Source organism: Lacticaseibacillus daqingensis, assembly GCF_003946115.1.
Lineage (GTDB): Bacteria > Bacillota > Bacilli > Lactobacillales > Lactobacillaceae > Lacticaseibacillus > Lacticaseibacillus daqingensis.
Map to the genome: position 1 here is coordinate 115,344 of NZ_RHOH01000004.1, position 102,872 is coordinate 218,215.

Annotated in this window: 103 protein-coding genes, 1 tRNA gene and 1 other annotated feature (1 of these 105 only partly in view); of the genes, 27 read left to right on the top strand and 77 right to left on the bottom strand. The window is 56.7% G+C overall.

Annotated features, from left to right (window positions below; translation table 11 throughout):
* From EKM88_RS06705 to rplU, 4 genes are all read right to left on the bottom strand, one after another.
* Nucleotides 1-8 carry the 5' portion of a M24 family metallopeptidase gene (locus tag EKM88_RS06705; protein ID WP_125704672.1) on the bottom strand. Its footprint begins 1,072 nt before the window's first position, so only the first 8 of its 1,080 coding nucleotides appear in the window; its start codon is at nt 6-8; its stop codon lies off the left edge, out of view.
* Nucleotides 9-223: 215 nt separating this feature from the next.
* Nucleotides 224-514: a 50S ribosomal protein L27 gene (rpmA, locus tag EKM88_RS06710; protein WP_125704470.1), complete on the bottom strand. Its 291-nt coding sequence runs from the start codon at nt 512-514 to the stop codon at nt 224-226.
* Between the two features lie 25 nt (nt 515-539).
* Nucleotides 540-887, bottom strand: a complete 348-nt coding sequence (locus tag EKM88_RS06715) for a ribosomal-processing cysteine protease Prp (RefSeq protein WP_125704472.1) — start codon at nt 885-887, stop codon at nt 540-542.
* Between the two features lie 15 nt (nt 888-902).
* A complete protein-coding gene (rplU, locus tag EKM88_RS06720) occupies nt 903-1,214 on the bottom strand; it encodes a 50S ribosomal protein L21 (protein ID WP_125704474.1) in 312 nt (103 codons plus the stop codon).
* Between the two features lie 28 nt (nt 1,215-1,242).
* Nucleotides 1,243-1,312: a sequence feature (ribosomal protein L21 leader region), on the bottom strand.
* 142 nt (nt 1,313-1,454) lie between these two features.
* Here rplU and EKM88_RS06725 point away from each other — a divergent pair.
* Nucleotides 1,455-1,688, top strand: coding sequence for a hypothetical protein (locus EKM88_RS06725; protein ID WP_125704477.1), 234 nt, complete (start codon nt 1,455-1,457; stop codon nt 1,686-1,688).
* A 114-nt stretch (nt 1,689-1,802) separates the two neighbouring features.
* On the opposite strand, the gene EKM88_RS13575 is transcribed toward EKM88_RS06725, so the two are convergent.
* On the bottom strand, nt 1,803-1,931 hold the full coding sequence (locus EKM88_RS13575; protein ID WP_263853031.1) for a hypothetical protein: 129 nt from the start codon (nt 1,929-1,931) through the stop codon (nt 1,803-1,805).
* A 252-nt stretch (nt 1,932-2,183) separates the two neighbouring features.
* Between EKM88_RS13575 and EKM88_RS06730 the strand changes: the two genes are divergently transcribed.
* Nucleotides 2,184-2,417 carry a cytochrome b5 domain-containing protein gene (locus EKM88_RS06730; RefSeq protein WP_125704478.1) on the top strand — a complete coding sequence of 78 codons (234 nt, stop codon included), beginning with the start codon at nt 2,184-2,186 and terminating at the stop codon, nt 2,415-2,417.
* A gap of 95 nt (nt 2,418-2,512) precedes the next feature.
* Here the strand turns inward: EKM88_RS06730 and EKM88_RS06735 are convergent.
* A tRNA-Arg gene (locus EKM88_RS06735) sits at nt 2,513-2,586 on the bottom strand.
* Nucleotides 2,587-2,694: 108 nt separating this feature from the next.
* Here EKM88_RS06735 and EKM88_RS06740 point away from each other — a divergent pair.
* Nucleotides 2,695-5,082, top strand: coding sequence for a Xaa-Pro dipeptidyl-peptidase (locus EKM88_RS06740; RefSeq protein ID WP_125704481.1), 2,388 nt, complete (start codon nt 2,695-2,697; stop codon nt 5,080-5,082).
* Between the two features lie 65 nt (nt 5,083-5,147).
* Here EKM88_RS06740 and rbsU read toward each other — a convergent pair whose 3' ends face one another.
* From rbsU to miaA, 8 genes are all read right to left on the bottom strand, one after another.
* On the bottom strand, nt 5,148-6,029 hold the full coding sequence (gene rbsU, locus EKM88_RS06745) for a ribose/proton symporter RbsU (RefSeq protein WP_125704483.1): 882 nt from the start codon (nt 6,027-6,029) through the stop codon (nt 5,148-5,150).
* Nucleotides 6,030-6,106: 77 nt separating this feature from the next.
* Nucleotides 6,107-6,502 carry a D-ribose pyranase gene (gene rbsD, locus EKM88_RS06750; RefSeq protein ID WP_125704485.1) on the bottom strand — a complete coding sequence of 132 codons (396 nt, stop codon included), beginning with the start codon at nt 6,500-6,502 and terminating at the stop codon, nt 6,107-6,109.
* Nucleotides 6,489-7,412 carry a ribokinase gene (gene rbsK, locus EKM88_RS06755; RefSeq protein ID WP_125704487.1) on the bottom strand — a complete coding sequence of 308 codons (924 nt, stop codon included), beginning with the start codon at nt 7,410-7,412 and terminating at the stop codon, nt 6,489-6,491. The genes rbsD and rbsK overlap by 14 nt, the downstream gene beginning before the upstream one ends.
* 73 nt (nt 7,413-7,485) lie before the next feature.
* The gene (rbsR, locus tag EKM88_RS06760) at nt 7,486-8,463 is read right to left on the bottom strand and encodes a ribose utilization transcriptional repressor RbsR (RefSeq protein ID WP_125704489.1); all 978 of its coding nucleotides are present in this window, start codon (nt 8,461-8,463) and stop codon (nt 7,486-7,488) included.
* Nucleotides 8,464-8,538: 75 nt separating this feature from the next.
* Nucleotides 8,539-9,879 carry a type I glutamate--ammonia ligase gene (gene glnA / locus EKM88_RS06765; RefSeq protein WP_125704491.1) on the bottom strand — a complete coding sequence of 447 codons (1,341 nt, stop codon included), beginning with the start codon at nt 9,877-9,879 and terminating at the stop codon, nt 8,539-8,541.
* 28 nt (nt 9,880-9,907) lie between these two features.
* Nucleotides 9,908-10,270 carry a MerR family transcriptional regulator gene (locus EKM88_RS06770; RefSeq protein WP_125704494.1) on the bottom strand — a complete coding sequence of 121 codons (363 nt, stop codon included), beginning with the start codon at nt 10,268-10,270 and terminating at the stop codon, nt 9,908-9,910.
* Nucleotides 10,271-10,507: 237 nt separating this feature from the next.
* The gene (locus EKM88_RS06775) at nt 10,508-11,764 is read right to left on the bottom strand and encodes a methionine gamma-lyase family protein (RefSeq protein ID WP_125704496.1); all 1,257 of its coding nucleotides are present in this window, start codon (nt 11,762-11,764) and stop codon (nt 10,508-10,510) included.
* The gene (gene miaA, locus EKM88_RS06780) at nt 11,748-12,698 is read right to left on the bottom strand and encodes a tRNA (adenosine(37)-N6)-dimethylallyltransferase MiaA (RefSeq protein WP_125704498.1); all 951 of its coding nucleotides are present in this window, start codon (nt 12,696-12,698) and stop codon (nt 11,748-11,750) included. Before miaA ends, EKM88_RS06775 begins: the two co-directional genes overlap by 17 nt.
* 65 nt (nt 12,699-12,763) lie before the next feature.
* On the opposite strand from miaA, the gene EKM88_RS06785 reads away from it, so the two are divergent.
* Nucleotides 12,764-12,943: a DUF3042 family protein gene (locus tag EKM88_RS06785; RefSeq protein ID WP_125704500.1), complete on the top strand. Its 180-nt coding sequence runs from the start codon at nt 12,764-12,766 to the stop codon at nt 12,941-12,943.
* A 33-nt stretch (nt 12,944-12,976) separates the two neighbouring features.
* Here EKM88_RS06785 and EKM88_RS06790 read toward each other — a convergent pair whose 3' ends face one another.
* The 5 genes from EKM88_RS06790 to EKM88_RS06810 form a co-directional block, all read right to left on the bottom strand.
* Complete coding sequence (locus tag EKM88_RS06790; protein ID WP_125704502.1) at nt 12,977-13,372, bottom strand: rhodanese-like domain-containing protein; 396 nt, start codon at nt 13,370-13,372, stop codon at nt 12,977-12,979.
* A 55-nt stretch (nt 13,373-13,427) separates the two neighbouring features.
* Nucleotides 13,428-14,384 (bottom strand): ROK family glucokinase, encoded by a 957-nt coding sequence (locus EKM88_RS06795; RefSeq protein WP_125704504.1) that lies wholly within the window; start codon nt 14,382-14,384, stop codon nt 13,428-13,430.
* A complete protein-coding gene (locus tag EKM88_RS06800; RefSeq protein ID WP_125704506.1) occupies nt 14,377-14,610 on the bottom strand; it encodes a YqgQ family protein in 234 nt (77 codons plus the stop codon). Before EKM88_RS06800 ends, EKM88_RS06795 begins: the two co-directional genes overlap by 8 nt.
* Complete coding sequence (locus EKM88_RS06805) at nt 14,610-15,296, bottom strand: rhomboid family intramembrane serine protease (RefSeq protein WP_125704508.1); 687 nt, start codon at nt 15,294-15,296, stop codon at nt 14,610-14,612. Before EKM88_RS06805 ends, EKM88_RS06800 begins: the two co-directional genes overlap by 1 nt.
* Nucleotides 15,297-15,685: 389 nt before the next feature.
* A complete protein-coding gene (locus EKM88_RS06810; protein WP_125704510.1) occupies nt 15,686-17,812 on the bottom strand; it encodes a peptidoglycan D,D-transpeptidase FtsI family protein in 2,127 nt (708 codons plus the stop codon).
* 222 nt (nt 17,813-18,034) lie between these two features.
* Here EKM88_RS06810 and EKM88_RS06815 point away from each other — a divergent pair, with 222 nt between their 5' ends.
* Nucleotides 18,035-20,653: a YfhO family protein gene (locus EKM88_RS06815; protein ID WP_164512030.1), complete on the top strand. Its 2,619-nt coding sequence runs from the start codon at nt 18,035-18,037 to the stop codon at nt 20,651-20,653.
* Between the two features lie 84 nt (nt 20,654-20,737).
* On the opposite strand, the gene EKM88_RS06820 is transcribed toward EKM88_RS06815, so the two are convergent.
* From EKM88_RS06820 to yaaA, 3 genes are read right to left on the bottom strand one after another with little or no spacing between them, the layout of a single operon-like run.
* Complete coding sequence (locus EKM88_RS06820) at nt 20,738-21,571, bottom strand: alpha/beta hydrolase (RefSeq protein WP_125704515.1); 834 nt, start codon at nt 21,569-21,571, stop codon at nt 20,738-20,740.
* Nucleotides 21,558-22,640 carry a hypothetical protein gene (locus tag EKM88_RS06825; protein ID WP_125704517.1) on the bottom strand — a complete coding sequence of 361 codons (1,083 nt, stop codon included), beginning with the start codon at nt 22,638-22,640 and terminating at the stop codon, nt 21,558-21,560. The genes EKM88_RS06820 and EKM88_RS06825 overlap by 14 nt, the downstream gene beginning before the upstream one ends.
* Before the next feature lie 12 nt (nt 22,641-22,652).
* Nucleotides 22,653-23,393, bottom strand: coding sequence for a peroxide stress protein YaaA (gene yaaA / locus EKM88_RS06830; RefSeq protein WP_125704519.1), 741 nt, complete (start codon nt 23,391-23,393; stop codon nt 22,653-22,655).
* Between the two features lie 172 nt (nt 23,394-23,565).
* Here yaaA and EKM88_RS06835 point away from each other — a divergent pair, with 172 nt between their 5' ends.
* From EKM88_RS06835 to EKM88_RS06860, 6 genes are all read left to right on the top strand, one after another.
* The gene (locus EKM88_RS06835) at nt 23,566-23,940 is read left to right on the top strand and encodes a GntR family transcriptional regulator (RefSeq protein ID WP_125704521.1); all 375 of its coding nucleotides are present in this window, start codon (nt 23,566-23,568) and stop codon (nt 23,938-23,940) included.
* The gene (locus tag EKM88_RS06840) at nt 23,937-24,650 is read left to right on the top strand and encodes an ATP-binding cassette domain-containing protein (protein WP_125704523.1); all 714 of its coding nucleotides are present in this window, start codon (nt 23,937-23,939) and stop codon (nt 24,648-24,650) included. The genes EKM88_RS06835 and EKM88_RS06840 overlap by 4 nt, the downstream gene beginning before the upstream one ends.
* Complete coding sequence (locus tag EKM88_RS06845) at nt 24,643-25,392, top strand: hypothetical protein (RefSeq protein ID WP_125704525.1); 750 nt, start codon at nt 24,643-24,645, stop codon at nt 25,390-25,392. Before EKM88_RS06840 ends, EKM88_RS06845 begins: the two co-directional genes overlap by 8 nt.
* Nucleotides 25,393-25,533: 141 nt before the next feature.
* Nucleotides 25,534-27,828 carry a collagen binding domain-containing protein gene (locus tag EKM88_RS06850; RefSeq protein ID WP_125704527.1) on the top strand — a complete coding sequence of 765 codons (2,295 nt, stop codon included), beginning with the start codon at nt 25,534-25,536 and terminating at the stop codon, nt 27,826-27,828.
* The gene (locus EKM88_RS06855; RefSeq protein WP_125704529.1) at nt 27,825-29,261 is read left to right on the top strand and encodes a SpaA isopeptide-forming pilin-related protein; all 1,437 of its coding nucleotides are present in this window, start codon (nt 27,825-27,827) and stop codon (nt 29,259-29,261) included. The genes EKM88_RS06850 and EKM88_RS06855 overlap by 4 nt, the downstream gene beginning before the upstream one ends.
* Nucleotides 29,258-30,055 (top strand): class C sortase, encoded by a 798-nt coding sequence (locus EKM88_RS06860; protein WP_125704531.1) that lies wholly within the window; start codon nt 29,258-29,260, stop codon nt 30,053-30,055. Before EKM88_RS06855 ends, EKM88_RS06860 begins: the two co-directional genes overlap by 4 nt.
* On the opposite strand, the gene EKM88_RS06865 is transcribed toward EKM88_RS06860, so the two are convergent.
* Nucleotides 30,037-30,738, bottom strand: coding sequence for a glycosyltransferase family 2 protein (locus tag EKM88_RS06865; protein WP_125704533.1), 702 nt, complete (start codon nt 30,736-30,738; stop codon nt 30,037-30,039). The genes EKM88_RS06860 and EKM88_RS06865 overlap by 19 nt on opposite strands.
* Before the next feature lie 106 nt (nt 30,739-30,844).
* On the opposite strand from EKM88_RS06865, the gene EKM88_RS06870 reads away from it, so the two are divergent.
* The 4 genes from EKM88_RS06870 (at nt 30,845) to EKM88_RS06885 (ending at nt 33,594) form a co-directional block, all read left to right on the top strand.
* Entirely contained in the window at nt 30,845-31,273 is a 429-nt protein-coding gene (locus EKM88_RS06870) for a nucleoside-diphosphate kinase (RefSeq protein ID WP_125704535.1), read from the top strand.
* A gap of 295 nt (nt 31,274-31,568) precedes the next feature.
* The gene (locus tag EKM88_RS06875; protein WP_125704537.1) at nt 31,569-31,907 is read left to right on the top strand and encodes a hypothetical protein; all 339 of its coding nucleotides are present in this window, start codon (nt 31,569-31,571) and stop codon (nt 31,905-31,907) included.
* A gap of 65 nt (nt 31,908-31,972) precedes the next feature.
* Nucleotides 31,973-32,590: an isochorismatase family protein gene (locus tag EKM88_RS06880; protein WP_125704539.1), complete on the top strand. Its 618-nt coding sequence runs from the start codon at nt 31,973-31,975 to the stop codon at nt 32,588-32,590.
* A gap of 116 nt (nt 32,591-32,706) precedes the next feature.
* Nucleotides 32,707-33,594: a TMEM175 family protein gene (locus EKM88_RS06885; protein ID WP_125704541.1), complete on the top strand. Its 888-nt coding sequence runs from the start codon at nt 32,707-32,709 to the stop codon at nt 33,592-33,594.
* Here EKM88_RS06885 and EKM88_RS06890 read toward each other — a convergent pair.
* Entirely contained in the window at nt 33,586-34,179 is a 594-nt protein-coding gene (locus EKM88_RS06890; protein ID WP_125704543.1) for a DUF1054 family protein, read from the bottom strand. The genes EKM88_RS06885 and EKM88_RS06890 overlap by 9 nt on opposite strands.
* A gap of 49 nt (nt 34,180-34,228) precedes the next feature.
* On the opposite strand from EKM88_RS06890, the gene EKM88_RS06895 reads away from it, so the two are divergent.
* The gene (locus EKM88_RS06895) at nt 34,229-34,672 is read left to right on the top strand and encodes a YueI family protein (protein ID WP_164512031.1); all 444 of its coding nucleotides are present in this window, start codon (nt 34,229-34,231) and stop codon (nt 34,670-34,672) included.
* A 19-nt stretch (nt 34,673-34,691) separates the two neighbouring features.
* On the opposite strand, the gene EKM88_RS06900 is transcribed toward EKM88_RS06895, so the two are convergent.
* On the bottom strand, nt 34,692-36,317 hold the full coding sequence (locus EKM88_RS06900; RefSeq protein ID WP_125704547.1) for a hypothetical protein: 1,626 nt from the start codon (nt 36,315-36,317) through the stop codon (nt 34,692-34,694).
* 122 nt (nt 36,318-36,439) lie between these two features.
* Here EKM88_RS06900 and EKM88_RS06905 point away from each other — a divergent pair, with 122 nt between their 5' ends.
* The 4 genes from EKM88_RS06905 to EKM88_RS06920 all read left to right on the top strand — a co-directional run bounded on the left by EKM88_RS06905 (nt 36,440) and on the right by EKM88_RS06920 (nt 39,940).
* The gene (locus EKM88_RS06905; protein WP_125704549.1) at nt 36,440-37,714 is read left to right on the top strand and encodes a replication-associated recombination protein A; all 1,275 of its coding nucleotides are present in this window, start codon (nt 36,440-36,442) and stop codon (nt 37,712-37,714) included.
* Nucleotides 37,715-38,512: 798 nt separating this feature from the next.
* A complete protein-coding gene (locus EKM88_RS06910; protein WP_125704551.1) occupies nt 38,513-38,788 on the top strand; it encodes a hypothetical protein in 276 nt (91 codons plus the stop codon).
* Nucleotides 38,789-38,849: 61 nt separating this feature from the next.
* Nucleotides 38,850-39,347, top strand: coding sequence for a universal stress protein (locus EKM88_RS06915; protein WP_125704553.1), 498 nt, complete (start codon nt 38,850-38,852; stop codon nt 39,345-39,347).
* 116 nt (nt 39,348-39,463) lie between these two features.
* On the top strand, nt 39,464-39,940 hold the full coding sequence (locus EKM88_RS06920) for a glutathione peroxidase (protein ID WP_125704555.1): 477 nt from the start codon (nt 39,464-39,466) through the stop codon (nt 39,938-39,940).
* Nucleotides 39,941-40,095: 155 nt separating this feature from the next.
* Here the strand turns inward: EKM88_RS06920 and EKM88_RS06925 are convergent, their stop codons facing one another.
* From EKM88_RS06925 to EKM88_RS06970, 10 genes are all read right to left on the bottom strand, one after another.
* A complete protein-coding gene (locus EKM88_RS06925; RefSeq protein ID WP_125704557.1) occupies nt 40,096-40,962 on the bottom strand; it encodes a helix-turn-helix transcriptional regulator in 867 nt (288 codons plus the stop codon).
* Nucleotides 40,963-41,289: 327 nt separating this feature from the next.
* Complete coding sequence (locus tag EKM88_RS06930; RefSeq protein WP_125704559.1) at nt 41,290-42,261, bottom strand: DUF2785 domain-containing protein; 972 nt, start codon at nt 42,259-42,261, stop codon at nt 41,290-41,292.
* Between the two features lie 28 nt (nt 42,262-42,289).
* Entirely contained in the window at nt 42,290-42,670 is a 381-nt protein-coding gene (locus EKM88_RS06935; protein ID WP_125704561.1) for a DUF1694 domain-containing protein, read from the bottom strand.
* Between the two features lie 200 nt (nt 42,671-42,870).
* On the bottom strand, nt 42,871-44,307 hold the full coding sequence (gene sufB, locus EKM88_RS06940) for a Fe-S cluster assembly protein SufB (protein ID WP_125704563.1): 1,437 nt from the start codon (nt 44,305-44,307) through the stop codon (nt 42,871-42,873).
* Entirely contained in the window at nt 44,300-44,743 is a 444-nt protein-coding gene (gene sufU / locus EKM88_RS06945; RefSeq protein ID WP_125704565.1) for a Fe-S cluster assembly sulfur transfer protein SufU, read from the bottom strand. Before sufU ends, sufB begins: the two co-directional genes overlap by 8 nt.
* Nucleotides 44,730-45,926, bottom strand: a complete 1,197-nt coding sequence (locus EKM88_RS06950) for an aminotransferase class V-fold PLP-dependent enzyme (RefSeq protein WP_125704567.1) — start codon at nt 45,924-45,926, stop codon at nt 44,730-44,732. The genes sufU and EKM88_RS06950 overlap by 14 nt, the downstream gene beginning before the upstream one ends.
* Nucleotides 45,919-46,923 (bottom strand): SufD family Fe-S cluster assembly protein, encoded by a 1,005-nt coding sequence (locus EKM88_RS06955; RefSeq protein WP_125704569.1) that lies wholly within the window; start codon nt 46,921-46,923, stop codon nt 45,919-45,921. The genes EKM88_RS06950 and EKM88_RS06955 overlap by 8 nt, the downstream gene beginning before the upstream one ends.
* Complete coding sequence (sufC, locus tag EKM88_RS06960; protein ID WP_125704571.1) at nt 46,916-47,683, bottom strand: Fe-S cluster assembly ATPase SufC; 768 nt, start codon at nt 47,681-47,683, stop codon at nt 46,916-46,918. The genes EKM88_RS06955 and sufC overlap by 8 nt, the downstream gene beginning before the upstream one ends.
* Before the next feature lie 193 nt (nt 47,684-47,876).
* Nucleotides 47,877-48,797 carry an FAD:protein FMN transferase gene (locus tag EKM88_RS06965; RefSeq protein ID WP_125704573.1) on the bottom strand — a complete coding sequence of 307 codons (921 nt, stop codon included), beginning with the start codon at nt 48,795-48,797 and terminating at the stop codon, nt 47,877-47,879.
* A gap of 1 nt (nt 48,798) precedes the next feature.
* Nucleotides 48,799-49,521, bottom strand: coding sequence for a PAS domain-containing protein (locus EKM88_RS06970; protein WP_125704575.1), 723 nt, complete (start codon nt 49,519-49,521; stop codon nt 48,799-48,801).
* Nucleotides 49,522-49,604: 83 nt separating this feature from the next.
* Here EKM88_RS06970 and EKM88_RS06975 point away from each other — a divergent pair, with 83 nt between their 5' ends.
* Nucleotides 49,605-50,465, top strand: a complete 861-nt coding sequence (locus tag EKM88_RS06975; RefSeq protein WP_225418448.1) for a helix-turn-helix transcriptional regulator — start codon at nt 49,605-49,607, stop codon at nt 50,463-50,465.
* A 48-nt stretch (nt 50,466-50,513) separates the two neighbouring features.
* Here the strand turns inward: EKM88_RS06975 and EKM88_RS06980 are convergent, their stop codons facing one another.
* The 3 genes from EKM88_RS06980 to EKM88_RS06990 all read right to left on the bottom strand — a co-directional run bounded on the left by EKM88_RS06980 (nt 50,514) and on the right by EKM88_RS06990 (nt 53,892).
* Nucleotides 50,514-51,296: an FAD synthetase family protein gene (locus EKM88_RS06980; protein WP_125704577.1), complete on the bottom strand. Its 783-nt coding sequence runs from the start codon at nt 51,294-51,296 to the stop codon at nt 50,514-50,516.
* A gap of 20 nt (nt 51,297-51,316) precedes the next feature.
* A complete protein-coding gene (gene spxB / locus EKM88_RS06985; RefSeq protein WP_125704579.1) occupies nt 51,317-53,122 on the bottom strand; it encodes a pyruvate oxidase in 1,806 nt (601 codons plus the stop codon).
* 308 nt (nt 53,123-53,430) lie between these two features.
* Nucleotides 53,431-53,892, bottom strand: coding sequence for an NUDIX hydrolase (locus EKM88_RS06990; protein WP_125704581.1), 462 nt, complete (start codon nt 53,890-53,892; stop codon nt 53,431-53,433).
* A gap of 412 nt (nt 53,893-54,304) precedes the next feature.
* Between EKM88_RS06990 and EKM88_RS06995 the strand changes: the two genes are divergently transcribed.
* Nucleotides 54,305-55,003 (top strand): Ltp family lipoprotein, encoded by a 699-nt coding sequence (locus EKM88_RS06995; RefSeq protein WP_125704583.1) that lies wholly within the window; start codon nt 54,305-54,307, stop codon nt 55,001-55,003.
* Between the two features lie 502 nt (nt 55,004-55,505).
* Here the strand turns inward: EKM88_RS06995 and EKM88_RS13295 are convergent.
* The 11 genes from EKM88_RS13295 to EKM88_RS07045 form a co-directional block, all read right to left on the bottom strand.
* Nucleotides 55,506-55,670: a hypothetical protein gene (locus EKM88_RS13295; protein ID WP_164512032.1), complete on the bottom strand. Its 165-nt coding sequence runs from the start codon at nt 55,668-55,670 to the stop codon at nt 55,506-55,508.
* Between the two features lie 163 nt (nt 55,671-55,833).
* Complete coding sequence (gndA, locus tag EKM88_RS07000) at nt 55,834-57,258, bottom strand: NADP-dependent phosphogluconate dehydrogenase (protein WP_125704585.1); 1,425 nt, start codon at nt 57,256-57,258, stop codon at nt 55,834-55,836.
* A 61-nt stretch (nt 57,259-57,319) separates the two neighbouring features.
* Complete coding sequence (locus tag EKM88_RS07005) at nt 57,320-57,865, bottom strand: YceD family protein (protein ID WP_125704587.1); 546 nt, start codon at nt 57,863-57,865, stop codon at nt 57,320-57,322.
* A complete protein-coding gene (locus tag EKM88_RS07010; RefSeq protein WP_125704589.1) occupies nt 57,858-59,033 on the bottom strand; it encodes a nucleotidyltransferase in 1,176 nt (391 codons plus the stop codon). The genes EKM88_RS07005 and EKM88_RS07010 overlap by 8 nt, the downstream gene beginning before the upstream one ends.
* A gap of 393 nt (nt 59,034-59,426) precedes the next feature.
* Nucleotides 59,427-60,200, bottom strand: coding sequence for a class I SAM-dependent DNA methyltransferase (locus EKM88_RS07015; RefSeq protein WP_125704591.1), 774 nt, complete (start codon nt 60,198-60,200; stop codon nt 59,427-59,429).
* Nucleotides 60,197-60,559 carry a ribosome silencing factor gene (gene rsfS, locus EKM88_RS07020; RefSeq protein ID WP_125704592.1) on the bottom strand — a complete coding sequence of 121 codons (363 nt, stop codon included), beginning with the start codon at nt 60,557-60,559 and terminating at the stop codon, nt 60,197-60,199. The genes EKM88_RS07015 and rsfS overlap by 4 nt, the downstream gene beginning before the upstream one ends.
* 33 nt (nt 60,560-60,592) lie before the next feature.
* Nucleotides 60,593-61,204: a bis(5'-nucleosyl)-tetraphosphatase (symmetrical) YqeK gene (gene yqeK / locus EKM88_RS07025; protein WP_125704594.1), complete on the bottom strand. Its 612-nt coding sequence runs from the start codon at nt 61,202-61,204 to the stop codon at nt 60,593-60,595.
* On the bottom strand, nt 61,191-61,841 hold the full coding sequence (locus EKM88_RS07030) for a nicotinate-nucleotide adenylyltransferase (RefSeq protein WP_125704596.1): 651 nt from the start codon (nt 61,839-61,841) through the stop codon (nt 61,191-61,193). The genes yqeK and EKM88_RS07030 overlap by 14 nt, the downstream gene beginning before the upstream one ends.
* Nucleotides 61,842-61,850: 9 nt before the next feature.
* Nucleotides 61,851-62,162 (bottom strand): YhbY family RNA-binding protein, encoded by a 312-nt coding sequence (locus EKM88_RS07035; protein WP_125704598.1) that lies wholly within the window; start codon nt 62,160-62,162, stop codon nt 61,851-61,853.
* Nucleotides 62,163-62,181: 19 nt separating this feature from the next.
* Nucleotides 62,182-63,300 carry a ribosome biogenesis GTPase YqeH gene (gene yqeH / locus EKM88_RS07040; RefSeq protein ID WP_125704600.1) on the bottom strand — a complete coding sequence of 373 codons (1,119 nt, stop codon included), beginning with the start codon at nt 63,298-63,300 and terminating at the stop codon, nt 62,182-62,184.
* Nucleotides 63,293-63,808 carry a YqeG family HAD IIIA-type phosphatase gene (locus EKM88_RS07045; RefSeq protein ID WP_225418449.1) on the bottom strand — a complete coding sequence of 172 codons (516 nt, stop codon included), beginning with the start codon at nt 63,806-63,808 and terminating at the stop codon, nt 63,293-63,295. The genes yqeH and EKM88_RS07045 overlap by 8 nt, the downstream gene beginning before the upstream one ends.
* A gap of 192 nt (nt 63,809-64,000) precedes the next feature.
* Here EKM88_RS07045 and EKM88_RS07050 point away from each other — a divergent pair, with 192 nt between their 5' ends.
* Both EKM88_RS07050 and EKM88_RS07055 read left to right on the top strand, forming a co-directional pair.
* The gene (locus EKM88_RS07050; protein ID WP_125704604.1) at nt 64,001-64,615 is read left to right on the top strand and encodes an alpha/beta hydrolase; all 615 of its coding nucleotides are present in this window, start codon (nt 64,001-64,003) and stop codon (nt 64,613-64,615) included.
* 90 nt (nt 64,616-64,705) lie between these two features.
* A complete protein-coding gene (locus tag EKM88_RS07055) occupies nt 64,706-65,635 on the top strand; it encodes an NADP-dependent oxidoreductase (RefSeq protein ID WP_125704606.1) in 930 nt (309 codons plus the stop codon).
* A gap of 236 nt (nt 65,636-65,871) precedes the next feature.
* On the opposite strand, the gene EKM88_RS07060 is transcribed toward EKM88_RS07055, so the two are convergent.
* The 20 genes from EKM88_RS07060 to map form a co-directional block, all read right to left on the bottom strand.
* The gene (locus EKM88_RS07060; protein WP_125704608.1) at nt 65,872-67,569 is read right to left on the bottom strand and encodes a M3 family oligoendopeptidase; all 1,698 of its coding nucleotides are present in this window, start codon (nt 67,567-67,569) and stop codon (nt 65,872-65,874) included.
* A 142-nt stretch (nt 67,570-67,711) separates the two neighbouring features.
* On the bottom strand, nt 67,712-68,488 hold the full coding sequence (locus tag EKM88_RS07065) for a glycosyltransferase (RefSeq protein ID WP_164512033.1): 777 nt from the start codon (nt 68,486-68,488) through the stop codon (nt 67,712-67,714).
* A gap of 27 nt (nt 68,489-68,515) precedes the next feature.
* Nucleotides 68,516-69,190 (bottom strand): sugar transferase, encoded by a 675-nt coding sequence (locus EKM88_RS07070; RefSeq protein WP_225418450.1) that lies wholly within the window; start codon nt 69,188-69,190, stop codon nt 68,516-68,518.
* A gap of 366 nt (nt 69,191-69,556) precedes the next feature.
* Complete coding sequence (locus tag EKM88_RS07075) at nt 69,557-71,926, bottom strand: GW dipeptide domain-containing protein (protein ID WP_125704612.1); 2,370 nt, start codon at nt 71,924-71,926, stop codon at nt 69,557-69,559.
* Nucleotides 71,927-72,171: 245 nt separating this feature from the next.
* Nucleotides 72,172-73,242, bottom strand: coding sequence for a DUF6056 family protein (locus EKM88_RS07080; RefSeq protein ID WP_125704614.1), 1,071 nt, complete (start codon nt 73,240-73,242; stop codon nt 72,172-72,174).
* Between the two features lie 329 nt (nt 73,243-73,571).
* Nucleotides 73,572-74,096 carry a hypothetical protein gene (locus EKM88_RS07085; RefSeq protein WP_125704616.1) on the bottom strand — a complete coding sequence of 175 codons (525 nt, stop codon included), beginning with the start codon at nt 74,094-74,096 and terminating at the stop codon, nt 73,572-73,574.
* A 288-nt stretch (nt 74,097-74,384) separates the two neighbouring features.
* On the bottom strand, nt 74,385-75,527 hold the full coding sequence (gene wecB, locus EKM88_RS07090; RefSeq protein WP_125704618.1) for a non-hydrolyzing UDP-N-acetylglucosamine 2-epimerase: 1,143 nt from the start codon (nt 75,525-75,527) through the stop codon (nt 74,385-74,387).
* 64 nt (nt 75,528-75,591) lie between these two features.
* Nucleotides 75,592-77,004, bottom strand: coding sequence for an O-unit flippase-like protein (gene wzx / locus EKM88_RS07095; RefSeq protein ID WP_125704620.1), 1,413 nt, complete (start codon nt 77,002-77,004; stop codon nt 75,592-75,594).
* The gene (locus EKM88_RS07100; protein WP_125704622.1) at nt 77,001-78,134 is read right to left on the bottom strand and encodes a glycosyltransferase; all 1,134 of its coding nucleotides are present in this window, start codon (nt 78,132-78,134) and stop codon (nt 77,001-77,003) included. The genes wzx and EKM88_RS07100 overlap by 4 nt, the downstream gene beginning before the upstream one ends.
* A gap of 276 nt (nt 78,135-78,410) precedes the next feature.
* Nucleotides 78,411-79,253: a dTDP-4-dehydrorhamnose reductase gene (rfbD, locus tag EKM88_RS07105; RefSeq protein WP_125704624.1), complete on the bottom strand. Its 843-nt coding sequence runs from the start codon at nt 79,251-79,253 to the stop codon at nt 78,411-78,413.
* A 65-nt stretch (nt 79,254-79,318) separates the two neighbouring features.
* Nucleotides 79,319-80,344 carry a dTDP-glucose 4,6-dehydratase gene (rfbB, locus tag EKM88_RS07110; RefSeq protein ID WP_125704626.1) on the bottom strand — a complete coding sequence of 342 codons (1,026 nt, stop codon included), beginning with the start codon at nt 80,342-80,344 and terminating at the stop codon, nt 79,319-79,321.
* Between the two features lie 2 nt (nt 80,345-80,346).
* Nucleotides 80,347-80,919: a dTDP-4-dehydrorhamnose 3,5-epimerase gene (rfbC, locus tag EKM88_RS07115; protein WP_125704628.1), complete on the bottom strand. Its 573-nt coding sequence runs from the start codon at nt 80,917-80,919 to the stop codon at nt 80,347-80,349.
* Entirely contained in the window at nt 80,916-81,794 is an 879-nt protein-coding gene (rfbA, locus tag EKM88_RS07120) for a glucose-1-phosphate thymidylyltransferase RfbA (RefSeq protein WP_125704630.1), read from the bottom strand. The genes rfbC and rfbA overlap by 4 nt, the downstream gene beginning before the upstream one ends.
* A 133-nt stretch (nt 81,795-81,927) precedes the next feature.
* On the bottom strand, nt 81,928-82,866 hold the full coding sequence (locus tag EKM88_RS07125; protein ID WP_125704632.1) for a glycosyltransferase family 2 protein: 939 nt from the start codon (nt 82,864-82,866) through the stop codon (nt 81,928-81,930).
* Nucleotides 82,866-84,140, bottom strand: coding sequence for an oligosaccharide repeat unit polymerase (locus EKM88_RS07130; RefSeq protein ID WP_125704634.1), 1,275 nt, complete (start codon nt 84,138-84,140; stop codon nt 82,866-82,868). The genes EKM88_RS07125 and EKM88_RS07130 overlap by 1 nt, the downstream gene beginning before the upstream one ends.
* A 55-nt stretch (nt 84,141-84,195) precedes the next feature.
* Nucleotides 84,196-84,828: a P-loop NTPase family protein gene (locus tag EKM88_RS07135; RefSeq protein WP_125704636.1), complete on the bottom strand. Its 633-nt coding sequence runs from the start codon at nt 84,826-84,828 to the stop codon at nt 84,196-84,198.
* A 35-nt stretch (nt 84,829-84,863) separates the two neighbouring features.
* Nucleotides 84,864-85,628 carry a YveK family protein gene (locus EKM88_RS07140; protein ID WP_125704638.1) on the bottom strand — a complete coding sequence of 255 codons (765 nt, stop codon included), beginning with the start codon at nt 85,626-85,628 and terminating at the stop codon, nt 84,864-84,866.
* Nucleotides 85,612-86,685, bottom strand: coding sequence for a phosphomevalonate kinase (locus tag EKM88_RS07145; protein WP_125704640.1), 1,074 nt, complete (start codon nt 86,683-86,685; stop codon nt 85,612-85,614). Before EKM88_RS07145 ends, EKM88_RS07140 begins: the two co-directional genes overlap by 17 nt.
* 244 nt (nt 86,686-86,929) lie before the next feature.
* Nucleotides 86,930-87,874, bottom strand: a complete 945-nt coding sequence (locus EKM88_RS07150) for a glycosyltransferase family 2 protein (RefSeq protein ID WP_125704642.1) — start codon at nt 87,872-87,874, stop codon at nt 86,930-86,932.
* A gap of 75 nt (nt 87,875-87,949) precedes the next feature.
* Nucleotides 87,950-88,744, bottom strand: a complete 795-nt coding sequence (gene map / locus EKM88_RS07155; RefSeq protein WP_125704644.1) for a type I methionyl aminopeptidase — start codon at nt 88,742-88,744, stop codon at nt 87,950-87,952.
* Between the two features lie 151 nt (nt 88,745-88,895).
* Between map and EKM88_RS07160 the strand changes: the two genes are divergently transcribed.
* Nucleotides 88,896-89,357 carry a flavodoxin gene (locus EKM88_RS07160; protein ID WP_125704646.1) on the top strand — a complete coding sequence of 154 codons (462 nt, stop codon included), beginning with the start codon at nt 88,896-88,898 and terminating at the stop codon, nt 89,355-89,357.
* A gap of 63 nt (nt 89,358-89,420) precedes the next feature.
* Here EKM88_RS07160 and EKM88_RS07165 read toward each other — a convergent pair whose 3' ends face one another.
* Together EKM88_RS07165 and EKM88_RS07170 are read right to left on the bottom strand one after the other, a co-directional pair.
* The gene (locus EKM88_RS07165) at nt 89,421-89,792 is read right to left on the bottom strand and encodes a GtrA family protein (protein ID WP_125704678.1); all 372 of its coding nucleotides are present in this window, start codon (nt 89,790-89,792) and stop codon (nt 89,421-89,423) included.
* Between the two features lie 103 nt (nt 89,793-89,895).
* Complete coding sequence (locus EKM88_RS07170) at nt 89,896-90,777, bottom strand: YihY/virulence factor BrkB family protein (RefSeq protein ID WP_125704648.1); 882 nt, start codon at nt 90,775-90,777, stop codon at nt 89,896-89,898.
* A 301-nt stretch (nt 90,778-91,078) separates the two neighbouring features.
* Between EKM88_RS07170 and EKM88_RS07175 the strand changes: the two genes are divergently transcribed.
* Nucleotides 91,079-92,140, top strand: a complete 1,062-nt coding sequence (locus EKM88_RS07175) for an LCP family protein (protein WP_125704650.1) — start codon at nt 91,079-91,081, stop codon at nt 92,138-92,140.
* Between the two features lie 47 nt (nt 92,141-92,187).
* On the opposite strand, the gene EKM88_RS07180 is transcribed toward EKM88_RS07175, so the two are convergent.
* The 3 genes from EKM88_RS07180 to EKM88_RS07190 form a co-directional block, all read right to left on the bottom strand.
* Complete coding sequence (locus tag EKM88_RS07180) at nt 92,188-92,577, bottom strand: hypothetical protein (RefSeq protein WP_125704652.1); 390 nt, start codon at nt 92,575-92,577, stop codon at nt 92,188-92,190.
* Between the two features lie 93 nt (nt 92,578-92,670).
* Nucleotides 92,671-94,062, bottom strand: coding sequence for a DUF2252 domain-containing protein (locus EKM88_RS07185; RefSeq protein WP_225418451.1), 1,392 nt, complete (start codon nt 94,060-94,062; stop codon nt 92,671-92,673).
* 361 nt (nt 94,063-94,423) lie between these two features.
* Nucleotides 94,424-95,026 (bottom strand): TetR/AcrR family transcriptional regulator, encoded by a 603-nt coding sequence (locus tag EKM88_RS07190; protein ID WP_125704656.1) that lies wholly within the window; start codon nt 95,024-95,026, stop codon nt 94,424-94,426.
* Nucleotides 95,027-95,279: 253 nt separating this feature from the next.
* Here EKM88_RS07190 and EKM88_RS07195 point away from each other — a divergent pair, with 253 nt between their 5' ends.
* Complete coding sequence (locus tag EKM88_RS07195) at nt 95,280-96,515, top strand: aminopeptidase (protein ID WP_125704658.1); 1,236 nt, start codon at nt 95,280-95,282, stop codon at nt 96,513-96,515.
* Between the two features lie 672 nt (nt 96,516-97,187).
* Here the strand turns inward: EKM88_RS07195 and EKM88_RS07200 are convergent.
* The 3 genes from EKM88_RS07200 to EKM88_RS07210 form a co-directional block, all read right to left on the bottom strand.
* Complete coding sequence (locus EKM88_RS07200) at nt 97,188-98,654, bottom strand: EndoS/ChiA family endoglycosidase (RefSeq protein WP_125704660.1); 1,467 nt, start codon at nt 98,652-98,654, stop codon at nt 97,188-97,190.
* 214 nt (nt 98,655-98,868) lie between these two features.
* Nucleotides 98,869-100,335 (bottom strand): LPXTG cell wall anchor domain-containing protein, encoded by a 1,467-nt coding sequence (locus EKM88_RS07205; protein WP_125704662.1) that lies wholly within the window; start codon nt 100,333-100,335, stop codon nt 98,869-98,871.
* A gap of 356 nt (nt 100,336-100,691) precedes the next feature.
* The gene (locus EKM88_RS07210) at nt 100,692-102,572 is read right to left on the bottom strand and encodes an LPXTG cell wall anchor domain-containing protein (protein WP_125704664.1); all 1,881 of its coding nucleotides are present in this window, start codon (nt 102,570-102,572) and stop codon (nt 100,692-100,694) included.
* Nucleotides 102,573-102,872 lie beyond the last annotated feature (300 nt).

A 102,872-nucleotide genomic window follows, 5' to 3' on the forward strand; every position in this document is an offset into this window, starting at 1 on the left:
TCTGCCATCATCGCTTACCTCCATCTCTGAGTTCTTCGTCGCGCAACGTGGTGCATGAGGGCGCGGGCTCAATCAGCTAGCCACTCACGCCTAAGTGCTGGATTGGATCAGGTTGTTTGAACGCAGTACGTGACAACCTGACATGCGTCGAAAGCCCATCTCTCATAACCGCACCACGTCACGCTGGGATAAAAAAACGCCCCGTTGCCGGGGCGTCAATGTGTTATTCAGCTTGTTCGACTGGATAAACAGATACTTGCTTACGATCGCGGCCAAGGCGTTCGAATTTTACGATGCCATCAGCTTTTGCGAACAAAGTATCGTCGCCGCCGCGGCCGACGTTCGTGCCTGGGTGAATCTTGGTCCCGCGTTGACGGTACAAGATGTTGCCGGCAAGTACGAATTGGCCGTCAGCGCGCTTGGAGCCAAGACGCCGACCAGCGGAGTTCCGCCCGTTAGAAGTGGAACCGCCCCCCTTATGGTGGGAGAAGAATTGTAAGTTCATCTTTAACATAGTCTGTACACCTCCGAATATTGAATTAGGCTTTATGCGTGTGAGTCACAACGTGCACATAATCGTGATGGTCCTGCGCGATCTCGCTGAGCGTGAGATACAGGCTTTCAAGGAGCGTCTGCGTAGTTCGTTGCGCCTCAGCGGTCAAGGTGGTCGGGATGCTGGCCTCGATGTGGCCACCGTTCACCTCATCGGCGAACGTGACTGGGTCAAACCCCGCCATCACCTCAATGCTGTTGGCGATCCCGATCGTCACGGCCGAAACCGCGGCACACACAATGTCGTGCCCGTAGTCCCCTGAATCCGCGTGACCCGTCAGCTTGAACTGTTGAAAGGCCCCTGCTGGATCGCGCGAAAAGACTGCTTTGATCATGTGGTCAACTCCTATTTAGGCGTTGATTGCGTCGATGACAACCTTCGTGTAAGGTTGACGGTGACCCTTCTTCTGGTGGCTGTGCTTCTTAGGCTTGTACTTGAAGGTCACGACCTTCTTTTCACGCCCTTGCTTCTCAACCTTACCAGTTACGGTCGCGCCGTCGAGGACCGGGGTCCCGATCTTCGCCGCACCATCACCTGCAACCAAGATCACTTGGTCGAAGGTAACCGTTGCGCCTTCTTCAACATCGAGCTTCTCGACGTAAAGTGCTTCGCCGACTTCGGCTTTGTATTGCTTACCGCCAGTTTTGATAATTGCGTACATCTTGTGCACCTCCTGTTGCCCGTAGGCTTTTTCCCCTGAGGACTCGCCAAGTTAGGTGCTACGCTTCAAAACCTAACGTTGCGCGGTTGCAGTTGAGGGGTGACAAATACAACGTAACGATTATAGCAAAGCCCCTTGGGGAACACAAGTAGAAGTTCGGCACGCAAAAACGTCGCACCGCTTGTTGTCCCCGGCCAACTCCGCTATACTGACTGACAGACAAAGACAAGGAGCGCATCCATGGTTATCCTGACTTACATCCTATTATTCCTGCTCACCGGTGGCCTCGTGGTGACCATCACCGCCCGCCTGCACGCACCACTTAACTTCGTGGTCGATGCCGTGGTCGGCGTGATCCTTCTGAGCGTGGCCTTCAAATTTCTCGGCGCCGGGCCCGCGTTCGGCCTACTGATCTGGCTGGCCGGACTGGTCGGGGGGCTTTACGCCCTGCGCACTGTGTTACGCAAGGGCTAAAAAAAGCGCCGCGGAGTTGACCCGCGTCGCTGTTGTGCCCCTGCCAAGGACCTTCATCATACCACAAAACCGCGTGTTGCAGCTTGGCAACACGCGGTTTTTATTGCCCCGGCATCAGTTGTTCAGAAGCGCAACAGCTTGCTCGATCGTCCGCCCGGTGGCCGTGTGTTGCTGGTCACTCAGGTCGATAGCGATGAACAGTTGCGTCTGCGTGTCGAGTTGAATCTTATATTTCATGTTCATGCGATTGCCTCCATTCGAATCATTCTTGAAGGGTCTCTCAGGTAGCGATAGCGTTAGTTTACTCACTTTAAGTACGTGTGTCAAACGCTATCATGAAAATTTCGTGAAAAATCGGTCTTCAGACCGAGACGCGTCCCACTGAAGTCTCATGCACAGGAAGGCGTCAATCACCCCCGTTGCCAAAGTTGAAATCGGTTGCATATCCTGTTATAATTTATGTTGTAAACAATTATATCTAGGGAGGCTTTTAACATGGAGCGAACGTTCACCAAAGCAGAGCTGGCCAAGTACAACGGGGTCGATGACCCCCACAAGTATGTGGCCATCGATGGCGTCGTGTACGACCTGACCAATGTGCCCGCATGGGGCGGCGAAAATCACCACGGCAATCACGCCGGTCAGGACCTGACCGAGGCCATCAGCCACTCCCCACACGGCAAGGGTGTGCTGACCAAGCAACCGGTTGTCGGCAAATACGTCGGCTAACGGCATCACAATCATTCGGTGCGAACAAAGAGGATCTCGGCCAGCAGGCCCAGATCCTTTTTTTGCTGGTGGCAGCACCAGCGCCGTTTGCTTGCTGTACTAGGCGGGATTCGAACCCGCGACCGATGGTTTAGAAGACCATTGCTCTATCCAACTGAGCTACTAGTACGTGAACCTTTACTATTATAAGGAACGCGTTAAGGCACGTCAACGCTTGAAACCCCCACGGCAGACGGCTACACTGGGGCTATCGATTAAAAAGAAATGAGGAATCCCCATGAAACTGAATCAATTCGCGCGCCTGGCCCCAGACGCCGCGACCCAGGTCCGCGAGCTGAACGCCATTGGGTTTGCCACCGACCCCACGCTCGGGCTGGCCGAGCTTGCGCAAACTAACTTCGCCAAGCTCTTCCCAGAGGCCTATACCGCCACCACCACGCACCAACAATGGGCCAACATTGCCACCGATGCCACCCACACGCTGGCGGATCTGCTGACCCCGGCGCTGACGCGCATCCCACGCGACCAGTTCTACACGGCGGCCTTGCAGTTGCTGGGCTTTGAACCGATCACCGACTTTCCGCTGGCGGCGCCACTGCGCTTCATGACAGCGACAAAGCTCCCCTTTGTCGCTGCAGACATCGAGACACCGGCCGACTTTCTGGCGGCGCTTTACCTGCTGCTCACCACGCGTACGAAGCACTTGGTCAACTACCTGGACGCCTTGGCGACCCGCGGCTTCTTCAAGGACTTCCAAGGGGCCGCGCCGCGCTACCTATTTTTCAACGGCAAGGCGCAAAACGTGTTCGATGCGCGCCGCGTTCACCGCGAGGTCGTGTGGATCGAATCGGACCTCGACACCGACCACGACGGCCAGCGTGACCTGCTGGAGGCCACCATTTTCCGGCCGGCGGAAACCGATGCCGGGTTGAAAATGCCGGTGTTGTTCACCGCCAACCCCTACTTCCACGGCACCAACGACGTCGACTGGATCACGCACGAGCCCAGCACCGAAGTCGCCGTGAAGACGCACTCGCACACCCGCGAAGAAGTCACCTACCACGCCCCGGCGGCGCCAGACTTACCGCCGCGGCCGGTCACTGGCACAGCGACTGAAGCCGAGCAGTATGCGGATGAAAACGGCATCTACGCGCTCAACGATTACTTCCTCGGCCGCGGGTTCGTCACCGTCTACTCGGCCGGCGTCGGCACCCGCGGCTCCGATGGGGTGCGGTCGACCGGTGGCCCCAGCGAAACGGCCAGCGCGGTCGCGGTGATCGAGTGGCTGACCGGCGCGCGGCGCGCCTTCACCAACCGCACTGACGGCATCGCGATCAAGGCCTGGTGGAGCAACGGCAAGGTCGCCATGACCGGCAAGTCCTACCTCGGCACGCTCGCCATTGCCGCGGCGACCAGCGGGGTCAAGGGGCTCAAAACCGTGATCGCGGAGTCCGCCATTTCCAGCTGGTACGACTACTACCGCGAAAACGGGCTGGTCGTCGCCCCCGGCGGCTTCCAAGGAGAAGACGCCGACGTGCTGGCCGTGGACACCTACTCGCGCCAAAAAACCACCGGTGACTTTTTGCGTATGAAGCCGACCTGGGACAAGGCGCTGGCGGCCATCACCGCCGACCAGGACCGCGTGACCGGGGACTACACCGCCTGGTGGGACGCCCGCAACTACCGCAACCACCTGGCCAACATCACCTGCGATGTCGTGGTCACCCATGGGCTCAACGACTGGAACGTCAAGCCCAAGAACGTCATCGCGCTGTGGAACGGGCTACGCGACCTGCCGATCCAAAAGAAGATGGTCCTGCACCAGGGGCAACACGTCTACGTCAACAACGTGCTGTCGTTGGACTTCACTGACATGATGAACCTTTGGCTTTCTTATGAGCTACTGAACGTGGCCAACGATGCCCCAGCGGTGTTGCCGAACGTCACGGTGCAGGACAACGTTGAACCGCAGACTTGGCACACTTACACGGACTTCGCCAGCGCTGACGCCCAGCACCCCCAGCAAGTGCTGAACCTCGCCACCGCGTTCACCGCCGATCGCGCCAGCTTCGCCGACAACGCGACCCGCACATTCCACGCACACCACGAAACCTCTGACAGCTACGAGCTTGAGATCGTCAAGCCCAACAGCCTGTACGCAACCGACCGCCTGTGGCTGGACTTGCCCGTCTTCGACCACGCGGTGGTGCTTGAGGGTATTCCCACCGTGCACCTGCGCCTGTGGATCGACCAGCCCACCGCCATTTTGAGCGTGCGGCTGGTCGACGTGGGCCAGGCGGCACGCTTTGGCGCCGTGGCCAAGACCCTCGATCCGACCGGCTACCCGCTGGGCTATGACTACAAAACGACCAGCATTCTGGAGTTTGCCCCGGCCGCCCCGACAGATAGTAAGCTGATCACCTTCGGCCACGCGAACGTGCAGAACCAGCACAACGCTTACGAAAACGTGCCTGTGGTGCCGGGCGTTCCGTTCACCCTCGACTTCGCGCTGCAGCCGACGCACCTAACGCTGCCGGCCGACCGGCACCTCGCTTTGATCATCCACGGCGCCGACATGGCCCAGACCCACCGGCCAACCGCCATCACCAACTACCACCTGGACCTGGCCAACAGCACGCTCACGCTGCCGATGCGCCAGGATTAGCGCCTAAAAAAGACGCGGCTTCTTCCCTTTTAATGAGGAAGAAACCGCGCCTTTTTGGCGTCTGATCAGATCAGCACCGTCACCGTCGCCGCCCCGAGGATCAGGACTAAGCCCACAATAGTGATGCCCATTTCCTTGGGCGTTTTACGCTCGCCGAGGAACCAGATCCCGGTCAAGGTCGCCAGCACGACGGAGGTCTGCGATAGGATGAAGCCGGTGGCCAAGCCGTTCATATTCGGTTGCGCCGAGATCAGGTAGGTCAACGCGGCAAACGCGAAGAACAAGCCGGAGAACAGGTGCTTGTACGATACGACTTCGGTGAAGGCATTGCGCCCGTGGCCGCGCAGCGCTAAAGCGTAGCCCGCGCTGACCAGCACCATCCCGATCGCTTGCGGCAAAAAGGCGTGCATGCCATCGATGCTGGCGGCTTGCGGCGCGGCGGAGTACGCCAGGTACCCGAGCTCCCCCACGGCCAGCAAGCCGATCGCCTTTTTGAGGGTGCTGCCGGATTCGGCGTCCTTGTGCTCGCGCCAAACCGTCAGGTACGCCCCGGCGATAATCGCGACCAGCGCCAAGCCGCCAATCACTTTGGCCGTAACACTCGGCCAGTCCCCCAGCACGATGACGCCCCACAGCGAGGCCCCCAACAGCTGAAAGGCGGTGGTGATGGGCATCGCCCGCGAAGACCCAACCATGGTGAAGCACTTGAAGGTGACGATCTGAGCGCTCGCCCACCCGATGCCTGAGATGATGGCCCAGACCAGATTCATTCCGGTCGGGACGGCAATGCCGTTGATCAGATTGAACGCAATGGCAAACATCATGGTGCCCAGCGTCGAGCCGAGGATCTGGTTCACGGGGCGGCCCCCAATTTTTGAGGCAATCGTTGGGTACAGCCCCCAACCCAGCAGCGGGCCAAGCCCGATTAAAATGGCAGTCATATTCATGCGTCATCGCTCCTTTGTCGTTGGTAATCGGGGACTGGTCATGCGGCCAGTCGGTAAAACGTTTTAATTATTAAGTGTTAAAACACCACGCCGCTTTCCAAGATGATGTTGCTGTATGGGGTCATCTCCCCGGTCCGGACAAACGCATGGCAGTTGGCCAGATCCTGTTTCATCGCACTGTGGGCGATGAACGTTACCGGCGTCTCCGGCAACCGCTGTTCGATCGCCGCCAGCATCGCCGGGTTTTGCGTCTTGATCTCTTCAGCCAAGTAGATGCGCTGCACTTCGAGCTCGCTGAGCACGTTGTCCAGCACCGCCATGAAGCTCGGCACCCCGTTGGTCACCGCGAGGTCGATTTTCTCGGTGGTCCGCGGCACCGGCATGCCGGCGTCGCCGATGCTCAGTTTGTCAAAATGTCCCATCTGCGCAATGACCCGGGACAGGTCGGAGTTGATCACACTAGTCTTCTTCATGATTGGCGGCCTCGATTTCTGCTTGATACGGGATGGACGGCTGTGCGCCAAAGCGCTGAACGGTCAGTGAGGAGGCACGGTTGGCGTAGGTGATCGCGGCTTCAAGGTTGCTGAAGTCCGGCGCCAGCACGCTGCTCATGGCCCCGATGAAAGTGTCACCGGCGGCGGTCGTGTCGACCGCCTTCACCTTGAACGCCGGAATGATACCACTGCGGCCGGCCACGTCGTAGTAGGCGCCCTTGCTGCCAACGGTGATGATCACCGCGGCGATCCCCAGCGCGTGCAGGGCTGCGGCGGCTTCATGCATGCTGGCCTCGGAGTCGATGTGGATCCCGGTCAGGATGGCCGTTTCGGTTTCATTCGGGACGATCAGGTCGCTGACCCGCAACAGCGCTTCCGGCACCTGCTTGAGCGCCGGCGCCGGGTTCAAAATGGTTTTGACCCCCGCCGTGTGCGCCAACTCAAAGGCCGCGATCGTGCTGTCCAGGTTACTTTCCAGCTGCGCGATGACGAAGTCGCTGGCGGCGATGGTGGCCGCGTGCTCGCGGACATCCGCCGGCGTGAAGGCGTTGTTCGCCCCTGCGTGGATCATAATGCTGTTTTCCCCGTGGTCGTCCACGATGATGTAGGCCTGGCCGGTCGCCTCTGCCACCGTCGCCACCCCGGCCAAGTCGATGGCCTCTTGGCCCATCAGCTGACGCATGGTCTTGCCAGCCTCATCTGCCCCCACCGCGCCGATGAAGGCGGTCTTAGCGCCGGAGCGGCGCGCGGCCACCGCCTGGTTCGCGCCTTTCCCGCCGCCTGCGGAAAAGATCTCCTTGGTGTGCATGGTTTCGCCCGGCTTGGGCATCTGGGTGACCCGAATGGTGCGATCGAGGTTGATACTGCCGATGACTGTCACTGTGTTCATGAATGTGCCGCCTTTCTGCGTTTGGTAAAACGTTTTAATTACACGTCATTAGAATAACGCATCAAGAAAACGATTACAAGGGTTTTGCGGAAAAACGTTTTACTAATTCGACTCCCAGCAATCGTTCCTCCCACACCTTGTCCGGCTGCGCGATGCGCGCCAGCAGCATTTCGGCCGTTGTGGCACCCAACGCCGTGATTGGCTGGGCGATCGTGGTCAGCTGCGGGGTCACGTACTCCGCCATCTCGGTGTCATCGTAGCCGATCACGCTATAATCTTCCGGCACACGTTTGCCGAGCTCGGCCAAGCCAAGGTACAACCCGAAGGCGATCTCGTCGTTGGCGGCAAATACCGCGGTGGCGTCGGTTTGGACCAGCGCCTTGGCCGCGGCGCGCCCACCTTGCTTCGACAGCTCCCCATCGATCTGCAAGGCATCTGGGAACACAGTCTGAAACCCAGCCAGGCGCCGCGCGATGTTGGCCGTCGGCGCGGCAGGCAGCACCATCGCCACGCGCTGGTGACCCAGTGCGGCCAGGTGCTCGGCGGCCAGCCGCCCGCCCTGCCGGTCATCGGTCAGCACCGCGTCCGCCGTACCGCTCGCCATTTTTTGGTCCAGCACGATGAACGGCCGCTGCTTTTCGCGCAACGTCTCACTGGCCACTGCCGCACTGGAAATGATGAAGCCATCCACCCCGCGGCGGGTCAGCTCATCGAGGTAGTCGCGTTCCTTGAGCCGGTCGTCGGCCCCATCACACAGCATCGTGATGTAGTTCGCCCGAAACAACACGGCCTCGATCCCGCGTAGGAGCTGGCCGAAAAACGGGTTCGTGATGTCTGGCACGATGACGCCGATGGTTTTGCTGTCCTTGGTGATCATCCGCTGGGCAAAATAGTCCGGCTCATAGCCCAGCTGATCCCGCGCCGCCCGCACGCGCGTAATCGTCTGAGGGGTGAAGCGCTTGGTTTTCCCGTTCAAGATCTGTGACACGGTGGCGATCGAGACCCCCGAGGCCTGCGCGACTTCCCTGATGGTCACTTTCTTCGTTGTCATGGCCGACTGCTCCTTTGTTCGCTTTGCCTTCAGTGTACCAAAAAAGCAGTCCCAATGACTGCTTTTGGGTGGCGCTTAGTAAAGTTCGAGGTACTGGTCGCGTTCCCATTCAGACACACTCTGACGGTATGCGGCCCATTCGAGGTCCTTGGAGTCCTTGAAACTCTGGTACAGGTGGGCGCCCAGCGCCTGCTTGACCACGTCGTCGTCTTCCAGCGCTTTGAGCGCGTTGTGCAACGTGGATGGCAGGTCCTGAATGTGGTTCGCCTTGCGTTCGGCGTCCTGCATCCGGTAAATGTTGCGGTCGATGGCTTCCTCTGGCGTCAGGCGGTTCTTCACGCCGTCGAGCCCGGCCTCTAGGATCGCTGCGATCGCGAGGTACGGATTCGCCGTTGGGTCTACGCTGCGTAGCTCCAACCGCTTGGACAGGCCCTTGCCGTTGGGCACCCGGACCAGCGGGCTGCGGTTCGTCCCCGACCATGCGATGTACACCGGCGCTTCAAACCCTGGCACCAGACGCTTGTAGGAGTTGACGGTCGGGTTATTGATGGCGGTCAATCCCCGCGCGTGCCGCAGCAACCCAGCCAGGAAGTGCAGCGCGTCATCAGACAGCCCGCTTTCGGCGGCCTCATCGTAAAAGACGTTGGCGTCATCCTTGAAAAGGCTCATGTTGATGTGCATCCCGCTCCCGTTGATGCCATGCAGCGGCTTTGGCATGAACGTCGCGTACAGCCCGTGCTTGCGGGCGATGGTCTTGACCACCAGCTTGAAGGTCTGAATGTTATCGGCCGCGGTCAACGCGTCCGCGTACTTAAAGTCGATTTCGTGCTGCCCCGGGGCCACTTCATGGTGGGAAGCTTCGACTTCAAAGCCCATCTTCTCCAGCTCCAAGACGATGTCGCGGCGGCAGTTTTCGCCCATGTCCAGGGGGGCAAAGTCGAAGTAGGAGCCCTTATCGTTCAGCTGCAGAGAAGGCTCGCCTTTTTCATCCAACTTGAAGAGGAAAAATTCCGGCTCCGGGCCGATGTTGAAGGCAGAATACCCGGCGGCCTTCATCTCGGCCACGATGCGGATCAGGTTGTTGCGAGGATCACCGGCGAACGGGCGGCCATCCGGCTCGTGCACGCTGCAGATCAGGCGGGCGATCTTGCCGTGGTCGTTTTCCCACGGGAACAGGAGCCATGTGTTCAGGTCCGGATACAGCATCATGTCACTTTCCTCGATGCGAACAAAGCCATCGATCGAGCTACCGTCGAAGGTCATCTTGTTGGCCAGCACCTTCTCCAGTTGCGAAACCGGCACCTCGACGTTTTTGATGATGCCGTTGATGTCCGTGAACATCAACCGAAGGAACTGGACGTTTTGCTCCTGAACGCTCGTGCGGATCATGTCTGCGGTGATCTGTTTCTTTGCCATCTTCAATTAGACTCCTTTGTGATATGTCTTAGCTGCGAAAACCAAAACCCTGACTCAAGGTGTGCCGGTCGTTTGGGTTCAAGCGACCTTGATTCATCAGTTCTTCACGCAACATCCGCCGTGCTTCCGAATCGCTGGTTTCCCGGCGGCGTGGGTGCCGAAGGGCGCGGATGTCTGCCAGTGAAAAGCCCGAAGCGAGCTGCTCGCGAATCTCAATCAACGCATCGATGTCCGTCAGCGAGTACAAGCGATGATTGCCTGCACTACGGGCCGGGTGAATCAATTCCTGCGTCTCGTAATAGCGAATCTGACGCGCGGTCAATTCCGTGAGCGCCATCACGGTACTGATGGGCAAAACGGGCCGCGTGCGCAACGCGCTGATCTCAGTCATGATCTGGCCCCCCTTCTAACGTGATTCAGTCTATCAATCACGTGAAAAGCTGTCAATCGCTGGTGTTAGCTAATCTAACACGTGCTGAAAAAGTTCCGCGAACCGAGGCCGCCGGCGTTTTAACCAACTGCGTTTCATTTTACCCAAATGCTGAATGACTTGCTAGCAAAAATCTTTCGCCTTATTCATTTTTTCTAATTAAACGAACAGCCACCTCAATGAGGTGGCTGACGGGTCTCACTTATTGAAGTAGGTTGCCTGGGCGGCGCCAATGATGCCCAGCTTCACATGGGCGTAGGTGAGCCCGCCCTGGATGTACAGGGTGTACGGCTCACGCAGCGGGCCATCCGCAGAGAACTCGATGGTCGCGCCGGACACGAAGTTCCCCGCTGCCATGATCACCTTGTCCTCGTAGCCGGTCATGTGCTCGGCGATCGGCGTCACGAACGAATCCACCGGTGAAAACTCCTGCACGGCCTTGGCGAACTTGGTCATGTCTTCGGGGTTGCCGAAGTTGGCGGTCTGAATGAGGTCGGTGCGTGGTGCATCCCACTTCGGGCTCACGTCCAGGCTAAGTGCCTCTAGCAAGGCCGCTTCGAAGACGGCGCCCTTGATGGCGTTGCCGGTCACGCTTGGGGCCAGGAAGAAGCCCTCATACATGTCCCAGAGGTTGCTGCCGGTAGCCCCTTCCGCACCCCCGATGCCCGGCACGGTCATGCGGTAGCTGACACGTTCCACCAAGTCCTTGCGCCCGACGATGTAGCCACCGGTTTTGGCGATACCACCCCCGGCGTTTTTGATCAGGGAGCCTGCCATCAGATCGGCGCCCACATCCAGCGGTTCAAGGCGTTCGGAGAATTCCCCGTAGGCGTTGTCCACGAAGATCCACACTGCCGGTGCCACCGCGCGCACAGCCTTGATCATTTCGGCGATCTTGGCCACCGTGAAGGAATCGCGGGTCGCATAGCCGCGGGAGCGCTGAATGCACACGACCTTCGTTTTGGCCGTGATGCGCTGCTGAATGGCGGGCAGGTCCGCGGACCCATCGGCGTTCAGCGGCACGTAGTCGCAAGCGATGCCGTACTCCTTGGCGCTGCCGATGCCGTTACCGGCCATGCCTAACACCTGTTGCAGCGTGTCATACGGCTCACCGGTGATGTACAACAGCTCGTCACCTGGGCGCACCAACCCAAGCTCCGCGACCCCGATCGTGTGCGTCCCCGAGACGAACTGGGGGCGCACCAAAGCGTCTTCACCGCCGAGCACCTCGGCGTAAATGGCTTCCAGCACATCGCGGCCCTGGTCGTCGTCTCCGTAGCCGGTGGTCCCGTTCAGGTAGCTTTCCGCCACGTTATGGTTGCGAAAGGCATTCAGCACCTTGGCCTGATTATCGAGGATCTGATCGTCCAGCTCGGCTAGGCGCGGCGCAATTTTGGCGTCCACCTCAGCCACTAATGCGACTAACTTGGGATCTAAATTATCTTTCCAACTCATTTTTATCCTCCATGGAATTCTTGGACCAGGCGTCAACCAACGCCGTGATCTCTGGTTGTATCTCAGGGTGCGCCAGCAGGTCGAACCAATGCGTCGGCATCTGGTGGCGGAAGTACGTCAGCTGACGCTTGGCATAGCGCCGCGAGTGTTGCTGGATCGCCGCCACGGCCGCGGCCAACGGGACCGTGCCCTGCACGTACGGCACCAGCTCCTTGTAGCCGATCGCCTGCAGGGCCTGGGCACTCGGTGGCACCGTTTTGAGCAACGTCTGCACTTCGGCCACCAACCCGGCGGCGATCATCTGGTTGACGCGCGCATCGATGCGCGCGTACAAGGCCGCGCGTTCAGTGGTCAGCCCCAGCACCAGCGCATTGTAGGCTGGTGTCGGGGGCGGCTGTTCCGACACTCGCACACCGGTGGTCTGAATCACCTCTAGCGCCCGAATCACCCGGCGCGTGTTGCCGACCGGGATCTTCGCCGCCGCCACCGGATCGACCGCGTTCAGCCGCGCCCACAGGTCTGCCGGCGCCGCTGTCTGCAGCTCAGTGCGTAGCGGCGTTGGCGGGGCCGCCCCCCCCAGCGGTAAGTCAAGCCGCAGGGCGTTCAGGTAAAACCCGGTGCCGCCAACGACGATGGGCAGCTTCCCGCGCGCCGTGATGGCAGTGATCGCCGCCTGGGCGCGCCGCTTGAACTGCACCACCGAAAACGGGTCGCTTGGCGCCACAATGTCGATCAGGTGGTGCGGTACCCCGGCCATCTCCGCCGCTGTGACTTTCGCCGTCCCGATATCCATCCCGCGGTAGACTTGATAGGCATCGCCGTTGATCACCTCGCCGTTAAATGCCTGCGCCAAACTGACTGCCAAGGCACTCTTGCCCGTGGCAGTCGGCCCACCGATCATCAAAATTTTGGTTTTAGGTTCGCTCTTATTCATTTCATCACCATTGATATAGTATACTGAATGCAGTACTATAATTCGACATCACGGAGGGGATTTTTATGAAGCACAAATTTTTGACCGGTTTCCTGCTGGGCACCGTGGCCACCATTGGCGCCGTTGCCGGGAGCGTGTTGACCTTCAAGAAGACCTACATCGAGCCCGTTGAGACCAAGGTTGAAGAGATCAACGACAACCGCAAAAAAGCCAACCGTAAGCGCCACGGCGCACACATGGGCTAATCAAAAAGACCGGCAAGCCGCCGGTCTTTTTTGTTACTTCTTCTTTGTCTTGCCGGACCAGTTATCGTAGCCGCCCTTGAGGAAGTACAAGGCGGTAAAACCATCCTTTTTCATCTTCGTGGCGGCGCGGACGGACATCTGCCCGGTGAAGTCATACATGTACACCGGCAGATCCTTGCGCAACTCGCCCATGCGCGACTTCAAGACCGTATACGGTAGGTTACGCGCCCCCAGGATGTGGCCCGAGTCAAAGTCCTTCTTCTCGCGCAAGTCGATGATCTGCGCCTTACGCATCGTTTTTTCGAAGTCTTCCGGCGTCAATTCGCCCCCAACGGCCTTGAGCCGCGACTTTTGCCACTGGGTGAAGCCCCATGACCCGGCCCAGAAAATTAGCCCCAGGCCCAGTAAAATAATCAGATATTGAACCACACTTATCGCTCCTTAACCAACGCACCAAATGCGTGCTTGCTTGTCATTAATTGTCTTAGCGGGCCAGACTAGCGGCCCCGATCACGCCGGCCGTGTTGCCCAGCGTCGCCAAGCGCAGGTGCGTGGTGTTGCGGACGTTCGGGAAGACGAAGGACTGGAAGTACTTGTTGACACGGGTCAGCAGGAAGTCGCCAGCGGCACTGACGCCCCCACCGATCAGAATGTATTCCGGGTTGAGCATGTTGCCGATGTTGCCGAGGCCAAAGCCGAGGTAGTAAGCCACCTTGTCCACGATCATCAGCGCCAGCTTGTCGCCTTCCTGCGCACAATCGAAGACGATCTTGGAGGAAATATCATCGCCGTCATCCAGGATCTGCTTGAGCTTGGAGTCACCCGCAAACTCTTCGGCCATGTCGCGCGCCACGCGCACCACACCGGTGGCACTGGCCACAGTTTCCAAGCAGCCGCGCTTGCCGCAGGTGCATTCGTAGCCATCCGGGTCAACGGTCACATGTCCGACCTCACCGGCAGAACCGGCGATCCCGTGCAACAGATGCCCGTCAGCGATGATCCCGCCGCCGATCCCGGTGCCAAGGGCCACCAAGGTCACGTTGCTGGACTTGTCGCCCGCGCCCTTCCACTGCTCGCCCATCGCCGCCACGTTGACATCGTTATCCACGTAAAACGGAATGCCGGTGGCCTTTTCGATGTCGCGCTTTGGGTGCTGCAGGGTCTTCCAGTTCAGGTTGTAGGCGCCGATGACCGTGCCTTGAGCCAAATCGACCGTCCCCGGGGTCCCCATGCCGATCCCTTGGAAGTCTGCCGCCGTCATGTTGTACAGCTTCAGGTGGTCAAGGATCGAGGCAATGATGTCGGGGATGATGTGGCTCCCTTCGTCAAGGATGTTGGTGTCGATGCTCCAACGCTGTTGAATCTCGCCATCCGCGGTCGTGATTGCAAACTTACAGGTTGTGCCGCCCAAGTCGACACCGATCAGCTTCTTGTCAGTCATCAATTTTTCCTCCGTCAAAATGGATTAGGGGTTGTTTCTGTTCTTGTTCATGCGCGTGGCGTAGGACGATTTTGGCCGTCGCATAAGTCTTGTCGTCGATCAGACTGGCCTGGTGCAGCCGGTCGATTTCCACCGCTGCCAACTCAATGTCCCAAAGCCGCTTGCCCACGTGAATATAAGTGCCGTACTGCTTGAGGAGCTGCAACACATCGTAGTAAGTCTTCATCAGCCCACCCGCATCATGCCCACATGCAGGAGGGCGACCAGCGCCACCACCAGCAAAATACCGGCAACGGCCTGTTTGGCCCGTGGCATGGGCCCGAGTTTTGGCGCGCCAACCAGCCCAGCGATCAACACTCCGCCGATCAACCCACCGATGTGGCCGAAGATGTCGACCCCGCCGGAAAACAGGTTGAAAAACAGGTTCAGGACCGCCATGGTCAGAAACTGTCGAGACAGCTGCATGATCACGCCGTTATGCCGGTAAGTGTCCCCCAGCATCAAGAATGCACCCATCAGGCCGAAAATGGCGGTGGAGGCACCGGCCGCCAACGCCTCTGGGTTGAAGACAAAGCTCGCGACGTTACCCGCGACCCCAGACACCAGATAAATCGCCAAGAAGCGCCAGTGCCCAAAGATCTTCTCCGTGATCTCGCCCAGAAAGTACAGCGACACCGCGTTCACCGCCAGATGCATCACCCCAATGTGCAGAAACATCGGCGTGAAGAAGCGCCACCACTGCCCCGCATAAATGGCGGGATTGTAACGCGCGCCGAGTTGCAAGAGGACATAACTGTTTGTGCTGCCCCCCGCCAGCGTCTCAATCAAAAACATAATGACGGTCACACCCAGCAAGGCGTACGTGACAAAGGGAATATTCTCGTACCGAGTCCGCCAGTAAGGATTATGCATAAAGGCTCCTTTCGATTAAAGCAGGGCGTAAACCAGCGCAACGCACAGCGTCCTTAACCAGTCAGCTAGCCGCGCAAGGGGGCTTGGGGCGTCTTTGGCCCCAAGTGCCCTGGCGATGCTGCGCGGCGCGCGACGAAACCAGAGCAACGCAGGCTACACCTAGTCGCGGCATGCCACTTATGCCCGGCACTCAGCCACCATGCCGCCAAAACGCGCGCCGCCCCGTCCAGGTCGATTAACCAGACCTGTGACGGGGCGCGCAGAATCGCTCGAACTGCTTGCGTGACCGCCAACGGCGCACGCATGCTCAAAAACCAAAAACCATTTCCCCTACAACCGGGTCGACCCCAGTTTTCATCCTATAGTGTAGCATCTTTTGAATACGCTGCCTAGTTGATGTTGTACGCATCGGCGTTATAGCCCGCCTCAGGTTGGATGTCGTTGATTGTGTAGTAATCCTGGAACATCTGCTTGGCAATATCCTTGGCGTAATCGGTCATCTTGGACAGGTTCGGCACGACCACCGCAATGGCCACTTGCGGGTCCTTGGCAGGCGCAAAGCCGATGAAGCTTTGGGTGATAGTTTCGACTTGGGTGGAAGTGCTGTCGTCCGGATCAACCCGCGCAAAACTTTCGGCCGTCCCAGTTTTCCCGGCGACCCCAGGGTTTAACGTGCTCAAAGCCCGCCCGGTCGACCAGCCACTGGTGCCGTGAATCACCTGCCACATCCCCAGCTTGACCAAGTCGATCTGGTCTTGGCTGTTCTTGATTTTACTGAGCACCGTCGGGGTCGTCGTCTGAACCACCGGCCCCGCGCTGCCATCGCTCAGCGTCTTGCTGATGCTTTGGACCACGTACGGCTTCATGCGGTAGCCATTATTGGCAACGGTCGCAGCATACTGCGCCTCTTGAATCAGAGTATACGGATCGTAGTTCCCGTAAGACATATCGAGCGCCGACCCAACGGCCAGCTGGCCGTACTCGTTGTGCTCGGCCCCGGGCACCCCCAGCACTTCGCCCGGCAGGTCGATCCCGGTCTTGACGCCTAGCCCGAATTGGTTGAAGTAGCCGCGCATCTTGGTGAAAATGTTCTCATTCAACCGCAGCGACTGCCCCGGGACGTAGGTGTTTTCGCCGCCACCTTCCTTGATCGCCAGCCACATCATGTACATGTTAGACGAGCGCTCCAGCGCCTGCACTGCGGTCAAGCTAGCGAAGGTGCCCAGCGGGTAGTCAGACTTTTTGACCGGCGTGCCACGCAGGTAAATCGCGGTGTCGGCCTGAGTGTTGTTGGTCGTGGTGATGACCCCGTCCTGTAAGGCCCCCAGCACCATCGCCGGCTTGGCGATCGACCCCATGACGAAGGTCCGGTTGATCGGCCCCAGCGCGTCATCCGTCACCTGGCCGGTCTTGACGTTGTGCTGACGCCCTGCGATCGCCAGGAGTGCGCCGGTTTTCGGATTGATCGCCACCGCGTACGCACCATCTGACAGACTGGCATGGCCATTGGCTAAGGCTTGATTGAAGACGTTTGTGACCGTTTCCTGCACCTTGGCCTGATACGCGGAATCGATCGTCAGGTTGAGGTTGTCACCCTGTGCCCCCTTAAAGTCGACGATTTGGTTGACGATGTTATTGCTGTTACCGATTTCCACCTGCGTGCGACTCTTAGCGCCTTTGAGGATATTCTCGTAGGCCTTTTCCAGGTAACTGGTCCCCACGCGGTCGTTGCGCGCGTAACCGTTGGCCAGGTAGGCGTTGACGCTTTCCTCTGGCAGTCCCGCCTTTTCAGTTGACACCGTGCCGATGATGCCGCTCATGGAAGTGCCATTCGGGTAAGTGCGCGACCAGTTGGTGCCGAGGTTGATGCCCGGCATCTTGGTCAGGTTCTCCCCCACGGACGCGACCTCTGCCTCGGTCACATCCGCATCCTTCACATACACCGTGGTCAGCTGCGAGGCGCCGTTGAGCTTCTTGAAGATCATGATCGCCTCTTGCTCATGGTCGGAGTAGGCCGGCAAATGTTTTTCGGCATAGGCGCGCGCGGCCTTGTACTGCGCGCTGGTATCCGTGCTTTTTTGCATACTGAGCGGCAACTTCGCCAGCACCGCCTTGGTGACAGCCTCATCCGCGAGGTAGTAGTCCGCCATGTCGCCCTTGCTGAGGTTCTCAACGGGCACGGTGATGTACTTGGCCAGGGTATCCGCCGTCTTGCGCATCTGCTTAGCGGTCACGCCCAGTCCCTTGGTGTACACGATGGCGCTGTTGGCCTGATTGGCCACCAACTCGCGCCCCTGGCTATCATAGATCTGCCCGCGGGGAACGCTTCCTGTCACCACGGCAGAACCCGTACTGTCGACGTCGGCCTTGAAGCGCTCACCATTCATGATCTGTAAGTAGGCCAGCTGCGCCACCAGCGCAGCGAGCAACACAAACACAAAGAAGAACAGCAGGTTCAGTCGAAACGGAATGTGCGACCGCTCTCGCTTCGGTTTTGGTGTGCGGATATATTTCAAGACAGCGTCCCCTTTGAATGAATTCTTCTCGAGTGTAGCAAAATCCGTGAACAAACGCCACGGCTCATTATCTGTATGTTATATTATTCCTAATCAATTAAAAGCCCCAGTCCGTGAGCTTAACGGTTTTTTAGCACCCAGTTCAGACGCCGCATCATGCGGCCGCCGACACTGGTTCCTTGCCTCAAGCGGACGAGCTTAACCCAAGAAAGGAGCGGTCAGATGCGCGTCATTCGTTTCATCCAACGTCATGCACTGTGGGCCGCTGCCCTCACGCCCGTCTTGATCATGGCAGGCTACTTCATCGCCATCCGCGTCTTCCCGTTCGGCAACAACAGCCTATTGACCGTCGACTTAGGCCAGCAGTACATCGATTTTTACAGCTACTGGCGCCAGACGGTCCTCGGCCATCCGGGTCAGTTTTTCTACGCGTTCAACAAAGACCTCGGCGGTGACATGCTTGGCACGTTTGCCTACTATCTGATGAGTCCGTTCAACGTCATCCTCCTGTTGTTCCCTAAAACTGCGCTGGACCTGGCCATCACCGTGATGACGCTGGCCAAGTACGGCGCGGCCGGGCTGGGGATGGGCCTGTACCTACGGGCCCACCGCGCCCAAGGCGGCTGGCTGATCGGCCTCAGCACCATCTATGCGCTGTCCGGTTGGATGATCGCCAATCAGCTCAACGTCATGTGGCTGGATGCTGCCGCCTTTTTGCCGCTGGTAGCGCTGGGCGTGGACCGGCTGATCCGCCGCGGCCGGCTGGCCGGTTACGCCATTTGGCTGGCGGTGGCGCTCATCAGTAACTACTACATGGGCTACATGATCTGCCTGTTCATTATCGGCTACTTCGGGTTTCGCCTGGTGGCCAGCCGCCAACGGGGCCGGCAGCGCTGGGTCACCATCGGCCGCTTCGCAGGGGGGAGCCTGCTAGCCGGGGCCTTGGCCGCTTGGCTACTGCTACCCACCTTCTTTCAGCTGACCCAAAGCAAGGGCACCTACACCGTCACCAAGATCACCTGGAAGCTAGCCGCCGATCCGGTCAAGTTGCTCGGAAAATTCTTTGCCGGTTCGTTTTCCTTTGACCAGATGCCCAGCGGTGAGGCCAACATCTTCGTTGGCAGCGTGGTGCTGATCGGAGCTTGCCTCTACTTCTTCAACCGCCAGTACTGCTGGCAGGAGCGTCTGTTTGCTGCCGGGTGGACCGCCTTTTTGTTCCTGTCAGTGATGGTGGATCCCCTCAACCTGCTGTGGCACGCCGGGCAGTTCCCGGTGTGGTACCCGTACCGGTTCTCATTTGTCATCGTCTTTTGGTTGGTCATGCTGGCCTGGCGCGAGCTGCGCCCCCTACCAACCGGGCTGTCCGCGCGCCAGCTGATCGCACTGTTGATCGTCACCCTCGGCTTGAATGGCTACGTGTTCCTGCGCGCAACGGATTACCCATACCTGTCCACCGAGCAGATCGCGCTGACCTTTTTGGTCAGTCTCGCCAGCCTGGTGGTGCTCACCGTCCGGGCCGACAAGCGGCCCATGAGCGGTGTGTTAATCGCGTTGTTGCTGTGTTTTGACGCAGGCAGCAACGCCGTGGTCACACTGAATCAGCTGGCCTATGTCAGCCACCATGACTACCACACCTACACCGAGACCCTGCGCGCCGGTGTCACCAAGCTCACGCCGATCGTGGGCGCCGATACGCGCATCGGCAAAACGGTGCTGCGAACCAAAAATGATGCCATGCAGGTCGGCTACTTTGGCACCGACCAGTTCACCTCGCTGATGGAACCGGCCATGCCAAAGTTCTTCGGCGCGATCGGCCAGGCGGCTGGGGATGGGTTCGTCGCCTACACAAACGGGACGCTGCTGACCGATGGGCTTTTAGACATCGGTGGGTGGCTCTCCCCCCGACTGGACAACACGTCCGCCGCCTTTTTGCCGCAAGTCTCCGCCCGCCCTGACTTGCTGCGCTATGACAAAGTGGGCCAGACCCAAAGCTTGGCGCTGTACCGCAACCCTTACACCGTTGGCCTCGGGTTTGAAGCCAGCCAGCAGATCCTCGGCACCGTTTTGAACGAGGACATGCCCACCGCCAACCTTGAGCGGCTGATGGCCGGGCTGTTCGGCACCCCGGTCACGAACTATTTCTCCGTCATGGAGCTATCCGCGCCGACCCTCACCGGGGTCAAGCAAACCGGTGACGTGATCACCAAGAGCCTAGGCAAAACGCACACGGTCAGCTACAGCTTCACAGCCGACACAACGGATCCAATTTACCTCCAAATCGGGGCCAACTTCACCGATGGGCTGGTCAGCCTCAGCCAGGATGGGCACGTCATTCCCATCTACGATACATTTCGAGACAACCTGCTGCTGAACGTCACGCCAAGTCAACCGGGTAAGCCAACCACCTTAACGTTCACGCTCAATAAGGACTCCGCCGACTTCGGCAATCTGCAGCTATTTGAACTGGACCAGGCCAAAGCCATTTCGGCCCTGTACAGCCTGAAGCACAAAAGCTGGCACATCAAGTCACGCGGCGACCGCAGCCTAGTCGCGACCATCGACATGGTGTCCAACTATGATCTGGTGATGACCACCATCCCCGCCGCGCCCGGCTGGCACGCCAAGGTTGACGGTCAGCCCGTCAAGACGCAACTGGCCGCCGAAACCTTCCTGGCGATTCCAGTCAAAGAGGGCCACCACACGATCCAGCTCACCTACACGCCGCCATACTTCTGGCTCGGGGTCCTGCTCAGCAGCCTCACCGCCGCCCTCGCCCTGCCCCTTTGGCTCCGGCGGCCCACCGGTCGGCACACCGCGCCACGGCGGCAAATTCGCCACTAAAACAGCCTATCGCCAGTCGACATGTCCTGCCGTTCTGTAAAGAACTGCGTCATGCCGGCCTGCGATAGGCTGTTTGCGTTGGGTTCAGCGCCGCTCGGTCAGCAACTGCGTTTGAATGAGGCGCACCACCTGCGGGTTCGTGGTCAAATCGCTGTGACTTGCGTCCGCGCCCGTCACCGTGGTTTGGGTAAAGTGCTGCACCTGACCCTGAAAGACATACCGCCCCGCCTCAACGCTGGCCAGCGGTACGGTGCCGTCCCCGGTCATCGTCTGCGTGCCCGCCACCGAGTCCACGATCAACGTTTTCGGCAACTTTTGCCGGTCGGCCAACAGATCCACGAGCAGCGCCGTCCGGTTTTGCCGCGAGGACTCCGCCAAGTTGAACGGCGTCCCCAGGGTCATCAGGTGCTGCATTGCCAGACTGGCAGGCGCCTTGCGCTCCAAGTACAGCGTCCAGACCAGGCCCCCGTTGCTGTGCCCGACCCCGCTGTAGTGCGTAAACCCGTACCGTTTTTGCAGGTCACGCATCGCCGTGGCCAGCCAGCCGGCCTGTTTTTGAATCGTTGGGTAACCGTCGCGGTTGTCGGCGAACGCGATCACGATGAACGGCTGGCGATCACCGGCCCGCAACCGGCCGCTCAAGGCCAGCTTGCCGGCTGCGCTAACGGTCACCTTGAGCACACTATGCGCCTGAGCCCGTGTTGTCGGCCCTGCCTGGGTGAGCGCCGCGAACAAGGCGTCAAAGCGGTCCTGAGTGGCCGAGCTGCCGGGCACAAAAATGATCGGCATGATCGCGTTGCGTTCGGCAAGGCGTCGATGCTGCACACTGGTTTGCATCCAGCGCCCTGCCGGCAACCAAAGCCCGAGCATCAGGACACCCGCGAACACAACGGCTAATCCCGCTTTAAGCCATTTCATTGTCTCGAGCCTCCTTCAGGGCGCGGGTCACAAACGGCCAGTAGCCGGCCACGGCCAGCCCGAGCGCCACAAGCGCCACGCCCAGCGTGCGCCAATCACCGTTTGTCGCCAGCCAAGCGCCCAACAGCGGTGGTGTCGTGGCCGGCACAGGGAAAACCGCCGGCGGCATCAGGTGCCCCCACAAAGCGATGGCGTACCACGCTTGAATCATCAGCGGTACGCCGAGCATCGGTGCCAAAAGCCACGGATTCAGCATCGCCGGCACTGCCAGCAGTGCGGTGGTCGGCAGGTTCACAACGGTCGGCAGCAATAGCCCCCACGCCACTCGCCGTCGCTTCAGCAGCAGCACCACCACTAGCGCCAGCAGTGCCCCGCCGCCACCCATCGCGGCCAGCGGGAGAAACACCGTGCTGAAGGTGACGGGTCGCGGCACCCCGCTCAAGTTCTGATGGCTGAGTGCGTAAGCGAGATTTGTGGCAGCGTTTGGGTCGGCGGTCGGCTGGCTGATAATAGCACCGCCCAGCCACGTGAGCCCACCGGAAAGCCAAGCCCACCAGGCGTTCGGCACCGCCAACTGCCACCAGAAGCGCAGCTGACTCAGCCCCTGGGCCAGGCCAAACGCCCCGAACACCCCGCCGGCGCCCAGACTCCACGCGTGTGCCCGCGCGACTGGAAGCCGGCTGAAGGCGGCCCAGCCAGTCGCCAGCACGATTGCCATGAACACGCGCAAGGGCCCACTGGTTGCCAGCACTACGGTTTCCCCTCGCAGGTTGATCGCCATCGCAAGCTGACTCGCGGCTGCGAGCCAAGGCGCGCTGGGCGCAACCGTCAGCGCGGTCGCGACCCTAGCGGCCACCACCAGGCTCAATGCCAGCCACAGAAGGCTGTCCAGCGCCGGCCAAACTGACCGCAGGGGCCACTGTAGCCCGTACAGTTGGGTCAAAAACCCGTCGCGCCGAATGGCGGCCTGGTAAATCGCGTCTAGCCCGCCCACCACAAGAATCAGTGGCCGCAGGGTCACGAGCGCCTGTGCGAGTCGCTGCCGCCATGCTCGGAATCGCCGCATCATCTGGGTCGCCTCCTAACGCGCCAAAAATACCAAGCGGGTCGCGTCAGATCGCTCTGGCGCAAACACGTAGTCCGGGGCATCAAACTCGGCCACCTGTGCGAGCGTCGTCACGGCCTGCTCGGCCAAATAACGCACCATGGCGCCGCGAGCCATCTTGGCGCGCGTGGCCGCCGTTTTTACCCGGCCATCCACTAGCCGCCCGAACACCACGTCAATGAGCTGCTCACCGGGCTGCAGGTACGGGCGAATCGCCTGCGCGTACTCCTTGGACGCCAAGTTCAACACCGGCGCGCGAAAATCCAGCGCGTCATGCAACCGCTGGCCCCAAAACGCGTAGAGATCCGGTGTCGGCAGCCCCGGCACACGACTTTTCATCTCCAGGCGGTACGGCACGATGCCATCAAACGGCCGTAAAATCCCGTAAAACGCCGAAAGGATCCGTAAATTGGCCTGCAAGTACCGCAACCCAGGAGCCGTCAAGAGCCCCGGTGCCATGTACTGATACTGAATGCCCACGTAACTCATAACTGCCGGCGTCAGTGGGCCCGCAATCGTCAGCGCCTGCAACTGCGCGTACGCCGTTGCCGCCAGGCGATCGCTACACTGCCACATCGTCTGCGCCGCAACCGGCGAAAGCGCGCGCAAGTAAGTGAGCAGCGCGGTGGTTTCGGGCAGGTAGGCCGGCTGGCTCTGGGGTAAAAACGCCTCTGTGTCAACGACCATCTTCTTGGCCGGCGCAATAATCATTTGCATTCACGCAACCTCCCCAACTCACGCGGTCACGGCGCTCGGCCGCGTGTTCGTGCAATCAGCATAGCACGTGAAGCGCGGCGCGAAAATATTTTTTCCTTTTCTGCTTGCGTTTCGATCAACCCGCAATTATAGTGTACTAGTAATCTATTACACGCATACGGGAGGTGATGACTTGGAGTTTGACGACAAGGTCCCCATTTACTATCAGATCGAGGAATACATCCGTCAGCAGATCATCAGCGGTCAGCTGGCGGCCGGGGCACAGGTCCCGGCGGTGCGCCAGCTCGCGCTTGACCTCACCGTCAACGTGAACACCATTCAGCGCGCCTTGAGCCACCTCGTGCAAACCGGGGTGCTGGTGTCCAAGCGCGGCTTGGGCAATTTTGTCACCACCGATGCCCACGTCCTCGCGGCGTTGCGCACGGCGGCGATTCAGGCGCCGCTGGCCCAGCTGTACGACCGGCTGGCCGCCTTGAACCTCACCGCAGACGAAATGCGCGCTGCGCTTGAAACCTACATTGCCCAACGAGAGAAGGAATCTGAATGACAAGCTTAGTCGATGTCACCGCACTCACCTACCGCCGCAACCACCGCACGATCCTAACCGGGGTCGACCTGCACCTCGCGGCCAACCGCATTGTTGGCCTGCTGGGCGCCAACGGGGCAGGCAAAACCACGCTGATGCGGCTGCTGAGCGGTCTGGCCGTCAACTTCAAAGGCCATATCGCGATTGCCGGGGCGACGACCGCGACGGCGCGCAAAGGCCAGGTCGCCTACAGCAACGCGTTGGCGGAAACCGCACCCCACCAGCCGGTCACCGCGCTGGTTGACTTTTGGGCGACCTGTTACCCTGACTTTGACGCGAATCGGTTTGCGGCGCTGGCCGGGGAGCTGGCCCTCCCGCTGGATCAGCGGCTGGAGGCCCTGTCCAAGGGCACGCGCATGAAGTTGCAAGTCGCCTTGACACTGGCGCGCGAGGTGGCCGTTTACCTGCTGGACGAACCATTTGACGGGATCGACAGCATGACCCGTAAAAGTATCCTTGCCAGCATCATCACCTGGAAGCCGGCCAAAGCCACCATCCTGATCTCCGACCATCACGTGACGGACATTGCCCCGCTTCTCGATGAGGTGATCGTGATCAAAGACCAGCACCTCATCGCCCACGAGGCCACCGAGCGCATCCGCGCCATCCACCATCAGAGTATCGAGACTTACTACGAACAGTTCTACGAAGGAGGGCACGAGAATGACTAATTTTGGCCAATTAACCGCACAACTAAGCCACCAGCGTCTCCGCCAAGCCGGTCAAGCGCTCGGCCTGTGGGGCCTGACCACAGTGGTGGCCGTGGTGATCGGGTTGCTCACCCATGGATTGGCGCACACCGACTGGCCGACGACCCTGATTCTCTTTGGCCTTGGCTTTTCTCTTTTCGCCAGCGTGATCCTGATCGTCTGGTTCGCACAAGCCACAGAGCGGCTTTGGGGTAGCGCCCAGTACCGCTTGCTGCCGATTGGCAATGGGCGGCTGATCACGGCCAACGGAGTGGCGCTGACGCCGGGCCTTGTCGCCTATTGGGCAGGGGTCGCCGTGTGCATCACGGTGGCGATTCTCGTGACCGGGACAACGCAATTTCACTTTGACACCACCTGGGCCGACATGGTCCAGCTCATCGTCCTGTGGGTGGTGCTGCACCTGTTCGTTTGGGCCTTCATCACCATGGTGCACCTCCTCATCAACACGATCCGACTCTTTCTCCCCGAGAGACAAGGTCGGTGGGTAACGCGTGGCTTGTCGCTGCTGGTGGTCGTGCTCAGCGTCTGGGCCATGAACAGCCTGATCCACCTCCTCAGCGCCCCATTTGACGGCCTGCTCCTGAGCCCCACGCTTTCAACCAATGCCTCGTATCTCATCGGCACAGGTTGCTACGTGCTCCTGATCGCCTTGATGACCGCGCTGAATGTGCTTCTTTTGAATCGCTTTGTCGAACCCGCCTGACATGATTGTCAGCACGTCTAAAGTCACCGGCACCCCTGCGCCAGCCCCGTGCTGGCGTTTTTTTATTTGAGGCGCGCAAAATGCGCGCCTTTTGCGAATCTATTATGTGTCCCCCACAATCAACGGTTACGGAGGTGCTTCATGCATCGTTTTGTGTCCGCATTCACGGCCTTACTTCTGGTGACGGTGCTCGCGCCTTACCCGCGCAGTCAATCCATACAGGCAGCCGCGGTGCCCACCGTGTTCACCCAGGCGCTGCAAGCGCAGACCGACCCCACGTTACCCTACCTCGTTACCTCACACACCATCAATTATCACTACGGCGCAACGGTCCCAGATGCGCCACCGGTCACGACCTTCTCGTCGGCCCCGCCCACTTGGCAAAATGCCTACCACGTCTTCAGCGTTGGCGGCGCGCCAGTGGGGTATACCCGCCGGCTGATCACGCGGCAGCTTGGCTCCGTTTTTGAGGAGGAACTCGACGTGATCGGGGCCCCAACGCGCCCCACCGATCTGGCGCTTGTCCTCGCGGCGCGGGGGAGTGACGCGGCCATCTTTGCCCCATTGGTTCAAGCCTTGGCCGCGATGACTCCCGACCAGGACGTACGGGTTGCCTTGATCCACCCGAGTACGGCGACCGAGGCGGTCGTCACCCAGTTTGAGACCGGGGTCTTCACCACGCCGGCTGGCCTACTCGCACAGCTGGACCAGGCCTCTTCAGCCACAGCCGATGCTGCCCTAACGCCTGCGATCGCGGTGGCCCATCAACTACTCGCCACCGCACGCCCGGATGCGCGCAAGCGGCTGCTGGTGGTGGCGGGCGCTGACGGCGAGGCCACGGCTGGCGATGAGACGGTAACCCCTGCTACGCTGCCAGACCCATTACGTCAACCAGCGCCATCAGTTCAGTCGGTGACCCCGCTAGTCAGCAGCCTCAGCCCCGCGTTACGGCCGGTCACAACCAGCTTGACCCTTAGTACGGCACCGCTTCTGCTGCACCAACTGACGACCGCCACCGGCGCGTCGCCACAACCGGTCACGCCAGGTTCACTCGTGACAACGGCGACCGAGGCGCTGCGCGATTTGACGGCCAGCCTGGTGGATGCCACCGTGACCGTGACGCTGGCGCCAACGTTCACTCGCGCCAGCATGTCTCAGTCCAGCCTCCAAGTTGCCGCCACCGGTCAAGTCACAGCCGGTGCGGCAACGCGCCTCACCTCAAGCCCGACCACAGCCGGTCAGATGACGCTCGGTCCCTTCACCCTGGGGGCCGGGCAAGGTATTCGCCTCACCACTCAGATCGGTTTCACGCCCGCAGCCAACGACCGGACTTTTCGCCTGGTCGGTGACGCGCAGGTCAACACGCCGGAGGGGGTAACGCTGGCCTTTCCAGAGCCGGCCATTCGCCATCCCTCGCCCAGCCAGCTGATTTTTCAGGTGGTCAGCGATTGGCAAGATGTGGGCAATCGGTGGCAAACCCGGCCGGCAACGCTGACCTTCCAGGTTGACCAGCAGGGGCCAGCGGCGGTTTGGCAGCCAGTGCAGACGCTCCCTGCGCCGGCTGGCGAAAGCGCACCGGTCAACTTAGCCGCATGGGCGGACCTAGAACTGCGTCAGTATCGCGTGCACCTGCCCAATGCACCACCCGGCTACGTCACCACGCCTGCCAGTGCAGCTGTTTGGTACACCGGCAAAGCGCAGAAGCTGGCCTTCACCCACACCCTACTGACGGTGCCGATCACGCTCACGCGTCAAGGCCCTGCCAACCAGACGACGGCAGGCCAGGCGCTCACCTTAACGCGCACCCAGGGTGGACAACCACTGACCCGCACGACGGATGCCAGCGGGCGCGTTGATTTTGGTGACGTCCCCTGGGGTGACTACGTGGTGACCGCCCAGCCGGTGACGGGCAGCACCCCGCCCCCACCGCTTCCCCTGCAGGTGATCGCAACCACCACTCAGGCACAGCTGGTCGTGCCGCCACCCCTGCTACGCGACACCCTGAAACCCTTCACGCTTCAGCTGATGCTCGCGCAACCCGCCGGCGCGCGCTTTGCCCTCACGACGCCCACGACCACCCAACCGCTCACAGAAGCGCCTTTGGATAATGCGCAACCGGGCACTTACACCTTGACAGAACTTGTGCCACCGACTGGTTTTTCACCGCTTGCCGGTGCATTTACCTTCACGCTTGATGCGCGTGGGGACATCACCGCACTGGCTTATTCCGGTGATGACCTGGCACCTGAAGACTACCGCCTCACATCAACGCTGAGCCCAGGCACTGCCGCCAACCAACTGACGTTCACCCTGGCGCAACGGCCCAGCCCCGCCACCACACTGCCTGCAACCGGCAGCCGTGCCTTATTGTGGCTAGTGGTTGCGACCTGCGCCCTGTTTGGCCTCGCCGTCCTTCACGAAAGGAGTTTATTATGACAAAATTGCGCTTTGTTTGGTTCCTCCTCGCCGTTGGCCTCTGCCTCGGTCTGTTGCCCAGTCAGGGGACACAAGCTGACTCGGATACGGTGACGGTGCATTTGCAGCCCAAGCGCGCAGACGACCTGCCACCGGTGCGTAACACTGGCGACTTGATGCCGACGCTCGCGGCACTGCCCGCGACACCCGCCACCTTCGCGGTTTACGATGTGACCACGGCCTTCAACACCCTGAACGCCACCCAGTCCCTCGAAGACGCCGCCACCACTCTGAGCCGCAACTGGGCGGTTCAGCCCGCTGATGCCCCGATCGGCGAAGCGACCACCGACGACCAGGGGGTGGCCACCTTTGCCACGCTGCCGGTCAAAACCGGCAGCATCTACCGCGTGTACCTGTTTGCCCAAATCAGCGGGGCCACCGACCTGATGTGGGCCACCCCGACGATCTTTGCGGTGCCAACGGACGCGAAGCGCCAGGCAAGCTACACGCTTTACCCCAAGGCGAGCGGCCTGACGAACACCCTTCAGCTGCCGGATCGTCCCTTGCCAGCACTCGGCAGTGTGCTCAGCCTACCAGGCGGCCAGCCGCTCCAGGGCCGGCTGCGGTTCACCCTGCCCGCCACGCTCGCCGCGGAAATGGGCAACAGCACGCTTGCCCCCACGCAGCTACACCTGCAACTCACCAGCACCAGTGGCTTGGCGCTCGCGTATGACCAGCTCACGCTGACGGCAGATGACCAGCGCCTGCCCGGCGACTGGGCGCAATGGGTTCAAGCCAGCGCGCACCGGCTAACCCTGCTCGTTTCACCGCAGACCACACCGGAAGCGTTCGCGGCGCTGGCGGCCCACGCCGGCCAGCCGGTCACCTTAGCTTACACCGCGCACGTGCAAGCTGGCGCCACCCCGTTTGCCGATCAAAGCACGACCGCCACGCTGACGGTGACCCAGGCTGAGGCCACGCGCACCCTTGAAACGTCAAGCAACGCCATTGAAACCGGCGCCACCCATGTGGTCCTCACTGACGCATTCACGCACCAGCCGCTCAGCGGGGCAAGTTTTTTGCTCCACCGCGCCGATGGGACCCTGGCACAGCAGACTGAGACAGGGTTCACCTGGGTGACCGATGCCGCTCAGGCCGCGGTGCTCCCTGTCACTGCCGATGGCCTGACCCTCACCGACCTAGCCGCCGGCGACTACACCCTCGAAGAAGTGGCCGCCCCCCTTGGTCACGAAATCACTCAGGCTCACACGCCCTTTACCATCGCACCGGGCGCCATTGGCACCGGCCCGGTGCTGACGACCACCATCACGCACGCCCCTGACACCGGCCTGCTCCCGGCAACCGGCAGTATTGCCGCTGGACTGCTTTTGCTCTTAGGCCTCAGCGCCAGCGGCAGTGGCCTCCTGCGCGTCTGGCGGCGGCGCCAGGCATGAGTCGCCGCCGCGATTGGCTCACCTGGGGGCTCATCGGCATCGGCGTGCTCCTATTGAGCTACCCCCTCATCGCCCGCCCCTTGAATGCGCGCCTGACCAGCTGGCGACTCGCCCAGGCCACCCACCAGCTGCAGCAAAATGCGCAAGCCGCGCGGACCGCAGAAGCGGCCGAAAATGCGCGGCTTGCGCAAAACGGCCTGTTGCCCAATGCCCCCGATTTCATCGCGTCGGCCACCCAGGACACTGACCTCGCCAGCCATCTGATTGGGGTCGTCATGATCCCCAAACTGACGCTACAAGTCCCGCTGTACGATCAGACCAGTGCCGCGGCTCTGGCCCGCGGCGTCGGAGTGGTGCCCGGGACCAGCTTTCCACTGGGTGGGGCCAGTCGCCACAGCGTGATCGCCGGGCATAACGGCCTCGTCAACCAGGTGCTGTTCACCCACTTGGACCAGCTCAAGCGCGGTGACCGTTTCAGCATCACCGTTGGGGCCACCACGCGCGTCTACCAGGTTGAGCGCATTCGCACGGTGTTGCCGGCGCAAGCTGATGCACTGACCCTTGAGCCAGGGCGCGACTTGGTGACGCTACTGACGTGCACGCCCTTCATGGTGAATGACCACCGCCTGTTGGTCACCGGCCACCGCGTGCCACTCACCACAGCCGAAAAGCAAGCCAATGCAGCCGTTCCCGAGCGCCAAAGCCAGCGGGTGTGGCTGATCGGGGCCGCTGCAGCCGTCCTCCTGCTACTCGGGAGCTGGCGCGCACGCTGGCGCTACCGTAACCGCAGCTGACGGATCCGGGCAAACACTGCGTCTTCCGTGCGCCGCGCCTGCCAGCCAGCCGTGTGGATCGTGCTGTTCGGCCGATTACGCTTTTCGTAGAGCAAGCCCGGCCAGTACGCGTAACGGCCCGCGTTTTGCGCAACGAAGCTAGCGGTGAACCAGTAGTCTTCGGCGATTGACAGGGTCTCATCGAACCGCAACCCACCGATCGCCGACCGCAAAAACGCTTTATTCCAAACGTAGCCGCCGACCGCCGTGCCGTGATGCGTCACTTGATCAAACATGGCGGCCTGGTCTAACTGCTGCCACCCGGTTTCGTGCGCCGGCAACGCGCGAAACCACCGGTAGCCGACGCTGACCGCAACTACCCCCGGCGTGAACCCCGCCAGCAGTGTCGCGGCAAACGTTGGCGCGATAACATCATCGCCATCAACGAACGCAAGCGCATCCCCAGTGGCGTGCGCCAGCCCATAATTACGCGCGGCCGACACCCCGCGGTGCTGCGCAAACCCGTGAAAATGGGTCGCGGCGTGCTGGTGGGCGTACGTCGCCGCCAATTCGGCCGTGCCGTCAGTGGAACCATCATCGATCAACCAAAGCTCATGGGTCACCGTCTGTTTCGACAGCGCGGCCAGCATCCCCGCAAAGTACGGCCCAAGCTGATACGTCGGCACAATAATTGAAAGTAACATCTCGATCCCCCATTTTTCTGAAAACCTCTGGCCTTCCCCACCGCAAGCAGGTAAACTAATCATGATGATAATATTTGCAAGTCGATACTTGCAGTGGGAGGCAATCATGACTGAAGAACGTACCTTGATCTTGGTAAAACCAGACGGCGTCACGGCCGGCCACGTCGGCGAAGTCCTGACCCGCCTCGAACGGCGGCGCTTTACGCTCAAAGCGCTCAAGGTGGTCCAGGCCACGGGCCAGCAGCTTGCGGCCCATTACGCCCAATTGGTGGACGAACCCTACTACCCTGGCATTGAGCGCTACATGGTGGCCAGTCCACTGGTGGCGATCGTGGCAACAGGCACCGATGTCGTCGAGAGTGTCCGCAAGATGACCGGCCCGACCAAGCCGGAGGACGCCGCCCCGGGCACGATTCGCGGCGACTTCGGCCGCGCCTGGGGCCCCGGTCCGATCCAAAACGTGGTGCACAGCTCCGATTCCGTGGCCAGCGCCGAGCGCGAGATCACCATCTGGTTCCCTGAGCTCGCCGATTGACCTGACGCAAAAAAAGTATGCGATTTCACTAGACGGGTAACCGCATTCATGATACGATACACGATGTCTTGTGTTATCCGTGCTAACGATCTCGCTTTGACAGACAACAATCACGCGCTTCTCGATTCAGGGTCGAGAGGCGCGTTTTTTTGTTTTTCAGCGCCAAGCAACGCGCACACCACGCGCCGAACCAGGGTCAGTGTCGCCCCTTTTGCGCCTAAATGCACGTCATTTGGCTCGCATGACGCGCCAGTTGCGCGTATACTCACAGCAAACACCAAAGGAGCTGAGTCACTTGCATGAGATTCCGAACACGATGGCCGAGGTCAACGCGCTGGTCGCCAAAGCAGCCGCCAATGGCACCCCGACTGATGAGACCACGGTGATCACCACGGGCCTTCAAAACTGGATTCAGGAACTGCTGGACGAAGGGTTTGAAGGAGGCTACCTAACCGCCCGCTTCAGCCCGGCTGGGCTCGTCATCACCGGCATCACCGGCGCGGTGACTTACGCCGACGCCAGCTTCACGAGCCCGGCGTGGGTCACCCGCTTCCAAACGGACCCGCACGGCACGCAGATGGCGCTTCAGACGCACTTGCGGCGGCTGATCGACGCGCACCAGATCACCTTTTAGGAGTCGAGTTACTCGCCTTTTAGCCGACTGCCCGCTAGACTGAAGGCATTCTAGGAGGCGATAGCATGACCAGTTTACCAAGACGTGACCCCGTAGCCGATGCCCTGATGACCCCTGAAAACAGTGCGCTTCTCGTGATCGACTACCAGCCAACTCAGATCGCATCGATCCAATCCATCACGCATCCCTTGCTGGTTCAAAACGTAGGTATGACGATTCAACTTGCCAAGGCCTATCATGTGCCCATCATCTTATCAACCGTGAATGTGACCACCGGCCGCAACAAGGACACGATTGCGCCGCTCAAGCAGCTGCTGGGAGACACCCCCAGTTTGGACCGCACCAGTATCAATGCCTGGGAGGACGCGGAATTTCGCGCCGCCGTTCAGGCCACCGGCCGCACCCACTTGGTGATAGCCGCGCTGTGGACCGAGGCGTGTCTGACGTTTCCGGCCTTGGACGCGTTGCGTGAGCAGTACCACGTCCACCCCGTGGTCGATGCGGTGGGCGGCACCAGCACGATCGCGCACGAAACCGCACTGGCGCGCATTGCCCAGGCCGGCGGCGAACTGACTACGAATGCCCAGTTGGCCTGTGAGTGGCAGCGCGACTGGAACCGCGGCGAGTTCGTGCCGCAATTTGTCGATCTGCTGTTGCAGCACGGGCAGTTCGTCAACTACTGATCACAGCACGCCAAAAGCGGTCTCAGGCAACTGCCCGGGACCGCTTTTTTTGCGCGCTGTTCATTGCGTCGCATGACCGAGGCGCGTACAATACGGGCAATGATTGGAGGATCCTCATGCAAAAACTCAAAGCGCGCCTTGACGCCTTCACCGACGCGATCATCGCCATTATCATTACCATCATGGTGCTGAACATCCCACCGGTGCTTCACGACAGTGTCGCCAACTACCTAACGCTGGGCAAAAGTGTTGGCATCTACCTGATTTCGTTTATTTTCATCGCCAACATCTGGTATCAGCACGCCACCGTGCTCGGCGAAATCGACACCATCACCTACCGGATCCTGCTGCTCGACCTGCTGTTTCTCGCCCCGTTGGCCCTGATGCCTTTGATGACCGACATCATGGCCGTCAACACCACGCGCTGGTCGGTGCTGCTTTACGGCCTAGTGCAGCTCGTGGTCAACTTGCTGTTTCGCGTACTGACACGCGCGGTGCTGCACTTTGAGTACACCGACCGGCAGGAGATGAAGCAGGTCTACACCAAAGTGTACGGCAACTACAACCTGATCCTCGACTTTTTGAGCCTGATCGCACTGGCTGTGGCGCTGGTGTGGCCCACGGTGGCGCTGCTGTTCTACCTCGCCTACCCTGGGCTGATGTTCGTTCTCAGCGCAGAGTCGCGCCAAGAAGTCTCGGACGCCACCGCACTGTCCACCACCCAGCAGCAGGACTACGCCGCCTTGTCGGCTACCGAACGCCGCAATTTTCGCAAGGCGCAAGCCGCGAGTCACCGGCAAGCCCTGGCCAATCAGGCCGCCCAGCCGACCGACCCCGCGCAGCCAACCCGCCCGATGCCAACCGCCTGGGCCCAATGGCTCGACCAAAACGTCGACCCGCGGCGTAACGCCATGGTGCGGGCACGGTATGCACAGGCCACCCCTGAGGAGCAAGCCCGCCTGGCCCATTGGGTTGACGTGCACAAACGCCGCCGCTCAAAGTAAGGTGCGATACAGTGGCGCTAACGCGAGCACAGTCCGGTCAAGCTCGGCGTCAAGCGCCGCCGGGCGGTCAAACCACGCGGACTGCGCGGCAAAGGTGCGACCGATCAGCAGCTCCCCGCGCTGGGTCGCGGTGTAACGCATCTGCACCTGCGTCCAGTTCGCTGCTGTCAGCGGCACGGCGGCAGGCGATGTGTGGTCCCCGCTGAGCGCAAACCCTTCCGGCAGTGCCAATGCCTGCGCCCGCAACGACGCCCAGTCGATTGCCGTTGTCGGCTTCGCCTCACGCAACACCGCCAGCCACAAGAACAGGCGATCCGGCCACAATCCCAGCTCTAAGTGCGGCACCATTTTGTACCCGCGCCGATTGGCCGCCAGCGCGACCCACGTATCCGGCGGTGGGTTCTTGTGCCGCCGCTGATGCTTCGCCACATGCAGCGTTTGGGCCGGCACCCCGGCCTGCGCCAAGGCAATCGCCAAGCGTTGCCCCACCCGCTCGAACTTGGGGTCTACCCGCTGCCGGATGGCTGCGAGCCGCCCCACAAGTGTGGGATCGGCAAACACGGTGAAATCACTTCGGTCAAACATTTGTTGCCCTCCCTATGCTATACTGAGGCCAAATCATCTGGAGGTGCGCATGAGTACACAAGACGATCTGACCCAACACCTGAATAACAGTCTCTACGGTCCCCCGCAAGCCAAGCCGGACGAACGCCGCCACTACCTGGGCTCCTTGCGCGAGCGGGCGGTTTTGTTCATCACCAACGACCAGCTCAAAACCCCGGCGGCCTTGCCAGCCGTCAAGCAGGCGATGGCCGCCCACGCCGGGGACGCCCACTACAAGCTGTTGCTTAACGGCAAGCTGGCCACGACCCTGACGGCGCCATTCATGGCCGCCGCCACGGCGCAGGCTTTTGCTTTCACCCTGATCAATGATGACAATGCCGGCGAAGGGCCCACCGATTGCGGCGCCCTGATCACCAGTGACACCGCCATCAATCAGGCGACGATCACGCTGACCACCCCGACCCCAGACCCGGATAAGCCGGCCGGGTTTTTCGACCGTTTATTCCACTCGTAACACCATGCTAGGCTGCGGCCTAGCTTTTTTCGTGGGTCGCGGCTTCAGCCAAAAGCGCAGTCAGGACTAGCGGCGCCAGGTCCTGCCCTACCCCCACAGTCGGCGTGGCGTGCACCGCCAGGCTCGGCGCCAGGCTGACCGCGGTGATGGCCGCCAGCTCCGGATGCGCGGCCTCAAAGGGCTGGTAGCGGTTGGCTAACACCATGTCCACGGCCACCAATCGGCCGCCGACCGCCGCCGCGGCGCGCGTGGCCAGTTTCTTGTAGCTGGGGTCGATCTCGGCTGTGACCGCCACGCTGACGCCACTACCGGCCTGCGCGTGTTGCCGCAGGCGCGCCTCGTGGCCGCGGCGCACCACGCTGGTGGGCGTGAGTCCCTGCCCGTTCAGCACCGCCTGCGCCGCCGGATCCAAGGTCAACCCCTTGGCGGCCACCAGTGCCGCCACAGTCCGCCGGCCGTCCCCGACAACACTCAGCGGTTCGCACTCCAGCACTGCCAACACCGCCCCGTTCAGGACGAAAAAGCGCGTGGCCGTGCCCGCGATAAACAGCTCGACCAACACGGGGCCAAACGCGGCAGCCGCGCGGTACGCCGCCGTGAATTCGGCCGCCGTGGCCGGCACCGGAAACACGCTGATTCCGGCCCCGCCGTGCCCGCGGTTGGGCTTCACCACCAGACTTTTGCCCGCAAAGCTTGCGTGAAAGTCAGCCAGGGCTGCAGCCTCATCGGTGTAAAGCGCCGCACGCCGAACCGGCAGGCCTGCCGCCCCTAGCAACTGCTTTTGCGCCTGCTTGCTGGCACACACCGCCTGCGTCACCGCACGGTCCAGCCCCGTCAGCGTGCCCGCCTGCACGAACACCTGGTTGGCTGGCGCGGTTAGGGCAACCAGCTCGGCAGTCGCGTCCAGCGTCGTTACCCGCAGGCCGCGCCGGTACGCCGCGCCCACCAGCAGCTGCTGGTCCGCCCCGGCCATTTCCTGGCCTGGCAGGGGCTGATCAAAGCGCCACCCGGTCGCCACCACCGGCGGTACCGCACCGGCCGCCTGCCAGTGCGGCCCCTGCGGCAGTGCGGCTGGGGCACTGAGCATCGCCCACCAGCAGTCGCGCACCCACGCCAAGGCCGCCGCATCAAGGCCGGCCGGCGCAGTGCTCGCCACCACGCCTGCGAGCCGCGCGGCCACGATCGGGCGCTCGGGCGCGACCGGCCCTTGGCGCAGCGCGACTTGCAGCTGTTCGGCCGGTGTGGCCAAGCGGTACGCGATGGCCGGCAAGTGTTGCCCCATCCCAACGGCCAGCTGCTGGTACAGCGTGTTGCGAAACGTCACATAACTAGGCGGCTGCTGGCCGAATGACGCCGTTTCATACAGCCGTTCAAACAGCATCTCCGGCAGCTGCACCTCAACCGTGAACGTGGGCGTCCCGAGTGTCGGTGCGTTCAGGGTGGCTTCAATAGTGGTCAGTTGCGCCACCAGCGCCGCGGGGTCGCTGGTCGCATCCGGCGTCAAGCACACCGATCCACTGTCAGCCTGGACATACGCCCCTGTTTCGGCCACCTGGCCCGGGAAGGCGGCAGTCACTCGCAAAATCGTCTGCGGCCGCAGCGCCCCCAGCCCCAATTCCGTCACCCGTTGACTCAAAGTTGTCATCGCGGTCTCCTCCTATTCTTCATTCAATCAGCGTACCACGTTTTGCATTCCCGTGACGCCCTTGTATACTAGTCATAGTGTTTCTTCTGCCATTGCAGGGGAAAAAGAAAGGACGTGCGATGATGCAACAACCGCTCGCGTTTCGAATGCGGCCCACGAACTTGGATGAAGTGGTCGGGCAAGCGCACTTGGTGGGGCCAGACCAGATCATTCGGCGCATGGTCGCCGCCCACCGGCTGAGCTCCATGATCCTGTACGGCCCGCCTGGCACCGGCAAGACGAGCATCGCCAGCGCCATCGCAGGCGCGACCAAGTACGCCTTTCGCATGCTCAACGCCGCCACCGACACCAAGAAGGATCTGCAGATCGTCGCCGAGGAAGCCAAGATGAGCGGCACGGTTATCCTGCTGTTAGACGAGATCCACCGGTTGGACAAAACCAAGCAGGACTTCCTGCTTCCCCACTTAGAGTCCGGCCGCATCGTGTTGATCGGCGCCACAACGGAAAATCCCTACATGAGCATCCTGCCGGCGATTCGCAGCCGTACCCAGATCTTCCAAGTCTTCCCGCTGACCCCCGCCGACATCGGGGTGGCGATCGATCGCGCGCTGGCCGACCACACCAAGGGCCTCGGCAACTATCCGGTGACGTTGACCGAAGACGGCCGCGACTTTTTACTCAGCGCGACCAACGGCGACCTGCGCAGCGCGCTGAATGCGCTGGAGTTGGCCACTTTGTCGACCCCCGAGCAGGCAGGCCGCATCACCCTGGACGCCACGGTCATGCACCAGTCGCTACAGCAGCGCGCCATCGACGGCGATGTTGACGGCGACGCCCACTACGACCTCATCTCGGCGTTTCAAAAATCGATTCGTGGCTCGGACGTCGATGCCGCCCTGCACTACCTGGCGCGGCTGATCGTCATCGGCGACCTCCCCAGCATCCTGCGGCGGCTGCTTGTGATCGCGTACGAGGATGTCGGCCTGGCCAACCCCCAAACCGCCAGCCGCACGCTGACCGCCATTCAGGCCGCCGAACGCTTGGGTCTGCCCGAGGGGCGCATCCCCTTGGCCAACGCGGTGATCGATTTGTGCCTCGCGCCCAAGAGCAACACCGCGATCACCGCCATTGATGCGGCCATTGCCGATGTGCAGGCAGGTAAAGCCGGCGCCATTCCGGCGGACCTCAAAGACGCCCACTACAAGGGCGCGGCCGCGCTGGGCCACGGCGTCGGCTATAAGTTGCCCCACGATTACCCGAACAGCTGGGTGCGCCAGCAGTACCTGCCCGACAACCTCACCCAAGTGCACTACTACACCCCCAAAACCACCGGCAACTATGAATCGGCCCTGGCGCAGCGGCTCGCCCAGTTGCGCGCCTGGCAGGCTGGGCAGTAGCGCTTTCATTCGCGCCACGGCGCGCTTGCGGTTCAGCCAGTTTCCTTGCACGATCGCCACCGGCGTGCTACCATAAGGTCATGGAAGTTCCCTAAGGTGTTCGCGCTTCCCTACTATCAGTTGACCGAACAGTTTCGAGACCTTGGGACTGGAAGTGGCGGTCGCCGTGCTGTTATCTCACTTAACGGCTAACGTGATCGTCGTCTGGGCCCACTTGCTAATCAGCGGGTTTCAACGATCCGGGAAGAGAACGGCACCATTTAGCCTTTCATAAAGTCATGACTTGGAGTCGGCGCAAATGCCGACTTTTTTTATTCCAGAGCAGAGCAAAGCGCATCTAGCGGAATGACTAGCGAGGGTCAAGTGCTTGGGGCGTACTTGGCCCCGAGTGCTTGACCCTCGCTAGACGCTTCCGCGTTGCTTTGCGGCGCTCGACGAAGACCGGAAAGCAGTAAGCGAGCCGGAAAGTTAGCTGCCAAATACTCGCGATTCAAAGCTCCCGGAAACGCTTGCGCCCGCACTTAGGCGCGAGTGGCGGGATGAATTTGATCAGGTTGTTCGAACGCAGTGAGTTACAACCTGACATGCGTAGAAAGCTCGCACCCTTATGCGCCACGGCGCTCGACGAAGACCGGAAAGCAGTCAGCGTGGCGGAAAGGCCGTCACTAAACTCAGCTGATGAGAAGCCCCTACTAAGCGCCTAGGCCGCGCGTCGCATTGCCTACCATAATGGTGCGACCGCTGGTGGAATCGGCTATAATAAGAGCCATCAATCAATGTACCGCGAAAGGATGCCCCATGATCACTTCTCTGTTTATCTGCTTTGGCTTGCTTCAGTTTATTTTAGCCTTGTACCTGCTCAACCACCGCCACGAAAACTTTTTGACGCTTAAGCAAGTCCCTGACAACGTGCGCCATGACCTGACCTACTTCGCCTTCGCCTTCATCGCCAGTGGGTTAGCCGCCGGGGTCGCGGCCCTGGCCGGAAGCGAAGCGATCCAGATCGTCGCCTTAGTGCTGGCCGCGCTCGTCGCCAGCGCACTGGGCCTCATGTTGCCGAAATATCTGCGCTAGCGGGCTTTGCGTTTCATTTTGCCCCTCAATCGGTTACAATTAAGAAGAAGAGGTGATGGAGATGCTCCAACAATACAAACACATTTTAGTCGCGATCGACGGGTCCTACGAATCCGAACTGGCTTTTCAAAAAGCCGTGGCAGTCGCCAAACGCAACCATAGTGAATTGTTCCTGATCCACATCGTCGACACCCGAGCCTTCCAAAACGTCTCAAGCTTTGACTCCGCCATGGTGGAGCAGGTCACCGAAACGGCCAAGCAGACAATGGACGGCTACATCGAACAGGCGCACAAGGCCGGTCTTGAAGACGTCTCATACACCATCGAGTACGGCGCCCCCAAGACGATCATTGCCCGCGATGTGCCGAAGCAAAAAGCCATCGACCTGATCATGATCGGTGCGACCGGCCTCAATGCCGTTGAGCGCCTGTTGATCGGGAGTGTCACTGAATACGTCACGCGCAACGCGGTGTGCGATGTCTTGGTGGTGCGCACCGACTTGAACAACCAGCCGGCGCTGGCCTCAACCAAAAAACCAAAACCACAAGCCAACGACTGAGTGCCTCGCACTTGACTCAAGGCCCGGCCGCCGCCCTTATTGACGCGATGGCCGGGCCTTTTTCGCCCGTTGACCTGCTTTTACCTGGGCTTGCACGGGCCAGAAAGGAGTTTCTCATGTCCACGATCTATGACTTCACTGTCACCCGCGAAGACGGCTCGACGGTGCCAATGCGCACCTATCAGGGTCACCCCCTCTTGATCGTCAACACCGCCACCAAGTGTGGGCTTGCGCCGCAGTTTGCCGCACTTGAAACCCTTTATCAGGACTACCAGGCGCGCGGCTTTATTGTGCTGGGCTTCCCCTCGGCACAGTTTCACCAGGAGCTCGCCAACGGTGCGGAAGCCGCTACGGCCTGTCGCACCACCTGGGGGGTCACCTTTCCGATGCATGCGCTGATCGCGGTCAACGGGCCGCAGACCGCGCCACTGTTTGCCTACCTCAAGCAAGCCGCACCTGGGGCGGTCGGCGATGCCATCAAGTGGAACTTCACCAAGTTTCTGGTGGATCGCACGGGCCACGTGGTCAGTCGCAGTGCCCCAACCACGGATCCGTTAACGTTGCGGCCCGCAATTGAAGCCTTGCTGGCTTAACGCATCCAAAAGCGCTAAGCCAGCTTAACGGCGCCGAATGCACACAACGGCTCGCTAAACTGGCCAAATCAAATGGCGCCCCGGTCAGCCCATGTATGGGTTTGACCGAGGCGCCGTTTGTTTGGGTGCAACTGCATGTTACCTGAGCCGACATGTCATGCGCTTGCGAGGTCAGCTTCCAGCAACTGCACCAGGGTCTCGCTTTGCGTCACCCGAGCCAGTGCCAGTGCGATCTTGTACATGTCCGGCGCGGTGGCATCGCTGATCTTGGCCAACGCCCGGGCACGAAGCGCGTACAGCTCGTCCAGCAAAAACAGACTATCGTGCTTCACCGCGATGGCGATCCCGTTTTGGACGTGTTGCAACACGCCCGTGTACTCGCCCAGCTCGAAATAGATCCGCGCGATGTGCCAGAAAATCGTCAGCTCGATATCCAGGTAGCGACTCTCCGTGAGCGGGATCTGCTTGAGCAGCTTCATCGCCTCATCGATATACACGCGGGCCCGGTCAGTGGTGCCCTTTTCGGCATAGGCCAACCCCAGGCCGAGGGTAGCCATGATGGCGGGCAGGTCACGGTAGTTCGTCGTCAGCGGGTTGAGCACGCGGCCGAAGTAGTAAATGGCCTCGTCCTGGTCACGGTTGACGAACAGCTCGACCATGCCTTCGTAGTAAAAGTACCGCTTTGTGTCTTCCTCGCTGGTCAGCCGCGACTGGCGAATCTGGCCCAGCTTCTCGGCGGCGTCCTTGTAATCGCCGTGACGAATCAGGCCATCGATCTCGTTGAGTGCGCGTTGCAAGTGGTTATGGTTCTCCACCACGATGTCATCCAGCGAAATCCCCAATCGATTGATCAACCGTAACAGAATATTCATGCTTGGCACTTTGTTTCGCTTTTCGATCAGGCTGATGGTGGCTTGCGTACAGATGCCCTTGGCCAGTTCTGCCTGCGAAAGGCCTTTTAGCTTGCGGAAATAGCGCACCTTCTCACCCAATATGCGAAGTGCCGGCTGCGTCTTTTGCATCAGTTCACTCTTTTTTTTGGCCACATGGCCAGTTGCTTACACACTCTTTTCCATAACGATATTATACTTAAGATTATGATTTTTGGCTACTTTTCACACAAGTTAGCTTTTTTACAAGATAATATAATAATACTAATCCTTACAAATTAATGTGAATAAAATTTCAACAATTACATCAAAACAGCGAGGTGACTTGTCATCACCTCGCTGTTTCTTTGCGCTAATGTTATTTTATCCTTCACATTGTGTCTCATCGCCCTGTCATGACAGGGCGGCAACCACACCCGAGGCTCTCATGAATCGGTGCAACTTTTTTTGCGGCGGGGCTCAATACAGGTCGATGATCTTCTGCAGGTAGTCCACCACCAGCTTCGGCAGATCGCCGCGCATCAATAGGGCCTCGAGCAACCGACTGCGGTTGTACCAGCGGTTCCAAAACGCCAAGTTCTCCTGCGGGCGCACGTCCTTCAGGCGGCTCTGCCAAGCGGTCAGACACATCACCTGAGCCTGTGCAAACAGCGGGTGCTTCACCGCCAGGTTGACCAGGTAACCGGCCACGCGCTGGTCTTCCCCAAACACCAGCGGATCATCGCAGTGCTGCCACCCCTCAAACACCGCCGCCATCAGGAACACTTTTTCACCGCGGGTCAGCAGGGGCACCTGGGTCAGCTCATCTGCGAGGTTGGCGATGTGCGTGTAGGCATGGCCCCAGCCGGCGTCTTGCACGTAGCCGCGCCCGTCACGTTCCAGCAGGATGTAGGTCACCAGGTTGATCAGCAGGGCCTGGTAATCGGCCTGGGTCAGCAAGTGGTAACGGTTCATGTCCGCATACACCAGCCCCGACAACAGCATCACCGCAAAGCTTCGGCCAAACAGCGCGGCGCTTTGCGGCTCCAGGATGTGGTTGAACAGCAAGTCCGGTGCCTGCAGCTGCGTGAACAGCATGCGCACCTGCGTCGGGGTGAACGCATCGGCCTGAAACAGGTCGCTGAGCAGGAAGAACACGCCCTTGTCGCGCACCGCCGGATTGCGACTGGTCAGGTGCGTCAGCAAAAAATCCAGCTCCTCATCGCTGACGCTGGCCAGTTTGGCTTTTTTGACGCGCAGGCTGATGGTCTGAATGCGCGCTAACGCCCGAATGTCGTCACTCGGCAAGATGACCGGGGTGGCGGCCTGCCGCGGGGCAGCGGCTCGCAGCGCCGCCAGCGCAGCCGGCAGCTTGGCAAACACCTTACCTGCCAACAAGTCCTGGCGCAAGGCCGCCACCTGGCCGCGCACCTGCGTGATTTCGTCTGTCATCATCATGCCTTCTCTCTGATTCAGTCGGTTATAGGAGGATCGGTCGGGTGATCTTGGCCGTTGGGTGGGCCAGCACCCACCCGAAGTCGTCGGCGTGCGCATCGCGGCGGATGCGCACGCCGGGCTGGGCCATGACCGTGAACGGGTAGTCGTGCGCCAGCGCCTGCTGCAGGTAAAAATTGATCATCGCCTGCGTCATCAGGCCATTCAAATAGACCCGGTAGCCGGGGTAGCGCGTCAGCACCTGGTCCAGCAGCTGCGCGATCCGCTCGTCATGGAGCTGGCGAATCGTGACCGCCATCGCGACGCGCTCGCGAAAGTTGCCCAAGAAGGCCCGCTTCTCATCCGGCTTGATCGTCGGAATCCCCAGCGCCTTCGCCTTGATGAACGCGTTCAAATCCTCTGCCATCATGAGCCCCCCCTTTTAGTTGTCCTCATTATACCAAAAACCAAGGCGGAACACGCTGACCGTCTCGAATGTTCAATTTCGACCGTCCAACGGCTGGCTGCCAGGCACTGAATGCGAGCGAGCGCGGTGAAAACAAGGCACCCCGCAAAACCGCAGACCGGTTCCGTGGGGTGCCTGATGATAATTTGCGGCGCAATGCCTTAACCGACCGAGCCGTCCATTTCCATCGAGATCAGGCGGTTCAGCTCCACGGCGTACTCCATCGGCAGTTCCTTGGTGAACGGCTCGACGAAGCCCATGATGATCATCTCGGTGGCCTTGGCCTCGGGGATGCCACGGCTTTCCAGGTAGTACAGCTGTTCCTCTGAGACTTTTGAGACCTTGGCCTCGTGCTCCATCGCCACGGTCGGGTTGTGGATCTCGTTGTACGGGATCGTGTCGGACTTGCTCAGCTCGTCCATCAGGATGGTGTCACACTCGACATGGCAAAAGGCGTTCTCAGACTTCTTCGTGAAGCGCACCGTGCCCCGGTAGTCCACGCGGCCACCGTCCTTGGCGATCGACTTGGAAACGATCGAGCTCGACGTGTTGGGCGCATTGTGGATCATGCGCGCGCCGTTGTCCTGATCAACGCCGGACCCGGCCACGGCGATCGACAGCATCGTGCCGTGCGCCCCGGCCCCATCGAGATAGACGCTCGGATACTTCATCGTCGTTTTGGACCCGAGGTTGCCATCCACCCATTCCATCGTCGCGTTTTGCAGGGCCTGCGCGCGCTTGGTCTCAAGTGAAAAGACGTTTTTGGACCAGTTTTGGATGGTGGTGTAGCGGCAATAGGCGTCATCTTGCACGAATACTTCCACCACCGCGGCGTGCAGCGAGTCGCTGGAGTAGTTCGGCGCTGTGCACCCTTCCACGTAGTTGACATGCGCGCCAGGGGCGACGATGATCAGTGTGCGTTCGAACTGGCCGGTGTTTTCCGCGTTGATGCGGAAATACGACTGGATCGGCACATCGGTTTGCACGCCCGCTGGCACGTAGATGAAACTGCCACCGGACCAGACGGCGCTGTTCAGTGCGGCGAACTTATTGTCGCTGGGATGCACGAGGGTGCCAAAGTACTGGCGCACTAGGTCTGGGTACTCCTTCAGCGCGGAGTCCATGTCCATGAAAATGATGCCGAGCTTGTCGAACTCATCTTTCATGTTGTGGTAGACCACCTCGGACTCGTACTGTGCCGAGGCCCCGGCCAGATACTTGCGCTCCGCCTGCGGCACGCCGAGGCGATCGAAGGTGTTCTTAATGTCTTCCGGCACCTCCTCCCAGCTGCGGTAAGTCTTATCCGTGGCCTTTTGGAAGTACAGCATGTGGTCGAGGTCAAGGTCAGACAGATCCGGCCCAAACGCCGGCATCGGCAGCTTCCGATACGTCTGATAGGCGCGCAGGCGGTAGTCGAGCATCCACTCCGGCTCCCCTTTTTCGCGCGAGATCGTGCGCACCGTGGCTTCCGTCAGTCCGCGCCCGGTGGAGAACACCGGCTTGATATCGTCCTTGAAGTCCGCAGGGTTCTCCGTGGTCAAAAAGTCGATGTCCGCGGCGACCTGCTCGTTGTTTTTGGTGTTTTTGGTTTCAGTCATTGTGTTCACCTTCCGTTAGCGCTTGAGAAGCAGCTTTCCAGGCCAGGGTCGCGCATTTGATGCGGGCGGGAAACTGGTGCACCCCGCTCAAAATTGCGGCATCACCCAGCAGGTCGGCATCTGGCGCGGTGCCATCGATGACCAGCTGCGAAAACGTCTGGACCATCTGCTGCACCACCGCCGGCGTTTGCCCGATGATCTGATCGGTCATCAGGCTCCCAGAGGCCTGCGAAATCGTGCAACCACTGCCGGCAAAGGCCGCGTCCTGCACCACCCCATCCGCCACCCGCAACTGCAGGGTCAACACATCCCCACAGCTGGGGTTGCGCACCGTGATCGTGTGCGTCGGCGCCGCCAGCGTGCCGTGGTGCCGCGGGTGATTGGCCTCGTCGAGGATCACCTGGCGATAGAGCTGATCAAGTTTAGTCAGTGCCAAGAAAATACCCCCTTGCCTCAGCCACAGCCGCCACCAAGCGCGCCACGTCTGCCGGGGTGTTGTACCCGGCAAAGCTCGCGCGCACCGTGGCCGGCACCCCAAGGCGGGCCATCAGCGGCTGCGCGCAGTGGTGCCCGGCGCGCACCGCCACGGCCTGCTCATCCAAAAACGTCGCCAGATCGTGCGGGTGCACGCCGGTGAGGGTGAAGCTGACAATTCCTAAGCTGTTGGCGGTGCCGTACAGCTGAACGCCTGGGATCTGGGTCAGCCCAGTGCGCAGCGCCGTGACCAGCTGAAACTCGCGGGCGCGCACGGTGGACCAGTCCTGCGCCTGCAGGAACGTCAGCGCGGCGCTGAGGCCGTAGACGCCGGCGATGTTGGGCGTGCCCGCCTCAAACTTCAGCGGCACCGGCGCCCAGGTCGACCGAACGTCCGTCACCTCATCGATCATCTCACCACCGAACTGCACCGGCGGCATCGCGTCAAGCAGCGGCAGGCGCCCGTAGAGCACGCCGATACCGGTGGGCCCGTAGACCTTGTGGCCGGAAAAAGCAAAGAAGTCCGCGCCCAGCGCCTGCACATCAACGGGCATGTGCGGCACGCTTTGGGCACCATCCACGACAACGACCCCACCCACGGCGTGCACCAAGTCGGCCAGCTGCCGCACCGGCACGAGGCCGCCTGTCACGTTGGTCACCTGCGCCAGCGCCAGAATGCGCGTGCGCGGTGTGATCAGCTTGGCCACCGCGGCCGGGTCCGTGTCGCCAGTTGCCGTCACCGGGGCCACGACAAACTTGGCCCCCACGCGGACCGCCAGCTGTTGCCAGGGGATGAAGTTGCTGTGGTGCTCGGCGGCGCTGACCAGGATCTCATCGCCGGCGCGCACCGTTTGCGGCCCGAAGCTTTGGGCCACCAGATTCAGGCTGTCCGTGGTGCCGCGGGTGAAGACGATTTCTTCGGCCTGTGCCGCGTTCAAAAACGCCGCCACCTGCTGGCGAATCGCCTCGTAACGCTCAGTCGTCGCAAACGCGAGCCGGTACAGCCCGCGGTGCACATTGGCGTTCTCGTTCACATAGTAGTCTTGCAGCGCATTCAGCACGACCTGAGGCTTTTGGCTGGTCGCTGCAGAATCGAGGTACACCAAGTCGGGGTGCGCCGCAAAAAACGGAAATTGCTCACGCATAGGCATTCACCAAGGTTTCATCGATCGTCTTAAAGAGCTCCTGTTTGAGCGTCGGGTCCGTGATCTCGGCCAACCCGGCTTCCAGGAAACCGCGGATCACCAGCCGTGAGGCGAGCTCAAGCGACAGCCCCCGGCTCATCAGGTAGTACAACTGGGCCTTGTCGACGCGGGTGACTGAGGCGGCGTGGCCCGCGGTCACATCGTTTTCGTCAATGAGGAGGATCGGATTGGCATCGCCGCGCGCCTTTTGCGCCAGCATCAGCACCCGGTTCTCCTGCTGATTGTCGCTGCCGCGCGCACCTTGAACGATGTGACCGATGCCGTTAAAAATCAAGTGGGCCGCGCCAGTGATCACACCGCGCTGATTGATGTGACCAACCGACTTGCGCGCGCGATTGGTCATCGCGGTCGTGTAGCCGATGTGCTGCGCGCCGCTGGCCAGCACCCCCACATTGACAGTCGCCTGCGCGCCGGTGCCCACCAAGTCGGTGGTGATCAGACTGGCGCCGGAGTTCTGGCTGAACCCGGCGATTGTCCAGTTGAGCGTGGCGTCCGCCCCGACAGTGGCCGTGCGCTGCACCAGTGCCGTTTTGGCCGCAAAGGCATCATACGTCAGCCAGCTGACCGTTGCGCCGGCCCCAAGCGTCAGCCACACGCCGACGCCAAGCATCGTGCCCGCGCTTTTCCAGGTTTCTTGCAACACCACATGGGCGTTTTCGCCGACGTGGATGGTGACGAGGCCGCCAGCGGTCGCCGGACCGGTGAGCAACACCGGCGTTTCACTGGTGAAGCCAGCGGGCACCTCAATGTGCGTCACCGGCTGACCGTCTTGTAACAACCACTGATCGAGCGTCGAAGTCGTTGTGGGGGCCGGACCGGCTGTCACCGTCACAGAGGTCGGTGCACTGACGGTCACGGCCGCCCCGGCGTCTTTGACCTGCTTCAGGTAGCGCGCCAGCGGGATCTTAGGCGTGCTCGGCGTTGGGAACTCAGGCATTCGGCTCACCCGCCTTAAGGTGACTGTAGCCCGTCTTTTCCAGCTCCTTGGCCAGCTCAGCGCCACCGGTTTCGATGATCTCGCCGTCTTTCATCACGTGCACGAAGTCCGGCACGATGTAGTCCAACAGACGCTGGTAATGCGTGATGATCAGGCTCCCAAACTCAGGCCCGCGCTGAAGGTTCACGCCCTTGGCCACGATGCGCAGCGCATCGATGTCCAGCCCGGAGTCGATTTCGTCCAGCAGCGCAAACTTCGGCTGAATCATCATCAGTTGCAGGATCTCGTTGCGCTTTTTCTCCCCACCGGAGAAGCCTTGGTTCAAGTAGCGGTCGGCCATGTCGGCCGGCATCTCCAGCGTGGCCATGGTCGCGTCCAGCTGCTTGAGAAATTGCATGATGGGGATCTGGTCGTCGTCTGGACGGCGGGCGTTGATGGCCGCACGAATGAACTCGGCGTTGGTCACGCCGGCGATTTCAGCCGGATACTGCATGCCCAAAAACAGCCCGGCGCGCGCCCGTGCGTCCACCGGCAACTCAAGCAAACTCTGGCCGTCCACCAGGATATCCCCTTGGGTAACGAGGTAGCGCGGGTTGCCCATGATGGTTTCTGCCAATGTCGATTTACCGTTCCCGTTCGGTCCCATCAGCGCGTGGATCTCGCCGGTTTTGACCGTCAGGTTCACCCCACGCAGGATCTCGGCATGGGCCGGTTCATCTTTCACTTTAACGTGCAGATCCTTGATTTCTAAAGTACTCATTCGATCGCCTCCACTGTTCCGATTCGGTCACACGGACCGCTCGTGTCCATTGTACGGCATCCACCGCGCCGTGACAAACGCTTCCAAGTACAGCTGATGCACCGCTTCTCGCCGCCAAACCGCCAGAATAAGACAGTCCGCCAAGGTACACTGACACACGCAAAAAATCGCCGACCAGCGGCGATTTTGACGCTCAATGGTGGAGCGTTGTCCCGATGACCTCAGTGTGCCCGTCTTGAAAGGCGAACACCGCCCCGAAGTGCGTTGGATCAGCCAGCCAGCCTGGGATCGGGGCGCCGTGGAAGAACAGACGCTTGGCCTCCAGCTCCCCTTGGATCGAGTCCTTGGTGAACACGGTGACCCCCGCCAGCTCCGTCTGCAGCGGATACCCCGTGCGCGGATCCATCAGGTGGTGGTACTTCTTGCCGTCCTTGACTAAGAAGCGCTCGTAGATGCCACTGGTGACGGCGGACACCGCCGGCAACAGCGTGGTGCCCAGATCCGTGTGGCGCGCACGCCCCGGATCTTGAACCCCGATCACCCACAAGCCGTCTTCACGGCGCGGTGAATCCCCGACGAACAGGAGGTTGCCCCCCAAGTCGATGATCCCTGCCTGCACCCCGTAGGCGCCCCACAGCGCGCGGATCTGGTCGGCGATGTAGCCCTTGGCGATGCCGCCGAGGTCCAGTTCCATGCCGGGATGCGCCAGGCTCACACTGTGCGTGGCCGCGTCCAGCGTCACCCCTTCCGGATCGCTGAGCGCCAGCCGGGCCGCAATGGCCATGTCGCTTGGGACATTGGCGCCGTTGAAACCGATTTTCCACAGCTTCACCAGTGGGCCGATCAGCGCGTTGAAGCCATAGTTCGCCTGACTCGCCGCGACGGCCTGCTGGATCAGGCGAAAGGTCGCGCTGGACACCACCACCGCCGCGTGACCGGCCGCGTGGTTGACCGACATTACCTCGGACGCCGGCCGGTTGACGGTCAGGCGGTCCTCCTCGCGGTTGATCAGCACTGCGGCGGCATCCAGTGCCGCATCATCTGCTTCCCCAAAGACGGTCAGGTTGATGCGCGTGCCCAACGCGTGCAGGGTCAAGTCTCGCCGTGTCGTCATCTTACAGGTCGTAGTTGAACGGACCCGGCTTGCTGGCATCCGCTGGGGCCTCGGAAGCGCCGGTGGAGGCATCAGCCTTCGGTGCCGGGGCTGCTTCTTCCTCGGAGGCCCCGGTGGAGGCATCGGCGACTGGCGCTGCCTCTTCCTCAGACGCACCCGTGGACGCATCGGCTGCTGGGGCTGCTTCTTCTTCGGACGCCCCAGTAACGGCATCGGCTGCCGGCGCCGCTTCCTCTTCAGACGCGCCGGTGGACGCATCGGTCCCGGTCTTGCCATCTGCCTTGGACGCCCCGGTGGACGCATCAGACCAGCCACCGTTCTCGTAGGCGGTCAGAATGGCTTCAACGCTGCCGGTGAATTCGATGGTACCCAAGTACGCGCCGTCTTCATCGCGCAGCGCGTAGTACTGGATGAACACGCGGTGGCCGTGCATCATCAGCGGCCGCGCGACAAAATCACGGGAGCCATCCTTGAAGCTGTCGATGATCTTAGACACGATCGGCCAAGCTTTGGCGGGGTGGCAGTCCTTGACGTGTTCGCCGAGCGCCTTGGGCGAGCGCACGTGCTCGCGGTTCGGCTTGTTGGAGAACCAGGAGAAGTGATCGGTGTGGTCGATCAGGTCAATTTCAAACGGAATGGTGCTGAAAATCTGCTGGACTTCGGTCAGCGTCAGCCGGCCGGTGGCAAAGTTGATGTAAGCCCCATCAAATTCTGGTTTAGTCATGGTAGTTCCTCCTCTGAGTGTTCATTCAAAGCGGTTGCGCGGCCTTCCCAAGTCCGCTATGCTGGACTGAGGAGGTGGGCACCGTGTTACAGACAAATTCAGGGACCCAACCGGTCACATTAGACCTCGTCCCAATGCTGGCGGCAGGCACCGCATCGCGGGTCCCGTTCGCCATTTTACAAAATCGCGCCGACTGCCTCATGCAGCTGCCGGGGCGGCCGGTCACGCTGAAGGTTGGCGATATCGCGTTGATCCGCGCGTCAACCGCCGTGACCTTAGCGCCGCTGACCGCGGGCCAGGCGCTGGATGCGCGCTTATTCCAGTTACCCATCGCCACCGACTCGGGCTTTGGCCCCAACGAGTTGATCAGCTCCATGCTGACCACGATGGACGATGCACACATCGTGTTTCGCCGCATCGATCACCGGCTGACGAATGGCTACTGCGATCAGCTGGCGCGCTTGGCCGAAGCAGCGCCACAGGACGCGCTGTTGAGCTATGAGCAAGGGATGCTCGCCCACCTGTTGCTGACAGAGCTGTCCCGCTCGGACCTCAACGCGATGATGATCATCGAATCTGATTTTCCGGAAACCGACTTGCGCCGGACCCCGAAGGCCCGCCAAGCAGGCGTCATCCTTAACTATATCATGACCAACATCGCCACGGTCACCCTGCAAGGGGCGGCCGCCCATTTTGGCTACGAGCCCAATTACTTCTCACGCCTGTGCCACCAGCTGTTTCAAAAACCCTTCTCCGAAGAGGTGCGCTTCATCCGGATGAACCAGGCCAAGAAGCTGCTGGAGCTGACGCCGCAAAGCGTCAACGATATCGCCTTTGCGCTGGGCTACAAGAACCCCGCCAACTTCGATCATCACTTCAAGGCATACACCGGGCAGACGCCCTCCGAGTTCCGGCGGGCGGTTCAAGCCCAGCCGTTGCACTGACCCTTGCCGGCAAACGCCCACCGCATCCTGCGGTGGGCGTTTTGCGCGTCAGGCCATGGCGGCGCTGGTTGCCGTCAGCGCATGGATGAACCGCAACTCGACGGCATGCGGGCCCATCGGCAAGCCCAGCACACGCGGCGCTATCACGACCGCCGTGGTCATCGTCCCGTCTGCCAGCCTCACCTGGTAGCAGCCATTAGGAGGTAACTGCTGCGCGATGAAGGGCACCATGGCATCGCCTGACGCCGCTAGCGCCACCTGATACGGGTGACCCAGCAACTGTTCGGCGGTGCGCAATTGACCGGTGGCGATCAGATGGCGAATGCGCGTGGAAGAGACCTTTTGCTTGCCGGCGTCCAGCTCGGCCACCACGGTCGTTGTGAAGCGGCCGGCGGCTAGCGCTGGCAACGTGTCAACAGAGGTCGTCCCACCCCTGCCGAACGTGTAATCAAACCCTGCGACCACGTGCTTGGCGCCGAGGCGCACCAGAAAGTCATCGACGAACGTCTGTGGGCTTAAGCTTGCGAAGGAGCGTGTGAAGCGCACGACGTACAGGCGATCGACGCCCAGGGCCGCCATCAAGTCGGCTTTTTGGCCGATCGTGGTCAGGTAGCGAAAGGTCTGGTGATGACTGGGAAACACGGCTGACGCGTGCTGGTCGAAGGTCATCACCGACAGCGGCAGGTGCGCCTTTTGGGCGATCGTCCGGGCGGTCTGGATCACCCGTTGATGGCCCATGTGTACGCCGTCGAAGAAGCCGAGCGCGAGCACGCACGGTGCGCTTGGGGTCAGCGTTTGAATGCTGTCGGGATCGAGCGTGATCACTTCCATGCGTGGCGGCCTCCTTTAGGTTACTTGTTTTTCTTGCTGCTTTTCTTGTTCTTAGTGGCAGCCACCCGCGCGGTTTCGATCTGCGCATCCTTGGCTTCCTTCAGGAAAGCGCGGAGCGGCCGAAGCGCCTGAGCGTCGTACTTGGCCACGAATTCATCGATCTGCTTTTGATCCTGGTACGCCGGGTCGAGGAACATGTGCTGCGTGGTGAATGGCATCTTGTGGGTCAGCTTAACGTCGATGACCACAGGCAATGCCGTGTTCTTGGCGTCGTCGATGGCGGCCTGAAATTCTGCCTTATTGCGCACCGTGTACGCCTTGGCACCCATGCCTTCGCCGATCTTCGCCCAGTCGGTGTCCGGAATGTCGACCCCGGACAGTGGCTGGTGGGAATCGTCGCGCTGCTCAGCTTCAATGAAACCCAGCGTGGCGTTGGAGAAGACCACGTTGATGATGTGCAAGCCGTACTTCACTTGCGTCAAAATCTCTTCGCAAAGCATCGCGTACGCGCCATCACCGCTCAGGCTGTAAACGTCGCGGTCTGGGTAGAGCACCTTCGCGGAAATTGCGGCTGGCAGGCCGTAACCCATCGTCGCGTACTTCCCAGAAGTGCTCCACTTTTGCGTGTGCTTGATGTCGATCAGGCGCTCGAAGTTGATGTTCACGTTGCCGACATCAACGGCCCAAACGGCCTTGTCTGAAGCGGTCTTGTTCAGCACGTCGAAGATCGGTTCTGGGCGCACTGGAGATTCCGTGGAGTCCTTGAAGCTATCCTGCCACTTGACCCAGTTCTTCTTGTTTTCGATAGACGCGGTGTACAGCGGGGTCGCCTCGCGTTCCTTGCCGGCCTTGTAGATGGCCTTCAGGGCTTCCTTGCTGTCGGCGAGGATAGCCACGTCGTTGTGGCGCCGCTTGCCCAGCTTCGTGCCTTCGATATCGATCTGGATGACCTTGGCGGATGGGTTGAAGAGCAGGCTAGCGAATGGGACGTCGTTACCGACCCAGAGGATCAGGTCCGTTGCCATCGCCAGCTCAACGCCAGGCTTTGGTGCCACACGGCCGGTGGACCCCAGGTAAGCCGGGTAGTCTTCATCCAGAATACCCTTCGCCAAAACGGAAGAGATCATCGGCATCTTGAACTTTTCGGAGACCTTGATCAATTGCTTGCGCGCGTGCTTGGCTCCGAGGCCGAAGTAGATGATCGGGCCCTTGGCCGCGGCGATCAGCTTCACGGCTTCGTCGATGCGAACCGGGTCTGGCTTGATCGCGTAAGGTTCGATCTGGGTGTTCGCGTTAGAGACATAGTTATCCTTGATCTGTGCCCAGCCGAAGTCCTTCGGGATGGTGACAACCGCAGGACCCTTCTTTTCGTAGGCTTCCTGGATGGCTTCGTCGATCACCTTTGGCAGGCTTTGCGCCGTCATCACGGTGCGGTTGAAGACGGCCACGTCATTGAAGATCGGCTCTTCGTTCATCGCCTGGAAGAAGTCGATGTTCATGTTCTTGGATGGGACCTGCGCCACGATCGCCAGAACTGGCACGCGATCGATCTTCGCGTCGTACAGGCCGTTCATCAAGTGAACCGCGCCCGGGCCGGCGGAACCGAAGCAGACCCCGATTTTTCCTGAGAACTTCGCGTCAGCCGCAGCGGCCAAGGCCCCTGCTTCTTCATGCCGCACCTGGATGAATTTGATCTGATCTTTTTGGTTGTACAAAGCGTTCATCGTGGAGTCAAAAGAACCACCAGGATAACCGTAGATGTGATCAACGCCCCAAGATTCGATGACCTTGAGGACTGCATCTGAGCCGCTAATTGTCTGTGCCATAATGAGCCTCCTGTGTGTGTTTCACCTTATCAGCCAAACTGATACTATGGTTGAGTTTGTGCGAGCGCTACCACCGAGTTCGCTGGAACCGCTTTACAAGTGCTAGTCTATGCCCTTATGCGACTATTCACCATATCTGATTCTATCCTGTTTGTGCCACAAAACTGACAAAACTGTATCATTTTGTGAACGGTTACACGAAACAGTGCTGCTAAGCGCCCACCCTCACGCCTTTTTATTACGCCAACTAAAAAGCCGTGTCAACTGACACAGCTCGACACGCGCACGTGAACACGCAAAAGATAGATTCAACCAACACCACGAGCGACAAAGTCCGCCAACACCTGCCGGTAGCGCGGCACCATCGGCTCAGGCAGTCGATCCAGGGCCACCCATCGTAGCGCCAACGTCTCTGCGTCCGCGATGATCGGCGTGCCCGTCACGCTGGGCACTACATACGCTACACTCACACTGTAAAACAGGTCGCCATTCGGGGCCGTTCGCAGCTGATCGCCGCCGTACACCCCCAGCAGCGTGAACGTGGCCGGATCCAGTTGCAGGCCCGTTTCCTCCCAGGCTTCGCGCACCAGCACCTGCGCCGGGGTCTCCCCCAGCTCCATCAGGCCACCAACCAGTCCCCACCGCTTGGCCAGCTCATTGCGTTGCTGAAGTAACACCTCACCGCGTGGGTTCAAAATGACGCCACAGCTCCCACACAGGATGAGGGGACGGTGGCCGATGTCGGCGCGGAGATCGGAGACATAAGTCATCAGAAACACCTCCCTTGGCTTAATCTTAGTTAAGAATGCTGCATTCGCCAAGTCTTCTTTGTTCGTGAGTCAATCTAGGAAAACTTTCATTCCGAATCGTTTAATCAATCGCACTGCATTAGAATCAGCCTTCATTATCTAGATTGTCGATTTAAGACATATTGTTTCTACCTATAGGCGTAATTTATCCATGCATGGCATTAACAAATCCTGACACAATATTTTCCCTGTATCAACTTTGCATCATTGTGATATAGTTTTACTGGTATCGCTTCATTATTGTCGTTACATTATGATCTTCTTATTACCATTAACAAGACTGAGCAAAAAGCATGTTGCTTTTAATTCGCGATGGAAAAGCGTCCAAATACTGATGACGGTAAAAGCTGAAACATACTTTGGAGGAAATAATATGGCAAAGCGCGTTCATGATCAAAAACCTAAAAAACCAATTTACAAGCGCATTTGGTTCTGGGTTTTAGTCGTTTTCATCTTAATCGGGGCGTCAGGCGCACTCGGCGGTCGCGGAGATGATGACAAGTCAGCATCTAAGGAGAGCGAGAAGACGTCACAGGCAACAAAGAAATCAAGCAGTTCAGAGGCTGTCACTAGTTCTTCCAAGAAGGAAGTAACAGAATCATCTCAACCCAAGGTATCCGCTGAGTTCTTGAGTGCGCTCGTGCGCGCAAAGTCCTATTCAAGCGTGATGCACATGTCGAAGCAAGGCATCTATGATCAGCTCACCGCCGAGATGGGCGACCAGTTCTCTGCTGAGGCCGCGCAGTACGCCGTGGATAACCTCAAGGCAGACTACAACGCGAATGCCTTGAAGAAGGCCAAAGACTATTTTGATCAGCAAAACATTTCCAAAGCTGGCCTTTACAAACAACTCACTGCGGCTCAAGGCGAAAAATTCACAGCCGCTGAAGCGCAATACGCGGTTGATAATCTGAAGGTTGATTATAATCAGGCTGCTTTGAAAAAGGCAAAGGATTACCAGAGTCAAATGCAGATGTCGCCTGACGGGATCAAAGACCAACTAACATCTTCTTATGGCGAGCAATTCACGGCAGAAGAGGCACAATACGCGATTGATAACCTTAACAAATAGTCTTCTAGTCTCGTTTTGAGAGCCATCGCTCAAAAGACCACGCGTACGTACAATTATTTTCGAGGACAGTACACCAGCTTACCGGTGCATCCAACTTTCTATCTTATGCTTACACCTAACAAGCCGGAGCTGAAGTCAATCATTAAAAAAGCACATCTTCCGTTGTGAAGGTGTGCTTTTTGGGGGTACTAGATTCAAGAAGGCCAGAATCACCTGCAGGCATAGAAATTTCGTCGATTTATTTACACCGCAACCAGCTTTTCTATGCCCTCTGAGAGCTAAGTTTGACGCTCAGAGGCGTAGAGGCCCTCGTTAGAAAGCACACTTTAATAGCTCAAAAATCGACTCTCGCGTGCCTTGTAGCTGTTATATGATCACGCTAAACGTTTGACTACCAACGCGAACGACTGTGAAAACTGTGTCGATGATGGCTTCCTCGTATGTCCGAGGAGAATGACCTGTCTCCTCATCATGAACAATCAATCCCCCGTCGGTCACCAAATTACTCTTTTGCCAGTTTGGCGACGGCCTCATAAACTTGCTTGTCATTAAGTACGGTTGCGAGTGATTGGCTAACCGCCTGCGCCGTCAAGTCCTGCCGGGCAAGATCAGCGCTTTGACTAATCTCTTTTTTAGCTTCATCAGAAATCATCACTTCAAATGTCATTGTCTTGCCTCCTTGAGCGTTTATTATCCCGAACTATTTTACTTGATCAATCGCACCGATTAAAGCCCCTGTTGGTTGCTCTGATTTCTGTATTTTGCTAAAAGGTCTCCAGAACGTTCACAATTCGCGAACGTTTTGGAGACCTTTAAAGTGTCCTCAAGCCTTAAGCTTCTTCGTACCACGTGTAGTGATAAATCCCCTCACGGTCAGTCCGCTGATACGTGTGGGCGCCGAAGTAGTCGCGCTGAGCCTGGGTCAGGTTGGCCGGCAGCACGGCGGAACGGTAGGAATCGTAGTAGCTGATGGCGGCGGAGAAGCCCGGCACCGGCACCCCGGCCTTGACGGCAAAACCGACGAGGTCGCGAACGCTTTCCTGATAGTTCTTGGCGATGTCCTTGAAGTAGTCGTCCAAGAGCAAGTTCTTCAGGTCGGGATCCTTGGTGTAGGCATCCGTGATGTTCTGAAGGAACTTGGCACGGATAATGCAACCGGCGCGCCAGATCTTGGCCAATTCGCCGTATTGCAGGTTCCAGTCGTAGTGATCGGACGCCACACGCATCTGCTCGAAGCCCTGGGCATAGCTCATCAGCTTGGAGAAGTACAGGGCCTTGCGAATCAGCTCAATCGCTTCTTCCTTGTTGTCAAACGCCACGGCGCCCACCGGCTTTGGCAGCACCTTGCTGGCGGCCACGCGTTCGTCCTTCATCGCGGAGATGTAGCGGGCGTACACGGACTCGGTGATGACACTCTGCGGCACCCCGAGTTCAAGTGCGGACTGAGAGCTCCACTTCCCGGTGCCTTTGTTACCGGCAGCATCGAGGATCACGTCAACGATCGGCAGGCCGGAGTCGAGGTCATCCTTACGGGTCAAAATCTCGGCGGTGATGTCGATCAGATACGAGGACAGCTCCCCTTCGCTCCAGGTCTGGAACACGGCCGCGATTTCGTCGACGGACATGTTGAGCATGTTGCGCATCACGTTGTAGGACTCCGCGATCAACTCCATGTCGCCGTATTCGATGCCGTTGTGCACCATCTTGACGTAGTGACCGGCCCCGTTTGGTCCGATGTAGGTGACACACGGTTCGCCGTCTTCATCGGCCTTGGCCGCGATCTGGTTGAGGATCGGCGCCACGAGGTCGTACGCTTCCTTTTGGCCGCCTGGCATCAGCGATGGGCCCTGCAGTGCGCCCAGCTCGCCGCCGGAGACGCCCATGCCGATGAAGTTGATGCCGGACTTGTCCAGCTCCGCGTTGCGCCGCATGGTGTCTTCAAAGAAGGTGTTCCCGCCGTCGATCAGCACATCGCCTTTGTCCAACAGCGGCAGCAGCTGCTTGATGACCGCATCGGTCCCAGCACCCGCCTTGACCATCAAAATGATGCGCCGCGGCTTTTCCAAGCTAGCCACGAAGTCCTCAATGGTGTAGCTTGGCACCAGCTTCTTTTCGCTGTGATCCTGCATCACGGCCTCAGTCTTGCTGCCGGTGCGGTTGTAGATGGCCACGGTGTTGCCGCGGCTTTCAATGTTCAGCGCCAGGTTCTTGCCCATGACGGCCATGCCGATGACGCCAATTGTTGGTTTATCCATTGTGTGCCTCCTGTAATCTTGTTCCAGCTAATATTAGCAAAAACCGTACTCATTTAAAAGTTTACTGATTGTCCGAGTCCGGGAACAGATCCTTAAGCTTGGCAAAGGCGTTGTTGCCGCCTTCCGCCTTGCGTTGCGCTTCATACGTTTCCTCGCCCATCACCGCCCAGTCATCGCCGGTTGGCATGTCGCCATCCTGCGCCTCTTGCGGGGTCAAAACCTGCATTGGAATGCTGAGCAGGATGTGATCCGCGATGGCGGCCACCAGGTCGATTTCGTCGCCGTCAAGGTCGATCAGCAGCTGCCCTTCCTCGTATTTTTCCTTGTCGGTGGTCGGGCTGACGTACACCTCGCTGAACGTGAAGTCCAGCGGCCAGTCCACCGGCGTCAGGCTGCGCGTCGACGGGATCACAAGCTTGCCACCAAGCGTTGCACTGACCAGAAAGTCGCCGTCGTCAAAGCTGACATAGCCATCCACCGCGATCGGGCTGACATCTAGGATCTCCGGGTCGCGCTGCATCAAGTCCGCCTTCAGATCCAGTGTCTCCTTGAGGTGCAGCGGCTCGCTGCGGTGCTTCATCAAGTCTTGCGTCGTCCATTTAAGCATTGGTTTCCTCCTTGGCCCCCGGCATAAGCGGACGCCGCCCAAAGTTTTGGGCCTGATGTGTCAAATTCGTGATCAAGCGGTCGGCGCGGTGCTGCCAGTACAACAGCCCCCCCGGCGCCAACATCGGCAGGCTGACCTTGGTGATCAGCGGCAGCGCAAGGCTTTTTTTGACCTGGTGCAGATACGCGCGCCCCGCCGCGGTGAACCCCAGCACCTGCACGTAACGGTGCGCGTGGGCATCCGCCATCGTGACGTCGGTCAGGTTCAGCAGCGTGTACAGCGCCAACCGCCGCATGCGCGCGTAGGTGTAGCGCTTGGACTTCACCGCCGCAAGGAACGCGTCAAAGTCCGTGGCGGCATCCGCCTGCTGGGTCAGCCGGTACTCCAGCCCCTCGCTCATGGTGTAAATTGTCTGCAACTGCGCAAGATCCGCCGTTTGCAGACGATAACGTAGCTGCGGGTAAAAGTCATCCCAAGACTGATGCCGCGCGGTTTGCAGGCCGTGTGCCATGACTGGTGGCACCAGGTCCGCCACCGAGGCGCCGGCCGCCAATTTGGCGCGGATCGCGCTACCACTGGCGGCCGGCGCCTCGGTATGGGCCAGCACCTGAGGCGCATCGTGCCCCGCTCCGCGGCGGCCAAACGGTACCAGCGTCAAGTGCCCACCACTGGCCGCGACCGCCTGCGCGTAGCTGACGCCCAGCAGCAGGTTCGGCTGGGTCAGGCTGACGCCGGCCGTTTCCTGATAGTAGCGGTTCAGCTGCGTGGCGTAGGTCTGTGTGAAGTCGTTGAAGTGGTCATCGCTGGGCGGCATGCTGGCCAGTTTTTGCGCCAACTGCGCGTAATCCAGTGCCGGCGCCTCGGTGCCAAAGGCCAAGGCGTCCACACCCAGCGCGTTCAGCAGCGCCACGCCACCGATTGCAAACGGCCCCGCCGCCTGCACCGCATCGGTGACCGGCAGTTCCACCACCAGGTCGGCCCCAGCCGCCAGCGCGGCCCGAGCGCGGGCCCACTTGTCAACGATCGCGGGCTCGCCGCGCTGGACAAAGTTGCCGGCCATCACGACCACCACCACATCGGCGTCGGCCTGCGCGCGCGCCTGCGCCAGCGCGTAAGCGTGCCCGTCATGAAGCGGGTTGAACTCCGCGATCATGCCTACTGTGCGCATGGGACCACTCCTTTCTGGTTGCGTTCGGTCGTGCTTCTGTCTGACTGCCGCGCGAAAAATAGTTTGTCGCGCTTTTTGACCCGGGCCGTCACGGCGACAGGCTTTCCGGATTGCCTGCTACTTTCCGATCTTCGCCGAGCTGCGTGGCGCAACGCGGGAGCAGCTAGCGACGCCCAAGCACTCGCGCCTAAGTACGGTCGCAAGCGTCTCCCGGGAACTTCTGACCGTTTTTTTTCGGTAGCGTACTTCCCGCCTTGCTTCCGTTCGGCTTCGCCTCGCTCCGCAGCAGGGCATGCTTACTTCCTTCCGGTCTTCGTCGAGCGCCGCAAAGCAACGCAGATACATCTAGCGACGCCAAGTCACTCGGGGCCAAGAGCGCCCCAAGCGCCTCGGCTAGGCTAGCTGATCTGCTAAGTGCGCTTTGCTCTGCTCTGGTTTCTTGCCCCTAAAGAACCACCGGGTGCTGTCGTCTTGCACGGGACCCTGGCCGAAGTCGGCGGTCACTTCGATGTCGGTGAAGCCGGCCGCGGTCAAGGCGCTGACGTAATCGCTCACGGCGTAGGTGCGCTCGTGGTGGGTCTCGATCAGCGGGTGGTAGGCGTCGAGCTTTTCATCGTAGACGAAAAAGGTCAGGTCGTGCTCAACACTGTGCGGCACTTCCCCTTCGTAGCTGTGCCACATGAAGGCGTAGTCCTCGGTTTGGTAGTTGTACATGTAGCCGGGAAACACGGTGTCCATCTGGTACAGGGAGTGGGCGTCAAACAGGAAGTCGCCGCCCGGTTCCAGCACGCTGAACACCTGCTCAAACACGGTTTGCACGGTGGCCAGATCCGCCATGTAGCAGATGGAATCATCGAAGCAGGTCACGACCGCGTAAGTCGGCATGTCCGTCAGGTCGCGCATGTCCCCGAGGATCAGCGGAATGTCGCGGCCCTGCGCGTCAATTTTTTGCTCGGCCAATGCCAGCATGTCACCGGACAGGTCAAAATCGGTGACGGCAAACCCGGCCTCATCCAGCAACAGCGCCAGGCTGCCGGAACCCCCGGCCAGCTCCAGCAGGGGCTGCCCAGCTGGGGTCACGCGCGCGGTCACGTAGTCGCGCCAGTCGGCGTACAGGTCGGCGTCCATCAGGGTGTCGTAGACCTGCGCAAAGGTTGAATAGATCATGCCTCGGTCAACCAAGCGGACACGTCGACCAGTGGGGCCTGATGCCAGAGCTTCTCGAGGTTGTAAAAGTCACGTTCTTCCGGCACGAACACGTGCACCACGAGGTCGCCGAAGTCCATCAGCATCCAGCGGCTGCCCTTCTTGCCTTCGATGCGCGGCTGCGGGCCGCCGGCGGTTTCTACCTTTTCCTCGATGGCGTCAACGATGGCCTGCACCTGACGGTCGGTCCCCCCGTTCATGATCAGGAAGTAGTCGGCCAGGAGGCTCACGTCGCGCATGTCAAGCGCCACGATGTCATCGGCGCGCTTATCATCAGCGGCGCGGACGGCGAGTTCTAATAATTCTTCTGGTTTTAGCATGAATTGCTCCTTGTTTTTGTCTGCAGGGGTCGGTTAGGCGTGGGTTGCGCGGGTCGTGACGAACGCGTTGTAGGTCAGCAGGGTCTTGGGATAGACCACGAGGCGCTGGCCGATCAGATAGGTCAGCGTGTTCTCCAGCTCAATGCGGGTGGCCTCGTTGATGCTGGTCTTGGCCGCTTCTCGCGCCTTGGCCTCAACGGGCAGGGCGCGGGCAGGCTCGATGAAGTCTGCCACGAAAATGATCTGGTCAAGCACCGTCATCGCCGGGTCGCCAGTGGTGTGGCGGTCAATGGCCTGAAGCACCAGCTTATCGGTGATGCCGACTTCCTGCTGGATGAACCAGGTGCCCACAATGCCGTGCCACACGCCGCGATTGTAGTTCAGCAGGTCCGGGTCAAAGCCGTTGCGGATGATCGTTTCCCGGTACGTGGTCACGGGGATCTGCTTGGCGTAATCGTGCAACAGCCCGGCTAACCCGGCGCGGTCCACGTCCGCCCCCAGCTGCGTGGCCAGCGCGCGTGCCGTTGCTTCCACGCGCAGGCAGTGCTGATAGCGCGCGTCATCCAACCGGTTTTGCAAGTGGTTGAGCAACTCGCTTCGGCTCAGGCCGTGGGTCAGACTCGTGGGGTATTCAATGTTCGTCAAGGTATAGGCCTTCCTTTTCAATGTAAGTGCGCACGGCGTCCGGGATCAAGTAGCGGGTGCTGGCGCCAGTGCGGATCCGCTCACGCAGTTGCGTGGAGCTGATATCGATCATCGGGGCATCGACCCACAGGATCGGGTACGCGCTTTGCGGCATGTAGCCCCGCCGCTTGACCCCGACAAACGTGACGAGCTTCACCAAGTCGTCGATGCGAGACCATTTAGGTAAATAGTTCACCATGTCCGCCCCGATAATGAAATAGTAATCCGTGTCCGGGTGCAGCCGCTTGAGCCCCACCATCGTGTCGTAAGTGTAGCTGACCCCGCCGCGCTGGATCTCCGTGAGCTCCAGGCCAAAGCGCGGGTTGTCTTGGATCGCCAGCTCAAGCATCGCCACGCGGTGCTTGGCGGCGATCGCTTCTTTGGCATCGACATGCGGCGGCTGGTTATCCGGCATAAAGCGGATCTGGTTGAGGCCAAGCGCCGTTCCGACCGCCTCGGCCATGATCAGGTGGCCGTTGTGCACCGGGTTGAACGTGCCGCCAAATAAGCCGACCTGCTTCCTGCGCGGCCCCAGGATCTGCTCACTGATCGATTCAGTGATGACCGGTTGGGTCAGCGTGCGCGCCTGCGTCTTCATGCCGGCAACCTACAGCTTGGCGAGCGCCGCCGAGATGTGGCGGTTCTCTTCCTTGCTGGCGACACGGTAAACCAACAGCGTGCGGCCGATGGTTTGGGCCACTTCAAGGCCGGGGATCTCGGTGGTCAAAAAGGCCCCAACGGTTTGCGGGGTGTCCTCCGCGGCCGGCAGCAAGCTGATTTTCACCAGCTCGCGCTTGTCGACCGCATCCGCGACCCCAGCCACGAAGGTTTGACTCAGGCCGTTTTTGCCCAAGTTGATCAGGGGCTTCATCGTCATCCCCTGGCTGCGTAAGTAACGTTTCTGTTTGCCTGTCAGCATTTATCTGTCTCCTTGTGTGTTAGATCAGTGCGCGGCGCAACAAGACGTCCACGCCTTTCGGGGCCCAGCCGGCAACGGTCACGCCCGCCGGCACCACGACCCACCCAAGCCCGGCGAACACCAGGTCGGATTTTTCCTTCGGGGTGAACTCAAAGCGTACCAGTTCCGGGAAGTCGGCACCTTCGCGCGGTGGGCTCAACAGCCCGCCCTTGTGCTTGGCGTAGAATTCATCGGCGTTGGCCAGCTTCGTGCGGTGCAGCAGCAGCTGGTTGTCGCAGTAGAACGTGAAGCCGGTTTTCTTCCCGCGCAAAAAGTCAAAGCGCGCCAAGCCCGCCAGGAACACGGTCTGTTCCGGATTGAGTTGGAACACTGTGGGGCGGATCGGCTTGGTCGGGGCGACCAGGTTCAGGTCCTTCGGGTCGATGTAGTGCGCCATCTGGTTGCGGTGGATGATCCCCGGCGTGTCAATCAGGTTTTGGCCGTCATCCAGCGGGATCTGGATCCGATCGAGCGTCGTGCCCGGGAAGCGAGAGGTCGTGATCAGGTCCTGCACGCCGGTCAGCTGCTTGATGATGCGGTTGATCAGCGTCGACTTGCCCGTATTGGTCACACCGACCACGAAGACGTCGCGGCCGTCGCGCTCGGCCTCGATCGCTTCCAGCAGCTCATCCACGGCCTGGCCTTTTTTGGCGCTGGTCAAAATGGTCTTGATCGGGCGCAGCCCTTGGGCATGCGCCGCCTGTGTCAGCCAGTTGGTCACGCGCCGGCGGTTGATCGACTTCGGCAGCACATCCGCCTTGTTGCCGACCAGGATCACCGGGTTGTCCCCGACGAAGCGGTGCAGGCCGGGGATCACGCTGCCGTTGAAGTCGAACACATCGACCACGTTGACGATCAGCGCGTTACTTTCCCCCAGCGCGTTCAGCAGGCGCAAAAAATCGTCATCGGTCAGCTCAACGTCGGCCACCTCATTGTAGTGGCGCAGGCGGAAGCACCGCTGGCAGTACAGGTCGCCTTCCGGGTCAGCCTTGGCGAGCGTGCTGGCCGGCAAGTAGCCGGCGTGCGTCGGGTCCGTGGTTTGGAGCTTGGCCCCACAGCCGATGCAGTACAGGTCGTTCATCGTTTCAAGTTCAGTCATTCAAATCCTCCTGGTAATGCAAGGGTTTCATTGCCCGCATCACGATTCGTTCGAAAAAGCGGGTGATCCGCGTGTTCCACGCGTCGGATTCGATCAAGGGCCGCACGAGGATCGAGCGGACGCCTGCCGTGCGCGCCGCCAGAATATCGGTCAGCACCTGATCGCCCACCATCACCACCGCCGTTTTGGGCAGATCAAGTTGGCGCACCGCGCGGTCGATCCCGACCGGCAACGGCTTCAGCGCCCGCGAGACGAACGGCAGGTCCAGCTGACGCAGCGCGCGGGCCACGCGGTCGTGGTTGTTGTTGGACACCACCATCACGGTAATGCCGGCGTTTTGCATCGTTTCAAGCCATGCCTTCAAGGCTGGCGTGCCGTCCGGGTTGTTCCAGGCGATCAGGGTGTTGTCGAGATCGCACAGCACTGCCTGGATGCCGTGGCGTTTGAGTGTCGTTGGGGTCAGCGTGTAGATGGCTGTCACCAGCCAGGTCGGGGTAAATACAGACACACGGGTGCCTCCTTCATTTTTGTTCATACCTCACTTATTATAGCGGAAACCCACCGGCTTTGCACAGGCGTTTCATTCGCCTTTCCACGCTGTGCGCGTTACGATAGAAGGAGACTGATTGGAAAGGAGCCGCCCGCGTTTGCCCTATTTTCACTTCACCCATTGCTTGTGCCGCCGCTTCGTGGCTTGCCCATGACCGCGCCGGTGTATCGCTTCATCCCCAATGACCTCACGCGACCCCCACTGCTGTTGCTTCACGGCACCGGTGGCAGCGTGAAAGACCTCCTGCCGATCGGCCGCTTCCTCGCCCCGCGCAGTCCTCTGCTGGCGCTGGCCGGCCGCGTGGTTGAAAACGGCCAGCGCCGCTTCTTCGCCCACCACCCTGACGGCAGCCCCGACCTGACCAGCGTCGCTTGCGAACGCGACTGGCTCGTGGCAACCGTGGCCGCGCTGAGCGCCCAGTATCAGCTCGATCTGTCGCGCCTGATCGCTGTTGGGTACTCCAACGGGGCCAACCTCATCAGCCACACCCTGCTAACGCGGCCGGTGCCATGGCTGGGTGCCGTCCTGCTTCACGGCACCCTAGTCACTCCGGTCCCGCAACCGCAGCCCCTGGCCGGCCGGGCCGTCTTCGCCTCGTTTGGGACACACGATCCGCGCATCAGCGCGGCTGCGTTCACCGGCCTCGTGGCCACCCTGCGCCGCGCCGGGGCCACGGTCAATGTGCATCAACACGACCAGCGCCACAACCTTAACGGCCCGGAGCTCAAGGCTGCGCAGGCTTGGATCGCGGCACGAGGTCGGTGAGCTCACCTCGTTGCGCTTGGCTTGGGGCGACCCGTTCCGCTAAGTGCGCGCCACTTCGCTCTGGTTCTAGCATAGAAAGGAGTTTTCAGTATGCTTCGTTTTGGCTTTGATCACTTTGGCCCCGCCGACGTTTTTACCGCCATTGACGCCCCCACGCCGGTGCCCAAACCCGGTCAGGTGCTGATCGATGTGCTCGGGTTTGGTTTGAACCCTTACGATGCGAGCCTTCGCCGCGGGGAACAGGCCGACAGTCGCCCGCTCAAGTTCCCCATCGTCCCGGGCACCGACGTCGTGGGGCGCGTCGCCGCGCTTGGCGAAGGCGTCAGCGACTACGCCGTGGACGACCGCGTCCTCAACTACCGGCCGATCGGCGGGTACAGTGAGGCCGTGACCGCCAGCACTGGCAAAATCGCCAAGGTCCCGGCCACACTTGAGCTGGCCGCCGCAGCCGGGCTGCCCAACATTGGGATCGCCGCGTACACCGTCATGCACCAACTCCTGCACCTGACCCCCGGCCAAACACTGGCGGTCATTGGGGCCAGCGGTGGGGTCGGGAGCCTGATCGTGCAGCTCGCCAAGGCGCAAGGGCTGTTCGTGATCGCGACTGCCAGCGCGCGCAACGTGGCCGCCCTGCGTGACCTCGGCGCCGATGAAGTCGGGGCTTATGATGAAACCGACACCGGCCGGCTGTTCGCCGATCGCGCCGATGCCGTGGTCAACGCCGTCGCTGGCGGCGTCGACCACGGTGCCGCAGTCGCCATCGTCAAACCTGGCGGCGTCATCGTCACCACCGCGTGGGTCGATGTCGACACCACGGGCAAGCCAACCATCACGCACCTTCAGCTAGGCGCGAACCGGCCAGCCAAAGCTGAGGACGCACTCCCCGCCTTGCTCGCCCTACCCCAGCTTCGCGTCCGGGTTGCCAAGACCCTGCCGTTCACCCTGGCCGGGGTGATCCAGGGCCACGAGCTGCTCGAAACGCACCACACTGCCGGGAAACTGGTCGTGTTGCGGCATTAACTCAAACAAACCGGGTCCCATTACCAGCGCATGTTGCGCTGATGATGGGACCCGGTTTGCGTTTTCTGATCATACACTTTTCGCGTCTATTCGAGAACCTGATCCGACAGTCAAAGTCGCATCAGGCGCTGAAGTGTGCTAATCCCAAGAGCTGCCAAAAATCGACCTGCGAATCGCGCCACAACCCAAAACGCACGGTCGATCCCAAGCAGGATCAACCGTGCGTTCATTGATGCTTAGAGTTGCGAATCATCCACCGCATCCAGTTGCGTCTGAATGGCGGTCAGCGTGCTGTCTAAGGCACCGGGTTCAAACGGCGAGCGTAAGTGGCCCGTCTTCAGCAGCTCCAGCAGCGTTTGGCTGCCCCCGGCCTTGGCCATCGCCATGTAGTCCGTCCAGGCCGTCTTATCGTGTTCAACGTTGAATCGCTGCCAGAACTGATAGGCCACGACCTGTGCAATGGTGTAGTCGACATAGTAGAACGGCGTCTCGAAGATGTGACCTTGGCGCATCCACCAGATGCCACGGTCCAGGTCCGCGTTTTCGCTGTAGTCCTTGTCCGGGTTGTACAACTTCTCCAGCCGCCGCCAGGACGCCTTGCGCTCCGCCGGCGTCCAGTCGGGGTGCGTGTACACCTCATGCTGGAAATGATCGACCAAGATCCCGTACGGCAGGAACTCCAAGGACGCCTGCAAGTGCGCGTACTTGTACTTGGCCGTCTGCATACCGAAGAACTGGTGCATCCACGGATACGCGATGAACTCCATACTCATCGAAAAAATCTCGGCCGCTTCGTACGTCGGGAACACGCAGTCACCCGGCTGGATCCACTTGGCCAAGTACGTCTGGAACGCGTGCCCCGCCTCGTGCGTCAGGACATCCACGTCATCCGAGGTCCCGTTGAAGTTGGCAAAAATAAACGGCGACCGGATGCTTGGAATGTACTCCGCGTACCCGCCAGACGCCTTGCCCGGCTTGGCTAACAGCTCCAGCAAGTGGCTGTTAACCATGTGATCAAAGAATTCCCCGGCCTCGGGTGCCATCTCGTGGTACATCTTCCGCGCGGCTTCCACCAACTCGTCCGGCGTCCCCTCCGGCTTCGCGTTCCCGCTGGCAAACTGAACCCCGAGGTCGTAGTAAGCCAGGTGATCGAGCCCCAGACGCTTCGCCTGCTTGGCCCGCTGCTTCGCCACCAGCGGCACCACCTTCGTTTGTACCTCATGCCGGTACGTGGCGACCATCGCCTCATCGTAGTCGAACCGGTTCATCATCACGTAGCTCAGTTCCGAATAGTCCTTGAACCCAAGCGTCGTCGCGATCGCCGTGCGCGTCTTCACCATCTCGTCGTAAATACGGTCAAAGTCCGCCTCATGGGCGGCGAAAAAGCCCCAGTACGCGGCATTGGCTTCCTTGCGCGTCGCCCGATCGGCGTCATCGCGGAACGGCCCGATCTGCTCAAGGTTGTACGTTTCACCGCGAAAATCCAGCTCTGCCGAGGCGATTAGCGCCTGATACTCACTGCTGAGCGCGTTGGCTTTTTGCTGCAGCGCGATCACTGAAGGCTGGTTCAACCGCAACTGGTTGGCCGCCTTCAGGAAGTACGGCTTCGGGTACACCGCCGCCAGCGAATCGCGGTATGGGCTCGCCAGCACCGCCTTCAGGTAGTTCGCTTCCGCCGCCGCCAGCTGTGGCCCGGCCTCATTCCAAAAATCGTCCTCCGCCGTGTAAAATGCATCGCGCGTATCCACCGTGTGACGAATCGTGGCAATCATCGCGGCCGACATCGTGTCGTTCAGGAGCGCCACCATCTGCTTAGCCACCGTGACCGCGGCCTCACCGTCTGCGGCCGCCTGCATCGCGGCAGTGCCTTGCTTCAACTGCGTCATCACCGCGTCCAGGTCTGGCCGCTGGTACGGGACTTCTGTAAAGTTCATTTTGGTTTCCTCCTAATCTCATTGTTTACTCATTATGAGCTAGTTGAGGGGTAAAAGAAAGAGGCACGGATCAGTTTGATCCGTGCCTCATCAATGATCTTATGCTGACCTTTTACGATCTTCAAATCATCAGCCGACCGTCCTACCAGAAACGCCAACCCCACTTGTTGAAATACTTCACCATGCTGACGAGCATCTGTCGAATACCCTTCAAGGACTTACGATTTTGACGTTGCCATTCATGTATAACATACGCATCGGGATAATAATAGATAGACCCGTAAGACATGAATTTACGACATAAATCTGTATCCTCCATGTATAGGAAGTAACGCTCGTCAAAGCCACCAACTTTTTTTAATACGCCCGTGTTGCAAACCATAAAGGATCCCGAGATAACCTGTACCTCGTGTGCACAATCATACATCCCATCATAGACGAAATTCGCCTGTCGCTTTGCCATTACACGCGAGCCAAGAAATCTTAACCCAAGGTCAAGAATAGTCGGATTCTTTTTCACCAACTTTTGAATCTGCCCACTTGTATCTTGAATCTTTGGATTCAAGAGTACGACTTTATTTGCTTCCATGTAAGTGATCATGAGCCGAATCTGATTAGCATCAGGAATCTCAATATCTGGGTTTACGATAAGGTGATAGTCCGACTCAATCTGCGCAATGGCAAGGTTGTTACCAGCGCCAAACCCCCGATTTTCAGCCGCATTTATAGCAACTACATGTCTATCCTGCTTCTGTATTTTTTTTAAACACTCTGAAAGTTCTCGATTAGCAGGGGAATTATTAACAAGGTACAACGTATACTCGTATCCCGACGGAACCGTAGAAGTTAAATTCTGGTATAAGTGCTGAACCATATCGTTTGAATGGTTGTAGAAAACCACTGCGTATGTGAGCTTCACCGACATTCCCCTCTTAGCTGAGCAGTATTACTTGCCCTTTTTATTAATTCCTCGCTGAGACAAAACCACAACAACGCTTTGTAACAAAATTTTCAGATCAAACCAAAACGAAAATTGACGTGCATATTGTGCGTCGTAATCAGCTTTGTCTTCATCGGAAACCTCGTTTCGCCCGTTAATCTGAGCTAAGCCTGTAATTCCTGGGCGCACCCGATCAGCACCGTTTTGTTGACGCAGCTCAATAACGCGAGCATCGGTTTTAGCTAATGGACGTGGGCCAATAAAGCTCATCTTACCTGTAAAAACATTAAACAACTGCGGAAGTTCATCCAAGGAAGATTTACGCATGAAACGACCAATCGGTGTAACGTAGTGAGCCATAGCCTCTTTGGAAAAATCTTTATTTGCTTTCTCGGGCGCTTCAATATACATAGATCGAAATTTGACTAACGTAAAGGGCATGCTATCACGCCCAAAGCGAGTTTGGCGAAAGAAAATTGGGCCTTTGGAGGTACACTTAACTAAACCTGCTACAATGACCATAGGTGCTGCAAACAACACAATTCCTAGACCGGATAAGACAAAGTCGAATGTGCGCTTGGCACATTTGCGATATATGACATGCGAAGAAAACTCTGCTGAAGCGTTCTTCACGCTGTTTGGTAAAAGGTCTTTACTCATTGTTGTGTTCAATTCCTTCATCCTTACTACGCCTCCAAATACCAGCGAACAGGTGATGGCTTTTCTGACTTTCAGCCACCGCTCGACTAAAACATTTTACCATAGGCATAAACGGTGACCAACAAAGTCTCTTAAAATCGGCATATTCGTTGCTAAAAACACAGAAACTTTACACTTCCTTTAGGTGCCTACAAGGGAACAATTACAAGCGAAAAAGTCTGCAATCTCAAATCCGAGATTGCAGGCCCCTTCACCCCTTATGGCCATCCATTGCACTAGCCTGTTATAGAATTTCTCCCGATGCCCGCTTGTTCCTGACATGCTAAGTTGTCGCACTGCCCTTAACCATCTGGAAATAATCTCCTAATCAAAAAAATTTGAAATATATTACTGAACTTCCTCCAAACCTCGGACATCAATCCAGAAAGACAACCCAGTTTGTTGAACCTGGACCTGAACATACACACCCATCGTTGTCTGCTTTGCTTGTAACGCCTTAACCAGTACCCCGGAGTATGCAGTAGCGCCAGTGTTCGGTGAAATAGTTTCTAGTGAAGTCATATATGGCCCTGCACTATAGATTCCATCTGCTCGGATTGTCTGATCAACCCGATAGACTTTGCCTGTAACGTCCACATCGCCTGTGATTTCGTTCATCGCAAAGGCTGCCAAACCACGCTGATCAATCCAGAATGTTTTACCATCAGATTCCGTCTGGACCTGAACATACACACCCATCGTTGTCTGCTTTGCTTGTAACGCCTTAACCAGTACCCCGGAGTATGCAGTAGCGCCAGTGTTCGGTGAAATAGTTTCTAGTGAAGTCATATATGGCCCTGCACTATAGATTCCATCTGCTCGGATTGTCTGATCAACCCGATAGACTTTGCCTGTAACGTCCACATCGCCTGTGATTTCGTTCATCGCAAAGGCTGCCAAACCACGCTGATCAATCCAGAATGTTTTACCATCAGATTCCGTCTGGACCTGAACATACACACCCATCGTTGTCTGCTTTGCTTGTAGTGCCTTAACCAGTACCCCGGAGTATGCAGTAGCACCAGTGTTCGGTGAAATAGTTTCTAGTGAAGTCATATATGGCCCTGCACTATAGATTCCATCTGCTCGGATTGTCTGATCAACTCGATAGACTTTGCCTGTAACGTCCACATCGCCTGTGATTTCGTTCATCACAACTGCCTTTAGTGCACGCTCATCAATCCAGAAAGTTTCCCCCGTGCTCAGTTTAATCTGATCGAAAACGCCACGAGTCGTGATATCTCGTTGCAGGGCTGTAACAATCCTTCCGGAGTATTTCAGACCATCCGTATTTGGCGAACTAGTCGTACCACTAGTCATATATGGACCGTCAGCCCAGATGCCATCAGCACGATTTGACTGATCAATTTGAAAAAATCCAGAAATATTTTCGCTAGAGAGAATCTTCTCGTACACGGGATCAACCAGAGCCATTTTTTGAATCCAAATCAGAGTCCCATTAGCATAGCCTTTTACGTAAGTACCTGTTCGCGTAGTGGCTTCCTCAATGGCATGGAAAAACGCCTTATCATATTTTTTCCCGTCCACGTTAGGTTGGCTGGTTTCATAGCTTGTATTATAAGGCCCCGTGTAAACTCCATCCGCTCGGGTGCTCTGATCAATCGTGGCGTCATAATCAACTAACCCCGAAGATAATATTGGATCATACTTTCGGGTAAACAGACCACGATAATCTATTGAAACATCCACACTGCTTTTCGCACCAGGGAACAATGCAGTCGATGAGAACTGCCAAGCACCATAGTTCGTGTTCCACAGATTAGTCGCCCTGGGATCGTATGGGTACTGCGCATACCAGGTTTTTGCTTCGCCAACGGTGGCAATGGCAGCATTTTTTGCGGCAAATCCGCCACCAGTGTAAACGACATGCTGATTGTACCCTGCATCCGAAAGAACTTGCCAGAAAGCTTTAAGCTCCGATGCGACATCTCCTGCTACGAGTCCGTCTTCCATGTCAGCAACAAGGGTGGTGCTCATTGGTAATCCGTGCGATTTCACAGACGCCAGAAAATGATTGGCCTCTGCTCTTGCTGCCGTAACACTGTTGAATGTCGCGTAATGATACGCTGATACAGCCATTCCAGCGGCCAGAGCATATGAAATTTGGTTAGTAGCGTATGGATTTTCGTATCCTGTTCCTTGGGTCAATTTAACCACAAGTCCACTAACACCTAAGTTCCTCAATTGATTAAAATCAGCCTGATTCATCCAGTACTGATAAGACGCAACATCAATTACATCGGCACGAGGGTAAAGAGAATTACCAATTTGAATTGTTGCAGGTTGACTTGCAAGTTGGATGATTTGTTGAGCGCGAGATGTCAACGCTATATCAGCAAGAGCCCGCTCTTGTGCAAGTGCAAGCCATTGGCCCTGCATCTCAAGTGACAACCCCGCAGGAATCGTCATCCGATGAACAATATCTGTAGAATCGGACTCATTCAACTTTATATTGGAAGCAACGGAAGACCCGATGACCTTATTATCATTCGAAACAGAAGTTGTTTCATCCTTATGATGGTTTGTGAGCGCAAAGGAGATATCTTGATTTTCCGAATCAATGGCGTTTACAACAAGTGAGCGTCTGCTACACACACTCAAAGAAAAAAACATCCCCAAAAACAGCAGTGCCTTGACAGTTCGGCAACTGTAGAATTCACGCACAGCCTTGCAAATAAAAACCGGAAACTTTTTCAATCTGCAGATCCTCCAATCAACTAGAAATATGATTTAAAATATCACAAAATATAGATTATACTTTTAGCCTTGCATCATTCCGAATAGATTATGCACGCTAAAGCATATATTAACACGGTCGTCCACGTGTGTCATGTTTTTCGGAAGATTCATCCTCTTTTTTTGAGTTTTTCTGACAAAGATGAGTCTGTATAAATTGCTGTATTGAGCCTTTACCAGACGCCCTATTGTCAAAATATAGGGTACTAAAAAATGGCTGGATAACCTATTGCTACGCTGTTTGAAACGACCGCGAGAGCCACTAAGAGTATAAAAGCAATGTGCATACACTTTCGGGTAGCGTAATGTGTTGCCAGAAAACTCTTGTCAAATAATTCAAACAATTCGCAACAAACAAAAATCATTGCAATGTCCAAAAAGACAAACGTTCGGTTCGAGGACGCATAGATTGTGGGTGTAAAGCCCATCACGAATCTGGTTGCCAATCCGCTACCAACAATCACGCACATGAGAAGACTTTGCTCTAGAGTGTCACCATAATTGAGAAGAACATATCCGATTACGAAAATGATTAAGAAGAACAAACTCAACGGGACGTATATGGAAATGCCATAATAATTGGATGGGTCTACTCTAGTTCCTTTTTCAAGTTGATCTAACGCCATGTTTAATTTCAAAAAATATGGGTCTGTAAAGGAGCTTGGAAGTAGCCTGTAAAAAACAATTAACAAAGGAAATGCCGACAAAGAAACTGCCCAAGTTGAAAAATTAGACTTAACGAGCGTAACCAATACTAAGAGTACACAGAAAATAGCAAAAATTAAATTAAAGTCAATAAGCTTGACCATCGTATCCGAAATGCCCAGTACAGTTTTATCAACAAACGTAAGTGTGTCAAAGTCTTTCATCCAGTGAACTTCAGACACTGCTCTTGTGGCATTTCCAGGAGAAAAGAGCGCAAGTGCTATATTGCCGATGCTAATGGCAAAAGATCCAATGATTGGTATAATCTGTTCTCGCCGGATTTTTCTTTTTAGCATCATCGTTATAAAAACGGAAACCGTTATACACAAGAACATTACGCTAAACGTTTCAAAATTTGTTGCATAAGCTTCTGCCAAAAGATAGAGAACAATCATTCCAGTATGAACTTTTTTCTGTTGGTATAGCCTCATCCAATAAACTAAAGCAAAAGCGCCCATTGCTGCCGGCCACAAATAGTTAACTGTCGTAGCAATCCAGCCAGCGGAGGACATTTGAGAGACCGGATAAATAAGTATAAGCCCAGTTACAAGGATATTATGTTTGTAATTCATCAATCTCATCATTGACAAAAGAAGCACAAAATACATCAAAATATCGAGCAGAGACCACAACCAAAAATGAAATCCCGCTGCAACTACATACAGAACTGCGTTGATTAATATACGAGAAGACCATGTTAAAAAGCTGGATCTCAAGGCCTCAAGCAACGTCTGATCTCTTAAAACATGTGAAAAGGAACTTAAAGCATCACCAGAGTACTCTCGCATTAACAGATGATACACAACTACGACTAGACCAAATAAAAGTAAACACGAAACGAAATTGTCTTTCCTACGAAGTAGATTGTTGGTTTTTAGTTGGATATATTCAACGAGATGCATCACCTGTCCCCACCGCCTTCTACTATTTGATTGGTGAATATGATTTTTTGGTTCTTTCCCGACTGTACCAACAATGCGATCTTAGTTTTTTTGTTTTTTACAAATCTTGTTGGAACGGTCACTCTGAAGCCAGAGGCATCGTAGTTCTTTCCATCTCCAGCCGCCGCAGTGACATCTGGACGTAGTGACATTTTAGTCTTGAACGCAAGCCCTTTGCTGTCTCGTTGCTCGTATAGAACAACTAAGGTGTTAAAAGTTTTGGCCTCCTTCCCGGAAAAATACGCCCATCCATTTATATTGTAGAGTGAAGTCTCAATTTTATTTATGTTTTCAACTTTAAATGATTCTTTGCCGGCAGGCACCTGCTGATAATGCTCTAGGTTAATTATCAGTGGCGATTTGAACTCACGATATTGTTCAATTGAAAAAACAACTGGTAGGCACACACAGACGGCTAACCAAATGTACGATACAATTCTAACAATTCTTGACTCAGACGGGATTTGAGCAACATTATTCCCCATAATAGTACCACCCTTTCTAAAAAATAATTGATCCTTTCTGCCTTTCAAAAGTAATAATGGTTCTTGTCTTCTCAGTATGACATCTCTAGAATTATTTTCAGCAACACGCACAGACCTAGTGTAGCTATATGTACGAATCGTACTTTACCATAATCTTTCAGTGTAAACATATTCACTGCAATGAGGTCATTCAAACATAGTATCATAAATTGACTTTAGACGCATTAAGCTTCCCCCCACGAAAAAAGCCCGTGACCTTTGCGACCAGGGCTATGTAACCGTTAGAACCTATTCAAAACGACTAGGTATATCGGACCTCAATCCAAAATGATAGGCGATTGCATCAAGAATTCGGCTAGATGCTTCACCGTCACCATATGGGTTCTTAGACTCCGCCATTTGTTTATACGCTTGCGGGTTGTCTAGGAGTTCCCGCATTGCCGTCTCAACAGATGCTTTTTCTGTACCGACCAGCTTAAGCGTCCCTGCCGTAACCCCCTCTGGACGCTCGGTGGTATCTCTCAGCACTAATACTGGCTTACCTAACGAAGGTGCTTCCTCTTGAACACCACCTGAGTCAGTCATGATGAAATAGCTTCTAGATGCAAGATTATGAAAGTCAACAACATCAAGCGGATCAATGAGATGAATGCGCGGATGATTCCCCAAAATTTCCTTAGCAGCTTCCTGTACAACCGGATTCAAGTGAACAGGATAAATAATCTCGGTATCCGGGTGATCTTCAACCACACGACGCATAACCCGAAAAACGCGCTTCATGGGTTCACCCTGATTTTCGCGTCGGTGCATTGTGACCAGTACAATTCGTTTGCCTGGTTCAATTAACTTTAAAACATCATGTTCATAGCCTTCGTGAACAGTTTGCTTCAAAGCATCAATCGCCGTATTTCCAGTCACAAAAATGGCGTCTTCTGGGTGCCCTTCCTTCAGAAGATTCTGTTCCGACTGAGAGGTTGGCGCAAAGTAAAGATCCGCAAGCACATCCGTGAGTTGTCGATTCATTTCTTCTGGATATGGACTGTATTTGTTCCAGGTTCGCAGCCCCGCCTCGACGTGGCCCACAGCCGTTTGATGATAAAACGCGGATACGCTCGCAGCAAAAGTCGTCGTTGTGTCGCCGTGCACGAGTACAATATCTGGCTTTTCCTTATCAATAATCTGACCGAGCGCGAGAATCACATTACTTGTGATCTCATCCAATGTTTGACGTGGCTTCATGATATCAAGATCATAATCAGGTGTGATTTTAAAGATGTCAAGCACCTGGTCAAGCATCTGACGGTGCTGAGCACTTACCACTGTCACGGTGTCAAATTCAGCACTTCTTTTTTTTAATTCGAGTACAAGCGGCGCCATTTTAATAGCTTCAGGTCTGGTGCCAAAAACGGTCATAACTTTAACTTTTTGCATTTCATCGTCTCCTATCAAATCAAATTGTAATAAGAACTCTGTGAACACACAAGTGCCAATAGCACTAACGCCGAAGCAACGACCTACGCCAAGAACCCAACCCGCTTAGAATTACAGCACGCCAGGTTGTTCCTAAACGTTTCACCACAGTGTGCAACCAGTACCAATTATTGAACATCAGTTGCACAATTCCAGGTCCAACAACCAGCGCCCAGACCCCTATAGCCGTATACTTTACAATAATCAGTGATAGCACGATACCCGACACACTAGCAATCATAAAAGGAACCATGTATGGTACGCGGTTCGTATTAGAAATATATGACGCTGCAGTCGACTGGTGTTGCCATAAGAATGTATAGAGGGATACGCCCAGATAAAGTAGCACATCAAAGGTCATTGTCGGCTTGATCCAGTGCAAAAGCGGAAATACACAGGCGGTTACTCCCAAAGTCCCTAGTACAAAAAGCAAATAATACGCGCTTAGCCCACGTCCTATATACTCCTTCTCGGTGTCGATATCGTGCCGCTGATAAGCAGATTGAAGCGTTGGATGATAGGCGTAAATTATAGTGGCCGCAACATTCACGACGGCATTACTAAACTGTAAAAGAATTGAATATTCGCCCGTAGCACTAAGCGGGAGAAATGTTGACGCAACCAAAGAGCTCGCCTGAGTGGAAAGATAATTGGAGATTGCTACACCGCCGTCGCGAAAAGCGTTGTAAGACACTGCCTTGTATGTCTCGTGTACCTCATCTTTGGTAACACTTGGCATCTCCTCAGACACAAGAGCTCCTGTATTTTTAAATTTCTGAAAGTATCGACTACAAAAAACACGAAACATCGTCCCGTTCACAATGAAACCAACCGCCACAGCGATCAAGCCCAGATTAAGATAGAGCAAAATAATCGAAACTACAAGTTGGCAGACTTTAGCAAGCATCGTTGACTGATTAATTCCCTCAACGGCCCCAATCCCACGGAGCAACGCGGAATAATAACCAAGATACAGATTAAGGAAAAGACCGACACAGAATATCGCCCATGCGATTAGATACTCATGACCCTTGATTTCCCCCGATATTGAGACAATATACATCGTCCCAACTGTTGAAACAAGCACAAGTGCCAATGAAGAGAGGTGCCGGTACAGACGTCGAGACGTTGCCACCAGAGTCGCTAAAAGATGATAATTTGGGGTCGCATCTGGACCCGAGGAGCTTTTTGCCCCTGTTTTTGTAATTCCATCCGCGCCACCCCAGGCATAAGCAATATTCCGTGCGAAGGTGGGATCGAACCCAAAGTCGAATAAATTTACCAGTCCGTTCACCGCTAAGAAAATGTACCAAAGCCCAAGCTCAGCTCCTGTAAGCTTTAGCATCACAAACGGTAAAAGAAGAAAGCTACTGGAAAGCGAAAACACCGTTCCAATGTAACTCCAGATAACATCAGCTCTGGATGCCTTAATTTTCAACTATATGCCTCCAATTTATCCTTGCTATCCGTTATTAACTGCTTAAATTGGTTAGCTCTTGCTTGCCAGTCATTCTCAGAAGCAAAAGCGACCCGTTTCTCCACAACCTCAGAACCTCGAGCTTCCGGGGCAAGTGCCAAACTTAACATTGATTCAAACTCAGATTCATTATCGTAAAGCGAGACAATCGGCGCAAACTTCTCCGTTTCACCGTAACGTCGCGCAATGACCGGCCTCCCGGTAGCCAAATATTCATATAGTTTCACTGGATTAACGGCTTTCACAATCTCGTTGAGCTTAAATGGCATCACCAGCACGCTCGACTCTGAAAGTCGACTTGGAACTAAGGTGTATGGAACCGGGCCAAGAAAGTGAACGTTGGTCGCAGTAACATCGGTGGTTGAAACTTCGACTGGGCCGATCAGATTGAACTTGACCTCCGGGTGCTTGCTTGCTGACTGCTGAATTAAATCGAGATCAAACCAAGAACTGATAACACCGACGTAAGTAACCGTCGGCACCAGAGGATCCTGAGAATCAGAAACGTTCGCACTAAAACGTTGAAACTCAACGCCGTTATTTACAACGGTGTACTTCACCGGATGATTCACACGCGACTCCAATGTCTTACCCAAAAATTCACTAGAAACGATTGTCGCAGCGCCCTTATTAATCAAGATTTGTTCGTTAGCACGGCACTCACGCTTGGCGATTTCAGATTTGATAAATGTCTCGTAATTGTCCATACAATCATAAATCACCCGGCTTAGAAGCGATGTTGGTACATAGGGTAATTGCGCGGGGTGTGTCAAAATAATCATGTCATAGGCAGTCTTACTCAGAAGTTTGTTGACCTCATGCCGCATACGCACCGTGTTGAGCCGTCTCATAAGGGTAAGACGACCAAGCGGTAACAATTTTTTTCGTACAACACGCAAATGTTCTCCGACCGTAAAGTTCATCAACGAGGTGTCATCTTCACTCGAATGCTGAGTAGCGGCAGCTTTTCGCCAGGAAATCGGGCTGAAATAATCAACATCAATTCCCCGCTGAGCTAATCCTTGGCAGATATGCTGGGGCCTTTGCTTAATCCAAAACCAGTCAACTAGTGATATATACAGCACTCTCATAAGTAGTCTCCTTACACCTTGGTGGACAACACATTCTATTGTTTAAAGCGTCCCTACCTTTTGTTCTCTCTTTATCATACACAAGAAGCTAAGCTACGTCCGTTAATTTTTTCTGTTAAAAAGCAAAAATCATCTAGCTCTGCTGTTGATATTAATGGCCCCGTCTGTTGCTAGATGTTAAATACAAACAATAAACCCGCAATCTCACAAACGAGACTACGGGTTTGCTTTGACGGACACATATTAAATCTATATGCTTCTTAGCTCAGTCAGCACTTATTTATCAATCACAGCCATAAACTCATGCAGCGCATCTTGCCAAGTCGGAATCTCAAACCCTGTGGCCTTGGTCTTACTCAGATCCAAAATAGAATGCCGTGGTCGCCAAGCCTTTTGTGGATATTCGGCAGAGCTGACAGGCGTTACAACTACATTCTTGTCCTTCAGGATCTCGCTTGCAAACTCATACCAGTTACAGCTATTGTCTTCAGACAGATGATAGATGCCATAGTCCAGCTTCTGATCGACCGCAAACGTCATGAACTCTGCGAGTGTCTTGGTCCATGACGGCCGCCCGTACTGATCATCAACAACGGTCAGGTGGTCATGTGTCTTGGCCAAGTTCAGCATCGTGTACACGAAGTTGTGCCCGTACTCGCCAAAGACCCAGCTGGTGCGGATAATGTAATACTTCGTCGCAAATTTCTGAACCGCAAGTTCGCCTTCATACTTGGTGCGCCCATATTCGTTTCGTGGCGCTGGTTGATCATCGACCGTGTAAATCTCTTTGCTATCACCATCGAAAACATAGTCCGTGCTAATGTAGACCAACGTTGCATCAACGGAGGCGGTAGCCTTCGCAAGGTTGCGCGTCCCGTCAACATTGACGAGCTGATTGATCGCCTTGCCCTCGTCTTCGGCCTTGTCAACGGCAGTGTACGCCGCGCAGTGGTAAACCACGTCCGGCTGATAGTCAGCGAAGTACGCGTTAACAGCCGCTTCGTTCGTGATATCTAGTTCCTTCGCATCGGTCGCGCGGTATGCGATCGCCCTGCTGTCCAGCAGGTGACGCAACTCCGTACCCAACTGCCCGTTCGCACCAGTAATCAGAATTTTCATGTTCAGTCATCTCCATCATGATAAAAAAGCGAAGCTGAACCAGCCTCGCTTCAGTGTTTTAACGTTTATTGCCCCTGCTTTGCGTACTTGGCCTCAACGGCCGCCTTTTCGGCTTGCCACCAGGCTTCATTGTTGGCGTACCAGTCGATGGTGTGCTTCAACCCAGATTCAAAGTCCGTATACTGAGGCGCCCAGCCGAGTTCGGTCCGCAACTTGGTTGAATCGATCGCATAGCGCAGATCGTGACCAGGGCGGTCCTTGACCTGTTCGTAATCGGATGGATCCTTGCCCATCAGGCGCAGGATCATTTCAAGAACGGTCTTGTTGTCTTGCTCGCCGTCCGCGCCAATCAAGTAGGTCTCACCAATCTGGCCCTTGGTCAGAATCGTCCAAACGGCAGCGGAGTGATCACTGGTATGAATCCAGTCCCGCACGTTTTTACCCGTCCCGTAAAGCTTCGGCTGAATACCCGACAAAATGTTGGTAATCTGCCGAGGAATGAATTTTTCGATGTGTTGGTACGGGCCGTAATTGTTCGAGCAGTTGGAGATAGTCGCCCGCACCTTGAAGGAGCGGGTCCACCCGTGCACCAGCATATCAGATGCTGCCTTGGTGGAGCTGTATGGGCTGGATGGATTATAGCGGCTCTCGGTGGTGAACTTCTCGCCAACCCCTTCGCCGTGGCCCGGAAGATCCTCGCGAAGTGGCAAATCACCATAGACTTCATCAGTGGAGACATGGTGGAAACGCAAATCATACTTGCGGGCAGCCTCAAGCAACGTGTACGTCCCGACCACATTACTGTGCAGGAACGGACTCGGGTCCTGCAACGAGTTATCATTATGACTTTCAGCCGCATAGTGAACGATCGCGTCAACTTGACTGGCAAGTTTGTCGACCAACGGCGCATCGCAAATATCTCCCACGACCAGCTGAACCCGATCACCCAGGATATCGGCAATATTCGCCTTATTCCCCGCATATGTCAGCTTATCCAGCACGACGATCTGCACATCTGGGTGGTTCTCGTAGACGTAATGAACGAAGTTAGAGCCAATGAACCCGGCCCCACCGGTTACCATAATTTTCATGCCTAAATCTCCCCGTAAACGAAGTTGTTATCCGCATCCTTAAGTTGTGGGTGCTTCTTATCTTTGTCGGACATGATCAAGTGATCCATAGACATTGGCCATTCGATACCGATATCCGGGTCGTCAAAGGCGATCCCCCGGTCCGCGTTTGGGGCGTAGTAACCTTCCACCTTGTAGCAGAAGTTGACATTCGGCGTCAACGTAATGAAGCCGTGCGCAAAGCCCTTAGGTACCAGCAACTGACGGTGATTGAACTCGCTCAGAATGTACCCTTCCCATTGACCATAGGTTGGCGACCCCTTACGAATATCGACCAGCACATCCTCAACAACGCCGGTCACAACCCGAACCAGCTTAGCTTGTGCATCCTTACCGTACTGGTAATGCATCCCGCGCAACACACCGGCTTCTGCGGACAGTGACTGGTTGTCCTGATTGAAGTCATTGGTGATGCCCGCCTCGATGAACTTTTCGCGTGTGTATGTTTCCGTGAAAAAGCCGCGGTTGTCCCCGAACACGTCGGTTTCAATCAGTTTCACATCTTGTAACTTGGTTGGGATAATCTTCAAACTCACTTGGCTACCTCCTGATCCACGAGCCGCAACAGGTACTGCCCGTATTCTGTCTTCTTAAGTGGTTGCGCTAACTTGGCCACTTGATCGAGGTCAATGTAGCCCATCCGGTAGGCGATTTCTTCAAGACAAGAAATCTGTAGGTTCTGCCGGCGCTGAATTGACGCAATGAAGCTTGAGGCTTCCTGCAAGGATTGGTGCGTCCCAGTATCAAGCCAGGCAAAACCGCGACCCATCAGCTCAACATCGAGCGTACCAGCTTCAAGGTAGGCCTTGTTAACGTCGGTGATCTCGAGCTCACCACGATCCGACGGCTTGATACTCTTGGCAATCTTCACAACATCATTGTCGTAGAAGTACAGTCCAGTAACTGCATAGTTGCTGGCCGGATGTTCAGGCTTCTCCACGATTGACTTGGCGTGCATGTTCTCATCGAAGTCAACAACGCCGAAGCGCTCTGGATCGTTGACGTGATAGCCAAAGACCGTTGCACCCTTCTCCTTGGCTGCCGCGTGTTGCAGCATCTTGGACAGGCCACCACCATAGAAGACGTTGTCGCCAAGGATCAGGCAGACGGAATCGTCACCGATGAAGTCCTCGGCCAAGATGAATGCTTCTGCCAAGCCATTGGGGTGCTCCTGAACCTTGTAGGTCAAACTCAGTCCAAGATCAGACCCATCGCCGAACAGTTCCTCGAACCGTGGTAGGTCCTTGGGCGTCGAAATCAGCATAATGTCCTTAATACCCGCTAACATCAACGTAGACAGCGGGTAGTAGATCATCGGCTTGTCGTAAATGGGAATCAGTTGCTTTGAGATTGCGCGGGTAATTGGGTACAGACGCGTACCCGAACCGCCGGCTAAAATAATACCTTTCATGGATAACTCCTCCTAGATAACCTGTGTGCTGGTACCAAGCGCACAAATATTGTACTAAACACTCGCTAATATAACATAGCACGAGGACGCACAGGAAAATCAGTCCAAAAGCTTAAGATATCTTAGGTATCTGCTAGTCTTCATTAGACGAGGAAGCCCGTGGACGAGTAAGAATTAAAACAAAGAAGAGCAAGTTCTTAAGGACCCCCGTCTTAAGGATTCGACGTGTTCCTAAGGCCCAAACAGTGCGCCACCGACCAGCAGTCAGTAACGTTGAAACGATTTGGACATCAGCCTGGTCCGTTGACTTGATTGCGACACCTTGGGCTCGTATCGCGCCCGCCTGTCGTTGGACCTCTCGAAGACGTGACGTAGCTTGCCGCTTAGCGTCTAGCCGAAGTGCACGCTTCCAAAGTGGCGTTGTAGCCCCAACAACATTATTTCCATGTTGGCGATACAGAATCGTTGCCTCGTTCAAATAGACGAGTTGCCCACGCGCAGCGGCCACTAAGGCATACCACCAGTCATGCATAGCTGCAGGAATAATACTCTGAGCACAAACAATTTGCTTCAGCTCTTCGTTCAGAACAACGGTGCAACCTGTGACAGAATTCTGAACTAATAAATGATTGAAATCGAGCTGATTAGGATACTGATTTGCGCGATGCATGGATGGTTGTAGCGTTTGGAGCGTTTGATCTACAACTGTCAGATCTGTATAAACTAAGGCTGGTCCTGTCAATGTACGAATCTGTTTCAGAGATTGGCTAATCTTTTTAGGTAACCAGACGTCATCCTGATCACTAAAAAAATAATAGTCTGCAGTCACCATTTTGAGCAGTTCATGAAATCCTTGCTTTGCACCAAGATGCTTTGGGAGAGAATCCTCAAGACAGATGCGCGAATCGACAGCAGCCATCGTTTGAATCAAGGAAACCGTTGCATCCGTCGAACCATCATCGTGGATGTGAAGCTTCCATTCTGTAAAATCTTGTGCCTGAATAGACTGGATTTGCTCACGAATGAAATTGGCCCCGTTGTACGTTGCCATCAGAACTACAACTTTCGTCATTACTGCTCCTCTCGCGCTTGCTTCACCGTTGTTTTGCAGATGTTCCCCGTCACCTCAGCACGCCGGAGTCTAATCCGTTGTTTTGTTTGGGATACACCCTCTAGAATGAAAGGGAAAATCAACTGGACAGAAAGCCCTGTGTAAGTCAAAAAATCGATGAAAAACATAAACGCATAAATCGTACATAATGTTGCCAACCCGAGATAACGATACTTGTTCGCAAAGGTGTGTAGAAGAAGAAAGTACACAAAAGGAAAAACAAGCAGAAAAATTGCAAACAGTATCACGCCTGAGAAGCCCAAATACAGATAAGGTGCACTGAAAGCGGTCGAAACATTAAGCTCAGGGCTAATCTGCGAAACCTGAGGTACATTTTTGGTCGGAAAATGTTTCGAGATAAAATCCCAAATAAAGGTCTGCAAGAAAAATCCCTTAACAGAGTCAGCGGACACCTTGGGATCTTGATCTGTCATTGTTTTTTGCAAGTTAGCTAATGGTGACGCAACGTACGTGTATGCCCAGAAAAAAGGTTTAGGGATGCTAGATTCTTTGAAGGAATCTGTCGCACCACCTACACGCATCATAATCGCAGTATCTGTAATCGTAGAGATCTGATGGTAGTCACGTTGTGTTCGAAAATTACCAAATAGGCCGAACATATAGAGCCCTAAAATTCCAAGGACTACCGCACCAAGCTTAATCTTTGTTGAAATTTGGTCGTATCGGTACAAAAGCCAGTAAAAGACCCCTGAGCCAACCGACAGCGCAAATAGTCCACGATTAACTACCAGTAGAAAAATCAGTAACGTTGCACCATACAGAAACAGCAACTGGATTCGGTGTTTTTTCGCAAAACACAATTTTGCAGCAATCAGCAAACTAACGAAGGATGCCGACGTCATTAATAAAACATGAAACGTTGGAATCCCGAATGTTGTGTAGCTACCTGTGCCGCCTAACAATGGAATTCCCCGAGCGTGGACAAACTCTAAGATAAGCCCTAAGTACAGCGCTACAACAGTTTTCTGTAGTGCAGACAAGGAGAGTCTAATCCCACCGTTTGCGCTTACCGGTCGATCTTTCTCAAATGATCGTCTAAACAGCCAATGTGCGATAAAGCTGAACACGCAAAAGAGAAGCAAAAAGACTAGTAGCTTAATTGTCAGACTTGGAAACAAGTTGGAAAATCCCAAGCTGTAGAGCAGTAATGCAATCAAATACGATAACGCTACGAGCAAAAATGGTGAAAGCAATGCACAACCTCCCCTCGCCACAAACGCAGGTTCACTAGAACTATAAAGACACGGTTAGCGCTACCTCATTCAACTTCTAAAAGTCATAATGAGTTCGCTCTGAAGGGACGTCTACGTACACTGCAAATAGGTCATCGATCTGATTACGACGCAAACGAACCAGCGCGCGATCCAGATCGCTTTTCTTAGTCGTTCGATAACTAATCATCAACCCAACAGTATCTGCTAAGCTAGCGGCCAAAAGCATATCTGGCGTTGAAAGAAGAGGCTCACCACTGATAAGTACAACATCAAATTGTTCTTTTAGTTTATCAATCACGGCGGACATTGAACCATTTGCAATTGCCGGCACGAGTTTACCGGAAAGTTGCCCCCCTAATACAAGGCTTAAATCAGCGTCAACCGGCTGAAGTACCTCTGGCAATGCCGCTAATGAATCTGCTTGTAATAGAGTACGCTCCTTATCTAACGGGAAAATACCGCTCAGGATCTCGTCCGCATGCACTGACATACTGAGTAAAACAACAGAAACTTTTTGCGCTGCAAAGCTACGCGCTAAATCTACGGTTAAAGTGTCGCTACTGGATTGGCTCTCAGGCGGCAACAGCAAGACCACCTGCTTTTGCGTGGTCTTTAGTTGCAAATACAGTTGATCCTGAAAATCCCGTAGACTGTTTGAAAATTCTAGATGCCCGATATTATTTTTCATTCTTGCTTCGTCTCCTAACGAGGTGTGCTGTCAATTTATTTCCGAGACGGGAGTTCGCCAAGCACATGTAAATTACGCGCAGAGATATCACTCAAGGATCGCACGCGTGAGTCGAAAAGGGTGATGCAAAGCACAACAAAGAATCCAAGTGCTGCCGCTCCTATAGCTGCGGTAGCTGCATAAACCTTAGACTTTGAATTCATGGTGGCGGTACCTGGAGTCGCTTCTGACAACAGCGACAAGGAAGCATTACGATCACTAAGTCGCTTAACCATTTGCTTAAAGTCAGCGTACATCTGGTTCGATAATTTTGCCGACAAAGCAGCATCTCTACTTGTCACATTAATACTGAACACTCGCGAATTTACTTCATTCTCAATTGTTGCTGATTCATCGCCATTTTTAGCTAACTTGGCTTGTTCCGCAGGAGTTAATTTTTTAACCGCATTGTTAAGTAAACTAGGTTTAGACAGCACTTCCTTGTACGTGCTGAGCATTTGTGTGTCAGCCTGATTTTGGGTCAACACATTAGCCAATGTCTCATTATCGTCTTTATCGGTCATTTTGAAAACAAACGTGGCCGTCGACGAATACGTGGGACTGGCGTAAAGCTTTGGTACAACGAATCCACCAATCAGACCAACCACCGCAAGGGTGATTATGAAACCGGCATAGTGTCGTAAATTAAACAAGAATAACTTGATATTCAACATAATAGAATCCTTTCCACTAATTACTTTCAATCCAGCGCTCTGATCGTTGACTCTTTCAATAATATCATGGTTAGTCGCGAATTTCATGTACTTGAAATCTAAGGACTTCAATTCCCTGAGCCTTCCAAGCCATCAAAAGATCAGATATCTCCACTTGCTCGTCAACAATCGCAATGCCACAATCCCCCCCGCCTGCACCTGACGATTTAGCCGCTCCATGGAAAAGCTCTGCTGTATCGCATAGTTTAGCAAGTAAGGTCGTCTCAATATCAACACCAGAGAAACCTGACAGTTGCCGCAGAAGCGTTCGGTTGGCACGAACACCCGCCTGAATCATCATCGTAGAAGCCTGGCGAAAGCCTTGAATCATTCTTGTGACCGTCGTCCGACTATCAAATAGAAATTGGCTATACTCGTTTTTCCTAGTTCTACGTGCGATCGTAATTTTATCAACTAACTGTGACGTGGACGCCGGCGATCCCGTCCACCCAATTAACAAACTCATCTTAGGCGGGGCAGTCAGCAACTCAACCGACAGTTCTGGCCACACCATATCTAAGAGCTCCTTCAGACTATGTAACCGACGCTCCGCACTTAACCACGTCTTGTCAAAAGATTGATACGCAATCCATCCGCCATAAACTGATGCAGCAATGTCTCCGAGAGATCCATTTCCTTGGATGTCTAGGTGTGCAATCGCGGCCAATTTATATAACTTATCATTCGTCATCTTTAGTTCGTAGAATTGATTCAACGCTTTTACAGTTGCGACGGTCACCGCAGCGGAACTCCCAAGCCCATATTTCTTCCCATCGATCGAGTCCAAATCCGAATCAACTGATAAACGGTACAGTCCAAGGGGTTTACCAAGCTCTCGTGCATATTGCTCAGTCAGATGAATCGCGCTCAGTATATAATGGAAGGGATTATCACGATTATCAAACACCATCTCGTCCCCATCACGAGACCACATAAGCGAGTTCTCCTGATACTGCTTCGATATAATGCTCCCATACGACGGCATGCTTTCAACCGTAACTGTCACAAACTGGTCTATTGCCACAATAATAGCGGGGTATCCTGTTTCCACCACCGCGTATTCACCGGCAATGTATAACTTGCCTGGCGCCTGCGCTGTTATCACTTAATCAGAACCCTTCATCAATCTATCTCAGTCAAACTGCACGTGCCAATTATACGCGGTGCGTCCACCGGCCACGTACCATTGATCAAACTGTAACTATTTTTAAAGAAATGCCTCATCCTTCCAGCGGATGAGGCTTTTTTTCAAGTGATCTTCACAAATACAACTTGTGACGTTCCTATGGTCAAGTATCAGAAAAATGGGTGAAGACTCCAGCACAATAAAAACGTTCACTAACACGATACTAAGAATTGGTATCTTTTCGAGAATTTTGATCAGTTTCTTTTACCAAAAAAATTGGGCGGTGCTTAGTCTCAAGAAAAATCTTCCCAATGTACTTACCAATTATGCCAAGTGACAAAAGTTGAATCCCCCCTAGCAACAAAATCACGGAGACCAGCGAGGGCCATCCAGTTGTTGGATCACCCCAAAAAACAGCTCTTACAACGACGAAAATTAAACTGATTAAGGCACCGAAGCAACTCAGCGCCCCCACAAAAGACGCGATATTTAACGGAACATCTGAAAAATTGACAATTCCATCTATGGAGTAGTTGAATAACTGCCAAAACGACCACGACGTAGTCCCCGCAACTCGCTCTCGATTTTCGTAGGTGATATATTCCGTCTTAAAGCCAACCCAACTAAACAATCCCTTCGAAAACCGATTGTATTCTGCCAATGATAAAACCGCGTCTACCATCTGTCTTGTCATTAGACGGAAATCACGGGCACCATCAATCATTTCAGTATCACTTATTCTATTAATGACTCGATAAAACTGTCTCGCGAAAAAACTTCGAACTCTAGGTTCCCCAGCACGATTGCCCCTTCGAGTTCCTATGCAATCCATATCTCCAGAAAGAAGCTTCGACAGCATCTCAGGAAGTAGCTCCGGTGGATCCTGAAGATCAGCGTCCATCACAGTCACAAAGTCACCCCGTGCGCTCTTAAGCCCTGCATAGAGCGCTGCTTCCTTTCCAAAATTTCTTGAAAATGAAAGATAATGAACTGCGGAATCTTTCAAGCTAAGTTCACGTAATTTTTCAAGTGTTGCGTCAGTTGATCCATCATTCACAAAAACAAATTCAATCTCCATTGCTATTTGTTTACTGATTAATTTAACTTTATCATAAAATAAATAAATTGTTTCTTGCTCGTTAAAACAAGGAATAATAATCGATAGCATATGTACCAACCTTCCAGATGAAAAAGCTAGGTCAAAGATTGACCTAGCCAATTTTACCATATATACAAGAAAAAGTTAGAGCAAATACTTCGCGTCCGCCACCGGATCCTGACTGGTCAGAATCTTCGGTCCATCGTTTGTGATGACAATCGTGTGCTCGTACTGCGCACAATCGGACCCATCCGCTGTCACGTAGTATTCCCAATCATCCCCAAGTAAATCGTGAGACTTGATTTTCCATGTCCCGGTGGTGATCATTGGTTCGATGGTGATCGTCATCCCTGCCTTCAAGCGCAGCCCGTGACCGGGTTCGCCGTAGTGTGGGACGTTTGGACTTTCATGCATCGTCGGCTGAATGCCATGGCCAATCAGCTCACGCACGTCGCCGTAGCCGTTCTCATCTTCGGTGAAGTGCTGAATAGCGTAGCCGATGTCCCCGATGCGGTTGCCGACAACGGCCTGATCGATCCCGAGGTACAGGGCCTTCTTCGTGATGTCCATCAACTTCCGTCGCTTCTCAGAAATCTCACCCACCGCGTAGGTCCAGCAAGAATCACTCATGTACCCTTGCCAGTTCACCACGGTATCCACGGCCACGATGTCCCCTTCTTTAAGCATCAACCCCTTGCGTGGCGTGGCATGGGCCACTTCATCGTTGATGGACACGCAGGTGGCGTACTTGTAGCCCTCAAAGCCAAGCTCGGCTGGAACGGCGCCGTGGCTTTCGATGTACTCACGACCGACCTTTTCGATCTCCCAGCTGGAGATCCCTGGGCGGATGATCTCAGCCACCGCCTTGTGCATCCCGGCTAGAATTGCACCGGACTTGGCCATGCCTTCAATTTCTCGTTCTGACTTTAATGTAATCAACGCTTTGCATCTCCTATATTGCCTGCAATTTCATGAAATTATACTCGCTCTCAATCTTACCACAAGCCCTCTAATTTAACAGTCCTAGCGCAAGGCCGGCCTGTCTGCTATGATATGGCAAGAATCTTTTACGGAAAGGAACCTGATAATCGTGCCAATTGCTAAGATCGTCTATGCCAGCATGACGGGAAACAATGAAGAAATCGCCGGAATCGTCGAGGAGGAACTTGAGAAATACGGTTACGACGTCGAAACCGCGGAAGTCTCACAATCATCCGCGGCCGACTTCGAGGATGCTGACCTCTGCATCGTTGCGACCTACACCTATTCTGATGTCGGTGACGGGGTATTGCCCGATGAAGCCGTCGATTTTTACGAAGAGCTCAAGGAACTCGACCTCACCGGCAAGGTTTATGGTTGTTGCGGCAGCGGCGATCGCTTCTACGATGATTTCTGCACCAGTGTCGATGACTTCGACAAGGCATTCGCCGCGACAGGAGCCACGAAGGGCGCGGACAGCGTGAAGATCGACCTCGCCCCAGAGGACGATGACATCACCGCACTTGAAGCCTTCGTCAAGAAACTGACCGAAACCGTGTCGACTCAGGCATAACCGCAACGTCTACCGAACAAGCCAGGGCCACCCAACGAAATCGTGGGGTGACCCTGGCTTGTTTTAGCGAGTGCCCGCTTTAAAAATAACGAGCTTACTGAAGGCATAGTTGGCGACCACGACCACCACCTGAGTGATGACCTTCGCCACGAGTTGGCTGAGGTGCAGCCCGCTGATGAACAAGAACATGCACCCGTAATCGAGCCCCAACGAAACCACACGAGCGAAGACAAATTTTGTCAGCTCCCACAGCAACTCGCGGAGGTTCTCGGTGTGCGATTCAAACACCCACAACTTGTTCGTCACAAAGGCGAACAACACCGAGAGGCTCCAAGCCAGAAAATTAGCGAGCTGCCAGCTCATGCCTAGGTGCGTCAGCGCGTAGAAGCTGACAATGTTGACAACCGTCGTCCACCCGCCAAAGAAAAGATACATCGTAATGGCCCACCAGCCGCGCGCCACCAGCCACTGCTTCAATCGTTGTAAGTACTTGCCCACGTTTTGTCCCCGTTCCTCAATTAAGTCGTGTCAATCGCAATTATCGTTGTGCCCGATTCAACCGGCGCGTCACCCGGCGCCGCCGAACAAAATCATGGACCTTCCCCCGTGAATGCCGCAGCCGCCCACAGTAGTACTCCGCTACCACCGCGTTGACCACTGCCCCGATCAGCCACATCATCGCGCTAAAGTTGAGCCATAGTAGCAGCACCATGAAGGTACCGATTGTCCCGTACGAGTTGTAGCGCGTGCCAAAGTAGTGCATGTAGGTCGCGAATAACTGGGCTAGCGCAAGCCAGGCAGCAATCGTGAAGCCGGCACCCGGCAAAATCGTCCAAAACTTGATCCGCGCGTTGGGTAGGAAATAATCGATCAGCGTGATCACCACCACCAAGGCCACCAGTGTCACCGGCCAGCGCCACGCATTAAAGGTGGTCAGCCAATTATCTGACAGTCCCAGAATTGGCACGAGCCATTCCAAAAACTGCCGGCCAAACGCGAACGCGATCATCACTGCCCCAAGCGCAACAATCAGCGTGAAGAACATCAGCATCGAGATGATTCGCTGCAAAACAAAATTGCGTGGCGGCGTCACGCCGTATGCCTTGTTAAACCCGTTTTTAAGCCCATTGACGCCGAGGCTGGCGGCCCACAAGGTGGCCACCGCCCCGATCGATAAGATCCCACCACTGGTTGATGCCAGTAAGTTTTGAATAACGGGATTGATAAATGTCATGATGTCTTCCGGAATCACCTGCGCCAGATACGTGGAGACCCCGTTATAACTCAGTCCAAATAAAGGCAAGAGGTTCCCTGCAGTGATCAGCATCGGAAACAGGGACAGCAACGCATAGTAAGCTAGTGAGGCAGAGGTGGCACCAAGCTCCGCCTCACCAATACGTCGCAGTGAAAGTTTGAGCATTTCCCTGAACTTCAATCGTCGCGGGATATCTAATCGGGCAATTGGCACGCGGCCGGCACTGATGGCGCGGCGCTGGGTATCAGTCAACGCCGTTTTCGGCAACGTACGCGACGTGTGTGCAACGGTTGGCTTTCCCAAGGCGGTCTGCCCCCTTCTTGATCTTGTTGTCTTAATTATACCAGACCGGTCCTAAGTCGCGACAGCTCGGCTAAATCTAACATTATTGTTACGTTGAAGTTTTTGCGCGCTTTTACACGAAGAATCTAGTAAAATACAATCAGCGTATAATTGGAGGATTTATATGGATAATCGTGGTTCTCGCACCGCCAACCGGCCTAGCCGATTTCTTAAAGTGCTACTCCTGGTGCTACTCACCGTTCTAATGTTAGGCGGTGGCTACGCACTGCGCCTTTACTCCCAAGCAAAAGTGGCGATCGATAAAACCTACGTCACAAATAAGGAAACAACCAAGAAAAAAACGGTTGATCTCGCCGAGCAGAAGCCGATTAGCTTGTTGCTGATGGGCACTGACACAGGCGAGTTCGGACGCGAAGATCAGGGTCGTAGCGACACGATGATTCTGGTTACCATCAACCCGCAAGGCAAACGGACCACGATGATCAGCATCCCGCGCGATACACTCGCCCAAATTACGACGACCGAGTATACCGGTGCCAACAAGATCAACGCGGCGTATGCCTACGGAAGCTCAGAAGGCGCAGTCCGTGCCGTCAAGGACCTATTGAATGTCCCCATCAACTACTTCGTCATTGTCAACATGGCAGGGCTTGAGCAGATCGTGGATGGCGTTGGTGGCATCGACGTCGATGTGAAATTCAGCTGGCGTGATCCGTACGTCAATGCCTCCTTCACTAAGGGCCCTGCACACCTCAACGGCGCGCAGGCTCTCGCCTACGCTCGGATGCGCCATGCCGATCCGAACGGCCACTACGGCCGTCAGGAACGCCAGCAAGAGGTGATCACAGAGATTGTCAAAAATGCGCTCTCGGCCAAGTCGCTGACGAACTACCGTAGCCTGATGACCTCTCTGGCGGATAACATGCGCACCGACTTGACCTTCGATGAAATGGTCAAGATCGCTGAGAACTACCGCGGGGCCGCCGCTACTATCAACAAAAACACTCTTCAAGGACTGGGCGTTTACATCGGCGATGCCTCCTACCAGGTCGCTTCAACTAAGGACCTCCAGGCGACCTCCGACCTCGCCCGGACTGAATTGGGTTTGGCTACTGAAACGCTCGACAACTACAACACAAAGCAAAACGCGATGAACACTCAGATAGGCTTCAACTGGGACGACCAAGACAACCCGGCCTATCACCTTTATAAAAACCTCCAGTAATAGCAAACCCCCCCGTCAGTCGCGTGACTGACGGGGGTTCTTTTTGACTACCCCACCCGCCGCACCGCCCGGCGAAACACCAACCGAGTCGGGTCGGCCATCGCAAGCCGGTAGCTTCGGGCGGCGCGCAGGAAGCTGTGCACCAGTGGTGCTGAGGCAGTGAAGTACTGACCGTTGGTGACTTGGTTGGGCTCCAGGCGAAGCGGCCCCGCCTTGAAGTCGCCGTTGAAGAGCTGCTGATTCAGCATGATGGTGAAGGCCGTCTCCGTGAGCTGGCCAGTTGCAAGACCGCCGTGATGGTCCTCGTAGACGATGTCCCCGCGCCAGCGATTAGACAGTGCGAAGACAAAACTGATCAACTCCGATGATGACACGATGACGGACTGCGGCTGCTTCTCCAATCGCGCGATTAACTGCGCTAATGCCTCATCAAACATCCTGATCCCTCCGAGCGGCGTCATGGCCTTAGAATTGGGCTCAGTGTATGCCGGCGGGGCCAAACGCGTCAAGCCAGCCGCTTGTGCATTGCGTCACCGGTCGGCGGCACGCCGCAGCGCCGGAGCGGGCGCAAACGCCGCAACAAATGCGGCGTAGTCATCAATGACCTGGCCGAGGTAATCCTTGCACCAGTGCTGAATGGCGCCGTCCAGGTGCTTATCCATGTACCCTGCCGCCACGGCGGCCGAGGGGCTTTGGGTGTGGGCCAACGCGAGGAGGTACGCACAGACGTGACTGTACGCCTCGAACTGCGGCCAGGATAGCGCCAGCGGGTCGATGGACTCCTTCATGTCCCGAAACTGGCGGACATAGAAGCTCTTGTCCAGCTGGTTGAACCAGCCCAGGAATGGATCAGAGGCTTTTTGCAAAATTTGCTGAGCCGCAATGATCCGCTGGCCTTCACTGATTTCTCGACGCTGGTCAACGGTGATGTCATTGGGTGCCAGCACCCGCCGTCGCGGCAGGGCCTCTTTGATTTGAAGCACGAGGTGGCTGCCGTTCAGGCCAGTCAGAAGCAGGAGGTAGCAACTGGTGCCAAAGCTCCCAATGCCCACGGCGTGCCGCACCATGTCGGTCAGGTGGTACTGGCTTAACAACAGTGCAACATCCGCGCGGGTGGTGTGCTGGTAGTCGATGAAGCCTTGGCGCAACGCGGCTTCGGTGGCCGCGGTCACACGCACGGTACGCGGCGGCGCAACCTTGAATCGAAGCGCCCCGTCGATCGGTTCGGTATACTTTTTGACCACCGATTCCGAATCGCGGGTGGCGGCACGGTCGCGAATCTTGGCGATGAAGTCCACATCGGCTTGATCGGGCAGCGCCTGCATCAGGGTGGTGACGGCGCTGGAGGCGTAGAAGCGGGTCAAGGCGCCCTGCTTGAACGCCTTTTTGACCGTCTTGCGGTACGTTCGAACGATCTGGCGCGCCAGCTCGTCCAGCACGGCCTCCTCGAAGTGGGCCTGCGCGCCCAGCAGATACACACTGGTGATCAGCCGCTTGACATCAAACTCGAAGGCATTCGGCGCCGCCTCATCGAAGTCGTTCAGGTCAAACAGCAGATTGCGCTCCGGTGAGGCGTAAAAGCCAAAGTTCTGTAGGTGCGCATCCCCATCGCTGAGCACGCGAATCCCGGACTGGGCCCCGTGCGAGAGGTCATATGCCATCAGCTCGGCGGTGCCGCGGAAAAAGGCCGCCGGGCTGGCTGCCATCTTGGCGTGCCGTGCCGGCAGAAGCGTTGCGGTCAGATTCGTCTCGATCGCCTGGATAAAGGCCACCGGGTCGCGCTGGATCAGCGGCCGGTGCGCCAGGCTGTCCAGGGGCACGCGCGCTCGCAACTGTTTGCCCAGCGTGTGCAGGTCGGCGGCGCTCGCATGGGTCATCGTGTGCTGCAGCGCAGTGAGTTCGTTCAATAAATCGTCTGCCATCATCATCACCTCATGTTCACGCTACCGCACTCGTGCCGGTGACGCAAGTGATTGGCCGGAACGTGGGTGAGCGCCAACCCGCTTAGCCGATCGAAGTCACGGCAGCCTTGCGACTAACGCAACGCGCTGGGTTTCTCAATGGCACTGACCCCGACAATGCTGTACGGGCCCAAGGGGGCAAAAAAGCCGCAACTCACTGTTTTCAGTGATTGCGGCTTGATGCCACCGTTCTTTGACCGGTATTCTGCAGGGCGGCAGGTCCAACGGTCGCTCGGTTGCTTGTTTAATGAGCGTATCCCGGTCGAATTATGCGAAACGCACGCCGAAATCCGGTCATGGATCGCCCAAGCCAGCTGAGCGGCTAAAGGTTGTCGATCCCGCTCGCCAGGTCCATCGCCACCGGATTATCCGAGAAGCGGCCATTGACGATGAAATCGTGAATCACAGCCTGCAGGATGTCGATGGTCTGCTCCCGCGAGATGTCGATGAACCCAGAGGCCGTCAGGTTCGCGATTCCGGTGGCGACGATCCACAACCCCGAGATCGTGTTTGCTTGCTGCTCAGGCGTCAGGGCCTTCGCCGGGGCGTAGGTGTTCAACCGCTTGATCGCGGTGGTCAGCGCGTACTCCCGCATTTCATCGACGCCAAAGTGGTCCTCGATAAAGACCGCGCGGTACAGCTCGCGGTTGTCGGCGGCAAAATTGATGTAGGCGAGGCCGAGATCCACGATCGGATTCGTGGTGTAGCGGCGGGCCATTTTTGCGGCCAACGTCGTCTTGATCTCATTCATCACCGCCTGCTTCAGTTCGGCCATGTTCTCGAACTCAAGGTAAATCGGCTGCGTCGAACACCCCATTCGCCGCGCAATGTTTCTTGCGGTGAAGCGCTTGAACCCCTCCTCCACGACCAGCTCATAGGCTGCGTGTAGGATCTGATCACGCGTAATTAGCTTTTTGCGTGCCAACTCCAACTCCCCCTTCGCGCCACCACGTTTAATTGTGCAATAACGCTCTTATTATCGTTATTTTACCAGAGCCTCACGAAAACGCAAACAAACGACGAACAAAAATTATAAGTTTATGACGCCCGTGGCGAACACAGGTGAAATAACGCACAAGTAGTCGTGGCAATCAGTTTGTGATTTCAGTCCGTGTTATATTCCTTCCATTGACCCTTTCTGATACACTGAAGACATTAAAGCAAAGTGAGGAAAGCCTATGAGTGATGAAACCTTTACTGAGAACCTGCGGCAGTACGCCGAGCTGACCGTTGATCTGGGTGCCGGCGTGGGCGCCGGAGATACCGTGTACCTGCAGATCGGTACCGACCAGGCAGAATTTGCCCACCTGATCGTTGAAGCCGCCTATGCCCGCGGCGCCGCCGAGGTCCAGCTGTGGTGGCAAGATGACTTCATCAAGCGCCAGGACATGCTGCACATGCAGGAAGATCGCCTGTTCAACCAGCCGCCACAAACAGAGGCGATGATGACCTACTGGCTGGCGCACAACGCGAAGCGCATCACCGTCCTGTCCAGCGACCCGGATAACCTTTCCGGCGTGCCCAGTCAGCGGGTGGCGGGCTTCCAGGACGGATTCCAGAAGGTGTACAGCCAACTGTCCGCCGCCATTTCGTCCAATCGCATTTCCTGGACCATTGTGGGGGCCGCCTCCCCGGCCTGGGCGCAGAAGGTCTTCCCGGCCGCGGCAAGTCCAGAGGCCGCCACGCAACAGCTATGGGATGCGATTTTCAAAACCGTGCGGATCGACCAGCCAGAGCCGGAAGCAGCCTGGTCCAAGCACATCGCCAAGCTGAACGCCAAGGCCGCGTGGCTGAACGACATGGCCTTCGACCGGCTGCACTACCAGGCCCCCGGCACGGACCTGACAGTGGGGCTTCCTGACCACCACATCTGGACGGCCGCAGGGGCTGAAAACCCACAGGGCGACCACTTTGTCCCGAACATGCCAACCGAGGAAGTGTTCACCGTCCCAGACAACCGCCGCATCGATGGCACGGTTGCCTCCACCAAGCCGTTGTCGTACGCCGGCAACATCCTTGAAGGCATGCACTTCACCTTCAAGAATGGGGTGGTCACCGAAGCGCACGCGGACACCGGCGATGAGACCCTGCAGCACCTGCTCGGGATCCGTGGTGCACGTAGCCTGGGTGAGGTCTCACTGGTGCCAGACCCATCGCCGATCAGCCAATCCGGGTTGATTTTCTTCAACACCCTGTACGACGAAAACGCGTCCGACCACATGGCACTCGGCCAGGCCTACCCATTCTGCGTCGTCAACGGCACCAACATGACGCCTGAAGAGCTGGCCGCTGCCGGCCTCAACGACGCCGACACCCACGTGGACTTCATGATGGGCTCTGCCGATATGAACATCGATGGCATCACCAAAGACGGCAAAATCGTGCCCATTTTCCGCAACGGGGATTGGGCCTAACCACGCGAAAGACCAAGCCAGCATCGGCTTGGTCTTTTTTGCTCGTCCGGCGTTTTCAAGGCGCATAAAAGCCACCGCTGCTTGCGCTTCGGTGGCCGGTGCGTGCGATTACGTCCATGTATGGTCAAGCCCGCTTGCAGATGGGCCGCGTGCGGTGTGGGTGGACAGTGGGTTAAGGGCCGGTCCCTCATGTCACGGTGCACCGTTACCGGTAGCGGTTGTCCTGGTGTTGCAAGCGAGCCCGATCAGCTCCGCTTATCCCCTGATGTCCGACGATGGCGCTGTCGGGGCGAAAAACATGTGCACGCGCCGGGGTGGCGCCGCCAAAGGTACTTGGCGCGGATATCGCCTGATCAACCGAGGGTGCGCGCCGATGCCTCGACGCCTCGATGATCCGCTAAGTCTTAGGGCGAAAGCGTATCACCAAACTGCATTTTCGTCAAAAAAAGTGGTCCGATCACGCTTAAAAAAACAGTGGCGCATCTCGTCTCTGCCGGTTCAAGTGGAAAATTGCCCGATATCATAACGCCACGAGGCCAAAAAAAGATTCCTGACCGGCCGTGCCGCCGAATTCAGGAACCTGCGCGCACTCAAGCTGACGCGATCGCGCTAGCCCGGGTGCTTCGCCTGAATTACCCCATCATACCAAGCTGATAAGAAAACGCAGTCGGTTTAGCGGACACGCCGCCACAAGCCGCCAACTGTGATCAAGCTCCCCAGCCCGAGCACGACCGTCACCCAACTCACCACATTCCCCGTCTGAGGCAGTGGCTGCGATTTTGGGGTCGGCCGCTTCGCCGGTTGTGCCGCGGGATTGCCTGCGGGCTGATCCGTTGACGCCTGACTAGAATCCGTTTCGGTCGCCGGCTGACCAGTTGGCCCCCCGGCCGTTGCGGCATCCTCTTGCGCTGCGGGCACCTGTTCCGGTTGCGCCATCAGCACCTGCTCGTAGGCGGGATCAAACTCAGGCGCGACCGAATCAGACGCGGTATCCGCAACGAACACGGACACCACTTGGGTCAGATCCGTGGCCGCCGCGATCTGAGCCTGCAACGCAGCGACCTGCGCCGCATCCCAGCCCTTTTCGGCCTGCACCCGCGCCAGGAAGTGGCTGGCCTGTGCCTTGAGCGCCTCAAGGGTGACGCCCTTGGTCGTGGCGATCAGCACCTTGCTCATCCGAAACGTTGACGCGCGCACGTGGTCAATGTCATCCGTGCGGTTATCGCGGCCGTCGCGATCGCCTGCGTACATAAACATCCCACCCAAGTGGTTGGCCTGCACATACTGGGCCACTTTGACCGCGGGACTTTCTGCCAGAGTCGGCCGAACATCGGGGCCGTCTGCCACGCCTTCCTCTTCAAAAGTGAGCCCCGGGACGAATTGACTCAGCGGCACACCGATAGACTGGAAAAACTCACCGAAGTACTGCGCCGCCTCAACCGACTGCCCGTACTGCTGAAACGCGACAAGGTCAAAGCAATCCGCGATCGGTTGGAACACCTCCTCTTTATCCACCGTGGTGTCCCAAATCAGCTTCGTGCCATTGGCCGCCTTGGGCCCAAGCTCCGTTGACAGTGCCCGAACCACCGCAAAAACGATGGCGCGCTCCTCATCGGTCGGGCTAAACACCTCCGCGTCAATATCGAGACCGTCAACCCCGCGGTCGGTCACCAGCCGCTGCACGACCCCGTGCGCGTATTCCGCGATGCGCTCAGGCGTGGCGTAATCAGGCAGTGCCGGATCACTAGTTGTCCCTGCGGCCTGCTCCTGATAGGCGGCCTTGAAATCATTCACTAACCCGCGGTACGACAACGGTGAGACGACCTGTGTGCCCCGCTCGTGAAGGGTTGGCACGTACACCGTTTTGAGCGCCTCGAGAAAGTCGCCGTCATCTTGGATCTGACCCGCCGGCAAAAAGACGTTCACAATATCCACGCCGTAGGGCAGATCCGTCAGGGCCTGAACGTTGGGGTCCGTGATCGCGGAATGCGTCTTGGTGACCAAGCGATCGCGCCAAGCCCGGTAATACACCATGTAAAGGGGCGTGTCTGAAGCCGCGGCCACCGGCTGCGGCGTGAGCCACGCCAAGACCCCTGCCGCCACCAGCGCCACCAGTAAACCGAATCCTTTTTTTCTCATCTGTTCCTCCTTGTTAAGTAAGCGCTTTCTTATCCTCGAAAGTATACGAATTCGGTGCACGCATGGCAATTGACCGCAGCCCAAGGTTGGCACGCTAGCCTATACCAAGCCAACGCCACACGGTGCACACAAAAAAAGGTGCCAGAACCGCGCCCATATGGGCACAGTCCTGGCACCTTGCGGAATCACCGCACCGGGCGGTTATCGTGTGGCGTTATGCGCGTTTGCGCCGCTCGCCAGCAAGGCCAAACAGCGCACCGACCACGGCCAGCACACCGAGCCCAGAGGCGGCCATATTGGTGGCATCCCCCGTCTGTGGCAGGTGCTTGGCTTGTGTGGTGCCGGTTGGCGTAGTCGTCTTGTTCGCCGTGTTACTTGGTGTTTCGACCGGCGTCTCGGCCGGCGTTTCAACGGTCGTCTCAGGTACCGAAGCCTTGTAAATCGGGATCGTGTACGTGTTCGTCGCGGCATCGTGCGTAGCATTTTCCGTCCGCATCTTGTAACCGGCCGGCAACTTCGCCTCGACCGCGCTCATTGGGATCCCGGTCAGATCGCCTGTCACGGTGAAGGTGTGGGTGGTCTTTTCGTTCGTTGCTTCATCGACAAAGATGACGGTGATGGTCTTCGATACGGCGTCATTGTAAATCGGGATCGTGTACGTGTTCGTCGCGCGATCGTAGGTGGCCAGCTCCTGCACCACCTTGTAGCCGGTTGGGACACTGGCCTCGATCTCGCTCATCGGGACGCCGGTCAGCGCGCCAGTCACGGTGAAAGTGCGCGTCGTGGTCTGCTGGGTCGCCTGATCGACGAAGTGCACCGTGATGATCTTCGGTGAGGCGATATCGTAGATCGGCACCGTGTACACCTTCGTGACATCATCATATTTCGTCAGCGCCAAAACGGCCTTGAAGCCCGCCGGTGCACTGGCCTCAACGGTTTCCAGTGGCACCGCACCATCCTGTGGCACCACAAAGGTCTTAACCGTCACATTGCCCGACGCCTCATCGAGGTAGTGAATGGTGATTGTCTTGGTGGCCTCATCCACGGCGGCTACAAGCTGATCAACGGCGTCTGCCGCTTTTTGCTGCGTGTCCGCGACGTTATAGATCGGCACGGTGTACGCCTTAGTCGCATCGTCGTAGGTGGCCAGTCCGACCAACGTCTTGTAGCCGGCTGGCGCGCTGGCTTCAACCGTTGCCCGCGGCACGTCACCCTGTTGCGCGACCACAAAGGTTTTGGTCGTCGTGGCGTTGGTCGCCCGGTCCACATAGTGAATCGTGATCGTCTTGGTTGCGGACTCGCCGGTGGCTGTCACGAAATATGTTTTGGTGTAGGTTTGCCCCGCCACGAAGCCATCGTCATTCGTGTTGAGCCGTGACTCGTTAACCAAGGTATAACCAGCTGGTAGGTTCGCCGTCACCTCAGCCTTTAAGTCATCGTAGGACTGCCCAACTTGAGCTTGCAGGTCAAAACTGCCGACCGTGGCTTGTGTCCCCTGCACTACGTAGTTGATGCTGACAGGTACGGTTGTCGATGCGGTTTCAGCCACCTCTTCGGCCCCAACATGCGCCGTGGGCTGACCTAAAACCTGAATGCTGAATAGGCTGGCCGCCACAACGCCTGCCGCGAGCCAAGTTTTGTGGGCTTTATAGAGTTTTTTTGCGCCATTGCGATCTTTCATGAGTGTCTCCTCCTCAATGAATAATAAAAGTAGTCAACAAATTGAAGGTCGGTCGCTTTGAGCTCTCCCCACAGATGCTCGAATGATCATCCTTATACCTCCATAGTGTAGCGAAAAAGCTCCGTAAGTCAACGGTATTTATTCTGAATCATGAATTAAATTATATTAATAAACATTTTTAATTAGATTTTCATCCAGTTGAATAAATTTTTTAATAACATTTTTGATAAAAAGTAGATATAAAAGACGGCTTCAGTCGTCTTTTAAGCTTAAAAACAAGGTGCCAGAACCGCGCCCACATGGGCACAGTCTTAGCACCTTGCTTCATCACCGCGTTCGGCGGTTATTGTAAGACGTTATGCGTGTTTGCGCCGCTCACCGGCGAGGCCAAACAGCGCACCGACCACGGCCAGCACGCCGAGACCAGAGGCGGCCAGGTTAGTGGCGTCTCCCGTCTGCGGGAGGTGCTTGGCGGGTTGGGTCACGGCTGGCGCGGTTAATGTTGCGCCAGATTTTTTGGCCAGCTTGTGCACAGCGGTTTCAAATGTGTCAACCGCCTTAGTCAGCTTCTCCTGCGTTTTGACCACATTGTAAATCGGGATCGTGTACGTCCGCGTCTCGTTGTCATAGGTGCCCAGCGCGACCAGCATCCGGTAGCCGTCAGGAACAGAATTCTCAACGGTTGCCATGGGCACTCCACTGTCTACCGGGATGGTGTATCGTGTGACAAATTCTGCATTTGTGTCACGATCTACGAATTTGACGGTGATCGTCTTCGTCGCGGCCTTGATAGCCTCCGCCAGCTGGTTCAGCGCGTTGTCGGCTTGTGCCTTCAACTCTTCTGGCTTGTAAACCGGGATATAGTACTTGCCTGTTTCTGGATCTTGGATCGCCCCGGCTTCGTTGACCGTGTAGCCCGCCGGAACTTTTGCCAGCACCGTATCCTTGCTGATCCCACCCAGTTTTGCGACTGTGTAGGTGGACTGATCCAGCAAGTCATGACTGACCTGATCCACAATGTCGACACTGATCGTCTTCGTCGCACCCTTGATGGCTTCCGTCAGCTGGTTCAGCGCATTGTCGGCTTGTGCCTTCAGGTCTTCTGGCTTGTAAACCGGGATATAGTATTTGCCTGTTTCCGGATCTTGGCTGACCCCAGCTTCGTTGACGTTGTAGCCTGTCGGGACCTTTGCCAACACCGTATCCAGGCTGATACCACCCAGTTTTGCGACTGTGTAGGTGGACTGATCCAGCAAGTCATGGCTGACCTGATCCACAATATCGACACTGATCGTCTTCGTCGCGGCCTTGATGGCTTCCGTCAGCTGGTTCAGCGCGTTGTCGGCTTGTGCCTTCAGGTCTTCTGGCTTGTAAACCGGGATATAGTATTTACCTGTTTCCGGATCTTGGCTGACCCCAGCTTCGTTAACGTTGTAGCCTGTCGGGACCTTTGCCAACACCTCGTCCAGGTCGATCCCGCCAAGTTTTGCGACCGTGTAGGTGGACTGATCCAGTAAGTCATGGCTGACCTGATCCACAATATCAACACTGATCGTTTTAGTCGCAGCCTTAGCCGCAGCCGCAAGCTGATCAACCGCGTCTGCCGCCTTCTGCTGGGCGTCAGCCACATTATAAATCGGAATCGTGTACGTGCGTGAATCGCTATCGTAGCTTCCTTGCGATGGGAGCATCTTATAGCCATCCGGCACGGTCCCTTCAACCGTGGCCACCGGTACTTCGTCTGCCATCGGAATGGTGTACTGCGTTGTAACCGGGGCCAGTTGACCGGCCTGATCAATCAAGGTGATCGTAATGGTCTTGGTTGTCGGTGTGGTGGTCACCGGTTCTGTTGGTTCACCGGTCGGTGTCACATAATATGTTTTGGTATAAGTCTGGCCCACCACAAAACCATCGTCATTCGTGTTAAACAGCGACTCGCGCGCCAAGGCATAACCAGCTGGCAGATTCGCGGTCACCTCTTCCTGCAAGTCATCATAAGACTGACCCACCTGAGCCTGAAGGGTAAAGCTGCCCACCGTTTGGTTGGTGTCTCGTACCACATACTGAATGCTGACGGGCACCGTCGTTGTCGTGGCCTCAGCCGTCTCCGAAGCCCTGACATGCGCCGTCGGTTGCCCTAACACTTGAATACTAAATAGACCTGCTGCCACAACCCCGGCAGCAAGCCAGGTTTTGTGGGCTTTGTAAAGCTTTTTTGCGCCATTGCGATCTTTCATGAGTGTCTCCTCCTCCGTGGATAACAAAATGAAGGTTGGTCGCTTTGAGATCTCCCCACAGACGCTCGAATGATTCACCTTATACCACCATAGTTTAATGAAAATGTTCCACAAGTCAACAATATTTATTTCGTTTTATGAACAATATTGTATCTACATTTACTTCGGTCATCGTGAAGGCCAACTTGGCTCATTTTATTCATCATATTCTGGTTTTCAGCGTGACGGATTTACAATGTAAGTGCAACAAATTAACCAAATAGAAAAGACTCACAGCCTGAGTCCTTGTAAAATGAAATC

Bases quoted from the DNA above. Each gene is read 5' to 3' on its own strand.
- rpmA (WP_125704470.1), bottom strand. From the start codon at position 514: ATGTTAAAGATGAACTTACAATTCTTCTCCCACCATAAGGGGGGCGGT.
- EKM88_RS06715 (WP_125704472.1), bottom strand. From the start codon at position 887: ATGATCAAAGCAGTCTTTTCGCGCGATCCAGCAGGGGCCTTTCAACAG.
- rplU (WP_125704474.1), bottom strand. From the start codon at position 1,214: ATGTACGCAATTATCAAAACTGGCGGTAAGCAATACAAAGCCGAAGTC.
- EKM88_RS06725 (WP_125704477.1), top strand. From the start codon at position 1,455: ATGGTTATCCTGACTTACATCCTATTATTCCTGCTCACCGGTGGCCTC.
- EKM88_RS13575 (WP_263853031.1), bottom strand. From the start codon at position 1,931: ATGAACATGAAATATAAGATTCAACTCGACACGCAGACGCAACTGTTC.
- EKM88_RS06730 (WP_125704478.1), top strand. From the start codon at position 2,184: ATGGAGCGAACGTTCACCAAAGCAGAGCTGGCCAAGTACAACGGGGTC.
- EKM88_RS06740 (WP_125704481.1), top strand. From the start codon at position 2,695: ATGAAACTGAATCAATTCGCGCGCCTGGCCCCAGACGCCGCGACCCAG.
- rbsU (WP_125704483.1), bottom strand. From the start codon at position 6,029: ATGAATATGACTGCCATTTTAATCGGGCTTGGCCCGCTGCTGGGTTGG.
- rbsD (WP_125704485.1), bottom strand. From the start codon at position 6,502: ATGAAGAAGACTAGTGTGATCAACTCCGACCTGTCCCGGGTCATTGCG.
- rbsK (WP_125704487.1), bottom strand. From the start codon at position 7,412: ATGAACACAGTGACAGTCATCGGCAGTATCAACCTCGATCGCACCATT.
- rbsR (WP_125704489.1), bottom strand. From the start codon at position 8,463: ATGACAACGAAGAAAGTGACCATCAGGGAAGTCGCGCAGGCCTCGGGG.
- glnA (WP_125704491.1), bottom strand. From the start codon at position 9,879: ATGGCAAAGAAACAGATCACCGCAGACATGATCCGCACGAGCGTTCAG.
- EKM88_RS06770 (WP_125704494.1), bottom strand. From the start codon at position 10,270: ATGACTGAGATCAGCGCGTTGCGCACGCGGCCCGTTTTGCCCATCAGT.
- EKM88_RS06775 (WP_125704496.1), bottom strand. From the start codon at position 11,764: ATGAGTTGGAAAGATAATTTAGATCCCAAGTTAGTCGCATTAGTGGCT.
- miaA (WP_125704498.1), bottom strand. From the start codon at position 12,698: ATGAATAAGAGCGAACCTAAAACCAAAATTTTGATGATCGGTGGGCCG.
- EKM88_RS06785 (WP_125704500.1), top strand. From the start codon at position 12,764: ATGAAGCACAAATTTTTGACCGGTTTCCTGCTGGGCACCGTGGCCACC.
- EKM88_RS06795 (WP_125704504.1), bottom strand. From the start codon at position 14,384: ATGACTGACAAGAAGCTGATCGGTGTCGACTTGGGCGGCACAACCTGT.
- EKM88_RS06800 (WP_125704506.1), bottom strand. From the start codon at position 14,610: ATGAAGACTTACTACGATGTGTTGCAGCTCCTCAAGCAGTACGGCACT.
- EKM88_RS06805 (WP_125704508.1), bottom strand. From the start codon at position 15,296: ATGCATAATCCTTACTGGCGGACTCGGTACGAGAATATTCCCTTTGTC.
- EKM88_RS06815 (WP_164512030.1), top strand. From the start codon at position 18,035: ATGCGCGTCATTCGTTTCATCCAACGTCATGCACTGTGGGCCGCTGCC.
- EKM88_RS06820 (WP_125704515.1), bottom strand. From the start codon at position 21,571: ATGAAATGGCTTAAAGCGGGATTAGCCGTTGTGTTCGCGGGTGTCCTG.
- EKM88_RS06825 (WP_125704517.1), bottom strand. From the start codon at position 22,640: ATGATGCGGCGATTCCGAGCATGGCGGCAGCGACTCGCACAGGCGCTC.
- yaaA (WP_125704519.1), bottom strand. From the start codon at position 23,393: ATGCAAATGATTATTGCGCCGGCCAAGAAGATGGTCGTTGACACAGAG.
- EKM88_RS06840 (WP_125704523.1), top strand. From the start codon at position 23,937: ATGACAAGCTTAGTCGATGTCACCGCACTCACCTACCGCCGCAACCAC.
- EKM88_RS06845 (WP_125704525.1), top strand. From the start codon at position 24,643: ATGACTAATTTTGGCCAATTAACCGCACAACTAAGCCACCAGCGTCTC.
- EKM88_RS06850 (WP_125704527.1), top strand. From the start codon at position 25,534: ATGCATCGTTTTGTGTCCGCATTCACGGCCTTACTTCTGGTGACGGTG.
- EKM88_RS06855 (WP_125704529.1), top strand. From the start codon at position 27,825: ATGACAAAATTGCGCTTTGTTTGGTTCCTCCTCGCCGTTGGCCTCTGC.
- EKM88_RS06860 (WP_125704531.1), top strand. From the start codon at position 29,258: ATGAGTCGCCGCCGCGATTGGCTCACCTGGGGGCTCATCGGCATCGGC.
- EKM88_RS06865 (WP_125704533.1), bottom strand. From the start codon at position 30,738: ATGTTACTTTCAATTATTGTGCCGACGTATCAGCTTGGGCCGTACTTT.
- EKM88_RS06870 (WP_125704535.1), top strand. From the start codon at position 30,845: ATGACTGAAGAACGTACCTTGATCTTGGTAAAACCAGACGGCGTCACG.
- EKM88_RS06880 (WP_125704539.1), top strand. From the start codon at position 31,973: ATGACCAGTTTACCAAGACGTGACCCCGTAGCCGATGCCCTGATGACC.
- EKM88_RS06885 (WP_125704541.1), top strand. From the start codon at position 32,707: ATGCAAAAACTCAAAGCGCGCCTTGACGCCTTCACCGACGCGATCATC.
- EKM88_RS06890 (WP_125704543.1), bottom strand. From the start codon at position 34,179: ATGTTTGACCGAAGTGATTTCACCGTGTTTGCCGATCCCACACTTGTG.
- EKM88_RS06895 (WP_164512031.1), top strand. From the start codon at position 34,229: ATGAGTACACAAGACGATCTGACCCAACACCTGAATAACAGTCTCTAC.
- EKM88_RS06900 (WP_125704547.1), bottom strand. From the start codon at position 36,317: ATGACAACTTTGAGTCAACGGGTGACGGAATTGGGGCTGGGGGCGCTG.
- EKM88_RS06905 (WP_125704549.1), top strand. From the start codon at position 36,440: ATGCAACAACCGCTCGCGTTTCGAATGCGGCCCACGAACTTGGATGAA.
- EKM88_RS06910 (WP_125704551.1), top strand. From the start codon at position 38,513: ATGATCACTTCTCTGTTTATCTGCTTTGGCTTGCTTCAGTTTATTTTA.
- EKM88_RS06915 (WP_125704553.1), top strand. From the start codon at position 38,850: ATGCTCCAACAATACAAACACATTTTAGTCGCGATCGACGGGTCCTAC.
- EKM88_RS06920 (WP_125704555.1), top strand. From the start codon at position 39,464: ATGTCCACGATCTATGACTTCACTGTCACCCGCGAAGACGGCTCGACG.
- EKM88_RS06925 (WP_125704557.1), bottom strand. From the start codon at position 40,962: ATGCAAAAGACGCAGCCGGCACTTCGCATATTGGGTGAGAAGGTGCGC.
- EKM88_RS06930 (WP_125704559.1), bottom strand. From the start codon at position 42,261: ATGACAGACGAAATCACGCAGGTGCGCGGCCAGGTGGCGGCCTTGCGC.
- EKM88_RS06935 (WP_125704561.1), bottom strand. From the start codon at position 42,670: ATGGCAGAGGATTTGAACGCGTTCATCAAGGCGAAGGCGCTGGGGATT.
- sufB (WP_125704563.1), bottom strand. From the start codon at position 44,307: ATGACTGAAACCAAAAACACCAAAAACAACGAGCAGGTCGCCGCGGAC.
- EKM88_RS06950 (WP_125704567.1), bottom strand. From the start codon at position 45,926: ATGCGTGAGCAATTTCCGTTTTTTGCGGCGCACCCCGACTTGGTGTAC.
- EKM88_RS06955 (WP_125704569.1), bottom strand. From the start codon at position 46,923: ATGCCTGAGTTCCCAACGCCGAGCACGCCTAAGATCCCGCTGGCGCGC.
- sufC (WP_125704571.1), bottom strand. From the start codon at position 47,683: ATGAGTACTTTAGAAATCAAGGATCTGCACGTTAAAGTGAAAGATGAA.
- EKM88_RS06965 (WP_125704573.1), bottom strand. From the start codon at position 48,797: ATGACGACACGGCGAGACTTGACCCTGCACGCGTTGGGCACGCGCATC.
- EKM88_RS06970 (WP_125704575.1), bottom strand. From the start codon at position 49,521: ATGACTAAACCAGAATTTGATGGGGCTTACATCAACTTTGCCACCGGC.
- EKM88_RS06980 (WP_125704577.1), bottom strand. From the start codon at position 51,296: ATGGAAGTGATCACGCTCGATCCCGACAGCATTCAAACGCTGACCCCA.
- spxB (WP_125704579.1), bottom strand. From the start codon at position 53,122: ATGGCACAGACAATTAGCGGCTCAGATGCAGTCCTCAAGGTCATCGAA.
- EKM88_RS06990 (WP_125704581.1), bottom strand. From the start codon at position 53,892: ATGACTTATGTCTCCGATCTCCGCGCCGACATCGGCCACCGTCCCCTC.
- EKM88_RS06995 (WP_125704583.1), top strand. From the start codon at position 54,305: ATGGCAAAGCGCGTTCATGATCAAAAACCTAAAAAACCAATTTACAAG.
- EKM88_RS13295 (WP_164512032.1), bottom strand. From the start codon at position 55,670: ATGACATTTGAAGTGATGATTTCTGATGAAGCTAAAAAAGAGATTAGT.
- gndA (WP_125704585.1), bottom strand. From the start codon at position 57,258: ATGGATAAACCAACAATTGGCGTCATCGGCATGGCCGTCATGGGCAAG.
- EKM88_RS07005 (WP_125704587.1), bottom strand. From the start codon at position 57,865: ATGCTTAAATGGACGACGCAAGACTTGATGAAGCACCGCAGCGAGCCG.
- EKM88_RS07010 (WP_125704589.1), bottom strand. From the start codon at position 59,033: ATGCGCACAGTAGGCATGATCGCGGAGTTCAACCCGCTTCATGACGGG.
- EKM88_RS07015 (WP_125704591.1), bottom strand. From the start codon at position 60,200: ATGATCTATTCAACCTTTGCGCAGGTCTACGACACCCTGATGGACGCC.
- rsfS (WP_125704592.1), bottom strand. From the start codon at position 60,559: ATGCTAAAACCAGAAGAATTATTAGAACTCGCCGTCCGCGCCGCTGAT.
- EKM88_RS07030 (WP_125704596.1), bottom strand. From the start codon at position 61,841: ATGAAGACGCAGGCGCGCACGCTGACCCAACCGGTCATCACTGAATCG.
- EKM88_RS07035 (WP_125704598.1), bottom strand. From the start codon at position 62,162: ATGCTGACAGGCAAACAGAAACGTTACTTACGCAGCCAGGGGATGACG.
- yqeH (WP_125704600.1), bottom strand. From the start codon at position 63,300: ATGACTGAACTTGAAACGATGAACGACCTGTACTGCATCGGCTGTGGG.
- EKM88_RS07050 (WP_125704604.1), top strand. From the start codon at position 64,001: ATGACCGCGCCGGTGTATCGCTTCATCCCCAATGACCTCACGCGACCC.
- EKM88_RS07055 (WP_125704606.1), top strand. From the start codon at position 64,706: ATGCTTCGTTTTGGCTTTGATCACTTTGGCCCCGCCGACGTTTTTACC.
- EKM88_RS07060 (WP_125704608.1), bottom strand. From the start codon at position 67,569: ATGAACTTTACAGAAGTCCCGTACCAGCGGCCAGACCTGGACGCGGTG.
- EKM88_RS07070 (WP_225418450.1), bottom strand. From the start codon at position 69,190: ATGAAGGAATTGAACACAACAATGAGTAAAGACCTTTTACCAAACAGC.
- EKM88_RS07080 (WP_125704614.1), bottom strand. From the start codon at position 73,242: ATGAATTACAAACATAATATCCTTGTAACTGGGCTTATACTTATTTAT.
- EKM88_RS07085 (WP_125704616.1), bottom strand. From the start codon at position 74,096: ATGGGGAATAATGTTGCTCAAATCCCGTCTGAGTCAAGAATTGTTAGA.
- wecB (WP_125704618.1), bottom strand. From the start codon at position 75,527: ATGCAAAAAGTTAAAGTTATGACCGTTTTTGGCACCAGACCTGAAGCT.
- EKM88_RS07100 (WP_125704622.1), bottom strand. From the start codon at position 78,134: ATGAGAGTGCTGTATATATCACTAGTTGACTGGTTTTGGATTAAGCAA.
- rfbD (WP_125704624.1), bottom strand. From the start codon at position 79,253: ATGAAAATTCTGATTACTGGTGCGAACGGGCAGTTGGGTACGGAGTTG.
- rfbB (WP_125704626.1), bottom strand. From the start codon at position 80,344: ATGAAAATTATGGTAACCGGTGGGGCCGGGTTCATTGGCTCTAACTTC.
- rfbA (WP_125704630.1), bottom strand. From the start codon at position 81,794: ATGAAAGGTATTATTTTAGCCGGCGGTTCGGGTACGCGTCTGTACCCA.
- EKM88_RS07125 (WP_125704632.1), bottom strand. From the start codon at position 82,866: ATGACGAAAGTTGTAGTTCTGATGGCAACGTACAACGGGGCCAATTTC.
- EKM88_RS07135 (WP_125704636.1), bottom strand. From the start codon at position 84,828: ATGAAAAATAATATCGGGCATCTAGAATTTTCAAACAGTCTACGGGAT.
- EKM88_RS07140 (WP_125704638.1), bottom strand. From the start codon at position 85,628: ATGAAATTCGCGACTAACCATGATATTATTGAAAGAGTCAACGATCAG.
- EKM88_RS07150 (WP_125704642.1), bottom strand. From the start codon at position 87,874: ATGCTATCGATTATTATTCCTTGTTTTAACGAGCAAGAAACAATTTAT.
- EKM88_RS07165 (WP_125704678.1), bottom strand. From the start codon at position 89,792: ATGTATCTTTTCTTTGGCGGGTGGACGACGGTTGTCAACATTGTCAGC.
- EKM88_RS07170 (WP_125704648.1), bottom strand. From the start codon at position 90,777: ATGCTCAAACTTTCACTGCGACGTATTGGTGAGGCGGAGCTTGGTGCC.
- EKM88_RS07175 (WP_125704650.1), top strand. From the start codon at position 91,079: ATGGATAATCGTGGTTCTCGCACCGCCAACCGGCCTAGCCGATTTCTT.
- EKM88_RS07180 (WP_125704652.1), bottom strand. From the start codon at position 92,577: ATGTTTGATGAGGCATTAGCGCAGTTAATCGCGCGATTGGAGAAGCAG.
- EKM88_RS07185 (WP_225418451.1), bottom strand. From the start codon at position 94,062: ATGGCAGACGATTTATTGAACGAACTCACTGCGCTGCAGCACACGATG.
- EKM88_RS07195 (WP_125704658.1), top strand. From the start codon at position 95,280: ATGAGTGATGAAACCTTTACTGAGAACCTGCGGCAGTACGCCGAGCTG.
- EKM88_RS07200 (WP_125704660.1), bottom strand. From the start codon at position 98,654: ATGAGAAAAAAAGGATTCGGTTTACTGGTGGCGCTGGTGGCGGCAGGG.
- EKM88_RS07205 (WP_125704662.1), bottom strand. From the start codon at position 100,335: ATGAAAGATCGCAATGGCGCAAAAAAACTCTATAAAGCCCACAAAACT.
- EKM88_RS07210 (WP_125704664.1), bottom strand. From the start codon at position 102,572: ATGAAAGATCGCAATGGCGCAAAAAAGCTTTACAAAGCCCACAAAACC.